Here is a 115343-nt window from a genome sequence, read left to right as displayed (position 1 = left end):
CGCTCGGTCGCCTCGGCCCGCTCGGTCGCCTCGGCCCGCTCTGCCGGCTCGGCCGGTGAACCGCCCGCGCCTCGGGCGGCGGCACCGCCAGCAGCGCGAGCGCGTTGTCCCGCAGCCGCCCGGCCGCCGTCAGCGACTCCCTGAGCCGCCGTGGCGTGCTGCCCGCCCGGTTCCTTGTCCAGCAGGTCCAGGGAGTCGGTGAGCCGCCCTGCGGCGTCGGCCGCGGCGAAGCCCCGGAGATCCACCTGGGCGGGGTCCCGGTCGATCAGCGACCGCACCAGGACGGCATGGCTGTCGAGCATCTCCGCGATCCCGGCGGTCAGCCGGGCCCGGTGTCCCCTGGGCCACAGCAGCCGGGCGAAGATCAGCGCCAGCGCGCCGCCCGCGACCGTGAGTCCCACCCTGGCCGCCGGCCAGTAGACGCCCGCCGCCGCGACCAGGCCGACCACCACGGCGGCGACCGGCCAGGGACCGGGCTGGACGAGCGCTCCGAGACCGCCACCGAGCGTGACCGTGGTCGTGCTGACGAGCAGCCTGCGGACACGATCACCGTACAGCTGTCCCCGGGGCGTCTCCGAAGAGCGTGAGATAGCCGCCCAGGGCCACCGAGGCGCCCTCCCGGAGCTGACCGAGGAGGACACCGGACATCAGGGGGAGGCAGATGACCAGCGCGCACAGCAGGCCGTAGCCCCAGGCCGGACGACCGGAGAGCCAGAAGTCGGCGCGCAGCGCGCCGGTGAGCCCTCGCATGCCACCCCCGATCGCGCCCCTCGCGACTCCCCTCCCGGAACCGCGCCGGGTCTCAGTGCTTCCCGAAGGCCTCGTCCCGGTGTTTCCGGAGGTTCCGTCTCAGTGCTTCTTGGGGTTCCAGCGGGCGATCCCGCGGCCGGTGTCGAGCCCGGCCCACTCGCCGTCGACCTCGATGACGGCGAACGCGCCGGGCGGGAACCCGGCGTCGCCGTCGGCGGCGGTGAGCTGCGTGACCAGCTCCTGGACCCCGGGATTGTGACCGACCAGGACCAGCGTGCCGACCTCCGGGTCGCTCCGCCGGATCAGCGTGAGCAGCTCGTCGGGGTAGGCCTCGTATATGGCCGGTTCGATCAGGATGTCCGCGCCGGGGAGCGCCAGGTCGGCGGTCTGCCGCGTCCGTACCGACGGCGAGCAGAGCACCAGGTCGGGGGTGAGGTCCATGCCGGCGAGGGCCGCGCCGACCTTGAGGGCGTCGCGCTCGCCGACCTCGGTGAGAGGACGCTCGCGGTCGGCGAGGCCGGAGGTGTGAACCGCCTTGGCGTGGCGCAGGACGACGAGCGTGCGCGCCGTCATCGCGACGCCCACATGGCCAGACCCACGATCACCGCGAACACCGCGGCCATCGCCAGCAGGATGAGGACGAGTGTCTTGCCTCCGGAGGGCTGCTGTTCCATACCGGCCAGTTTCCCACTGGGGTGGCCCGCACACGCCGAAGGGGTGCACGCGGCCCGTGCACCCCTCCGTCAAACATTTTCGTCAAACATTGCTCAGCTGGAGACCTGCTCCGGCTCCCGGTCGGAGTTGTTCTCCTCCGTCGGGGCGATGCCCGCCGAACGACGCTTGGAGATGACGACCGCGGCGACGACGATGCCCACCGCCAGCACCGTGATGCCGATGCGCAGCGCGGTGTTGTCGGCGTAGGTCACCACGGCCGGGGCGATCAGCAGCGCCACGAGGTTCATCACCTTGAGGAGCGGGTTGATCGCCGGTCCGGCGGTGTCCTTGAACGGGTCGCCGACGGTGTCACCGATGATGGTGGCCTCATGGGCCGGCGAGCCCTTGCCACCGTGGTGACCGTCCTCGACCAGCTTCTTGGCGTTGTCCCAGGCACCACCGGAGTTGGCCAGGAACACCGCCATGAGCGTGCCGCACGCGATGGCACCGGCCAGGAACGCGCCGAGCGGGGCGTACCCGAGGGCGAAACCGACGGCGATCGGGGTCAGCACGGCCAGCAGGCCGGGCGTGGCCAGCTCCCGCAGCGAGTCGCGGGTGCAGATGTCGACGACCCTGCCGTAGTCGGGCAGTTCCGTCCCCGCCATGATCCCCGGCTTGGTGCGGAACTGCTCGCGCACCTCGAAGACCACCCGCCCGGCCGCGCGGCCGACCGCCATGATCGCCAGGCCGGAGAACATGAACACCACCGCGGCGCCGATGATCAGGCCGACCAGCACGTTCGGGGAGTCGACGCTCAGGTTGAACGAGCTGAACGAGCCCAGCGCCGTCTTCACGCTCTCGGTCGCGCCGGCCAGCTGGGTCTCGACCGCCGTACGGAACGCGCCGAACAGCGCGGTGGCGGCGAGCACGGCCGTGGCGATCGCGATGCCCTTGGTGATGGCCTTGGTGGTGTTGCCGACGGCGTCCAGCGAGGTGAGCACCTGGGCACCCTCACCCTCGACGTCACCGGACATCTCGGCGATGCCCTGGGCGTTGTCGGAGACCGGACCGAAGGTGTCCATCGACACGATCACGCCGACCGTGGTCAGCAGGCCGGTTCCTGCCAGCGCCACGGCGAACAGGGCGATGGTGACGTTGCCGAAGCCCAGCAGGAAGGCCCCGTAGACGGCGGCTCCGATGATCAGCGCGGAGTAGACCGCCGACTCCAGGCCGACGCTGATGCCGGACAGGATGACCGTGGCGGGACCCGTACGGGAGCTCTCGCCGATGTCCCGCACCGGACGGCGGTTCGTCTCGGTGAAGTAGCCGGTGAGGACCTGGATGGCGCTCGCCAGTACCAGGCCGATGAGCACCGCCCCGATCGCGATCAGGCGCGGGTCCGAGGTGACCGCGGCGATCTCCGGGCTCACGTTGGTCAGCCCGGAGAAGCTGGCCGGCAGGTAGAGGTAGGCCGCGACGGCGACGAGGATCGCCGAGATGGCCGCCGAGATGAAGAAACCGCGGTTGATCGCGGCCATCGCGTTGCGGTCGCCGGCGCGCGGGGCGGTGACGAAAATGCCGATGATCGCCGTGATCACACCGATCATGGGCACGATCAGCGGGAACACCAGTCCCTCGACGCCGAAGGCCACCCGGCCCAGGATCAGGCTGGCGACCAGCATGACCGCGTAGGACTCGAACAGGTCGGCGGCCATGCCCGCGCAGTCGCCCACATTGTCGCCGACGTTGTCGGCGATGGTGGCGGCGTTGCGCGGATCGTCCTCGGGAATGCCCTGCTCGACCTTGCCGACCAGGTCGGCGCCGACGTCGGCGGCCTTGGTGAAGATGCCTCCGCCGACTCGCATGAACATGGCGAGCAGCGCGGCGCCGAAGCCGAAGCCCTCCAGCACGGCCGGGGCGTCGCCCTGATAGATGATCACCACCACGGCCGCGCCGAGGAGGCCGAGGCCAACAGTGATCATTCCGGCCACGCCGCCGGTGCGGAAGGCGATCCGCATGGCGATCTTCTCGCCGGACGCGCGGGCCGCGGCGGCGACGCGGACGTTGCCGCGGACCGCCAGCCACATGCCGATGAATCCGGTCAGCGAGGAGAACAGCGCGCCGACGACGAAGAAAGCCGATCTGCCGATCCTCACGCTGGTCGTCTCGGCCGGGAGAAGATACAGCAGGAACGGGATCAGAATGACGAACAACGCGAGCGTCCGGAACTGCCGCGTAAGGTACGCGGAAGCCCCTTCCTGGACGGCTCGCGCGATGTTCTGCATACGTTCGGTGCCTTGGTCGGCGGCCAGCACCTCCCGCACCAATGTGCCGGCGACGGCGAGTGCGAGCAGGGCGACGGCGGCGACCACGATCACGATGGTGAAGTGGTGACCACTCAGGGATACCGCTGGCTCTGCAGCGGCGAGATGGAGCACAGACATCCGAGTCTCCTTGGCAAGACGGGAACACGTCCTGCCCGGAGTGCGCTGCGGTGAGATTAGGCGGCTGAAGCGGCGCACATCCGGGATGGTTGGCAGTGCCGCTTCCAGTTGCAGACCCCCACGGAGGGCGGCTCGCGTGCGGGCCGCTCCGAAGGATAAACCTTGGCCGGTTCCGGGAGTCTACGCAGCGACGACGCGGATATGAAGCCTCCGCCCACGCCCATTTGGCGACACGACCAGCGCCTCTTGACGACCGACCTGCTTATGAGGTCATTTCACCCGTCACACCTGTCCCGCCCACCCCTATTTCTTCCTAGTTTCGGACAAGAAACATCTAAATTAAGTTTAGGCCGAAATTGAGATCCACGCCCCGAACCACCGGGCGCTCTCACAGGAACGCCCTCTTCACGGGGACACCATCGGCGGATCCTCTGCCCGCACCACGTCCTGCGGGGCCACTCGATGGGGACACCATCGGCGCGGATCCTCTACCCGGACCACACCCCGCGGGGCCACTCGACCCTCAACGAACAACCGGGCGTGCCCGTACGGACACGCCCGGTCGCCGAAGTCTTCTCTGTCAGACCGGAGACATTCCGTTCGTCGCCGCCGGCCAGCTCATGCGAATGCACATGCCCTTCTGGCTCGGATAGACCTGAACGTCGTCGGCCAGCCCCGCGATGACCGCGATGCCGAAGCCGGCCATCAGGTCATCGGGAAGCTGCCCGAACGGATCGTCGAACCCCAGAAGGGCGCGATCATGCTCCAGCTCGTCGCTATCACTGGGGGCGGAGTCGGTGACTGTCACCTCGAAACGCCCTAAGTCATCACGTAGCTCGATCCGGATCGGCTCCCCCGGGCAGTGGAGGCGATGTGCCTCCACGGCCCGCGAGCATGCCTCACCGACAGCAAGCCTTACCTCGTCCAGCAGCGACTCCTGCACGCCGGTGCGCCTGGCAATGGCCGTGGCGACCAGACGTGCCGTCCGCACATGCGCGGGGAGAGCGCTGAACGTCAGCTCGACGGTAGCCACGACTACTTGTCTCGACCGTGAGCTTCCTTGGCCTCGTCGACCGAGGCGTAGATCCCGAAGACCTTTGTCAGCCCGGTGATCCGGAAAATCTTCAGGATGCGCTCCTGGGTGCAGACAAGCTCCAGTGAGCCATCGTGCGCCCTAACTCGCTTGAGCCCGCCGACCAGGACACCAAGGCCCGTGGAGTCAAGGAAGTCGACCTTCTCCATGTTGACGAGCAGGTGGAAATTCCCCTTGTTGACCAGGTCGATCAGGAGCTCACGCAATCTGGGCGCGGTGTAGACATCGATCTCACCCTCGACCTCAACGATGGTGAGACGGTCCTCGGAATGGTGGTCCAACTTCAGATCCACAGATCCTCCAGCGCCTTGCCTGCGAAAGTACCGATTCGGGCGTGCCCTCCTGGGACCGGGTGGCCCCCGGACGACAAGCCCCGACGCGCGGCATTCAACCATGCGTACGCTCAGTGTCTATACGAAATCACGATTCCCGGCGACTCTGCCCACAGATGTGAGACTGGAAACCAGTGACCCCGCCCTCATCCTCGCCCCTCAGCGCGGGCACCGCCCTCAGCCGTCTTCTCGACGTTCCCGCACGTCATGGGCGTGTCACCCATGTGGAGCGCGTTCCCGCACGTCAGGCCGGTGAGACCCGCTGGCCGGACTGGGTCGACCAGCGGCTGGTTACGCGCTGGGCGAACCACGGTATTTCCGGTCTGTGGCCACATCAGGCCGAGGCCGCGGACCTGATCCACCGTGGCCAAAACGTGATCATTTCCACAGGGACCGCGTCGGGCAAATCCCTTTCTTACCTGGTCCCGGCGCTCTCCTCGACGCTCGACGGCGGCACGGTCCTCTATCTGTCGCCCAGCAAGGCGCTGGCCGCCGACCAGCTTCGCGCGCTGCGCGAGCTCGATCCTCCCGGCCTCAGGGCCGCCACCTATGACGGCGACACCTCCTTCGAGGAGAGGGTCTGGGTGCGCAAGCACGCCAACTACGTCCTCACCAACCCGGACATGCTCCATCGCGGCCTGCTGCCCCGTCACGCTCAGTGGTCGCTCTTCTGGCGGCGGCTGCGGATGGTCGTCGTGGACGAGTGCCACGGCTATCGGGGCGTGTTCGGCTCGCATGTCGCGCAGATCCTGCGCCGCCTGCGCCGCATCTGTGCCCGCTACGGCTCCAGCCCGACCTTCCTGCTCTCCTCGGCGACGGCCAGCGAGCCCGGAATCTTCGCGAGGCGCCTGACAGGCCTCCAGATGGCCGAGGTGACCGCGGACGCCTCTCCCCGGGGCGCGACCACCTTCGCACTGTGGGAGCCACCCCTGACCGACCTGCGCGGCGAGGGCGGGGCCCCGGTCCGCCGCCCGGCAACCGCCGAGAGCGCGGACATCCTGGCCGACCTCGTCGCCTCCGACGTGCGGACCCTGGCCTTCGTCCGCTCCCGCCGGGCCGCCGAGACCGTGGCCCTCACCACGCGGGCCAAACTCCAGGACCTCATCGCCGACGGGGAGGCGCCCGCGGACCTGTCCGGCAAGGTGGCGGCCTACCGGGCGGGATACCTGGCCGAAGATCGCAGGGGTTTGGAAAGGGCACTGCGCTCCGGCGAACTGCTCGGCCTGGCGACGACCAACGCGCTGGAACTCGGCGTCGACATCTCCGGGCTGGACGCCGTGCTCATCGCGGGGTGGCCGGGAACCCGCGCCTCCCTCTGGCAGCAGGCCGGGCGGGCCGGGCGGGACGGGCAGGACGCGCTGGCGGTGCTGATCGCCAGGGACGACCCCCTGGACACCTATCTCGTTCACCATCCGGAGGCCCTGTTCGGCCGTCCCGTGGAGTCGATCGTGCTCGACCCCGGCAATCCGTACGTGCTGGGGCCCCATCTGTGCGCGGCGGCGGCCGAGATCCCGCTGACCCACGACGAGCTGGACATCTTCGGCCCGACCACCAAGGAGGTCCTCGCGGACCTGGTCGGGAACGGCCTGCTCAGGGAACGTTCCGCAGGCTGGTTCTGGACCAGCCGGAGACGCGCCACCGACCTCGCCGACATCCGGGGAGCGGGCGCCGCGCCCGTTCACGTCGTCGAGATGTCCACCGGGCGGCTGCTCGGCACCGTGGACGAGCCCTCGGCCCACTCGACCGTGCACACCGGCGCCGTCTACGTGCACCAGGGAGAGACGTTCCTGGTGGCCGAACTCGATCTGGAGGCGGGGGTCGCGCTGGTCGAGGCCGGAACTCCCGACTACACGACCTTCGCCAGGGACGTCACCGACATCTCGGTCATCGAGTCCCTTCGCTCGCACCCCCTCGGGCAGGGAGAGCTCCATTTCGGCGCGGTCGAGGTGACGAGCCAGGTGGTGGCCTATCTCAAGCGCCGGGCCCAGAGCGGCGAGCTCATGGGGGACGAACCCCTCGATCTGCCCCCGCGCACGCTGCGGACCCGCGCCGTCTGGTGGACGCTGCCCATCTCGGCGATCGTTCCCCTCGCCGAGGAGGGCGTGGACCTCGGCGGTGCCGCGCACGCGGCCGAACACGCCTCCATCGGCCTGCTGCCGCTCTTCGCGACCTGCGACCGCTGGGACATCGGGGGTGTCTCCACAGAACTCCATCCCGACACCGGGCTGCTGACCGTCTTCGTCTACGACGGCCACGAGGGCGGCGCCGGTTTCGCCGAACGTGGCTACGCCCGCGCGCGCGACTGGCTCACGGCCACCCGCGAGGCCATCGCCTCCTGCGAGTGCGAACGCGGCTGCCCGTCGTGCATCCAGTCTCCCAAGTGCGGCAACGGCAACGAACCCCTCGACAAGGCCGGAGCCCTCCGGCTTCTCGCCGTCCTGCTCTCCCAGGACGAGCCGCGAACGTGACGGCCCGGTTTCATCTCTCATCAGACCGCCGTCAAGGGCCGGGATCAGCGATGTGCACGGGGCCCGCACGCGCCCTGGCGGTGATCGCCACCGGCCCCTTCAGGGGCAGGGACACCTCCATGGTCACCTCGATGTCCGCGATGCCGCCGTCACGGAGAGAGCAGCGAGTGACCCTGGCCTCGTTGTCCACGGCGAGCGAGGAGGCCCTTGCGCAGCTTCGGCCGGGATCCGCGAAGGCCAGCCGGGCGGCGGCGAGCGCGCTCAGGTCGGCGGCGCTCTGTGCCCGGTGGCGCGTGACCCTGGCCACACCCGCGAACACGACCGCCGCCGCGACCGCGAAGACCAGCGCCATGAGCCCGACCGTCCAGATCGTCGCCGACCCTCGCTGCGCGCTCTCTCCGCTCATCCCCGTACCGGCCTCTCGCCTTGCCGCGGACACGTCCCCTCCTCTTCTCTCCCGGCCTGGTTTCTCGGTTTCTCGGTTTCCCGGTCGGCACACGGCTCTGGTCGACGCCTGACGCGCGCCGCCGCCACGGGAATGGCCGGCCGGGGGTGACCGTGGTGTGACCCCTGCGAAACCGGCCACGAGCCATGCCCTACCGCTCCGGTCCCGGTCCCGGTCCCTGCCACGGCCCACCCCTCCAGCTCCGGTCCCGACCACGAACCACGGCCCACCCCTCCATCCCCGGTCCCGAGCACGAGCCACGACCTATCGCTCCAGCCCCGGCTCGGTGACGGACACGGCGGTCGCGTGAACGGTCACGCTCGGGAGCGAGGTGCCCCAGCGAGGCCTGACGTCCACGGACACCTCCACCCGCACCGTCTCCGCACTCCGGGTCACCGTGACCAGGGCGCCCGCCGGAACCATCGACAGGACGCCGCCTCGGACCCGCTCAAGCGGTTCGCCGCGCGAGGCGGCCCGAGCCCCGGCCCGCGCGGCGTCCACACACTCCAGTCGCGCCTCGACCGCCGCCACGGCCCACAGCCCTGCTCCCAGCACGACCATGAGGGCAGGTAGCGCAGCGGCCGTCTCCGCGGTCACCGAACCCCTCGACCGGCGAGAGGAGGTCACCGACGCCGGGAGGATCATCCGGCCACGTTGAGCGCTCGGTTGATCAAAGCTGTGATCATCTGCTGGACATCGGAACTCGTCACCACCTTGAAGAGGAGGGCGGCGAAAGCACAGGCGGCGATCGTTCCGACCGCGTACTCGGCCGTGGACATGCCTCGGTCACGGTGCGCACCGGTGGTCAGCAGTGCCCACCGGGCACGCGGCCACCGCGACCAGTCGCGCCGCGCGTGAACGGCACTGGTTCGAGCCATCTGCTCCTCCTGGAGATCTCCACCGGACCCACCGCCCGGCATCGGTGACGCCAGGGTTCTCCATACGCCCGCGGCCCCGTGGGCTCGAACTGCATTCTGTGGAGAACCTCGGGTTGTCCACAGGCCAGGAGCAGAGAATGTCGGCGAAAAGCATGAAACGACCCTCTTCGAACGAAGAGAGCCGTTTCAGGGGCCAGATGGGGAAATTTCCAGAGCTCTGTCCACAGGAATCGTCGTTTTCCTGTGGATAACCCTGCCCTGTCGGGGAAAACCTTGTGGATAACTCAGGGAAGCAGCACCTCACCGGCGAGACCGGCCACGACGGGGATGATTCCCAGAAGGACGAAGGCGGGGAGAAAGCACAATCCCAGGGGGGCGACGACCTGGACCCCCACCCGCTGGGCGGCTGCCGACGACGCGGCGCGAGCGGCGCGGCGGGAGTCGTCGGACAGCCTGATGAGGACATCGGCCACCGGTGCGCCGCTCAGCGCGGCCCGGCTCATGGCCCGAGCCAGAGGGGCGAGCGAGCGCTCGGAGTCCAGTGCCTGCCAGGCGCTCTCCGGCGCCGCTCCCAGTCTCAGCCGGCCACTCACCCAGGCCAGCCTCTCGCCCAGCGGCCCGCCGATCGCCTCCACCGTCACGTCGATGGCTCCGATGATCGGCTGGCCGGCGCGCAGGCAGGCGACCATGAGATCGGCCGCCAGTGGCAGATCCGCCGTCACCCTCCGGCGTTCCCCGCGCAGTTCGGGGGGCTCCCGCCTTCGCAGGACCACCAGCGCGATCCCGAAACCGGCGACACCCGCGACCGCCCCCGCCAGGCCCCCCACGGCCAGGAACGCCGCCAGCCCGGGAGCGACGGCGGCCGCGACCTCACCCCGCCCCGGCCGCCGTCGCCCCACCGGCCCACAAGCCGGTCCCCCGAACACATCGCGGCCCCTCCTCCCGGCCGTGCCGCGAGCCGTGCTCGCGGAGGTATCGCGAAACATGCGCGCCGGCGCGTCGCGAACCACGCGCGCGGAGGGATCGCGGGCCACCCCCACGGACAGGGAGAACGCGGACAGGGAGAACGCGGACGCTTCGACCTCCTGCGACATCTCCGGGAACCTGACCGGATGGGGTGAGCGCCGCACACGGCGGAGCCGGTCGGCGGGTTCTCTCCGGCTGCTCCACAGCCGAGCGGCGATTCCGGCGAACACCACGGCAAGCAAAATGATCACTGTCTCTCATCCTCTCTGACCTGGCCGCCTCTTTGACCTGGCCGCGCGATCATCGGCCCTGCCGGGCACGAGCGACCAGACAGTGGGTCCACCACAGCCCGCAGGCGTCGAGCGCGAGGCCGACGACCAGGCAACCGGCACCCGCCGGGCTGCCGAACAGGAAGTGCAGCGGGCGCATGCCGAGACCGGCCGCCATCAGCAGACCGAGAACGGGCAGACCCGCGAGCAGCCGGGCCGTGGCCCGGGGACCGGCGAGCTGGGCGGCGACGTCGTGACGATGGGCCTCGGCCTCTCGCAGGGAATCGGCGACACGATCGACGAGAACGGACAGACCCGCCCCGGCGGTCACGCTCACCTTCCAGCAGGCGGCCAGCCCGCGGAACGCCTCTCCTCCGTGCTCGGGCGCCACCGCCAGCAGAGCGGCGGGGACGTCGCCCCCGTCTCTCGCGGCCGCGACCAGCGGGCGCAGAGCGACGGGATCGGGAAACCCCGCCGCCCCCACGGCCCGCGCCAGCGCCTCACCCGCCGTCCGCCCCGCCGCGAGCTCCGCGGCGAGGCCCTGGCACAGCTCGATCGACGCGGCTCGCCAGGCATCCACGCGCTTGGAGGGCCGCGACCGGGCGGTGAATCTCTCGCGGAGAGAACCCGAGGCGACGGCGACCAGGCTTCGACGTCTCATCCGGCGCAGGCGGGCGGTGCCGGGATCCGCTCCCGCCCACAACCACGCCGCCAGAGCGGCGAGGACCAGGGCGGTCGCCATCATGACGCCGACCATGACACCGGCCACGACGCCGGCCACGACGCCGGCCACGACGCCGACCGTGACACCGGCTTGTCGGAGCTCGGCCGGCCGGGGACATCCGGTCGAGGCTCCCGGTGGCGATCGGGCGCGGACATCATCGGCCCCGGATCCGCGATGCCGGGTGCTCGGGCCGCGAGAGCGGGCAGGCCGGGACCGGGGATCACCTGGCCGTCCTGGGTGAAGGTGAGGGCCGCTTCGGCCTCGACCAGCCCCGAGGGGCGGCGGACCATCATGCAGATCTCGGCGACCCGGCGGCGGCCGTCGGCATGGTCACGGACCAGGTGGACGACGACGTCCAGGGCGGCGGCGATCTGGCTGTGGACCGCCTCCCTGCTGAGACCCGCCGCGCATCCCAGCGCTTCCAGGCGGGGTGGCACATCGGTCGCGGTGTTGGCGTGCAAGGTGCCGCAACCTCCCTCGTGCCCGGTGTTCAAAGCGCTGAGAAGGTCGACGACTTCGGCCCCCCTGACCTCTCCGACGACAAGCCGGTCGGGGCGCATCCGCAAGGCCTGGCGGACGAGGTCGCGCAGGCCGACACCACCGGCGCCCTCGAGGTTGGCCGGGCGCGACTCCAGACGGACGACGTGGGGATGAAGCGGTCTCAGCTCCGCGGAGTCCTCGACCAGCAGCAGCCTCTCCCCGGGGTGGGCGAGGGAGAGCAGGGCGGAGAGCATGGTCGTCTTGCCCGTACCCGTGCCGCCCGTGACCAGGAAGGCGAGCCTCGACTCGATCACCGCGGTCAGAACGGCGACGCTGCCGGCCCCGATCGCGCCCGCTTCGACCAGGTCGGGAAGGGTGAAGGTGCGTCTGGGCGGGAGCCGCAGGGAGAGGCAGGTGCCGTTGGGCGCCACGGGTGGAAGGACGGCGTGGAGCCGGACGCCTCCGGCGAGGCGGGCGTCGACGTACGGGCACGCGTCGTCGAGGCGCCTGCCCGCCGCGGAGGCGAGTCGCTGCGCGAGCCGCCGGAGAGCGTCTTCGCCCGGGAAGACGATCGAGGTCAGGCGCAGCCCGCTGCCGTCGTCGACCCACACCTCGCGCGGGCCGTTCACCAGCACGTCGGTGACCTCGGCCTCGGCCAGCAACGGCTCCAGCGGACCCGCCCCGATGAGATCGGCGCACAGGACCCGGGCCACCGCCAGGATCTCCGCGTCGCCGAGCATCGCCCGCTCGGCCCGCAGGGCGACCGTGACGTGCGCGGCGCTGGGCTCGACACCTGTCCTGGCCAGCCGTACGCGGACCGCCTCCACCAGCTCCGGCGAGACCGTCACGGCGCTCTCGGCCCGCTTCACGCGTCCGGTCCGAACAGCTCGTGCAGGAACGCGGCGCAGAACCGGCCGAGAGAGGTGCGGCGGCCGAGTGGGGGAACGTCGCCCCGATCGAGCGCGGCGGCGAGACGTGGCTGGTCGGGGAGGCTGCCGCCGTACGGGATGCCGAGCGAGGTCGCCACCACGTCGCCGTTCAGGACCCCGCTGCGCACGACGGCCCGCACCTCGCCCGTGTGCCCGCACAGCCCGGCGAGCACCTGGGCCGCGGCGAGCACGCCACGCACGTCGGCGGTGACGACCAGGAGGGTCGTGGCGGCTCGTCCGAGTGCCTCCACCGCGGCCTGGTCGAGGTGGCGCGGCAGGTCGACGACCACCAGGTCGAAGCCCCTGCGGCCCGCCTCGAGGACCGAGCGCATCGCCTCGGCCGGGATCGGGTCGGCCTTGCCCCGGTCGAAGGAGAGCAACGTCAGCCCGCCGTAGGTCGGCAGGGCCGCCTGGAGCGCGGTGTAGCTGACCCTGCCCTCACGGGCGACCAGGTCGGACCAGCGCGCTCCGTCGGACTCCTCCTGCCCGAGCAGGAGGTCCAGACCTCCGCCGAGGGGGTCGGCGTCGACGAGGAGGGTGCGGACGCGCTGCCGGGACGCGGCCAGTGCCAGCGAACCCGCCAGGACGCTGGCTCCCGCTCCTCCCCGCCCGCCCGCGACACACACCACGGATCCGGGTCTCGCGGGCGGCTCGACGGCGTCGGCGAACTCGTCGGCCAGCCGCCGCTCCGCGGCGGGCAACTCCAACACGCCCTGGGCTCCGACCGCGACGCACCTGCGCCATGTGTCGGGATCCTCGGAGGCACGGGTGGCCAGGAAGACGCGGGGGCGAGGTGGCGGACCGGTCGCGGCCAGGGCGTCGGCCACGTCGCCACCGATGACGACCAGCGGGGCGCGGTTCCAGTAGGGCCGGGCGTGCGCGGGCACGTGGGCGACATCGAGCTCGGCTCCGGCCGCGGCGGCGACACGGAGCAGGTCGTCGAGCAGATCGTGGTCTTCGGTGATGACCAGCGGGCGGTCCACGGATGCCTCCCTGAGGTGCGGGAGCCCCACTCTCCGTGACGACCGCCCCTCCTCGGGATACCGAACGCCGCACTGTGGACAACCGGCCGCCCACAGCGCGTCCTGTGGAAAACCCGCGGCCGGTACGTCCACGCGCACACCCGTACGCACAGGAGCGTCCACCTATAAGCCTGTACGAGCTAGAACACCCATATAAGGCCGTATCCGGAAGGGGAGAGTCCGTCACCGGAAGGCGAAGGGGCGTACCGAGGAGGCCACCGCGCCGGGAACGAGACAGGGAAGGCGTGCCGCCCGGACAGAGAGCGGCCGGAGAAACCGGGCAGAGGGCGACCGGAAAAAGGGGCGACCCCCGCCGGGGGGGAGAGCGGGGGTCGCCAACCGGTCCGGCTCTGGGGGGGTAGAGCCGGTCCCGTTTCAGAAGAAAGCTTTCAACAGCTGCCAGAGCATGGCGAGGGGAGTGCGATGCAACCCATGCGCAGTTACTCCGGTTTGGGGAGATACCACCTCATGCTGCCCGATCAACTCAAGCTTCGTCGAGGAGTAATCCCCGATTTCCACTACTTTTTTTAATGTAACGGTCCAGTCTCTGGATACGGCCCTGCCGAGACGCGCTCTGCGCGCGGGCGGGCGACGGTGACACTCAGTGATCATCGTCAGGGTGTCCGACCATCCGCCGGGCGCCATACCGCCCAGGCCTCTCGGAGGATAAAACGGGATAACAGATGGTTCGTCCATTAATGTCCCCCGATCCGTAAAGGTCTTGCCCCTAGGGGTTCCCATCAGCGCGGATCGGACGTACAAAGGTTTCACGGACCACTTGTCCGGGCACGGCCGCCGAGTACCCACGCGCCGTCAGCCGCGGGAGGCGCGCTCGAGCGGGCTTGTCCCGCTCCAGCGATTATCAGGTGCACGCTTGGTAACCCGGTAGGAACGTGTCGGCGACGGCGCCCCACACCAGGGGCGCCGTCGGTTTGTGAGGACGGCCACTCGGGATGTCCGTAATCAGTGACGTTCGGTGATCGAACACGCGGCCGACCGTCACCCAGAGGCACGAGCAACGTCAGCCGCGTCCCAGGGGCACGAGCGAGATCAGCCGTCGCCCAGGGACGCGGGCAAGCGGTGACCCGCCCGAGGTCAGCCTCGCTGCATGGCCTCGCAGATGGCCGTGGCCTCACGCACGCCCAGCGCGACCGCCGACGCGCAGTGCCGCACCCACGCGGCGACACCCTCGGGGGTTCCGCTCAGATACGACCGCAACCCCTCCCCGTAGGCCGGGCCGAGTTCGAGGTGGCCCACCTCGACGGCCACCAGCGACTTCGGGTCCAGGCCGAACTCCACCAGCGTCAGCCGCTCCGCCGCGCGCGCGACCACCCCGTCCGCCGTCCCGAACGGGCGCAGCACGGCCAGTTCCGCGTGTACGACGGCGGCGAGAACCAGCGCGGGGGCCTTCGAGGAGGCCGTCACCAACTGGACCAGCCCGTCCACCCGTGCCACCGCCTCCTGTGGCCCGGGGGCGGCGCCCAGGCCGAGCGGGTCGGGGGCCGCGGCGGTGGCCCTCGGGCGGCCGAGGTCTCCCGCGCCGCCTTCTCCGGTGAGTCCCGAGGCTGCGAGCGTGTGCAGCCTGGCCAGCACCTGGCGGGGCGCCGTGCGCCAGGTGGCGCCGAGCCGCCCCAGTTCGGCCGAGACGCGCAGCGCGCCCTGCACCACGGGATCGGTGACCTCGGGGATGACGTCGAGGGGCACGTCCACACCCTCCAGGGCGGCTGACGCGCGGGCACCGCGCAGCGCTGACCTGGCCGACACCTCCGGGCTCTTGCGCCGCAGCACGCGGTGCCCGTAGAGCCGGTCGACGGCCTTGCGCGCGTCAGTGACCGCCTCGGACACTCCGGGCATTCCCGCGATGACAGCCAATGGGTCGTTCACGCTGCCCGACCCTATCGGGACCGCTCGGCGAGGCCCCGACCAGACCGGCGGAGGCGCCCGGGGAAGCCCTCCCTCAGGAGGTCGGAAAGCCGGGAAACCGGGAAGCCGGCCGAAGGCCCGGCCGCGGGAATCCGGCTCCCGGAAATCCTCCCGGAAGGTCGCCCCGGGTGACAGCGGTCGAACCGTTCACCGAGCACATGCCACCGCCCAGCGCACCGCGCCGCCGCTGCGCGTTGAATAACGCCGTCTACATTCCTACGGTGTCGAAAACGCAACGTTTCGAGGGTAATTATCCCCAAAATTAAGGCGTTTTGAATACATATGGTCCCTCATCACCGATTGGTACAGACCTGTCTAGACCTCTTGTGGCGGACACGGGTGGCCTGGTGAAGTGGGACACGACCAGTCGATAGCAGTACGTGAGGAGTGCGTAGTGGCCCCGGAGACCCCTGGTTCCGAGTCGCGTGAGACCCAGGAGACGCTGTCGAACCTGCTGCACGAGACCCGGCGGTTCGCACCTCCTGCCGAGCTGGCCGCGGCCGCGAACGTGACCGCCGACGCCTACGTGGAGGCCGAGCGGGACCGCCTCGCCTTCTGGGAACGGCAGGCCGACCGTCTGGCCTGGTCGAAGCGCTGGGACACCACCCTCGAGTGGAACCCGCCCTTCGCCAAGTGGTTCGTCGGCGGCGAGCTCAACATCGCCTACAACTGCGTCGACCGCCACGTGGAGGCGGGCCGCGGTGACAAGGTCGCCTATCACTGGGAGGGCGAGCCGGAGGGCGACACCCGTACGCTCACCTACTCCGACCTGCTGCGCGAGGTCTCCAAGGCCGCCAACGCGCTCCAGGAGCTGGGGGTCGGCAAGGGCGACCGGGTCGCGATCTACATGCCGATGATCCCCGAGCTGCCGATCACGATGCTGGCCTGCGCCCGCATCGGAGCGATCCACTCGGTGGTGTTCGGCGGGTTCTCCTCCGCCGCGCTCAGCGGCCGGATCAAGGACGCCGACGCCAAGCTCGTGGTCACCGCCGACGGCGGCTATCGCCGCGGCGCGCCCAGCGCGCTCAAGCCCACCGTGGACGAGGCCGTCGCGGAGTGCCCCGGCATCGAGCACGTCCTCGTCGTGAGGCGGACCGGCCAGGACGTCGAGCAGACCGACAAGGACGTCTGGTGGCACGACGTCGTGGACCGGCAGTCCGACGTCCACGAGGCGCTGCCGAACGACGCCGAGGACCCGCTCTACATCCTCTACACCAGCGGGACGACCGGCAGGCCCAAGGGCATCCTGCACACCACCGGCGGCTACCTCACCCAGGCCGCGTACACCCACAACGCGGTGTTCGACCTCAAGCCCGACACCGACGTCTACTGGTGCACCGCCGACATCGGCTGGGTGACCGGCCACTCCTACATCGTGTACGGCCCGCTGGCCAACGGCGCGACCAGCGTCATCTACGAGGGCACCCCGGACACCCCGCACCGCGGCCGGTTCTGGGAGATCGTGCAGAAGTACGGGGTCACGCTGCTCTACACGGCCCCGACGGCCATCCGCACGTTCATGAAGTGGGGTGACGACATCCCCGCCAAGTACGACATGTCCTCGCTGCGGATCCTGGGCAGCGTCGGTGAGCCGATCAACCCCGAGGCGTACGTCTGGTACCGCGAGCACATCGGCGGCAACCGTACCCCGGTCGTCGACACCTGGTGGCAGACCGAGACCGGCGCCGTCATGATCAGCCCGCTGCCCGGCGTCACCGAGGGCAAGCCCGGCGCGGCCATGCGCCCGCTGCCGGGCATCACCGCCGACGTGGTCGACGACCAGGGCCGGAGCGTGGGCAACGGCGGTGGCGGCTACCTCGCGATCCGCGACCCGTGGCCCTCGATGCTCCGCACGATCTGGGGCGACGACCAGCGCTACATCGACACCTACTGGTCCCGCTTCGAGGGCATGTACTTCGCGGGCGACGGTGCCAAGAAGGACCAGGACGGTGACATCTGGCTGCTCGGCCGGGTAGACGACGTCATGCTCGTCTCCGGGCACAACATCTCCACCACCGAGGTCGAGTCGGCGCTGGTCTCCCACCCGAAGGTCGCCGAGGCGGCCGTGGTCGGCGCGACCGACCCGGTGACCGGGCAGGCCATCGTGTCGTTCGTGATCCTGCGCGGCAACGCCGAGGAGGGCGCGGACATCGCGGCCGAGCTGCGCGCCCACGTGTCCAAGGCGCTGGGCCCGATCGCGAAGCCGCGCCAGATCCTGGTGGTCCCCGAGCTGCCCAAGACCCGCTCCGGCAAGATCATGCGGCGTCTCCTGCGTGACGTGGCGGAGAACCGCAGCGTCGGCGACGTCACCACCCTGGCCGACAGCACGGTGATGAACCTCATCTCGGAGAAACTGCCCAGCGCCAAGAGCGAGGACTGAGCGAGCCGGGACACCCGGGCGGGCCGGAGACGCCGGAGACGCCGGAGACACGGCCCGCCCGGAGAGGCCGAACCTCTTGATCACTCCGAGTCCCCGCGAGAAACCCTCCGCGCACGTCCTTTCGTGAGCACCCCCGCCGGCCCACGAACTCCGTGGGCTCGTGCGAGCTCACGGGGGGCCTTCGGACGGTTCCGCCGAAGGCGGACCTTCCGAAGGCGGGACCGTCCGAAGGCCGGACCGCCAACGGCTTTCCGGCGACCTCTCCGTCGGTGTCTTCGAGGAAGTCCTCGAAGACACCTCCGGTCGCGTCTCCGATGACGGGGACTCGCCGCTCGGGAGGCCCATCTCACCGGTCCGGTCTCACGGGTCACGGTCTCACGGGTCTGGTCTCACGGGTCGCGGTCTCACGAGTCCGGTCTCACGGGCCTGCGACGTTCACCGGGCCGCCGCCGGGGTAGCTCTCGGCCCGTTGACATCTTCTTCGGGGCCAAAGGTCGCAGAAAACGGGGAGCTCCCGCCCGCACGGGCCGGGAGTCGCCCCGGCGCCCGCCGTCCCCGCCAAGAGCCCAACGGTCCCGACCAAGGAGCCAACGGTCCCGTACAGACTTCACATCCCACACATCCCACCCGCCCGGCGGTGGGGCTGTGGTGCAGGTTCTCCCCACCGGACAGCCGAGACCTCACCAAACCGGTGCAGTCCCCCGCCTCTCTTCCTCTCCGGGACTAAAGTCTGAAGTCTTGACGACGCAGATATTTGATGACAGGTACGCGATGACCACCGGCGTGCTCGCGACGCCGGTTCCGGCGACGATTCCGCTGCGGGTGTGCGTGCGCGACCGCCTCAACGCGCAGCATGATGTTCGACAAAGGCCCTCGATAGGAGATCGTCCATGACACATATCCCGCCCGCGGAACCACAGGAGGAGTCACTGGGCGCGCTGGTCGCCGCCGCCAGCGACCACATATCCACCCTGGTCCGCGCCGAGATCGAACTGGCCAAGGCCGAGTTCAGGTTCGACGCCAAACGGGTCGGCACGGCGGCGGGGCTCTTCGGCGCCGCGGCGTTCATGGCCCACCTGTGCCTGATCCTCGCCTCGTTCACGATCGCCTACGCCCTGATCGGCGCGGGCCTGTGGCCCTGGGCCGCCTTCCTGATCGTCACCGTGTTCTACCTGCTCACGGCCGGGCTGCTGGTCTTCATCGGCATGCGGCGGCTCAAGGGCCTGACCGGGATGAAGCGGACGCTGCGCTCGCTCAAGACCATCAGGAGCGGCGAGCCCGAGCCCGCTCCCGGCACGGCTCCGCTCCCCACCGTTCAGGCGGACGGCCGTCGCGACCCCGCGAGACCCGGCCAGTGAGCAGGCCCGACGAGTCCCTGGTCAAGATCGAGGGGCCGTGGACCCACCGCTCCGTCCACGCCGGAGGTACCCGCTTCCACGTCGTGGAGGCCGGTACGGGCCCCCTCGTGCTGCTGCTCCACGGATTCCCGCAGTTCTGGTGGAGCTGGCGCAACCAGCTCGTCTCGCTCCCGGCGGCGGGCTACCGCACCGTCGCCGTCGACCTGCGGGGATACGGAGCCAGTGACAAGCCTCCGCGCGGCTACGACCTGCACACCCTCGCCGCCGACGCGGCCGGGCTGATCCGGGCGCTGGGCGAGACCGGTGCGATCGTCGTCGGCCACGACTGGGGCGGGCTGCTCGCCTGGACCATGGCCGTGACGGATCCCAAAGCGGTCCTGCGGCTGGTCCCGGTCTCGGCTCCGCACCCCCGCCGTCTCCGTGCCACGCTGTTCACCGAGCCCTTCGGCCAGCTCAGGGCGGCCCGCTACGCGCTGGGCTTCCAGCTGCCGCTGCTTCCCGAGCGGCGCCTGACCGCCAACTCCGGCGCCAGGGTGGGGCGGCTGCTCGACCAGTGGTCGGGCCCCGGCTGGCCCGAGGAGGACGTGGCGAGGACCTACCGCGACGCGTTCCGCATTCGCAACGTGTCGCACTGCGCGCTGGAGTACCACCGCTGGTTCGGCCGCTCCCAGCTCCGGCCGGACGGATGGCACTACGCGAGGACCATGCGTACCCAGATCAACGTGCCGACCCTGCAGTTGCACGGCGCGCTCGACAGGCACATCCTGCCGCGCACCGCACAGGGCTCCGGCCGCTACGTCGCCGCCCCCTACCGATGGCGGCTGATGGAGGGCGCCGGGCACTTCCCGCACGAGGAGCGCCCCGATGAGTTCGACGCCGAACTCGTCGCCTGGCTGGCCGACCCGGAGCCCGACCGGTGAACGGGCGGGACCGGGATCCTGACGGGAGGCCGCGCAACCAGCGTCCCCGCGACGCGTTCGGGCGCCCGCTGCCGCGCGGCGCCGAGGGCGTGGAACGCATTCCGGACGACTACGCGCCGAGCACCGAGGAGGCCCTCTCCGAGGCGCGCCGCCTGCTCGGCGAGAGGCGGCCGTTCCACGCCCACGAGGTGCTGGAGGGCCGCTGGAAGACCTCTCCCGAGGAGGAACGCGAGCTGTGGCAGGGACTGGCGCAGATCTGTGTCGGCCTCACCCACCTGCAACGGGGCAACCGCCGCGGGGCCGCGACGCTGTTCGCGCGGGGCGCCGACCGGATCAGCCGCTACGGCATGCCGTACGAGCGGATCGCCAGGACCGCCCACGAGCTCGACACCCTGGAGGCCGAGGCGGCCATCGCCAGGATCGAGGAACTCCTCTGAGCTTCGCCCCCGCCGTCCGGACGTGCCGGCGAGAAGTCCCGTGACGACATGCGCGGACGGCGCTCGCACGGCGCCCTGACGATGCCCTGACGATGCCCTGAAGGCGCCCTGAAGGCGCCCTGACGATGCTTGGACGGTGCTCGCGCGGGTTCGCGGGCCGGGAGCGCGTCAGGCGACCCGATCGGGCACCACAAAACCGGACCGGGCACCACGGAGCAGGACCAGGCACCATAAAGCTAGTTCTGGTCGCACTCCTGGGTGTCGACCCGGTTGAAGAGCCTGGAGCCGTCCTCGGCGTCCGGCGCGACCTCGGCGGCGGTGAGCACGTAGCCGGTCTCCTGCTGGTTGAGGGCCGCGGCGAAGACGACACCGTAGACCCTGCCGTCGGGGGTGAGCAGCGGGCCGCCGGAGTTGCCCTGGCGGACCAGGCCGCGGATGGCGTACACGTCGCGGACGACGCTCTTGCGCTCGTAGATGTTGAACCCCTTGGCCTTCTGCTGCACCCGGATGCGGGCCACGTTCATGGTGTAGCCGTGGCCGTGCGGGAATCCGGCGACGATCGCGTCGTCGCCCTTCTTCGCGCTGCCGTCGAAGCGCAGGATGGGCATGTTGAGCCCGGGGACGTGGAGGATGGCGATGTCGCGGTCGGGGTTGTAGAGCACGACCTTGGCCGGGTGGGTCTTGTCGAGGTAGTCGGTGACCTGCAGCCCCTGGTTGACCCCGGCGACCACGTGCGCGTTCGTCATGATCTTGTTCTGGGCGTAGACGAAGCCGGTGCCCTCGATGTGCTTGCGGCAGCTCGTGGCCACGCCCTGGACCTTGACGATGCCCCGGCGCGCGCGATCGAGCTGCCGGTTGCCCTTCGCCGCCACGCTCTGGTCGGGCGGCGAGACGTCGACGAGCTGGCCGCCTCCGATGGCGTCGAACACCTTGGGGAAACCGGAGGTGTCGATGAAGTTCTTGAAGGGGACCTGCAGCTCCTTGGCCGCGCTGGGCAGCGTCTGGTCGACCGTGGTCAGCAGCAGGGACCTGTTGACCTGCTCGCTGATCAGGGTGAACTGCGACGACGCCAGCAGCGAGCCGATCAGCCACGCGATGATCAGCACGGAGAAGGCGCTCGCGAAGGTGCCGCCGACCGCGTCGACGACCTTGGCGGGCTCCCAGGTGACATGGCTGCGGACCACCGCGCCGATCGTGGACGACGCGAACTGCCCGACCGTGGCGGAGAGGAAGACGATGACGATCGCCAGCAGGGCGCGCTCGGTCTCTCCGTCGACCACGGCTCCGGCGATGGGCGGGGCGATGAACATGCCCAGCAGCCCGCCACCGACAAAACCGACAAAGCTCAGGGCACCGATGATGAACCCCTGGCGGTATCCCGACACCGCGAAGGCCACCATCAGGGCGATCAGGATGAGATCGAGGAGATCACCGCTCACTCCCTTACGGTATCCAGCCGCCGCCCCGCGCGTGCACACCTTCTGCGAGGTCTCTGCGGTTATCGTGGCCGGATGGCGATGATCGGAGGGGCGGCGGCCGTGGAGTCTCTCATCGAGACCGCACTGCGAGAACGGGACCAGGAGGGTGCGGCCCGCTGGCGCGCGATCACCCAGCTGCAGGAACGCGGCGATCTGGAGACCTTCACCGCGGCACGGAGGCTGTGCTCGGGCAGGACCACCGCCGAGCGGATGCTCGGGGTCGACATCCTGGGGCGGCTCGGCTTCGTCGACCGGACGCTGCCGGTGCTCCGCGCCCTGTCCGTCCAGGAGGACGACTGCCTGGTGCTCTACTCGGTGCTGATCGCCTTCGGTCACCTCAGGGACCGCCGCGCGCTGCCGTCGGTGATCGCCCTCGCCGAGCACGGCGATCCCCGGATCAGGTACGGGGCCGCCTACGCGCTGCCGAACATCATGGGCAGCCCGCCCGACCCGACGGGCCTGGCCGCGCTGCGGCGGCTCACCCTCGACCCCGACGAGGACGTGGCCGACTGGGCCCGCCTCGGCCTCGCCCTGTCAACGGGACGCGAGGTTGAGGACGTCGGGCGGGATGTCCTCGACTCGTGACCGGTCCCAGGGAAGCTCGAAGCCCGAACCGCCGAGCACCCCGTCGAGCACTCCCGCGGTGAACCCCCACACCAGCAGCCCGCGCACCCGGAACGCCGGTCCGATGTGACCGCTCGGGTGGCGCAGCCTGATCCGGTTGGCCGGGTCGACGAGCTCGCGGACCGGGACCCGCTCCACCGACTCCACCTCGTCGGGCGAGGCCGCGTGCACCACGCAGGGCGTGTGCCACCAGCCCAGCACCGGAGTCACCCGGTTGTCGCTGTGGCTCAGGTACAGCTCGGGCATGGTCCCGAGCACCCGGACGCCCGCCGGGTCGAGACCGGTCTCCTCGCTCGCCTCGCGCAGCGCTGCGGCGATCGGGCCGTCGTCCTCGGGATCCACCCCGCCGCCGGGGAAGGCGGGCTGCCCCGCGTGCGTGCGCCCGCGCGAGCTCCGCTGGATGAGCAGCACGTCAGGGCCGAACGGCCCCTCGCCGAAGAGCAGGAGCACCGCGGCCGCCCGCCCCCCGGACGCCGGAGGGCGGAACATCGGGGTCACCGGCATTCCCGTGACCCGCTCCGCCAGCGTTTCCAACCACCCAGGGACTTCTTCCACGGGCACACCTCCGGTTCTCTGCAACGCAGTGTTCCGCCCCGCGCTTCCCGGTGTCCGCGGATCCGCGGGACACGGAAACACCGGCCGGACGGTCACCCGGTGACGATCAGGGAGAATCACGAGAAGGGGCCGGGGCGCACCAGTTTGGCGGCCCGTGCCGGATCGACGGGGCCGAGGCCGTAGGAGGGGCAGAGCGCGGCGAGCGGGCAGACGCCGCAGGCCGGTGTGCGGGCGTGGCAGACGCGGCGGCCGTGCCAGATCAGGCGGTGGGACATCATCGTCCAGTCGCGCTTCGGGATGAGCTCGGCGACGACCTGCTCGATCTTCACCGGATCGGTCTCCGAGGTCCAGCGGAAGCGGTGGGTGAGCCGCTGGAAGTGGGTGTCGACGGTGATGCCGGGCACCCCGAAGGCGTTCCCGAGCACGACGTTGGCCGTTTTGCGGCCGACTCCGGGCAGGGCGACCAGGTCCTTCAGCTTCCCGGGCACCTCGCCGCCGTGGCGCTCGCACAGGGCCTGGGCCATGCCGATGATGCTGTTGGTCTTGGCGCGGAAGAAACCGGTGGGCCGGATGATCCCCTCCATCTCGGCCCGGTCGGCACCGGCATAGTCTTCCGCTGTGGGATATTTGGCAAAAAGGGTAGGAGTAACCGTATTAACCCTTTTGTCCGTACATTGGGCGGACAGGATCGTCGCGACCAGCAGTTCGAGGGGATTGCGAAAGTCGAGCTCGCAGTGGGCGTCAGGATAAGTTTCCACCAGAATCCGGTCCATTCGACGAGCTCGACGAACCAGGGCAAGCTGGGATTCACCACCGGGGCTGACGTTGCGGAGCACTCCGCCAGCCTACGCTCAAGGCCCCCCGGAGAGCGGCACGATGGGATGGGTCACAATGACTGCGTGAGCCGTGAAACAGGAGGCACTGTGAACTCCGACGACGTGCTGGGCAAGGCCCCTCTGTTCGCCGCGCTCGACCGTGAGAGCGCCGCCGCGCTGCGCACGAGCATCTCCGAGGTGGAACTGTCCAAGGGACAGACCCTCTTCAGCGAGAACGAGACCGGAGACCGCCTCTACGTGGTGCTCGAAGGCAAGATCAAACTCTCCCGAACCTCGCCAGACGGCCGGGAGAACCTGCTCAGCGTGCTCGGTCCGAGCGAGATGTTCGGCGAACTGTCCCTGTTCGATCCCCGTCCCCGTACGGCGTCGGCCACCGCGCTGACCGACGTCCGCCTGGCCGGGCTCGGACACGACGACCTGCGGCCCTGGCTGACCGGCCGGCCCGAGGTCGCCCTCCACCTGCTGCGGGCCCTGGCCCAGCGCCTGCGCCGTACGAACGACGTGCTGGCCGACCTGGTCTTCACCGACGTGCCGGGCCGGGTGGCCAAGGCCCTGCTCGACCTGGCCGAGCGCTTCGGCCAGCGGATCGACGACGGCGTACGGGTCCACCACGACCTCACCCAGGAGGAGCTGGCCCAGCTGGTCGGCGCCTCGCGGGAGACCGTGAACAAGGCGCTGGCCGACTTCGCCCAGCGAGGCTGGCTGCGCATCGAGGCCAAGGCCGTGGTCATCATGGACCTGGAGCGGCTGCACAACCGCTCGCGCTGAGCCGCCTTCCCGAGAAACCCCCAGGACCCCGGAGATCCCGGAGACCTCGGGGAACCCCGGGAAAGCCCAGGAGGCCCCGGCAGGACGAGCGCCGGGAAAGGACCGTTCCGAAGGCGGCCGCTCCGAGGAGCGGGCCGCCCCGGAGGCGGGTCTACCCGTCGAGGTAGGCGAGCTGCGCGCGGACCGACATCTCGGCGGCGGGCCAGAGGGACCTGTCCACGTCCGCGTAGACGATCTCGACGATCTCCCGGGGCGTCGCCGCCCCCCGCCGCCTGGCCTCCCGGATCTGGTCGAGCCTTTGCCGCCGGTGCGCGATGTAGCCGTCGAGGGCGCCGATCGGGTCGGGCAGCACCGGACCGTGGCCGGGCAGCAGCGCCTCGGCCCCGACCCGCTCGGCCCTCGCCCGGAGCAGGTCGAGGGAGCGCAGGTAGTCGGCCAGGTCGCCGTCCGGGGCGATCATGGTGGTGCCGCGGCCGAGCACCGTGTCACCGGTGAGGATCGCCCGGTCCCGCGGCAGCCAGAAGCAGAGCGAGTCGAACGAGTGACCGGGCGTGCCCACGACGTGCAGTTCCAGCTCCCCGGCCGTGAGCACGTCGCCGTCGCCGAGCCCCTCCTCACCCAGCCGGTGCGCGGGATCCAGGGCCCTGACGGGTGCCCCGACCAGTCCGGCGAACTTCGCGGCGCCGCCGCTGTGGTCGTGGTGTCCGTGGGTGAGCAGGATCGCGACGACGCGGCGGCCCTCCAGGTGCCCGGCGAGGCGCGCGAGGTGCTCGTCGTCGTCCGGTCCGGGGTCGACGACCAGCACCTCCTCCCCGAACTCCCCGAACTCCCCGAGTTTCCCGGCCTCCCCGGGCCCCCCGGGCTCCCGGAGGCCGATCACCCACGTGTTGGTGCCGTCCAGGGTCATCTCGGAGGGGTTCGGGGCGAGGAGGTTGAGCGCGTGGTCCGTACCGGCCCCGTCCGGTCCCTCCAGGGGGATCCGCAGCCCACTCACCGCGCGCCGAACCGGTAGTCGTCGTCGAGCACGATGCGCATCTCCCCGTCCACCTCCGCGATCTTCGGCATGAAGGTCACGATCTCACGATCGGCCGCGAGCACCTCGGCCACCTTCTCGTAGGCGCTCAGCTCGGTGAGCGTGCGGTACGTCGGGGGCATCAGGAAGATCCGGCCCGTCCCGCCCTGGTCGAGCGCGTCGACGGACCGGATCCAGACGACCTGGTCGGCCTCGCCGCCGACGTCGCGGGTGAGCTGGCCCGCCGGGAGCGCCGCGACGAAGAACCGGGTGTCGAAGCGCCTGGTCTCGACCTCGGGAGTGATCCAGTGCGCCCAGGGACGGAGCAGGTCGGAGCGGAGGACCAGGCCGCGCCGGCCGAGGAAGTCGGCGAAGGACAGGGTCTTGCCGATCAGGGCGAGCCGGTCGGCCTCCCAGTCGTCGCCGGTGGTGTCGGACACCACGGTCTCCGCGGACGGACCGGCCAGCAACACCCCCGACTCCTCGAACGTCTCCCGTACGGCGGCGCACACCAGGCCCCGGGCGGTCCGCTCGTCCGCGCGGAAGATCTCGCCCCAGGCGGCGGGCGGAGGACCCGCCCAGTCGATCTCATGGTCGGTGTCGCGCGGGTCGACCGACCCGCCGGGAAAGACGTAGGCCCCCGCGGCGAAGGCCATGCTCGCCTTGCGCCGCAGCAGGTACACCTCCAGCCCGCCGGCCTCCTCACGGAGGACGACCACGGTGGCGGCGTCCCGGGCCGGGACGGGGGCGACCCGCCCGGCCAGGATGTCGCGTGCGCGCTCGCCCAACTCACCGGGAAGCGGGATACCGCCCATTGAGACCCTCCACCAGAACATCACTCGGTTGCAGGTCAATCATGTGGCACGGCACCGTCGCGGACAATCGCGGGTCCACAGCGGGTCCACATCGGCGCCCCGTGGCACGGCACGCCCGTACGGCCCCTGGCGGGCCCCCACGGCACCCGTGCGGCCCCGAGCGAGCCCGGCCGCTCCTCAGACCTCAGCCGCAGCCGACGGGCCTCAACGGCCACCAGGGGCCCTCCCGCCTCCGACGGCCCCGGGGCCGTCAGGGCCGTCAGGGCCTCACCGATCCGCCGGAGACGTCCGGACGACCTCAGCCGATCCACCGGGGGCACCCGGGCGACCTCAGCCGATCCACCGGGGCGCCCGGACGACCTCAGCGGACCTCGGCGATCACCTCGACCTCGACCGGCGCGTCCAGCGGGAGGACGGCGACGCCGACCGCGCTGCGGGCGTGCCTGCCCGCGTCACCGAGCACCGCGGCGAGCAGGTCGCTGGCGCCGTTGACGACCTGTGGCTGGCCGGTGAAGCCCGGAGCGCTGGCCACGAAACCGACCACCTTGACGATGCGGACGATGTTCGACAGTCCTCCGGCCTCCGACGCGACGGCGGCGAGGGCGTTGAGCGCGCACGCCCTCGCGAGCTCGTAGGCGTCCTCGACGTCCACCTCGGCGCCGACCTTGCCGGTGGCCACCAGCTTGCCGTCCACGATCGGGAGCTGCCCCGACGTGTGGACGTGGTTCCCGGAACGCACCGCCGGGACGTACGCCGCCAGCGGCGGCACCACCTCCGGCAGGGTCAGGCCCAGCTCCGCCAGTCTCTCCTCGGCCGTCACTGCCTCGGCCGCTTCAGGTAGGCGACCAGCTGCTCGGGGTTGGGGCCCGGCACGACCTGGACGAGCTCCCAGCCGTCCTGGCCCCAGTTGTCAAGAATCTGCTTCGTCGCGTGGACCAGCAGCGGCACCGTCGAGTACTCCCATTTCGTCATGCGGGACACATTAGCGAGACCGCCCCCGGCAAGCGGCCCACCTCGAAGCGTCGGACGCGGGGACGGCCCGCTGTGAGAATCTGCATATTTACTTTGCGAGTCCGATCGATTAGCGACACGAACACGTACGGTCTCCCGGACCGCGCGCCGGCTCCCCGGCGGGCCCGGCCCCGGCGCGTACAGGCCACACGACCGCGCTGAACAGGGCGATTCGCAGCAAATGCCCCCAAAGAAGGCATCTCGACTGCTCTCCGGACGGGCGCCCGCGACCGGGCGCGGCCGCCCTCGCCCGCCGGAGGGGCGTGCCGGTGCGGGCCCTCCGGGGGAAGGTGCCGAGGAGTTGTCAAGTAGCCGTTGGGTAGCCTTCGAAGGGTGAGAGCTCGCGACACCGATTGGGACGGCGTACGCCTTCACGTCGTCACCGGCAAGGGCGGCACCGGCAAGACCACGGTGGCCGCCGCACTCGCGCTCGCCCTCGCGGCGGGTGGCAGAAAGGTCCTGCTGGTCGAGGTCGAGGGCCGCCAAGGGATCTCCCGGGTCTTCGACCTGCCGCCCCTGCCGTACGAGGAGCGCAAGATCGCCGTCGCGCCCGGCGGCGGGGACGTCTACGCGCTGGCCATCGACGCCGAGGAGGCCATGCTCGAGTACCTCGAGATGTTCTACGGCATGCGCAGGGCGGGCCGGGCGCTCAGCAAGATCGGCATCGTCGACTTCGCCACCACCATCGCCCCCGGCTTCCGTGACGTCCTGGTCACCGGCAAGACGAGCGAGGCCGTCCGGCGCAAGGGCAAGGACGGCAGGAGGACCTACGACGCGGTCGTGCTGGACGCGCCGCCGACCGGCAGGATCGCGCGCTTCCTCAACGTCACCAACGAGGTCGCGGGGCTGGCCAGGGTCGGTCCGATCAAGAACCACGCCGACCTGGTGAACGGCGTCGTCTCCTCACCCGAGACCGCCGTGCACTTCGTCACGCTCCTGGAGGAGATGCCGGTCCAGGAGACTCTGGACGGCCTGCGCGAGCTCCGCGCCGCCGGGCTCCCCCCTGGCGGGATCTTCGTCAACATGATCCGCGAGTCACTGCTCCCCGCCGCCGTACTGGACGCCGCCGCCGAGGACAGGCTCGACCCGGCCGAGCTGGTGCTCGGCCTCAAGGCCGCCGGACTCACCGACGGCGGCCCCGCCGCGGTCGCGATGGCCGAGGCCCTGACCGAGGAGATCGCCGAGCACGCCCGCCGCACCGAGCTGGAGCGGGATGAGAGGCTGTCGCTGGACAAGTCCGCCCGTCCCCGCTACGACCTGCCGTTGCTGGCCGACGGAGTGGACCTGTCGGGGCTGTACGAGCTGGCGGAATCGATCCGCACCCAGGGAGCAGCGTGAAGACCCCTCCGTTCCTCGACCTCGACGCGATCATCGACGATCCGAACACCCGGATCGTCGTCTGCTGCGGCTCCGGCGGTGTCGGGAAGACCACCACCGCCGCGGCACTGGGGCTGCGCGCGGCCGAGCGCGGCCGTTCCGCCGTGGTGCTCACGGTCGACCCCGCGCGGCGGCTCGCGCAGTCGATGGGACTCACCGAACTCGACAACACCCCCAGGCCCGTCATGGGGGTCGAGGGGGACGGCCGGCTGCACGCCATGATGCTCGACATGAAGCGGACCTTCGACGAGATCATCGAGGCGCACGCCGACCCCGAGCGAGCCCGCCAGATCCTGACGAACCCCTTCTACCAGTCCCTGTCGTCCAGCTTCTCCGGCACGCAGGAGTACATGGCGATGGAAAAGCTGGGCCAGCTCAGGCGGTCGGACGAATGGGATCTGATCATCGTCGACACCCCGCCGTCCCGCTCCGCGCTCGACTTCCTCGACGCTCCCGAGCGGCTCGGCCGCTTCCTCGACGGCAAGCTGATCCGGGTGCTCATGCTTCCCGCCAAGGCCGGGGGACGCAGCGCGTTCAAGCTGTTCAACGCGGGTTTCGGCATCGTCGCAGGGGCGCTGACCAAGCTGCTGGGCGCGCAGGTGCTCAAGGACCTGCAGACGTTCGTGTCCGCGCTGGACGCCGTCTTCGGTGGTTTCAGGGCGCGGGCGGATCAGACCTACCGGCTCCTGCAGGCCCCGGGGACGGCGTTCGTCGTCGTGGCCTCGCCCGAGCGCGACGCGATGCGCGAGGCGTCCTACTTCGTGGAGAGGCTGGCCGAGGAGCGCATGCCCCTGGCGGGTCTCGTCGTCAACCGGGTGCACCGCTCGCCCGCGTCCATGCTGTCCGGGGCGCGGAGCACCGCCGCCGCGGAGGACCTGGAGTCGCGCGGCGAGCACGAGCTCACCTCCGCCGTGCTGCGGTTGCACGCCGGGCGGATGCAGCTGGCCGCTCGCGAGCGACGCGAGGAGGAGCACTTCATCTCCGCCCACCCCACCGTGCCCGTGGCGCGGGTCCCCGCCATGGCGCAGGACGTGCACGACCTGGAGGGGCTGCGCGAGGTGGGCGACCTCCTGGCCGCCCGCTAGCCGTACGGCGGTGTGACCCCGGGTCGCCGGGCCCGGGTGGCGCTCCGGACGCCGCCGCCGGGCGACCCGCTGCCAGGTGACCCGCCTGTCGGGCGACCCGGAGAAGCCTCCGTCGGACGGACCCGGAGAACACGCGCGACGCGCGCTCTCTCCGGCCCGTGACATGCGTGTACGGCTGGCGCTCGGCGCCAGCCGTACGGGATGGGCGCGAACTCAGCCGGCGATCAGCTCATTAGTCCGCTCGTATTCCTCTTTGGCCAACTCCAGCAGGTCCCGCCAGGAGTCGACATCCGGTCGCCGGCGCAACAGCGCTCGGCGTTCGCGCTCGGTCATCCCGCCCCACACCCCGAACTCGATGCGATTGTCCAGCGCATCGGCGAGGCACTCGGTCCGGACCGGGCATCCTCGGCAGATCAGCTTCGCTCGGTTCTGGGCAGCACCCTGAACGAACAAAGCGTCAGGATCCGCACCCTTACAGGCCGCACGGGAGGTCCAATCCGTGATCCACATTCGACCCCACTCCCCTTTAGGTGGTCAGTCGTGACTTGGGCCGACGGGCGCGGGCGTCGGGCCTCGGTATTCAATTGCTGCAGAAAGAGAACGTACGCAACCAGACGTTCGGGCCGACAGACCCCGGCGGGACCAAATTCTCACATGGTCATCCACGGCCATCTGGCCGGGAATGACTAGTCACCTGCCTGAGATAACAGGACAAAGCCAAGCTAAGATGGCGTTCCGTTACCGTTCGCGTCATCCGTCCGACGTACCCTGGGTCCTGTGCAAGCTCAAGGCAAAGACCAGAGGTCTGTGATCGGCGCTGCCGGTAACGTGCTGAAGTTGCTCGGCGCGGCCGCCGTCACGGGCGTGCTCGTCGCCGCGGTGGCGCTTCCGGCCGTGGGTGGCGCGGGGATGACGGTGAACGCGGCGACGAACGAGCTGCGCCTTCTCCCCGAAGAGCTCAAGGAGCCCCCCCTCGCCGAGAAGACCACCCTGCTCGACGCCAACGGCAAGCAGTTCGCCCAGTTCTACTTCGAGAACCGCGAGTCGGTGAAGCTGGACGAGGTCGCCGACGTCATGAAGACGGCGATCGTGGCGATCGAGGACGACCGGTTCTACGAGCACGGCGCGATCGACCTGGAGGGCACCTTCCGGGCCGCGGTGAGAAACGTCTCGGGCGGCGGGGTCGTCCAGGGCGGCTCCTCCATCACCCAGCAGTACGTCAAGCTGGTGCTCGTCAACGCCGCGGAGACCAAGGAGGAACAGGCCGCCGCGATCGCGCCCACTCTCCCCCGCAAGCTCAACGAGTTGCGCTACGCGCTGGCCCTCGAGGAGAAGTACACCAAGTCGGAGATCCTCGAGCGCTATCTGAACATCTCCTACTACGGCGCGGGCGCCTACGGCATCCAGGCCGCCTCCCGGCGCTTCTTCAACAAGCCGGCCTCGAAGCTGACCCTGTGGGAGGCGGCAACCCTCGCCGGGGCCGTGCAGAACCCGAGCGTGACCGACCCAAACGCGGGCAAGGCCGCCCGCGACCGGCTGCTGGAGCGGCGCAACATCGTGCTGAACCGGATGGCCGAGCTCGGCAAGATCACGCCGCAGGAGGCCGAGGAGGCCAAGAAGAAGAAGCTCGGGTTCAAGAACATCGAGGCCCCCGGCGGCTGCGAGGAGAGCGCCTACCCGTACTTCTGCCTCTACGTGCGGCAGGAGATCGCGACCAACGAGGACTTCGGCAAGACCCGCAAGCAGCGCGAGAGGCTGCTGCAGCGGGGCGGTCTGGTCATCAAGACGACGCTCACCCCGAAGGTCCAGAAGGCCTCGGAGAAGGCGATCAAGGAATACGTCAAGACCAGCGACAAGCCGGTCGCCTCGCAGGCGATGATCGTTCCCGGCACCGGCGCCGTGAAGGCGATGGCCGCCAGCCGCAACTTCGGCAGGAACAAGAAGAAGAACGAGATCAGCTACAACCTCGTCGGTGACCGGGAGCACGGCGGCGGAGCGGGTTTCCAGGCGGGCTCCACGTTCAAGCCCTTCACCCTGCTGACCGCCCTTGACCAGGGCATGAAGCTGGGCGACGGCTTCGGCACCGGTTCCGGCTACCGGGCGCCCAGCCACAGCGCGTTCCGCAACTGCAAGGGCAAGGCGGTCGGCGAGCCCGACCACGAGGTCAAGAACTCCAGCGAGGGCGGCGGTGGCTTCAAGACCCTGACCACCGGCACCCTGGGGTCGGTGAACACCTTCTTCATGCGCCTGGAGCAGGAGGTCGGCCTCTGCGAGACGGTCAAGATGGCCAAGAGCCTGGGCATCAAGCGCGCCGACGGCAGGGCTCTGAAGGAGTTCGAGACCTTCACGCTCGGCATCAACGAGATGGACCCGGTGACGGTCTCCGCCGCCTACGCGACGATCGCCGCCCGCGGCACCTACTGCAGCCCGATGGTGATCACCGAGAGCACCGACCGCGACGGCAAGAAGACCTCCTACAAGCCGAAGTGCAAGCAGGTCCTGGACGAGGAGGTCGCCGACGCGGCCACCCACATCATGTCCGGGGTCTTCACCAAGGGCACGATGACCGAGGTCGGCGGCATCGGCCGTCCGGCGGCGGGCAAGACCGGCACCACCGACGCCTACACCGCCGCCTGGTTCGCCGGATTCACCCCCGACCTCGCCTCCGCGGTCAGCCTCGGCGACCCGCGCGGCGCCTTCAAGTACGACCTGACCGGCGTGACCATCGGCGGGCGCTACTACAGCTACGTGTACGGCGCCTCGATCTCCGGCCGGATCTGGAAGGACTCCATGCTCGGCGCGCTCAAGGGCGTCGAGGCGACCTCCTTCACCCCGGTGAACATGGAGCGCTTCGGCGGCTGCTCCGCCGGCCGGTGCGCGCCCAAGCCTCCGCCGAAGCGCGGGGACGGCGACGGCGACGGGCCCGGGGACGGCCGGGGCGACGACCGGGGTGACAACGGCGACGGCCCGTTCGGGCCGCCGGACGGCGGCGACAACCGGGAGGTCAACAACGGCTTCCCGTTCGGCCCGAACGGTGGTGCCCCGATCGCCCCGCCCGTCCCGTAACGACACCGGAGCCCCGGCCCCGGGAACGCACGGAACCCCGGGACACCAGGCTCCGGAACGCCGGAGCCCTCCTCGCCGGACCTTCGAAGGTCCGGCGAGGAGGGCTCTCGCCGTGCGGGCCCCATGGCAGGGGTCGCGCGTCCCGACGGGCCGGACCGGGCCGAGCCGGTGGGCGCCACCTCGCGCTCGTTCTCGGACCGGCCGGATCGGTTGAATCAGTCCGGATCAGTCGAACCGGTCGGATCAACCAGACCGATCGGATCAGGAGGACGCCAGGCGAGCCCGTACGGCCTGCGCGACGCGACCGCCCTCGGCGCGTCCGGCGACCTTCGGGTTCACGAGCTTCATGACCTGGCCCATGGCCTGCGGCCCGGTGGCACCGCTCTCGGCGACGGCCTCGTCCACGAGCCCGGCGAGCTCCTCGTCGGACAGCTGCGCGGGCAGGTACGCCTCCAGCACGGCCTGCTCGTCGACCTCCGCCTGGGCCTGCTCCACCCGGCCGGCACCGCTGAACGCCTCGGCCGCCTCGCGGCGCTTCTTGGCCTCCTTGGCCAGCACCTTGACGACCTCGTCGTCGCTGAGCTCGCGTGCCGTCTTGCCCGAGACCTCCTCGACGTTCACGGCCGCGAGGGCCATGCGAATCGTACGGGTGCGGATCTCGTCCCTGCTCTTCATGGAGGCCGTGAGATCGGCCTTCAGCTTGTCCTTCAATGCGCTCATGGCGTCCATCTTGCCGCCTCACCAGCCTCGCTGTATCCCGAGTTTCCGTTCGAGGGCCCGATCTCGGGCATGATGAGAAGGTGAGGAAAGCAGCCGCGGTGCCCCTGTCCCTGTTCGGCGTCGGCCTGGCCGGCCTGGCGTACGCCTCGGTCGTCGAGCGCAACGCGTTCCGGCTGCGCCGCTTCGACGTGCCCGTGCTGGAGCCGGGGCAGCGGCCCGTGCGCATCCTCCACCTGTCCGACCTGCACCTCACTCCCGGCAGGCGGAGGCTGATCGACTGGGTGCGCTCGCTGGGTGCCCTCAACCCCGACCTGGTGGTCAACACCGGCGACTCCATCTCGCACCCCGACGCGATCACGCCCCTCATGCACGCCCTGGAGCCCCTGCTGTCACGCCCGGGCCTGTTCGTCTACGGTTCCAACGACATGTACGAGCCGCGGCCGAAGAACCCCGCACGCTACCTCTGGCGCACCTCCAAGGCCGACTACGGCCAGAAGATCCCCACCCTCCCCTGGGAGGAGCTGGGCGCCGCCATGGCCGCCGAGGGCTGGTTGGACATGAACAACACCACCGCCCGCCTCAAGGTCGGCGATCTCGACGTGGCCGTGGGCGGCATCCACGACTCCCACATCAACCTCGACCGCTACGACCTGATCGCCGGTCCCGCCCCGGCGGCGGCCGACCTGCGCCTGGGCGTGATGCACTCGCCGGAGCCCCGCAACCTGACCCGCTTCGCCGCCGACGGCTACCAGCTGCTGCTCGCCGGGCACACCCACGGCGGCCAGCTCTGCGTCCCCTTCTACGGCGCCCTGGTCACCAACTGCGGCATCGACCGGGCCCGCGTCAAGGGCATGAGCCGCCACGACTCCGCCTACCTCCACGTCTCCGCCGGCCTCGGTACCAGCCCATACGCTCCGGTCCGCTTCTCCTGCTACCCCGAGGCCAGCCTCCTGACCCTGATGCCCCGCCGTCGCGGCGACGCAAGCACCCACGAAGTCCGCTAGACTTTTCCAAGCACGAGCAAGACCGGGCGTGTGACCGGGGTGTGGCGCAGCTTGGTAGCGCGCTTCGTTCGGGACGAAGAGGCCGCAGGTTCAAATCCTGTCACCCCGACGTTGATAGTCCCGAGGTAGAAGGCCAGTTCTGAGAAATCAGAGCTGGCCTTTCGCTTTCCCTGAGTGTCTAACTGCGTGACTACTGGTTTTCGTTCTTGCTGACCCGCCAACGACGCGGAGGGAGACCCAGTGCAGCCGAACCGTAGCCCGGCCGCTCACCTTCTGACCTCGCTGGCGTTCCCAGTTCGTCTCTTATGATCTCTAGCACCCTGTAGTACTCATTCGCATACTGATCATTCTTCCAGCCCTCCGCCGTTAATGCCGCGTTGCCTTCTAGCTGTTCACGATATGCAGACTCATAGAAGAGCCACAGGTCATGGCAACGCGCCTGGACGAAACCCGAGCCAACCAGGGAGATCCTGGCGACGATCAGAGCGACTTCATTGTTCAGATCCCTCTGGCGATCCAAGAGACTGGACGCTGCTTGAAGGCCCTCGCGCTCCAGAGTCTCGACCTCATTCAAGATCTCCTTCCACTCCCCCATGACCTTGGCGAAATCGACGTAGACGGAGAGTCGCTCCTCTCCCCACCGAAGCTGAGCTTCATGGCTGCGCTTGTCTCCCTCTCGTACCTGTTCGCGTTCCCACCGAAGGTCTTCACGCGCCAACTCCCGTTGCCATCGGCGATCTTCTCGCCAAGCACTTACAAGCTGTCCAGTGATCACGCCGAAGATGCCGAGCACTGCCACGGCGATGGGTACCCAGACGGAGACCTGACCTGAAGCCACAGGCCGATGGTAAGTGCGATGCTCGCCAATATCAGAACAAATGAGAAAAGGCGGGCGCACACTGACTTCACGGTCTACACCGTGGCGGCCGTCGAGACTGCGGGAGTGCTGACCGACCTTTACCGGCCGGGGATCTTCCGTGAACCCATCCCCACAGCGCACAACGTCTTCATCCCATGGGACGCGTACCGCTACCACCCTCGGGCGCTGGCAGTCACAGAGGTGATGGAACTACAGGGCATGGAACCTGTTACCCCTCGACGCTGGTCGCCACTATGTGGCGACCAGCGTCCTTAGCGTCCCTCATGTCCCTAGGTCGGACACGACCTGCACGTACGCATTCATCGATGAGGGACAGCCGACGCTTCAGCCGTCCCTCATATCCCCCCGCCCACCACCAGAAGAGATGCTGAAACACTGTGGGGTCAGCGCCCCCCAAATATTGCAGCGCTTGTCCGTGCACAGCGCCTTCTTACTGGTTGGCGAGTGTTTGACCAAGTGCGCGACAACCGCTCCAGCCAGGTGTTTGCCGGTCCGTGCCGCAAATGGGCTCGCCAAAGACGGCCTCGATGGAGGAGCGTGCAGTCGGCTGTGATCGCGACGTCCGGCGAAGAATCTTCCTCACTGTTTTGCCTCGTCGATCGGATACAGGTGGTAGATGAGAAGCATGGTGAATCTGGGCAGGCTGGAATCGATGCCACTGCGTTCCGTGTGGCCGAACGAGGCCAGAGACTTCACTCCGTGGCTAGCCGACAATCTCGATGTCCTCGGTCAAGCGGTCGGGCTCGCGCTCGAATTGCGGCACCGGGAGTACGCAGTTGGCCGATACGCCCTTGATCTGCTACTCGAAGACGCCCAAGGGCGCGTGGTCGTGGTCGAGAACCAGCTTGAACAGACAGATCATGGACACCTAGGCCAGTTGCTCACGTACTGCGCCGGAACCCAGGCCCAGGTCGTGATCTGGATCGCCAAATCGGTGACCGAGGAGCACGCAGCGGCGCTGGAGTGGCTCAACGCCAACACCGTCGCCGAGACCGGATTCTTCGCCGTGGAAGTCGACGTGCTTCGCATCGGCGACTCCGCTCCGGCGCCGAACTTCAAGGTAGTGGTCAGGCCCAACGACGTGATCAAAGACGCTCGCCGTAACCGTACCCAGGCAACCACTTGGACTTGGGATGCTTACGCCGATGAGCTGCGTGTCCCGCGCGAACGGGTCGATGTCGGCAGATGTCTCGTCGATTCGATCATGGATGTGATCGAATCGCGCGGGCTGGCCTGGCAGCCTGTCATGAATAAGGGATACGTCGCGATTCAACGGACGGGGGGCTACAACGTGCTCGTGGTGGACGTGTACTGGAATAAGGCACCACGACTGGCGGCGAAGTTCCCCGCACCCCCAGCCGAACTCAACCTCACCAACCCTTATCCGCATCTGCAGGATGTCTGGACTCCTACCGAGCGCGAATGGGGTTGGACGGTTCCACCGGGGACCCCCCTGCCGGATCTCAATCACCTCTTCGACCTCGTACAACCCTTCCACCCCAACGCCGGTCCCATGGCAGCCCCTTCGCAGTCATAAGATCGCCAGGCGTGGCGAAGTCTTGCGCTAGGACGGTCTGCCTCTGCTCCTTAGGTCGCCACCGGCCCGATTCCTCTGCGGATGATCTGCAGCCACCGCATGTCGTGCGGAGCACGGCCCTAGATGGGGGTGCGAAGCGCCTTCTTGCTGGCGTCCCGTGCATGACCAACTGCGTGACAACCGCGCCGGACGATCACGGACGCAGGCGGACGCTCGCGTACGTCCTGGAGCAGGTCAGGGACATGCCCAACACGATGGGAACATGAGTTCGATTTGCTTCGGGACGAAGAGGCCGCAGGTTCAAATCCTGTCACCCCGACGTTGAGTAAAGTCCCGAGGTCAAAGGCCGTTCCTGAGAAATCAGGAACGGCCTTTCGCTTTCCCGGATTCGGCGGTCGTGCGCCATGAGGGCGTCAAGATCATTCAAAGGGCGACGCGATCGGCACCGGGTCGCCGGGCACGCCACCGGCCGTGACAATCCGGATTTCCGCGAATCGCATCCTCAGGATCCTCTGAGCGGTCACGCCTGTTCCTTTGAAAAGGTGACTCGACCAAAAAGGGGATTCGACGCGGACGATCGGCTCGCGGCAGGAATTCATCCTCACCCGGCCACATCGGGTCGCCGGTGACACCGGGCGGACGAACGTGGATGCCCGCCCCTGCGCGTCCTGGTCGCGGGCACCCTGAACGTCACCGAAGCGCGTCGCCCATGATCCCTTCCGGTGTGAAGCCCTCCGGCAGGTCCCGAAGGTGCCGGTCGCCGGCCGTGACACGTACCGCGCCTCCGACGGCGAACATGATCTGGTGGGCGCTGCGGACCAGCACCCGCCCGACGGCGGAGTCGATCGCCCCCGCGAGGTGGGGAACGCTCGTGCTGTAGTTCACATCGAACACGACCTCGCAGCCGTCAGGAAGGTCCGTGCTCGTCCAGGCGCCCCTGAGGTGCTGGAAATCCCCACTGACCTGCTCGAATTCGATGCGATACGGCTGCGGGCCGCCTCCGGGCCCCCGGCTGCGCTGCACCCACCTCGCCGTACCGCCGCGAAAGGCCAGCACCCACTGGCGGAGCCCGTCGCCGGTGTCGGAGACGGAGACGATGTCACGGGCGTACGCGGGGAATGCCGGCTCGTCACCGAGCCGCTCGATCACCTCGGCGGCCGTCGCCGGCACCGTGGCCTTCAGAATGCGAGATGTCATGACGGGTGCTCCTTGTCAGTCCGCCGTTGGTCCGCCGTCGGTCCACATCGGTCCGCGTCAGCCCGCCGGGCGGATGACGCTGACGCCCTGCAGATGGGTGGTGCGCAGCATGGGGTGACTCGCCTCGCCGAAGGCGCCGCCGGTGAGGCCGGGGCCGCCCTGGTTGGGCAGGAAGGGGAGGAAGGCGGTGTGCGAATCATTGATCTTCAGATTGCCGCCGTTGGTGACCCCTTCCAGGACTCGCTCGATCGTCGGGTTCCCGGTGGACCAGAAGGAGTTGCGCAGGCCGTACGCGTTGCCGTTCACGAAGGTCAGCACCTCCTCCAGCAGGGCGTCGTCCGTCGCGCCGGTCTCGGGGACGATGATCGGCAGCAGCGGGAAGAACGTCTCGTCGCGGACCACCGACAGCGACCTCGCGTCCCGGAGGCCGTCGACCCGGACGATGCTCGGCTCGACGAAGAAACCGGTGTCGGACGGCGAGCCGTCCACTTCGAGACGACGGCCGCCGTGGACGAGCTTCGCGCCTTTGGCGAGTGCCTCTGCCAGGCAGCCGAAGAACCAGTCGACCCCGAGGACCGGGGTGAGCACCACACCGGCCTCGTCCGGGTATCCGGGCTGGATCCTCCTGGTGGCCGTGACCAGTCGCTCGATGAGCTCGTCCGCGATCTCCGGATGGGCGATCACCTGGTTGGGCACGTTGCAGATCTGGCCGGAGTTCATGAAGAACTGGGTGAGGGTCTCCACCGCGGCGTCCAGGTCGGCGTCGTGCCACACCACGCAGCAGTCGTTGCCCGCGAGCTCCAGGATCGGCTTCTTGCCCGCGGCGATGCAGTCGGTCTCGAACTCGAGCCCCTTCTTGCTGCCCCCGAAGTAGAGAACGTCGTCGACGTGCTCGCTGGCCATCCAGGCGTCGAGCATCGGCGGCCCGCAGAGGACGTTGAGCGTTCCTCGCGGCGCTCCCGCCTCCTCGAGCACCGGCGCCGCGATTTCCCGCATCGCGTACATGCAGCTGAGCGCGACCCCGCGGGGCGCCCGCACCACCACGGCGTTGCCGGCCAGGAGAGCGGTGAGGCCGTTCAGCGCGTTGACCGCCGCGGCGTTCTGGGGAGGGTTGATGCAGACGACGCCGTCGGGAACGCGGCGCAGGATCATCTCGCGTTCGCCGTCCTGCCGGCGGAACTCCATCTGCCCGGCGCACCATTCGAGTGTCTCCCGGCTCCAACTGGTGGACGGGAGCCCGCCGATCATGCCTTCGGCCGCGGAGCGCGGTGTGCCCTCGGCGACGAGGATCTCGACGAGAGGATCGAGGTGCTCAAGGATCCGTTCCGCGATGCGACGTCCGATCTCGATCCGCTCGGTGAGCGGGACACGGCCCCATTCGGGAGCGGCGCGGGCGGCCGATTCGAGGGCCAGAGCCGTCATGCTCTCGTCGGCGACGACGCACGCCCCCACGACACGTTCCCCTGCCGCGTGTGGATCGGCGACTCCCAGATCGAGGTCGCGCTTGAGCCGCAGGCTGGGAAAGGTGTCCTCCATGAGGGCCCGAGCGGTGAGTGTGTGGACGAACCGCGCGTTGTCGCCGGCGACATCTCGGCCTCCAATATAGGCAGGATATATCCCGAATTTCACGTGTCCTCCTCCGCTCGGTCCGGCCACGGCTTATATTTACGCTAGGTGTGGTAATACCGCTGGGACAACGGATGTGTCATTAGGGTTGCTTATCGGGCCCGAGAGCCACTCCTTATTGAGCTCGGGCCATTTCCTCCACCGTGGGCCGGGGAACACTCGTGCGGCATCGCCGGTGACGAGCGGTACCGGGCCACTCCTCGGCCCTGAGCCGGTTCAGCGGCCCGAGCAGGCCGATCGGGCCCCTTGGGTGGCGGCACGGGAGCGCCGCGGAGGCCGCGCCGGCATGACCCCGGCCGCGCGGCCCTCACCTCGGAAAATTGTTTAAATCACGTGACTTAAATGTTTCACCTGTTCTGGTGAAATCAATCCGCCCGGTTCACGATGAAGGCTCGGCGAAGATCAGCCCGCTTGGGAGGGGAAACCGGGCTCGCCGGGGCCGATGTGCCGCAGCCAGACGTAGTCGACCGGCTGGGAGACGTTCCACTCCGCCGCCAGGTGGGCGTCGACCGGCAGGAAACCGGCTCCCCGGTAGCACCGCAGGGCCCGGTCATTGTCGGGGTGCACGCGCATGAAGACGTTCGCGTAGCCCGCGTCCCGAGCCAGCGCGGCCAGTCCTCGCACCAGTTCCCGCCCGATCCCCCTGCCCCGGGCGCCGGGGGCCACGATGATCCGGGCGAGTTCGATCTCTCCCTCCTCGGTGTCGACCCACAGCTCCCCGTAGCCGAGCGGGTCCCCCTGCGCGAAGAGCAGGTGGGAGCGCACGTCCTCTCCTTGCTGCCAGTCGGCGACGACCCGCGCCGGCAGGGGGAACTCGTGCCGTCCGCACCACATCGCGACCTCTCGCGGCGAGGCGGGCCAGCCCGCGACCGTGGTCGCGTGCGCCGCGGCGAAGGGCAGCAGATCCATACCCGATCCATTCATTCCGGCATTCGGTGGACGCGAAGTGCAGCATGCCTCCTCTCGCGCACCCCGTCCACACACCACCGAGGTCCGGGGTCGCCCGCGCTCCCGGTCCGGCCGGTGCACCGGTCCGCGCGGAAGGTTTCCAGACATCGCAGATGCTGGGAAAAATGGCAATATATGGCTTGTTTGCCAGCGATCATCTTCTTTGCGAATGAATGTGCGAGGTATGGTGGCTGTTCCCGGTGACGTTCCGGATCAGCACGGTGAGTCAGTAAGGAGCCCTCGTTGTCCAGGCGTCTTTCCCGGCGGGCCGTCACGGTTCCCCTCGCCCTCGCCCTGGCCGCCGTCCTGTCCGGCTGCGGCGCCGGCGATCCGGCTCCCGCGTCAGCCCCTGCCTCCTCCAAGGGCGATGCCACGACGCTGACGGTGCTCGCCGCCGCGTCGCTGACCGGTACGTTCACCGAGTTGGGCAAGGCCTTCGAGGCCGCGCATCCGGGCACGACGGTGCGGTTCGGTTTCGGCTCCAGCGCCACCCTGGCTCAGCAGATCGTCCAGGGTGCCCCCGCCGACGTCTTCGCCGCCGCCAGTCCCGCCACCATGAAGACCGTCACCGACGCCTCCATGGCCACCGGCCCGGCCGTCTTCGCGCGCAACACCCTCCAGATCGCCGTCCCTGCCGACAATCCGGCCAAGGTCGACGACCTGGCGGACCTGGCCGGCCCGAAGGTCAAGGTCGCCCTGTGCGCCGAGCAGGTGCCCTGCGGCGCCGCCGCGGTGAGGGCACTGGACGCGGCCGGGCTCAAGGTCACCCCCGTCACGCTGGAACAGGACGTCAAGGCCACCCTGACCAAGGTCGAGCTCGGTGAGGTCGACGCCGCCCTGGTCTACAGGACGGACGTCATCGCCTCCGGCGGCAAGGTGCGGGGCATCGACTTCCCCGAGGCCGAAAAAGCGGTCAACGACTACCCGATCGCGGTCCTGTCCGGCGCGCCCGCCCCCGAGGCGGCCAGGCGGTTCGTCGACCTCGTGCTGTCGCGGCAGGGCGCGGAGGTGCTGGCCAAAGCCGGTTTCCAGACCCCTGAGCGGCCATGACACCCGCGGCCGGGTGCCCTCTCAGCGGTGCCTGGCGCCCTCGTGGTCCGCGTGACCGGCGGGCTCCAGCTGCAGGGTGGAGTGCTCGACGTCGAAGTGACCGGCCAGGCACTCGTGCAGCCGGTCCAGCACCGGGCCGAAGGAGCCGTCCACCAGGACGCCGTCCGCCATCACGACGTGGGCGGACATGACGGGGAGGCCGGAGGTGATGGTCCAGGCGTGCAGGTCGTGGACGTCGATGACACCCGGTGTCTCCAGCAGGTGCCTGCGGACCTCCTCCAGGTCGACCCCCCGGGGAACCGCTTCGAGCAGGATGTCCACGGCCTCGCGCAGCAGGCTCCAGCTGCGCGGCACGATCAGCAGGGCGATGACGACGGAGACGATCGGGTCCGCCGTCGTCCAGCCGGTGAGCGCGATGACGACCGCGGCGACGATCACCGCGACCGAGGCCAGCAGGTCACCGAGGACCTCCAGGTAGGCGCCCCTCAGGTTGAGGCTCTCCGCCTGGCCGGGGCGCAGCAGCCACAGCCCGACCGCGTTGGCGGCCAGGCCGATCGCGGCCGCCACGAGCATCACCGTTCCGCCGACCGGCTCGGGATCGGCGAAGCGCCGGACGGCCTCGTACAGGATGTAGAGGCTCAGGGCGAGGAGGACGACCGCGTTGATCGCGGCGGCGAGGATCTCCGCCCGCTGGTAGCCGAAGGTGCGCCGGGCGCTGGCCGGCTTGCCGGCCATCCAGACGGCGAACAGCGCCAGCGCGATGCCCGCGGCGTCGGTGGCCATGTGCCCGGCGTCGGCGAGCAGCGCCAGGCTGCCCGACAGCGCCGCGCCGATGACCTCGACGACGAGCACGCCGATGGTCAGCAGCAGCACGACGACCAGGCGCCCGCGGTGTGCCGCGGTCGCCGTCGGCTTCGTGTGCCCGTGCCCGTGCCCCATGACGCTCCATCCCCGTCGGTACAGCTCCCAGTGTTTATACAGCAATCACTGTATATACAGCAACTGATGTATTGTGATAACCATGCTCACCGCCGCGACACGCCTTGACGCGATGGCCCGTCTCGGAAGGGCGCTGGCCGACCCCAACCGTTGCCGGATGCTCATCGCTCTCCTCCAGGGACCCACCTACCCGGCACGCCTGGCCGACGAGCTCGGACTGACGCGCCAGAACGTGTCCAACCATCTGTCGTGCCTGCGCGGCTGCGGCCTGGTGGTCGCGGTGCCCGAGGGGCGCCAGACCCGGTACGAGCTGTCCGACCAGCGCCTCGCCCATGCCATCGAGGACCTGCTCCATGTCGTGCTCGCCGTCGATCCCGACCATCGGGACGCGTACGAGGCGGATCCCACGGAATAGCCCTATACCGGTATCACCCGCTTCCCCAGCCCCGTAACTGGCTGTCCAGCGCTTTTTGTCAGGGGCGGCGCGCGGCCGCGACGAAGAGCGGCATGGCCAGGAGGAGCCGTCCGGTACGCGCGCGTTCGGCCTGTTCCGCTGTCCACCCGTCGGCGTCATCCGCGGTGATGGCGCCGGCGTCACGGGCGGCACCGGCGGTTCTCGCGAGTACGGGCAGCACCAGCGGGTCGGTGAGGACAGCGGTGTGGACCTCCACGGTGACGTCGTCGAATCCGGCGTCCAGCAGGAGGGCGCGATAGGAGCGGGCGACGTGGGGGGTGGGGATGAGGTCGGCGCGGGCGTGCACGATGGTCCGGGTGAGTGCCGGAGTGTCGGAGTCGATGACGAAGGTGTCCCAGTCCTGCCCGATCAGGACGACGCGCCCGTCCGCGGCGAGCACCCGTCGCGCCTCGCCGAGCGCCCCGGCGGGATCGTCGAGTTCGTGGTAGAGCTTCTCGGCGCGATACCCGGCCAGTTCCCCGTCCAGGAACGGCAGTTCGCGGGCGTCGCCGACGCGGAGATCCGCGCCGGGCTCGCGCCGTCGGCCCTCGGCGATCATCAGCTCGCTGAGGTCGACACCGGTCACCCGCGCGCCGCGTCCGGCCATCTCGGCGACGGCCAGGCCGGTCCCGCAGCCGACGTCGACCACGGACGCCCCCGGCGTGAGGTTGAGCAGGTCGTAGGAGCGGGCGCGCAACCGGACGAAATCGGGGAGGGCGTCGAGCGCGTCGAGCACCCGGATCAGCGCGATGACGGGGTCGCCTCCCGGCTCCTCCCTGCCTTCCCACTCTGCTCGGTCTGCGTCGCCCGCATGGTCCGCTCGGTTCGCGGTGGTGTTGTTGGACATGTCATCGAGGATGCGACTTAATGTCGACATGAAGTCAAGCGACGACGGCGCGATGATGAGCATCGGCGAGATCGCCCAGCGGTTCGGCCTGCCCACCCATGTCCTGCGGCACTGGGAGTCCATGGGACTGCTGACCCCCGCCCGCATCAGGGCCGACCGTCGTCGCTACGACCGTGACCATCTCTATCGCGTCGCGATGATCCTGCGCGCCAAGGAAGCCGGGTTCTCCCTCGCCGAGATCCGGGAGGTGATCTCCACCTCTGATCCGGAGGCGCGACGCGACATCCTGCGCCGCAGGCACGCGGAGCTGACACGACGCGTCGCCCAGGCGCGGTCGTCGCTCCACCTGATCGAATGTGCCCTGGACTGCGACCACGAGGATTTCACCGGCTGCGCCCACTTCCAGCGCATGCTGGCCGAGAAGATCGGCGCGTGATCGTCCGCATCGGGCTCGGGAACGGCGACGCCCGTCGCGGCGCGCTCAGGAACGGACGAGCCTGGCGATGGCGTCGGTGGCCTCCCTGACCTTCTCCTCGGCCTCGGCGCCGCCCTTGGCGGTGGCCTCGGCCACGCAGTGCGCCAGATGCTCCTCCAGCAGGGACAGCGCGAAGGACTGCAGGGCCCGGTTGGCCGCCGACACCTGGGTGAGGATGTCGATGCAGTACTTGTCCTCCTCGACCATCCGCTGCAGGCCCCGCGCCTGCCCCTCGATCCGGCGCAGCCGCCGTAGATGGTCCTGCTTGTTGGCGGTGTATCCGTGCATCTCTCCCCCTCCGCTCGGCCTCCCCTGTTGAAGAATACCCCCCGACAGTATTTGAGGCAGCCTCGCGAACCGGATCCCCGCTACCCGCCACCGACCACCTCGGCGGGCGGCGGCGCGAGCTCCCAGTCGCGCAGCAGACCCTGGGTGACGACCGTGACCGCGCAGCGCTGCGCTGCGTACGTGAGGGCCATGGTGTGGTGTTCCGGGGAGAAGTCGGCGACGGCGTCGGCGACGAGGAACGGCTGGAGGTCCTGCATGAAGGCGTCGCAGACGGTCATGAGACAGCCGATGTGCGCGTAGACACCGCAGACGATGATCTGGTCGCGTCCCATGGCCTCCATCCGGGCGCGCAGGTCGGTCCTGCAGAAGGCGCTGTAGCGCCACTTGGTGAGCAGGATGTCGGGCTGCGCGGGAAGAAGGCTCGCGACGATCTCGCTCTCCCGGAGGCCGGGGATCCCCGGGCCCCAGAAGTCCTGGAGCAGGCCGCGCTCGCGTTCGCTCTGGCCTCCGGGCTGCATCGAGTAGACGACGGGAACCCCCCGCGCGGCGCACGCGGCACGCAGGAGGCCGATGTTGGCGATGAGCCCGTTCAGCGGCGAGGCGCCGGCGGCGAAGGGGGCGAGGAAGTAGTTCTGCATGTCGTGGACCAGCAGGATGGCGCGGCACGGATCAGGGCGCCAGCTCACCCGGTTCTCGGGAAGATCGCCCTCCCCCGGCAGCGGGTAGGGGGCGATCTGGGGAAGGGCCACGGGCACTGTCTCCTTTCCTGCGGTTTTCCTGCGGTTTTCCTGTGGTGACGGGTCTTTCCCGCGGTGGCGAAGCTTTCCTACGGCGGCGGGCCGTCCCCGCGTTCGCGGGCCGCCGCCCGCGTTCACACGTCGTCTCCCGTGCCGGCGCGCGGTCTCCCGTACCGGCGGGTCAGCGGTCCTGGTCCAGGCCGACGGCGCGGAGCATGGTCTGGAACTTGGCGGTGGTCTCGGCGAGCTCGGTCTCCGGCACCGACCCCGCGACGATCCCCGCGCCCGCGAACAGCCTCAGGGTGTGGTCGGCGACCTCGGCGCAGCGGATGGTCACGACCCACTCGCCGTCGCCCGTCGCGTCGCCCCACCCGACCAGGCCCGCGTACAGGCCGCGATCGAACGACTCGATCTCCTCGATGGCCTCGCGCGCGGCGCCCGCGGGCGTACCGCAGACGGCGGGGGTGGGGTGCAGCACCGTGGCCAGTTCCAGCGACGTGACCGCCGGGTCGTCCAGCACGCCGGTGATCCGGGTCGACAGATGCCACATGGAGGCGGTGGACAGCGGCGAGGGCCCGGCGGGGACCGACAGCTTGCGGCAGTACGGGCGCAGCGCCTCCACGATGCTCTCGATCACCAGGGCGTGCTCGCGGAGGTCCTTGTCCGAGGAGAGGAGGGCGCGGGCCCGTTCGCGGTCGACGACGGGGTCCGGGTGGCGGGGCGCGGACCCCGCGAGCGGGTTCGTCGTGACCCGGCGGCCCGAGCGGGAGACGAGCAGCTCGGGGCTGGCTCCCAGGAGGGTACGGGCCGTGTCGCCGCTCGACGGCAGGTCGACCGCGTAGCCGTAGGCCTGCGGGTCACGCCGGACGAGATTGCGCAGGACACGGCCGACGTCGACGGGGGCGCCCAGGGTGATGTCCATGGTGCGAGCGAGCACGATCTTCTTGAGCTCTCCGGCGGTCAGCTTGACCAGCGCCTTCTCCACCCCGCGCACGTAGTCGCCGGGGTCGGAGACCGGCCAGAATCCGGTGAACGTCCCCGTGATCCGCTCGGGGGCGGCGGAGAGACCGGCCGGCGGGCTCGTCCAGCAGACGGCGGCGGGCACCAGCAGGCGCGCGGGCCGGTCGTCGCGGAAGGGAATCGCGCCCACCACGACGGGGTTGGGGTGGCCGGAGTCCAGCGCGTCGCGCAGGGCCGAGGCGACGCGTCCCTGCAGGCTCGTCGTCCCGGAATCGGGGACCTCCCGGAACACCCCCCGGGCGAGCAGGGTACGGGTCGGCGAGGTGAAGAAGAAGGTGCCGGGCTCGTAATCTCCCAGGAGGTCGGGCATTCGAGACATTGTGAGGGTGTCGTTCGACGGCATGGTGAAGAGGTCTCCTGTCGAGAGGGATCCAGGAATGGGAGGGGGCGACGCTACGACCGGAGCGTGGCGCCCCCGTCGACGTACAGGTCCTGCATGGTGATGTGCCTGGCACGGTCGGAGGCCAGGAAGAGGACGGCGTCCGCGATGTCGGCGGGATCGGCCAGCCTGCCGAGGGGGATGCCCACCCGGAAAGTGGCCGGCGACCCGTCGATGGCCGTCCGGGCGTCGTGGTCGCCGGTCCACAGGGCGCGCTGCATGGGAGTGTCGGTGGAGCCGGGCGACACCACGTTGCAGCGGATGCCGTACGGCGCCAGCTCCAGGCCGAGACACTTGGTGAACTGCGCGGCGGCGGCCTTGGAGGCGGCGTAGGCAGACATGTTCATCCGTGGCACGCCCGCGGCGTTGGAACCCACGGTGACGATCGCCCCGGATCTGCGGGGGATCATCCGGCGGGCGACCGCGCGGGACAGGTGGAAGACCCCGCCGGTGTTGACGGCGAAGGTGCGAGCCCAGTCGTCGTCGCTGATGGCGACGGCCGGTCCTGAGCAGAGCACTCCTGCGACGTTGACGAGCAGCCCGATCGGGCCGAGATCGGCCTCGACCCGTGCGACCACGTCGTCGACGGCGACGCTGTCGGTGACCTGGCAGGGATAGGCGACCGCGATGCCGAGCTCCGCGGCGACGCGCTCGACCCGCTCCGCGTTCACGTCGAGCGCGGCGACGCGCGTGCCCGTCGCGGTCAGGGCTCGCGCCACCGCCTCGCCGATGCCCTGTGCCGCACCGGTGACCATGGCCACCGCGCCTTCCGTCACCATGTCCTCGCCGTCCCCGCCGTGCTCGCAGTTCTCGCCGCCGTCAGCCTGTGCCGGTACGCAGGCTAACCCCATTACTTTGGGTTGCGCAGCAAAAACTTATAGTTACTTTTCACAGATCAGGAGGACATCACGGGTGTTAATGGGAACACTCCGGCCCACCGGACACGGTGATCGGGGAGGGCCCGGGTGGCGGGAGGGCCCTTCGGCGGCGGCTCCGGGGACGGCACCGATCCTCGCGCTCCCAGCCGGTGGCGCGACTCGACGCGTTTATGTTCAGTCAACGTCGCGTCAACCGCTATGACTTACCATCGTCCTTCGTGACAAGTCAGGATACTTCAGAGCGATCTACGTACATTCCCCCCGCACCCCCCGTTGAACCTTCCGTGCGGGCAGAACCTCCCGTCGAGGAGGAGAACACCGGCGTCCTGGCGATGATCGAGCGCATCGGCTCGATCATCGTCCCGATCGGTGTCGCGCTCTACGCCGTCCTCTACCTCGGCGTGGAGCAGATGTACGGGGTGTTCAACATCAGCCCGCAGCAGGCGGGCATCGACCAGTCCGTCCTGCTCGGCAGGTTGATGGGGACGCTGATCCTGCTCCTGCTGATCGTCGTGCCGCTTCTCGGCCTCGTCGTCGGGCTCGGCTGGCTGATCGACAAGGTGACCCGCGGCGCGGTCGGAAGGTTCACGGCGACCGTACGGCAACGCCCCTGGATCGCCGCGCTGATCGCCGCGCTGTGGTGCGGCGCGACCTACTGGGGCCTGTTGAGCCTCGTCGGCGAACTCGACATCGCCGCCATGGTCGTCGTGGCGGTGGGGCTGGGCGTGCTGACGTTCCTGGTGCCGTTCCGGCTGCTGCGCCGCAAGCCCGTCGGCCGCACCGGCATGAAGGTGCTCACCGGCGCCCTCACGGGCATCGGCCTGGGGTTCCTGCTGATCCTGCAGATGGTCACGGGAGCGATCGAGGTCCAGGAGACGGGACAGGCCAACGACCTCCTGCCCTACGTCGGGTTCCAGGACCAGTGGACCGTCATCAAGAACGCCGAGGACGACAAGCCCCTCTACGAGGGCCGGTGGATGATGCTGCTCGGAGAGAGTGAGGGCACGTACGTCTTCTACGACTGCGACAAGCTGGACACCTTCCGGCGTCCGATCGAGACCACGAATCTCGGCAGCATCCAGCTCCAGCCCGAGCGGGAGGCGGGCTACAAGTGCGGCACGCTCGCCGAGCAGGACGAGCAGGCGCAGGCCGGCGAGGGCGAGAGCCAGTAGGCGTATTCGAGCCTCCCCGTCCCCCCGTCGCCCCCCTTTCGCCTTCCTCTCGGGTTTCCCTTTCGAGCCGGCTCCCCCTTTTCGAGCTTTCTCGCGATGCCCGCCGGCGGCGGGACCCGATGTTCCGGGTCCCGCCGCCGGGGACGGCACGACGGGGGATCGGTGCGGAGGTCGGCTCCCGCACCGGTGCCGTCGGAACGGGATGCCGGTCCGGCACACCGTCGTCAACGAGGCACCGGGGCGGCACACCGTCGTCAGGACGGAACGCGAATCCGGCACTCCGGCGTCAGGACGGGGTACCGTCCGCGCCGCACTTGATGACCGGGCGGATGCAGTCGCGCACGCGACGCTCCATCTCGGCCACCGGCCAGGCGTTGAAGAAGTCGCCGTGCATCGTGTATCCGCGGCCCGACGCCAGCCGGAAGTTGGCCGGGTTCCCGTTCACCGGGTAGCGCAGCACCTGGCGCAGCTTCGGCACCGGCACCGGGTGCGAGGCCGGGCAGGCCTGGTTGACCGGGTAGGCCATGTGACTCTTGTGGTCGGCCGAGTCCAGGTCCCTGCCGTTCCAGCACTGCGGGAAGTCCAGGTAGGACTCCATCATGGTGCCCGCCGGGCAGGTCACGAAGTCCTTGGACGGCGGGACGTGACCGGCGTGCAGGCACGACCAGCGGGCGTTGCTGGTCGGGTCGTCGGGGGTGGTCGCCTTGGCGTTGCCCGCGACGATCCGCAGGCCCAGCGGGAGCGGCTGGGTCCGGGCGACGATGTCGTCGCGCACGCCCTCACCCAGGTAGTAGAACGTGGTGATGGTCGGCTCCACCGGGGTGTCGCCGTTGTAGAGGGTCGGCACCCAGTACGACGACAGGTCGGTGCGCGGGTTGCAGTTGGTGGGGGAGCTCTGCAGGGACGCGAGGGTCGTGTGGGCGTTGGTGGTGGTGCTGCCGAAGAAGCTGTGCATGTGCGACGCGCCGGGCAGGCCCGGGAAGATGATCGGGTCGTCGGGCAGCCGGTGGCTGAAGGGGCAGTCGGCGAGGAACTCCGCCACCCGTACGACCGCGGCGGACGAACCCCCCGCCTGGGCCTTCGACGTCGCGCTTGCCTGGGTGGTGTGGATGACGAGGGACGTGCCCAGCAGCGCCACTATGGCGGTCACCAGGGTCAGCGGGCGTAACCGGCGTCGTAGGCGGGCCGGGGAGAGTGCCGGGTGCATGGATGGACTCCTTTTTGGGGGGACTTTCGACTGTTGGGACTCCGGTTCCGGGGAGGCTCCGGCACGGCTCGGGCGAGCCGTGCCGGAGCGGGGGGATCACTTGTAGACGCGCACGTAGTCGACGAGCATCTGCTTGGGGAAGCCGGTACTGGCGTCCGGCGGGCCGGGCCAGTCACCGCCCACCGCGAGGTTGAGGATGATGTAGAACGGGTGGTCGAAGACCCACGGCCCGCGCGTCGCCTCGACCTGCTCCTTACTCAGGGTGAGAACCGTCCGGCCGTCCAGGGTGTAGACGATGCCCTTGCTGTTCCAGGTGGCGGCCCAGACGTGGAAGTCGTCCGAGAGGTCCGCGCCGCTGGGCAGCGTGTACGGGGCGCCGATGCCGCCGCCGCCGTTGTAGGCGGGGGCGTGGATGGTCGAGTAGGAGGTCTTGACGTCCTTGCCGAGCACCTCGAGGATGTCGATCTCCCCGTTGTACGGCCAGGGCCTGCCGGTGAGGAAGTCTGCGCCCATCATCCAGAACGCCGGCCACAGGCCGTTGCCCTTCGGGACCTTGACGCGGGCCTCGACCTTGCCGTACGTGAAGGTGAACTTGCCGCCGGTGTTGATGCGGCCGGAGGTGTACTGGCAGGGTCCGCCGGGGCAGGACGATCCGGCGGTGGTCTCCTGCCGCGCCGTGATGACGAGGTTGCCGTTGCCGTCCATGGCGGTGTTCTCGGGCTTGTAGTACTCGAGCTCGTTGTTCGGGCCGGTGCCCGGGTCCTGGGTCCACTTGGCCGCGTCGGGCCTGGTGCCCGCGCCACCGTTGAACTCGTCACTCCAGACGAGCGTCGTCGGCGGGTCGGCCGGGTCCGGCGGGAGCGGCGGCGGCGTGATCGGGGCGCCACCGGTGCCCCAGACCTGGAACTCCCACAGCGAGTAGCCGTACGGGGTGGCGCGCTGGGTGCCGTACATGCGCACGTAGCGGCCGGTGCCGTTGACGGTCAGCGTCTGCTTGAAACCGGTGCCGGTGGTCGTGGAGTAGATCGGCGTCCAGGTGGTGTTGTTGTCCGAGACCTGGATCTGGAAGGCCCTGGCGTAGGCCGGGTCCCACTGGAGGACGACCTGCTTGATCTGCGCGGCCGCGCCGAGGTCGACGGAGATCCAGCCCGGGTCGACCCAGCCGGTGGTGGAGCTGGTCGCCCAGCGGGAGGCGGGATCGCGGTCGAACGCCCTGGCCGGGGTGCACTCCCAGCAGTTCCCGTCGCTCTGGGAGGTGGAGGCCGCGCCGGGCCTGCCGTAGGACAGCAGCTTGAGCGCGCCCGGGTCGGGGGTGGGGGTGGGAGTCGGGGTGGGGTCGGTGCCCCCGATGGTCCCGTAGACCTGGAACTCCCAGAGCGAGTAGCCGTACTGGGTGGCGCGCTGGGTGCCGTACACGCGCACGTAGCGGCCGGTGCCGCTGACGGCCAGCGTCTGGTTGCCGCCGGTGGCGGTGGTCGTGGAGTGGATCGGGGTCCAGGTGGTGCCGTTGGGCGAGGTCTGGATCTGGAAGGCCCTGCCGTAGGCGGCCTCCCAGTTCAGCGTCACCTGCGTGATGGTCGCACTGGCCCCGAGGTCGACCTGGATCCACTGCGGGTCGCTGAACCCGCTGGACCAGCGGGTGCCCGCGTTGCCGTCGACGGCCGCGGACGCGGGGAAGGCCACGTTCTCCGAGGACGAGGCGGTCGCCGTCTTGCCCTGGGAGAGCAGGGTGTCGGCGGCCGCCGCAGGCATGATCGCGAGACAGGACGTGACGAGGGTGACGGCCGCGGCTATCAGCAGGGCCATGCGGCGGCCGGGACTTCGGGACGAGGGCATCGCGTCTCCTCGGAGAGTGGGGGGTGCGTACCGGTATCGGGTCGGGGAGCGCTCTCTCAACCAGAGATTGCTCTCGTCCGACACGGGCTGTCAAGTGTCCGTTTAACCAGGACGAAACGGGCCACACATGATCCGGCAATCAACCGTGCATCTCAGGGAGCGCTCCCGGATAATCGTTTGCACCGTTACAACGGGCTGTGAACTGGGACGAAGAAGATCCTTTTCGGGGAGCGATTTCTCGGATTTCCTCCGGCGGCCATCCCGAGGGAAAATCCGGTCAAGTTCGGGACATTGACAGAAATCCTCCTTCCGGTCACCCTTTGTGAGGGAGCGCTCTCTTCATGATCATCGATTAAGCTGGGGAAGGGTGGGACCGCACGTTCAGGCACCACCGGTCAGCGGGCGGTACGAACTGCGGGAGAACCACATGAGACGACCCACCCTGGAGGCTGTCGCCACCCGGGCCGGCGTGTCCAAGTCAACGGTCTCCAGGGTGGTGAACGGTGAGCCGACGGTCGCCTCCGACATCCGCGACCTCGTCATGCGGGCGGTGAACGACCTGGGCTACATCCCCAACCCCGCGGCGCGCAGCCTGGTGACCCGGCGCACCGACTCCATCGCGGTGATCGTCTCCGACCCGTCGGCCGGACTCGTCTCCGACGATCCGATGTTCTCCACCGTCGTGCGCGCGGCCAGCCGCGAGTTCGAGGCGGCGGGCAAGCAGGTCATGCTCATGCTCGCCGGCTCCGACGACGCCCGCGTACGGGCCCGGCAGTTCGTGGCCGCCCGCCACGTGGACGGGGTCATGCTCGTGTCGATGCACGGCGCCGACCCCCTGCCGGCGGCGCTCGCCGCCACGGGCGTCCCCCTCGTCTCCCACGGCAGGCCCACCTTCCGGCTGGACGTGCCGTGGGTCGACAACGACAACACCGGAGGGGCCGCCCAGGCGGTGCGGCACCTGCTGGAACGGGGACGGCGCCGGATCGCCACGATCTCCGGCCCGCTGGACATGTCCGCCGCCCAGGACAGGATCGGCGCCTACCGCGAGGTCCTGAGCGAGACCGGACGGCGCTCGATCGTGGCCATCGGCGACTTCACCCGGATCTCCGGAGCCGAGGCCATGGCGCAGCTGCTCGAGGACGACCCCGCGCTGGACGCGGTGTTCGCCGCCAACGACCTGATGGCGATCGGCGCCATGCGGGCGCTGCGCCAGGCGGGCCGGCGGGTGCCCGACGACGTGGCGGTGGTGGGGTACGACGACATCGAGGCGGCCCTCTACACCGATCCCCCGCTCACCACGGTACGCAGCCCCATGGGCGAGCAGGCCGCCGCCTCGGCCCGCCTGCTGCTCGGCCTGCTGCGAGGCGAGCCCGCCGCCCCGGTGACCCTTCCGACCCAGCTCGTGGTCAGGGAGTCCAGCTAGCCGGGAGGACGGCCGGAGCACGCGGGGGCCGGCCGGTTCGGGTCCGACGGCGCGAGGGCACCAGAAGGCATGGGGCGATGCACCGAAAAAAGGGCAGCAAAAACTAGATAATCCATATATTGATGGTTACCTGGACAATCATCTGAAAAATCCATACGGATAATGGATGACCATCGTCCCGGAGGCGCGAGTCCAGAGAACGACCATCCGCCGAGTACATGTGACGGGAAAATCAAATAATCTGGACATATTCCTCCAATTGACGAATCCGTTTAGCCCTCGTTAACGAGGGTTGCGCTTTGCCATGTCGATCATCGGGTAACTCCTGCTTGCCGCCACTATCGCGGTTCAAGCAATCCGACTCCCTTGAATCACAAAAGACATGGAAAGCGATGACTTCTAGCGGCAGAAGACGGATTTCTATTATCAATTCCGGCAAACGTGCTCGAAACTGGCCCGTCGCGGCAACGATCAGCGCTGTTCTGGCGCTTTCCTGTCAGGTTCCGGCTGACGCCGTCACCGGCATCACGGGAATCCCCTTCCTCGAAACGAGGACCGTCGGCGACGTGGTCGCTCCGGTTCGCGAGGCGGCCGGAAGGTGCGACCGCTCGCGTGTCCACGGGGTGGGAACCGTCGCGCGGAAGAAATGCAAGTGCGGGAGAAGGCGCTGCTGTTGCCGCGACGGTCGTGACGGCCGTGACGGCGAGGACGGACTGCCGGGCATCGGGCTGCGCGGCCCCTCGGGTCCGGCAGGCCCGGCAGGCGCGGCGGGCGCGGACGGAGCCCCAGGACCGGCGGGACCTGCAGGAGCGGACGGCGCGCCGGGAGTCGCCGGACCTGCGGGACCTGCCGGGCCTGCTGGACCCGCGGGCACGGACGGCCTGACAGGACCCGCAGGACCCGCGGGCGCCGACGGCGCGACAGGACCCGCAGGACCTGCGGGACCTGCCGGACCCGCAGGACCCGCGGGCACGGACGGCCTGACAGGACCCGCAGGACCCGCCGGACCCGCAGGACCCGCAGGCGCCGACGGCGCGCCGGGAGTCGCCGGACCTGCGGGACCTGCCGGGCCTGCTGGACCCGCGGGCACGGACGGCCTGACAGGACCCGCAGGACCCGCAGGACCCGCAGGAGCGGACGGCGCGATAGGACCCATCGGCCTGACCGGAGTCGCCGGAACGACCGGACCCGCGGGCGCCGACGGCGCGCCGGGTCCCGCCGGACCTGCGGGACCTGCCGGGCCTGCTGGACCCGCGGGCACGGACGGAGCGACAGGACCGGCGGGGCCCGCGGGTCCCGCAGGGTCGAGCGCCCTGGCCACCAGGCAGGTCGCCGCGGGGACGCCGACTCTCGTTCCCGCCGACACGACGGTGACCGTTCTCGGCGGCGTATGCCCTGCGGGCACGCTCGTCGTCGCCGGAGAATGGAGTGGCAGTGCCCTGGGGGTCGACGTGATCGCCTCCGAGTCGGTGATCGGCAACCGGTGGAGCGTCACGTTCGCCAACGGCGGAGCGCTCCAGCCCACTGTGACGGTCTCCAGCTCGTGTGTCGGACCTGCGTAAGAAGCGTGGAAAGCGGCGGCGGACGCCGGGTCCGGATCGGAAAGTCATTGGCGAAAACCGCACAGACCTTATCGCGGGCCACGGCCGGTGAATCGCACCAAAATTCTCTCGATATCCAAGAACCCTAAATTCCGGTCATTGCCCACAGGACAGGAAATCTCTGGAGCACACGGTTTTCAAGCTCAACAACCTGGACACATCCCAGCCGTTGACGAATCCGTTTAAACCTTGTTAACGAGGGTTGCGCTTTGCCGTGTCGATCATCGGGTAGCTCCTGCTTGCCGCACCGTCGCGGTTCAAGAAATCCGATTCCCTGGAATCATAAAAGACATGGAATGCGATGACTTCTAGCGGTAGAAGACGGGCTCAAATTATTGATTCCGGCAAACGTGCTCGAAACTGGTCCGTAACAACAACAGCGATCGGTGCCGTCCTGGCGCTTTCCTGCCAGACGCCGGCCAACGCCATGACCGACACCACAGGCATCAGTCCCCCCAATACGCGAGACCCCGGTGGCGAGGCCGTTCCGGTTCGGAGGCTGACCAGCCCGCTGGACGACGCGCGGGTGTCCCTGATGAGGCCCCTCAAGCGGGAAGACTGCAAGTGCCAGGGGAGGCACTGCGCGTGTGACCGTGACCGTGACCGTCCCGGCAAGCACAGCCGTGCCGGCGGAAAGAACAGGGAGGGCCGCGACAGCGGAAGGAAACCGTCGAACCTCGGGCTGCCGTCGGAGTCCGCGAACCCTGCGAACCCTACGAACGCGGCGAACCCAGCGAAATCGGCGAAACCGGCTGACCCGGCGGACCCGGTAGAGGCGAGCCTTCCGGACGGCCCACTCGCGCCGACGAGACCGATGGGATCCCAAGGACCGGCAGGCCCGGTGGGCGCCAAGGGAATGGCCGGTCCGGCCGGACCGACGGGAGCCACGGGAGCGAAGGGTGACACCGGCGCCCCCGGGCCACCGGGAGCGCCGGGCCCCGCGGGCGCGCTGGGGCCCATGGGCGCGACGGGCGCCATCGGTCCGGCCGGGCCGATGGGCCCGGCAGGACCCATCGGCCCGGCAGGAGCCGACGGGCTCACGGGACCGATCGGACCGGAAGGAGCGGCGGGGGCCGTCGGACCCGCGGGACCGGCAGGCCCGATCGGACCTGAAGGACCGGCGGGGGCGGAAGGGCCGGCGGGACCCGCCGGTCCGATCGGGCCGGTCGGACCGATCGGACCGGAAGGACCGGCAGGACCCGCGGGAGCCACCGGCGCCCCCGGACCGGCGGGCGCGGAGGGCGCGGCGGGGCCCGTCGGCCCCGCGGGCGAACCGGGTGCCGCCGGACCGGTGGGACCGACCGGCGCCACGGGAGCCGCGGGCACGCCCGGCGCACCCGGCCCGGCGGGACCCGCGGGGCCCGCGGGCCCCGCGGCGCCGACGTCCGCCGTGTCCGTGGCCTACCTGCTTCTCGAACCGATCACCGCGTCGGTTCGGAGCGACGGGACGGCGCGGATCCGCGACCCGCGAACGACTCCACGCTGGCACGACCTTTCGACGATCCCCGGCCATCCCACCGATGTGGTGGACGTCGCGGCGACGGTCCTTCATGACGGCGCCCTTCCGTACCTTCACCTCACGGTTCAGAACTCGGCCGGTCAGGTCTCCTGGACGAAATGCCTGCTTGGCCGCCCGGTTCCGGTGACGGGAGGCTTCTTCGCTCCGGGAACGCCTCTCGGGCCTCCCGCGTACCCCGCCAACTGCGACAAGTTCACCAACGAGACACCGTCGGCCTGAACCCCTGCGGGGCCTCACCGGACAGCGGAGAACGCCGTGCCCGGCACCAGCCGGGCACGGCAGCGGAACCGTTCGGAGGACGTCCGCGGACCACGCGGCCCTCGGGCCGGGGGACGCGTCAGTTCCGGACGAGGATCGGGAGGCGCGTCAGTTCCGGACGAGGGTCAGGGGGCGCGTCAGTTCCGGACGAGGACCAGTCGCGAGGGGTCTTCTCCGGCCAGCGGGACCCGGAGCCTGCGCCTTGCGGCGACTACCCGGTACGCGGCGGTGCACGCGTTCGCACCCAGCGCGACGGCGACGAGCAGGCCGAGGCGGACCAGGTCCGGCCTGCCGAAGCTGAGCTCCCCGGCGCCGTTTACCAGGAATCCGGTACCGAAGAACCACGCCATGACGGCCGTCGCCAGCGCGACCCCGGCGCGGACCCCGCAGGCGGCGTGGGCGCACACGGCGATCGCCATGATCAGCACGCGGCCGGCGACCTCCGCCGGCGCGAGGAGCAGCGAGGCGGCCACGGTGGCGGCGACGACGGTGACGAATCCTCCGGCGAGCGAGAATCCCGCCGGTTCGGTCCCGAACATCGCCACCACTCCTTTATAAAACAGACATTTGTTGCCTAGCGGACATTTGCCGAAGGGGCCGGCCTCTGCCCCTCCATGGAATCCCGGGAAATGCCCGCAGGCCAATGTCGATGTGTTTTCTTCACCTTTTCCCTACGTTCATTTACGCCATTCCTCACCCGCCGCAGGTCTCCGCGGGCCGGCCTCCTACAGGCCCACGTCGCGGCGCATCAGGTCCTGCTCCATCTCCCTGCGGACGAGCAGCCTCGCCCGGCCGTCGCGTACGGCGACGACCGGGGGCCGGCCCATGAGGTTGTAGGTCGAGGCCATCGAGTGGTGGTAGGCCCCGGTGGCCGCCAGCGCGATGAGGTCACCCGGGCGCAGGTCGGCGGGGAGCGGGACGTCCTCCGCGATCGTGTCGCCCGTCTCGCAATGGTGGCCGACGACCGTGAACGAGCGCGGCCCCTCGCGGGAGACGCGCCCGGCGAGCCGTACGGTGTAGCGCGCCCCGTACAAGGCGGGACGGGGGTTGTCGCTCATCCCGCCGTCGACGGCGACGAACGTCCGCGAGCCCCCGCGCTTGACCGCGACGACACGGTAGAGAGTGGTCCCGGCGGTACCGGCGATCGCCCGGCCGGGCTCCACGATGAGCCGGGGCACCGGCAGGCCGAACCCGGCGGCCCGCTCCGTGATCGCGGTGACGACCGCGTTCGCGAAACGCTTCAGGTCGAGTCCCCCCGCACCCGGCAGGTAGGCGATGCCGTGCCCGCCGCCCAGGTCGAGCTCGGGGAGGATCACGCGGTGGGCGTCGCGGATCCGGGCCATCTCGCCGACCAGGACCCTGGCCGCCCGCTCGTACGGCTCGACGTCGTCGATCTGCGAGCCCAGGTGGCAGTGGAGCCCGGCCAGTTCCAGCCGGGGCTGGTGCAGGACCCTGGCCACGGCGTCCCCGGCGGCACCGCTCAGGATGGACAGGCCGAACTTCTGGCCCTCTCCCGCTGTACGGATCTTGGGGTGGGCACCCGCCTCGATGTCGGGCGTCACCCGGACCAGCACCTTCTGACGACGGTCGATCGGGACGAGCGCGGCGAGCCTGTTGATCTCGGCGACGTTGTCCACCACGATTCTGCCGACGCCCTCGTCCACCGCCCTGCGCAGCTCGGCGGGCGTCTTCGCGTTGCCGTGCATGATGATCCGCCTCGCGGGGAACCCGACGGACCTGGCGACCGCCAGCTCGCCTCCCGAGCAGACGTCGATGCTCATCCCCTCGGCCCGCATCCAGTCGGCCATCGCGCGGCAGAGAAACGCCTTGGCCGCGTACGCGATCTCGGCACCCGGGAGCGCGGCCCGGTAGGCGCGGCAGCGCAGCCGCACGTCCGCCTCGTCGATCACGTAGCCAGGGGTGCCGAACCGGTGGGCGATCTCGGTGAGGGACACCCCGCCGATCGTGACGTCTCCCTTGGCCGTGACGCGCGTGGTCGCCGACCACGGGGCGCCGGCGGTCTCACCGGGCGCGGTCGCCCTTCGCTCGGGGAAACCGGTGGAAGGGGCCCCAGGACCCCTGCGGACGGGTAACGGCAACGGGATTTCACTCGCGTGCGAGACGCCCATGCTTCCTCCTGCTTTCGCGGCCCGGCCGGATGGCCGGACACAGGGGACGCTAGGTCGGCGAAGGGCGGATCGAACGGTTCCGGACGGGACCCTGACGCTCCTCCGCCCTACCCTGACACCTCCTTGACGGCCGGACGACGGCCGGACACGAAGCGTGAGATCGGCAACGCGGAACATCCCCCCGGCACGGAGAACCGGCCAGAGGGACGCCCGGGGCCTTCGCCGACAGGTCGGCGAAGGCCCGGTGGGTGCCTAGCGGGCACTCTCCAGGAGCTTCTCGGTGGCGACGAGGCGCACGCAGGTGGCGAGGCCGGAGATGGCCAGTTCCAGCTCGTCGAGCTCGGGGTAGGTGGGGGCGATGCGGATGGTGCTGTCACGAGGGTCCGTCGCGTACGGGTGGGTGGCGCCCGCGGGGGTGAGGGCGATGCCCGCCTCTCCCGCCCGCCGCACCACCTCGCGCGCGCAGCCCTCCAGCACGTCGAGGCTGATGAAGTAGCCGCCCGCGGGGCTGGACCAGGTCGCCAGGCCGCTGCCGCCCAGCTCCTTCGTGAGGATCGTCTCGACCGCGTCGAACTTCGGCCGGAGCAGCTCCCGGTGGCGGCGCATGTGCTCGGCCAGGCCGTTCTCGTCGCGCAGGAACTCCACGTGGCGGAGGTGGTTGAGCTTGTCGGGGCCGATGGTGCGCTTGGCGGTGTTCCCGAGCAGCCAGGCCACGTTGGCCGGGGACGAGCCGAAGAAGGAGACGCCGGAGCCGGCGAAGGTGATCTTCGAGGTGGAGCCGAAGACGAAGACGCGGTCGGGGTTGCCGTTCTCCGCGCACAGCGCCAGGATGTCGGCGATCTCCACGGGCGTGTCGGTCAGGTGGTGCACGGCGTAGGCGTTGTCCCAGAAGATCCGGAAGTCCGGGGCGGCGGCCGGCATGGCGGCCAGGCGCCGCACCGTCTCGTCACCGTAGGAGACACCGCCGGGGTTGCTGTACTTGGGCACGCACCAGATGCCCTTGACCTGGGGGTCGTCGAGCACGAGGCTCTCCACGACGTCCATGTCCGGTCCCTCGGCGTTCATCGGCACCGGGATCAGCTCGATGCCGAACCGCTCGCACAGGGCGAAGTGGCGGTCGTATCCGGGAACCGGGCACAGGAACGCGATCCGCGGCTCGTCGGCCCAGCGGCGCTCGGCTCCGGGGAGTGTCCCGAGCAGGGCGTGGACGATCGAGTCGTGCATCAGCGAGAGGCTGGAGTTGTCCGCGGCGACGAGCTGGGCGGCGGGCACCTGCAGCGGGCCGCTGAAGATCTCCCTGAGCTCGGCCAGGCCCTGGAGCCCGCCGTAGTTGCGGCAGTCGGTGCCGTCCGCGGCGGTGTGACCGGCGGGCAGGTCCAGCAACGCCTCGGAGAGGTCGAGCTGCCGCGCCGATGGCTTGCCCCGCGTCAGGTCGAGGGACAGACCGCGCCGGACGAGCGCGTCGTAGTCACGCTGGGCACCGTCTCGCCGGGCGGTCAGCTCGTCGATGGTCAGGGCCGGAGAGGTCACGGGAGTTCCTTCGCCTGCTGGTGATCGGCTCCGGAGGCGGTCGGCGACCGGCGGGGAAGACGGTTGTGGAGCGGCTCCGAAGGTGGCCTGGTCGACTTCGAAGAATAGAAGACCACGACGCCCGATCGGAAGCCGGGCCGTTCGCGTCGCGCCGTCCCGGACGATTCAACGCTCGATCATGCGCGTCATATGACCGGCTCACCATACGATCGCCGTATGGCGGAGGTCATGGTGCGTGACGGAACCTGGACGTTCGACGGTGAGATCCTGCGCATCGTCCCCGGCCGCGACCGGAGCGTGAAGAAACTGCGGCAGCTGCTGGGCGAGGTGCGGGTCCCCCTGGAGGCCGTGGCCGGCATCGCCTACGAGCCCGGCAAGAAGGGCGGCAGGCTGCGGCTGCGGCTGCGCGAGGGCGCCGACCCGTTCAACCAAGCGGCGGGCGGGCGAATCGCCGACGCCGCCGACCCGTACCAGCTGGTCGTGGACGCCGACCGCACCGGCGCCGCCGAGTACTTCGTCGACGAGGTACGCAACGCGCTGGTGATCGAGCAGGTGCCGGACGGTCCCTCGGAGCGCTATCTCATGCCCGGCCCCGCCCTGCCCGTGGTGGTTCCGGCGGGCGACGGCACGGCGACGTTCGACGGCGAGTCGATCCGCCTCGAATGGAACTGGGCCACCGAGGAGGCCAAGAAGTCGGCCGGTCCCCAGCGGATCGCGCTGAAGGACCTGAACGGCGTGGAGTGGTTCCCGACCGCGGGCCTGGAGAACGGCTACCTCCGTTTCCACCCGAAGGGCGTGGCACCGCACAAACTCGCTCCCAAGCACGACCCGAGCTGCCTGGTCCTGTGGGGATTCGACAAGGAGACCCGCACGACGGCGCTGCTCGTCGCCGCGATCCTCGCCAGGCTGCCGCACCCCTCGGACGCCCGGCTGTCCGCCGCCGCGGCGTCCCCGGCGATCGAGGCCGCCACACCCGCGGCACCCGCCGGCGGCGACGACCCGGACTCGCTCCTGCGCCGCCTGCGCGAACTCGGTGACCTGCACAAGGACGGCGTTCTCACCGACGAGGAGTTCACCACCGCCAAGCAGGCCCTGCTCCGCCGCTTCTGAGCGGCAGCGCGGGCGTCACCGGCACTGGGCGAGCATGACGGTCTTGTCCGCGCGGGTGACCGGCAGGTTGTACTTCAGGGCCACCTGGGCGAAGCGGACGACGTAGGCGCAGCGGACCCCGCGTACGGGAGGGAGCCAGGACGCCGGTCCCGAGCCGCCCTTGGCCTCGTTGGCGTCGCCGTACACCGGGAGGAGGTTGAGCGGGTCGTTGGCGATGCGCTTCCGCTTGGACAGCGGCCAGCGGGAGGCCCCCATCCGCCACTCGTAGGACAGCGGGACCACGTGGTCGACCTGGATCTCGTCGGAACGCTTCTTGGTCCAGCGGACGATCCGGCCGGTGTAGGGATCGCGCAACTTCATGGAGACGACCACGCAGTCGGATCCGCGGCGGTAGCGCACGTCCTCGCCGTCGCGGGCCAGCAGGTCGTCGCGGGTACGGCAGCCGTTGCGCGCGTACGGCACTCCTCTGGCGGTGTCGGCCCAGTTCTCGCCGAACCTGGCCCGGCTGTAGCCGGCCTTGGAACCCATCGGCGCGACCCGGAGCTTCCCGATCAGCCTGACGGCGACGCCCCGGTCTCCGGTCGACCTGACGGGCGCCAGTCCGGGGCCCACACCGTCCGGGTTGTCCAGCGGCGCGACCCGGGCCGGCGCGGCCCTCGCGCGCGTGTCGTCGTGCGTCGACAGTGAGAAGAGCACCGCGGCGCCGAGCATCACGGTGACCACCCCCCGCGTGCTCACCCATGCCTCCAGAAGCGTCTACGGGCTCGTGCTTGACCGATTCCCGGTAATCCCCTGGTTGACACGGGGGTGTCCGCCGGCTGAGACCGTACCCGGAGGGCGGCCGGTCAGGGCTGGAAGCGGTCAGGGCTGGAAGCGGTAGCCCATGCCCGGTTCGGTGAGCAGGTGGACCGGGTGGGCGGGGTCACGCTCCAGTTTCTTGCGCATCTGGGCCATGTACTGGCGGAGGTAGTTGGTCTCCTTGCCGTAGGCGGCGCCCCAGACGTCGTTCAGCAGGCGGCGCTGGGTGATCAGCTTGCCGGGGTTGCGGACCAGGATCTCCAGCAGGCGCCACTCGGTGGGGGTCAGCCGCACGCCGCCGGAGACGGTCTTGCCCGCCAGGTCCACCTCGTGCTCGCCGATCACGAACCGGGCCGTTTCCTCCTCGGTGACCGAGGCGCGACGCGACACCGCACGGATCCTGGCGAGCAGCTCGTCGACGCCGAACGGCTTGATGACGTAGTCGTCGGCGCCCGCGTCGAGGGCCTCCACCTTGTCGCGGCCCTCGGCCCTGCCGGACAGCACGATGATCGGGACGGTGGTCCAGCCGCGCAGCCCGTGGATGACGTCCACCCCGTCCATGTCGGGCAGGCCGAGGTCGAGCACGACCAGGTCGGGGTGCCGGTCGGCGGCCTGGCGCAGGGCGGCGGCGCCGTCGCCGGCCACGGCCACCTCGTACCCGCGGGCGGCCAGGTTGATCCGCAGCGCCCGCAGGAGCTGGGGCTCGTCGTCGACGACGAGGATGCGCGTCACAGGTCCTCCACAGGTGCGGGCGCGGCCCGGTGCCGCGGGAAGACGGGCAGGGTCAGGATCATGGTGAGGCCCCCGCCCGGTGTCTCGTCCGGTACGAGGGTGCCGCCCATCGCCTCCGCCAGCCCCCGGGAGAGCGCGAGGCCGAGACCGACACCGGTGGCGTTGTCGCGGTCGCCGAGCCGCTGGAAGGGCAGGAAGACCCGGTCGCGTGACTCCTCGGGAATGCCCGGCCCCCGGTCGACGACCCTGATCTCCATGTGGTCGCCGTCGTCGCCGTTTACGCTCGCGCCGACCAGCACGGCGACGCCCGGCGGGCTGTAGCGGACGGCGTTGGAGACGAGGTTGACCAGTACGCGTTCGAGCAGCGCGGGGTCGGCGGCGATCTCGGGGAGATCCTCGGGCAGGCGGCTCAGCACCCGGTCGTGCGGCGGGCCCAGCTCGTCGACGACCCGGGGGACGATCTCCTCGAGCGCCGTCGGCTGGAGCGTCAGCCCGAGCGCCCCCGCCTGCAGGCGGCTCATGTCGAGCAGGTTGACGACCAGGCGGTCCAGCTTGACCAGGGACTCGTCGGCCGTGGCGAGCAGTTCCTCCCTGTCCTCCGGCGACCAGTCGACGTCGGTGGCGCGCAGGCCCTCCACCGCCGCCCTGGCCGAGGCGAGCGGGGTGCGCAGGTCGTGGCTGACCGCGGCGAGCAGCGCGGTGCGCATCCTGTCGGCCTCGGCGAGCGGGCGCAGTCGCCCCGCCTGCTCGGCGAGGCGGCGGTGGCGCAGCGCCACCGCCGCCTCGGCGGCGAACGCCTCCAGCACCCTGCGGCCTGACGTGCCGGGCAGCCACCCGCGTACGGCCAGTACCAGGTCGTCGTCGACGACCACGTCGGTGCCGGCGACACCGGGACGGGTGGACGGCTCCCCGCCCCCGGTCGCCACGATCCGCCAGCCGTCCGAGCGATCCGAGCCATCGGAACCGTCCGGTCCGTCCGGTCCGTCCGAAGCCCCCGAACCGTCCGGGCCGGGCGGGCCGGGCGGGCCATCGGGCCGGCGTTCCAGCAGGGTGACGGAGGTCAGCCCGAAGATCTCCCTGAGCCGGGAGAGCAGGGACGGCAGCGCCGCCTCGCCCCGGAGCACGTATCCGGCGAGGGTCGCCAGCACCTCGGCCTCCGCGCCCGCGAGGGCGGCCTCCCTGGCGCGGCGGGCCGCCAGGTCGACGACCGCGCTCACCATGATCGCGACCAGCACGTAGACGACCAGGGCGAGCAGGTTCTCCGGTCGCGTCACGGCCAGCGAGTGGAACGGCGGCGTGAAGTACCAGTTGAGGAGGGCGAACCCGGCCACCGCGGCGGTGATCGCGGGCCACATGCCGCCGGTCAGCGCGACGCAGACCACCATCAGCAGGAACAGCAGTATCACGCTCGGCAACGTCGCGTGACCGATGCCCAGGAGGGCGGCGGTGAGCAGGGGGAGCCCGAGCAGCGCCGTCCCCCAGCCGGCGAGCCTGCGGGAGCGGGTGAGCGCGGCGCGCGACGGGCGGCGGCCGCCGGACCTCCCCGCCTCCTCGTGGGTGACCATGTGGACGTCGACGGTCCCCGAGGACGCGGCCGTGGTCACCCCGACCCCCCGGGACAGGGCCCGCGCGAGCCGTCCGCGCCGGGAGACCCCCAGCACCAGCTGCGTGGCGTTCACCCGCCGGGAGAAGTCCAGCAGCGCCCGCGGCACGTCGTCGCCCACGACCTGGTGGTAGCCGCCGCCCAGGCTCTCCACCAGCGCGCGCTGCCGGGCCAGGCGCGCCGGATCGGCGTTCGCCAGGCCGTCGGCCATCGTCACGTGCACCGCCAGCAGGTCCGCCCGCGGGGACCTGGCCGCGATCCGCGCCGCCCGGCGCACCAGAGTCTCCCCCTCCGGGCCTCCCGCCAGCGCCACCACCACCCGCTCCCGGGTCTCCCGCACCCCGGCGGCGCGATGCTCGGCGCGGTGGTGGCCGAGGCTGTCGCCGACCTCTCCCGCCACCCACAGCAGCGCCAGCTCGCGCAGCGCCGTCAGGTTGCCCGGCCGGAAGTACGTCGACAGTGCCGCCTCCGCTCTCTCCGGCGCGTACACGTCGCCGTGCGCCATCCGGCGGCGCAACGCCTCCGGGGCCATGTCCACCAGCTCCACCTGCCCGGCCCGCCGCACCACCTCGTCGGGCACCGTCTCGCGCTGGACCACCCCGGTGATCTCCTCGACGGCCTCCCCGAGCGACTCCAGGTGCTGGACGTCGAGGGTGGAGACCACGTCGATCCCGGCCTCCAGGATCTCCTCCACGTCCTGCCAGCGCTTGGCGTTGCGCGAGCCCGGCACGTTGGTGTGGGCCAGCTCGTCGACCAGGACGACCTCCGGCCTCCGCGCGATGACGGCGTCCACGTCCAGCTCGCCGAACACGGCCCCGCGGTGCTCCGCCGCCGCTCGCGGGACGATCTCCATCCCCTCCAGCAGCCTCTCGACGCGCTCGCGACCGTGCGTCTCCACCAGCCCGACCACCACGTCCGTGCCGTGCTCCCCGCGCCCACGCCCCTCTGCCAGCATCGCGAAGGTCTTGCCCACCCCGGGGGCCGCCCCCAGGTAGACGCGCAGCCGTCCGCGTGCCATGCAGCTCGTTCCTCACCGATCGCCGAATCCCTGCCGGATGCCGGGCCGGACCCGGCCGTTCTCCCCTGAGGCCAGGCTACGGCGGGCGGTCTCCCGGCCGATCAGGTGACCCGGCGGGCGGCGGCGGACGGCTATCGGGTCAGAGCCAGTTGCGCTTCTTGAACGCCCGGTAGAGCAGCACCGTGCCCACGATGATCAGGATCGTGGACGTCCAGAACCCGATCGACTGGGCGAACCCGGGGTAGGGCACGTTCTGCCCGTAGAAACCGGTGATCATCGTGGGCACCGCGATGATGGCCGCCCAGCTGGTGATCTTCTTCATGATGTCGTTGAGCCGGAACCCCTGCTGGTTCATGTGGGCCTCGCGGACGTTGCTCACCAGGTCCTGCAGGGACTCGCTCCACTCCGCGGTGCGCAGGGTGTGGTCGTAGATGTCCTGGTAGTACGGGATGAGCTTGGGGTCCAGGACGTCCTGCCTGCGCAGCAGGCTGCCCACGACCTCGCGCGTCGGCACCGCCAGCCGCCGGAAGCGCACCAGCTTCTTGTGCATCTCGAAGGTCCGGCGCTGGATGTGCGGCATGTCCCCGGGATTGTCCTGGAAGAGGTCGTCCTCCAGCTCCTCGACCCGGTCGTCCACCCCCTGCAACACCTCGAAGTAGCCGTCCACGATGTAGTCGAGCAGGCCGTGCAGCAGGTACGGCACCCCGAACCTGACCATGGCGGCGTTGGCGTCCCAGCGCCTGATCACCTCGTCGATGTCGAACTCGGGGTTCTCCCGCACGGTGACCAGGGCGTTCCTGGTCGCGAAGATCGAGACCTCGATGAAGTCGATCCCCTTCTCCGCCGGTCTCGCCGCGTAGACGGTGACGAACAGGTGGCTGTCGTAGGTGTCGAGCTTGGGCCGCTGGTGGCTGTGCAGCGCGTCCTCGACCGCAAGGGGGTGCAGGCCCAGCTCCTCGCTGATCTTCGCCAGTTCCGCCTGCGTGGGCGAGCAGAGGTCGAACCATACGACGGCGGACTCGTCCTCCACGTGTTCGGAGATGTCGTCGATGGGAAAGCCCTCGGCCTCCAGGACGCCGTTGCGGTAGAGGCGGGTACGGTCCATGGGCGTCAACCCTAGACCTGCCGCGACAGGCCCGGAATCTCCGGGAAATCCGCATTTCCGCCTCTGGGCATCCCCAGCGACGTCCCCGCTCCGGCCGTGATCCCCTACGCCGCTGCGGAGGGAACCGGCTGCCCGGAAACGGCGGGTGCGGCGAGGAGGCGGCGGATGTGCCGTACGGCGGTGCGGCCGGCCCGGTTGGCGCCGACGGTGCTGGCGGAGGGGCCGTAGCCGACCAGGTGGACGCGGGGGTCGAGGACGGCCCGGGTGTCCTCGACCCGGATGCCGCCGCCGGGCTCGCGCAGGCGCAGCGGAGCCAGGTGGCCGACGACGGGGCGGAAACCGGTCGCCCAGAGGATCACGTCCGCCCTGACCAGGCGGGCGGGCCCGCCTGGCCCGGCGTCCCAGGCCACGCCCTCGGGGGTGATCCTGTCGAACATCGGCAGCCGGTCGAGGACACCCGCCGCCATGGCCGCCTCCACCTGGGGGGTCACCGGATAGCCGGTGGCCCCGACCACGCTGCCCGGTACGAGCCCGGCTCGGACGCGGGCGTCGACCCTGGCGACGGCCTCACGGCCGAGGTTCTCGTCGAGCGGACCCCTGACGAAGGCGGGAGGGCGCCGGGTGACCCAGGTGGTCGTGGCGACCTCCGCGATTTCCATCAGGAGCTGCACGCCCGAGGCCCCGGCGCCGACCACCACCACGCGCATGCCCGCGAACTCCTCGCGGCTCACGTAGTCGGCGGTGTGGAGCTGGCGCCCCCGGAACGTCTCCTGGCCCGGATAGCGGGGCCAGAACGGGCGGTCCCAGGTGCCGGTGGCGTTGATCAGCGCGCGGGCCGACCAGTCACCGGCCCCGGTCTCCACCAGCAGCCGCCCTTCCGCGCCCTCCCGGACGGCCCGCACCTCGACCGGGCGGCGTACCGGCAGCTCGAAGGCCCGCTCGTAGGCGGCGAAGTATTCGGAGACGACCTCGGCCGAGGGCCGGGTCGTGTCGACGGCGCCCAGCGGCAGCCCCGGCAGGTCGTGCACGTGGTGGGTGGCGCCGAGGGTGAGGGACGGCCAGCGGAACTGCCACGCGCCGCCGGGCCGGGGGGAGCGGTCGAGCACCGTGAAGTCCAGCCCGGCCCGGCGCAGGAAGTAGGCGCTGGAGAGCCCCGCCTGCCCCGCGCCGATGACGACGACGTCGATGTTCGTGGCGTTTCGCGGCAGCTCGTCCTTCACATTCCCTGGCAACCATGGGGATCCGATGAATAATCCCGCTCGCCGAGGGCAGCAGTGGCTACCACAACAGCCAAAGCCTGAGGTGGTAGCCACATGATAGTGCTGGGACTTCTCTTGATCGTACTCGCGGGTGCGACCGTGATCGCGGTCTCCTGGGACGAGACCGCAGCATCGACCACCACCGCTTCGTTCACCGTGTTCGACCGCCTGTTCCAGTTCACCCAGCTGGAGCTCTTCTTCGCGGGCGTGGCCACCGGAGCGGTCTTCCTGCTCGGCCTGGGGATGATGTTCTCCGGTATGCGTCGCTCGGCCGCGAAGCGTCGCAGCCTCCGCGCCTCGCGGATGGAGGCGCGTGACCGCGTCACCCGCCTGGAGGAGGAGAAGCGGGAGCTGGAGCGCAAGCTCGAAGAGACCCCCACGACCGCGGCTCCCGCGAGCGCCACGACCACGACCACGCCCCCCGTGGTCGACCGTGACCGCGACGGCGTCGACGACCGCGTCGAGGACACCGCGCCCCACCCCCGGGTCGAGGTGCCCCGTCAGTCCTCCACCGACCAGCTCGTGGCCGGTCGCCACGGACGCTCGGACCACCGCTAGTCACGTCCTCTCTCAGCCGGTGCGCCCCGCAGGCCGCACCGGCTGAGGCATGTACGGACCTCCCTCGCCCGCGTCCGGACCCCGATCCTGATCCCGATCCGGCACGGTCTCGTCCACCGGCGCCTCGTCGGCCGGGGTCCGAGCGGATTTCCCGCGACGGTGCAGGAGCGTCATGAGCCCGCCCGCGACGAGCCCCCAGAACGCGGCGCCCACGCCCAGGAGCGTCAGTCCCGACGCGGTGACCACGAAGGTGACGACCGCGGCCTCCCTGCCCTCGGGGTCGGCGACGGCCGAGACGACGGCCGAGGCGAGCGCGCCGAGCAGGGCGAGGCCGGCGACGGCCTCGACGAGCAGCGGCGGGGAGAGCAACACGAGCGCGGTGGCCAGCCCCGAGCCGATCCCAAGGACGATCATCGAGACGCCCGAGGCGACCGAGGCGATCCACCGGCGGGCCGGATCGGGGTCGGCGTCGGGTCCGGCGGACAGCGCGGCGCTGATCGCCGCCAGGTTCACCGCGTGGCCGCCCAGCGGGGCACCCAGTGTGCTCGCCAGGCCGGTGGAGACGAGGATCCCGCGCAGCGGGGGACGGTAGCCGTACCCGGCGAGGACCGCCATGCCCGGTACGTTCTGCGAGGCCATGGTGACCAGGAACAGCGGGAGCGCGATGCCGACCATCGCCTGGGCGCTCCAGGACGGGACGGTCACCTCCAGTACCGGCCGTACGTCCACCGCGCCCAGCCCTGGACCGGTCAGCGCGATGGCCGCGACGGCGACGAGGAGGGCCACCGGGACCGCCCACCTGCGGGCGAACCTGCTCAGCAGCGCCCAGGTGAGCACGACGGGAACCGCCGTCAGCGGTATCTCGGCGAGCGCCCTGACCGGCGCGACGCACAGGTCGAGCAGGACCCCGGCGAGCATGGCGCCGGCGATCGGCGTGGGGATGGACGCGATCCACCGGCCCAGGACGGGGAAGAGACCGGCGGCGGTGAGGAGGAGTCCCGAGACCGCGAACGCCCCGACCGCGACGGGAAAACCGCCCTGTACGGTCCCGGTCGCGACCAGCAGCGCCGCCCCCGGGGTGGACCAGGCCACGACGATCGGGACGCGCTGCCGCAGGCCCAGCCAGACGGCCACCACGCCGTTGGCCACGCAGAGGGCGAGGAGTCCCGACGCCGCCTGCCGCTCGTCGGCGCCCACCGCCCTGAGCCCCGCCAGGACCACGGCGAAGGAGCTGGCGAAACCGACCACCGTGGTCACCACCCCGGCCAGCACGGGTTGAAGCATGCGTGTCATGTTCGGTCCTTGTGGGGGATGACGCCGACCGTTCCGTAAACGGAACGGCTCTCATGCTGCACGATAACCCCATGGACTCCGGAGCACAAAGCCCCAGGCCCGCCAAGGACACCGGCACGCCCGACCGGCCCGCTGCGGCCACCCGTGCGCCCAGCACACCCTCGGCGGACACCGACGCGCTCGACCGGCTCTCAGGGAACGCCGGCGCGCCCGGCGAACCCGCCGTGGACGGCGGCACCCCCGACATCGGGCGGCGGATCCGCCGGCTGCGCGAGGAGCGCGGCATCTCCCTGTCCGCCCTCGCCCGCGCCGCCGGTGTCGGCAAGGCCACACTCTCCGGCCTGGAGAACGGCACCCGCAACCCCACCCTGGAGACCCTCTGGGCGATCACCGCCGAGCTCGGCGTCCCCCTGGCGATGGCCGTCGGCACCCCGCCGCCGGTGGACGCGGGCGGGAGCGGGCGTGCCCAGGTGGTGCCCGTCGTCCACGGCACGGCCGTCGAGGGGACGCTGCTCCAGGTCTTCGAGGACGAGAAGGTCACCTACGAGCTCTACCGGCTGGTGCTCCGGGCGGGGACGACACAGGTCTCGCCCGCCCACCACGAGGGTGTCACCGAGCACGTCACCGTCTTCGCCGGAACGCTGAGCGCCGGACCGGCCGGGGCTCCCCTGCGGGCCGGTCCCGGCGAGCACATCTCCTGGCGGTCGGACGTCCCGCACGCGTACGCCGTCCTCGGTGACCGGGACGTCCACGCCAGCCTGCTCATCCGCTACCCGCGCTGCTGATCCCGGCGCCCCTCGCGGACCCGATCGCATTCCTAAAATACGTAAAAAGTAATATTTCCCCCATGAAACCACGGTCCATGGCGATCTTCTTCTGGGCCACGGGCGTGGTGGCCTACGTCATCGCCGTCTTCCACCGGCAGTCACTGGGCGTGGCGGGCATCGAGGCGGCGGCGAGGCTCGACGTCGGCGCGGCGGGGCTCTCGGTCCTGGCCATGTGCCAGCTGCTGGTCTACGCGGGCATGCAGGTGCCCGTCGGGATGCTGGTCGACCGCCTCGGTTCCAAGCGCATGCTGGTCCTGGGTGCCGCGGTGATGGCCTGCGGCGAGCTCGTCTTCGCCCTGGCCGGAGGGCTGCTGCCGGGGGTCGCCGGGCGGGCGCTGATCGGGTGCGGGGACGCGATGACGTTCATCAGCGTGATCAGGCTGGTCGGCCTGTCCTTCCCCGCCCACCGCAACCCGCTGATGGTCCAGCTCACCGGCCTGCTCGGCCAGCTCGGCGCGATCGCCTCCGCGGTCCCCCTCATCTACTCCCTGCACACGTACGGCTGGACGCCGACCTTCCTGGGCGCCGCCTTCCTGGGCGTGGTCTCCGCGTTCCTGCTGGTCACGGTGCTGCGCGACCCCCGCCCCGAGCGTACGGGGGAGGCACCGAGCCTGAAGGCCGCCTGGGCCGAGCCGGGCACCCGGCTGGGCATGTGGACCCACGCGGCCACCCAGTGCTCGGGCGCGGCGTTCCTGCTGCTGTGGGGATATCCGTTCCTGGTCCAGGGCCAGGGGCTGGCCCCCGCGACGGCGGGCGTGCTGCTGACCACGCTGACCCTGTGCGGCATGGTGTGCGGGCCGCTGCTCGGCTATCTCGCCGGGCGGTTCCCCTTCCACCGCTCCCGGATGGTGCTCATCGTGATCGGCACCACCGCCGGGGCGTGGACCGCCGTGCTGTTCTGGCCGGGACGGGCGCCGTTCTGGCTGCTGGTGGCGCTCGTGGTGGTGCTGGCCGCGAACGGCCCCGGATCGATGATCGGCTTCGACTACGCCAGGACCTTCAACCCGGCCACCCGGATCGGCGCGGCCACCGGCATCGTGAACGGCGGCGGCTTCGTCGCGTCCGTGGTGGTGATCGCCCTGATCGGCGTCACCCTCGACCTCCTGGGCGACACCGGCCTGGACTCCTTCCGGTGGGCGCTCGCCACCCAGTACCCGATCTGGGCGCTGGGCGCCGTCCAGGTCGTCCGCTACCGGGGCAAGGCCCGGCGCCGCCTGCTCCCGGCCGCCCAGGCGAGCCTGTGACGATCCCGGCTCGGACGAGCCTCGCGGAAGACTCCGGCTCGGACGACCTCGCGGTTCAGGCGAGCCTGGTGAAGGGCTCGGCGAAGTGGGCGGTGCCGATCATCCCGCCCTCCGCCCTGACCCGGTCGAGCAGCTCCACGCGCGTGGTGGCGGCCAGCTCGGGGTCGGCGTCGTAGAGGTAGGGCACCCGCGGGTCCTCCAGCTGCACCGGATGCAGCACCACGTCGCCGGTCAGCACCAGATCGCCGACCTGCACCACCTGGTGGCCCGGAGTGTGCCCCGGGGTGAGCAGCACCCGGATGCCGGGCAGCACCTCCGCCCCGCCGTCCACCGCCTGCACCCGCTCGCCCAGCGGCCGGACGACGTGGTCGAGGACCGCCCCGCCCGCCGCGTCGATCTCGGCGCGCTGCAGGACGTGCCGGGCGTTGGCGAAGACCGGCGCCCCCGCGACCACCGCACCGCTCGCGTGGTCGCTGTGCAGGTGCGTGATGACCACCGCGTCCACCTCCTCGGGGGCCGTCCCCACCCGGGCCAGCTCCGCGCCCAGGACGCCGGGCACCGGCGCCCAGCTCGCCGCGGGCGAGTCGCGGGGACCGATGCCGGTGTCGACCAGCACCGTGCGGCCCGCCGCGTCGCGCAGCAGGTAGCAGTGGAAGTGCAGGATCCACTCGTCCGACTCGCCGTGGCGGCCACCGGGGAACATCTGCGGCATCGGGCGCCGGATCGCGTCGCCCATCGGTCCCACCGCGTCGCACAGCGGGAACACCTCGACCCCGGCGACCGTTATGGGTTGATGTAGCATCCGCTCTCCTGTTCGGGATGGGGCAACGGTGCTACCGTGATACCGGGCGTGACGCACCGCTGGCTAGGCCGCGTGCGATGATCCGCCCCCGTTTCCCGCTTTTTTCTCTCGGCGCCGCCCCTGTCCCAGGCGTGCGGTCCCGATCTCCCGATCTCCCGTGAAAGGTCGTTCATGACCACCGAACCCGTTTTCAAAGAACCCACCGTCGAAAAGATCACCGCCAAGAAGGTGCCGCGTCCCCGTGGAAGCGACTCGGGCACCATCAGGAAGGCCCCCCGAGGGACCCGAGGGAACGACGCGACCACGACCGGACGGTCCCCCGGACGCGACGCCCCCGCCGAGACCGTGACCGGCCTGCTCGACGTCCGCGACCGGACCGGACACCTGCGGACAGGCGGTTACCTGCCGTCCCCGCGCGACGTCCGCGTGCCCCCCTCCCAGATCTCCGAGTACGGCCTGCGCCCCGGCGACCACGTCGTGGCCACCGCACGCGCCCCGTACGAGAGGCTGGAGGGGGTGGAGAGCGTGAACGGCGCCGCCGCCTGGCGGCACCGGCCCGACTTCGCGGACATGACCCCGATCCACCCGCGCGACCGGCTCCGCCTGGAGACCGGGTCGCTGACCGGCAGGGTCGTCGACCTGTTCACGCCGGTCGGCAAGGGCCAGCGCGGGCTGATCGTCGCCCCGCCCAAGGCGGGCAAGACGATGGTCCTGCAGGACCTGGCCGCCGCGATCACCGCCAACCATCCGGACTGCCACCTCATGGTCGTGCTCGTCGGCGAGCGCCCCGAGGAGGTCACCGAGATGCGCGAGTCCATCCACGGAGAGGTCGCCGCGTCCACGTTCGACCGCCCCGACCGCGACCACACCGCCGTCGCCGAACTCGCCGTCGAGCGCGCCAAGCGCCTCGCCGAGGCCGGGCACGACGTCGTCCTCCTGCTCGACTCCCTCACCCGGCTCGCCCGCGCGTACAACAACCTCGCCCCCGGCGGCGGGCGCACCCTCGCCGGAGGCATCGACGCCACGGCCCTGCTCCCCCCGCGCCGCTTCTTCGGCGCCGCCCGCAACCTGCGCGACGGCGGCTCGCTCACCATCCTCGCCACCGCGCTGGTCGAGACCGGCTCGCGGATGGACGACAGCCTCTTCGAGGAGTTCAAGGGCACCGGCAACATGGAACTGCGCCTCAGCCGCGCCCTCGCCGACAAGCGCCTCTATCCCGCCGTCGACCTCGACGCCTCCGGCACCCGCCGCGAGGAGATCCTCCTCGACCCTCAGGAGCGGCAGCTCACCTGGCGGCTGCGCCGCACGCTGGGCGGCCTCGAGCGGCAGCAGGCCCTGGAACTCCTCACCGGCAGGCTCAGCGAGACTCCCTCCAACGCGGCCTTCCTCCAGCAGATCCAGCAGACCGCCTGACCTGCCGTCCCCCGAAGACCCACGAGGCCCCCGCAGATCCCTGCAGACCCCTGCAGACCCCGCGGGTCCGCGTCCGTCGGGACGATCCGGCTTCGGCGGGACGCGAGATGATGGGGAGATGCTGGACGATGTCGTCGAACACCTCGCCTGCCCGGTCTGCCGCGGCTCCATGGAGCTCGGGGAGCGGGTCCTGCGGTGCGCCCTGGGGCACGGCTTCGACGTGGCCAGGCAGGGATACGTCAGCCTGCTGACGGGGTCCCGGGTGCCGGGAACGGCCGACAGCGCGGCCATGGTGGCGGCCAGGGACGCGTTCCTCGCCGCCGGGCACTACGCCCCGCTGGCGGAGGCGGTCGCCGGTGCCTGCCGTCCCGGCGCGAGGGTGGTGGCCGACGCCGGTGCCGGGACTGGCCACTATCTCGCGCGGGCGCTCGACGGGCTGCCCGAGGCCGCCGGGGTGGCGCTGGACGTCTCCAAACACGCGATCAGACGGGCCGCGCGGGCCCATCCCCGGCTGGGGGCGGTGGTGGCCGACGTGTGGAGACCGCTGCCGCTGGGAGATGACACGATAGATGTGCTTCTCAATGTGTTCGCCCCCAGAAATGGGGCAGAGTTCGCACGAGTGCTCAAGGAGGACGGTGAACTCGTAGTGGTCACACCGACCTCGCGGCACCTATCGCCACTGGTGGAGCGGCTGGGGCTCCTGTCGGTGGACGACTCGAAGGAGCGGCGTGTGGCGGAGAGCCTGAACGAGCACTTCGTCGAGACCGGACGGAGCACTCTCGCGTTCGAGATGGCCCTGGGGCATGATGCGGTCGAGGCGGTCGTGGGAATGGGGCCCAGCGCCTGGCATACGGACACGGAAGTCATGCGAAGAAAGATCGCAGAACTCCCAGAAATGTGCCTCGTGGAGGCTTCTTTCCGTATGTCTATCTTTAAGCACCACCTCTGAGCAAGCTGTGTGCTTGACAGCCCCTTCGGGGCACCTGTTACTGATGTGACTTTTAGTCCGAAATTCCCTGACATTACTCAAGCAATTAGCCGATGAAGGCGACATACTGGACCGCAATCCGGCGAGCCCACGCCTGGACGCGTGAAGCTGACACCTTGACGGAGGGAAGCGCCATATGAAGGCGGAGGAGCGCTGGCAGGCCAGGTTCCGTGCGCCGCGCGCGACGTTGCCCGTGTGGGCGAGCCAGGCTCCCAGCCGGTCCGTCTACCGCAGCAACGCCTCGGGGGCGTGGGAGGTCTACGCCTGGGACCGCGCGGGCGGCTCCGCCCGTCAGGCGACCTCACGCCCCAAGGGCACCTCGCACGGCGCGATCGATCCCACCGGGCAGTGGATCTGGTGGTTCGACGACACCGACGGCGACGAGTGGGGCCGGTGGATGCGCCAGCCCTTCTACGGCGGCCCCGACCAGCCGGTCGACCTCGCCCCCGGCTTCCCCGCCGGGCTCGGGCTCTCGGCGACGGGCGACGCGGTCATCGGCATGGCCAGGCCGGGACAGGGTTTCACCATCCATCTCGTACGGCCGGGCGAGCCCGCGCGGACGATCTACGAGCACACCGAGGCGGCCGCCGTCTCCGCGGTCTCCCTGGACGGCTCGCTGATCGCGATCAGCCACAGCGAGCACGGCGACGCCCGGCACCCCGGGCTGCGCGTGCTCCGGCGCAACGGCGAGGTCGTCCGCGACCTGCACGACGGCCCCGGCAAGGGGGTCGTCGGCCTGCGCTTCGCCCCGCTGTCCGGGGACCGCCGCCTGCTCACCCTGCACGAGCGCAGGGGCCGCCGCGAGCCCCTCGTCTGGGACCCCGAGACCGGCGACCAGCGGGAGATCTGGCTGCGCGACCCGGGCGAGATCACCGCCGACTGGTACGACGACGGCCGCTCGCTGCTCGTCGTGCGCGGCAACCGGGGGCGCACCTACCTGACCCGCTACGACCTTCCTGGCGGCGGGCTCTTCCCGATCGAGACCCAGCACGGCGTGATCGACGCCGCCGCCCCCCGCCCCGACGGCTCCGTCGAGTACTCCTGGTCCAGCGGGGCCCACCCGCCGCTGATCCGGTCGACCAGCGGCCACGTGGTGATGAACCACGGCGGCCCCATCTCACCCCCGTCGGTCCCGGTCGAGGACGTGGACGTGGAGGGGCCGGGCGGCCGCATCCACGCCCTGGTCTCCCGCCCCGAGCGCGGCTCGGGCCCCTTCCCCACGGTCTTCATGCTGCACGGAGGGCCCACCGCCCAGGACGACGACTCCTTCGTGCCGCAGGTGGCCGCCTGGGTTGATCTCGGCTTCGCGGTCGTACGGGTCAACTACCGGGGCTCCACCGGATACGGCTCGGCCTGGCGGAACGCCCTGCACGGCGACGTCGGGCACATCGAGCTGGCCGACGTGGCCGCCGTCAGGGACACGATGGTCGACCGCGGCGTCTGCGACCCCGACCGGCTGGTGCTGTCCGGCGCCTCCTGGGGCGGCTACCTCACGCTGCTCGGCCTGGGCACCCAGCCCAAGATGTGGGCGGCGGGCATCGCCACGGTGCCGATCGCCGACCACGTCGCCACCTACGAGGAGGAGACGGAGGCGCTGCGCTCCTACCACCGCGCGCTGCTCGGCGGCTCGCCCGAGGAGCAGCCCGAGCGGTACGCGAACAGCTCGCCGATCACCTACGTCGACCAAGTCGAGGCCCCGCTGCTGATCCTCGCCGGGGAGAACGACCCGCGCTGCCCGATCGGGCAGATCGAGGCGTACGTGGCCCGGCTCGCCGAGCGCGACCACGAGCACCAGGTGTACCGCTACGACGCGGGCCACGGCTCCCTGGTCGTCTCCGAGCGGATCGCGCAGATGTCGGCCCAGCTGGACTTCGCCAGGAAGCACGTGAATACCGATATCTAGCCCACATCGCCCGATGAGGGGGTGACGGTCTCCGCCCGTACGGTCCCCAGGTCGTGCGGGCGATCTCGCCCGGCCGGTGAACGGCCCCGTCCACGGCCCGCCCAGCCGGTGGGCGGCCCGTCAACGGTCTCGTCCACCGGGTGGACGACCCTCGTCAGCGGGCTCGCAGGACCACGATCGCCATGTCGTCGGCGCTCGGCTCGGGGGCGAAGTCCTGGACCGCGCGGCGGATCCGCTCGGCGACCGCCCGCGCCGACAGCCCCGCGCACTCGGCCAGCAGCTTGGCCAGCCCCCCGTCGTCGTCGAGCAGCCGCCCGTCCCTGCGACGCTCGGTGACCCCGTCGGTCACCGCGAGAAGCACGTCACCGGGATCGAGATGGACGAGCTCCGCCTTGAAGGTCGCCTCGGGGAAGACGCCCAGCAGCGACTGCGAGGTCACCACGGCCTCCACGACGCCGCTGGGCCGCAGCCGCAGCGCCTCCGGGTGCCCCGCGGAGACCATCGCCACGTCCAGGCCGGTCGGCACGGGCTTGATCTCCCCGTGCAGCAGCGTCAGGAAGCGGGCGCGCTCGCCCTCTTCCAGGATCGCCTGGTTGAGGCGGTCGAGGACGGCGGCCACCCCGTACCCCTCCCGCGAGAGCAGGCGCAGGGTGTGGCGGGCCAGGCCGGTGACCGCGGCGGCCTCGGGGCCGGTCCCACAGACGTCGCCCACCGCGAACCGCCAGGAGCCGTCGCCGGCCGCGAAGAGGTCGTAGAAGTCGCCGCCGACCTCGTTGGTCTCCCCCGCGGGCTCGTAGACCACCGCGGGGTCCAGGCCGGGGATCTCGCCGGGCTCGTCGGGAGGGAGCAGGCTGCGCTGCAGGGCCCGGTTGGCCGCCGCCTGGGTGGCGTACAGCAGGGCGTTGTCCAGGGCGAGCGCGGCGCGGCGGCCGATGTCCTCGGCGTACTGGAAGACGTCCTCGGCGAACCGGTCGGGCCGCCCCAGGCACATCGCGCCCAGCGTGCGCCCGCGCGCGAGGAGCGGGATGACCAGCACCTGCGAGTCGGCGAACTGCATGGAGCCGCCGGCCTGCGGGATCTGGACGCTGGCGAGCTCCTCCCGGAGCTCGTCGATGCGCCGTTCGTCGGTGTGCCAGAGGTAGGCTGGACGCTGCGGGCCGCCGCCGTTGCTCCAGGTGTAGACGGCACACCAGGTGGCCAGCCGTGGCACCACGATCTGCGAGATGATCGCGGGCACCATGTCGGGGTCGAGGGTGCCCGCCAGCAGGTCGCTGGCATCGGCGAGAAAACCCATCCAGATCGGCCCGCGGCTGGGTTCTTCGGCGGTCCACTCCGAGGACGGTCGCCCGGAGGAGCCGGGCAGCCGGATCCTGGCCCAGTGCGTGCGCTGCTGACCGGCGAAGGTGACACCCCATTCCTCCACCGGTACGGACGGGGCGCCGGGGCTCCCGTCGGGGGCCCGCCTCTGGCGCACCTCGATCTGCAGCCCGTCGCCCAGATGGCTCCAAACGATCTCAAAAGAGGCATCGGTCACCTGCGACGACAGGTCGGCCGCCAGCCGCTCGGCGACCGCCAGAACGGGCGCGGCGGCCCAGGCGGTCATCACCTCGATGGTGAACCGCCTGGCGGCAGGAACGGCCGTGTGTCCTGGGGCGAAGGTCGCCGCCAGGACGGCGCGTGGAGCACTGGTCACTGTTCCGTGACTACCACACTTCCCGTTGACATGGGGTGAATCGAAGGTGGGACTACACATTGCGCACCGTGACAGACTGGGGTGACTCACGGCTGCGCCCCCGGGAGTCAAGGAGGTCATATGACCACGGTCAACACCGTGCCCGACGTCGAGGAGCGACGTTACAGCGAATCGGATCTGCGACCGATCTTGCAGACGCTCATCACCTGGCGCGACGGTGACTTCCGCCGCCGGGTGCCGCACGCCCCGCCGGGAATCCTCAGCGAGATCCGCCTGCTGCTCAACGAGGTGGCCGATCGCCGCGAGCACCTGGCCAACGAGCTGCACCGAGTCCGCCGCGAGGTGGTGAAGGAGGGCCGCTTCGGCGAGCGCCTCACCCCCGGTCCCGGCGTGGGCTCATGGGCCGAGAGCGTCGATTCGGTCAACACGCTGATCGACGCGCTCGTGGGCCCGGTCAGCGGGGCCGCGGACGTGATCGACGCGGTGGCCAAGGGTGATCTGTCCCGCCGGATCGATCTCGACCGCGGTGCCAGGGGCGAGGTGCGCCGCCTCGGCAAGGCGATCAACGGCATGGTCGACCAGCTGTCGCTGTTCACCTCCGAGGTGACGCGGGTGGCCAGGGAGGTCGGCACCGAGGGCCGCCTGGGCGGCCGGGCGAACGTGCGCGGCATGTCGGGAAGCTGGCGCGACCTCACCGAGGCCGTCAACACCATGTCCAGCCGCGTCTCCGCGCAGGTCCGCGACATCGCCGCGGTGACCACCGGGGTCGCGCGAGGCGACCTGAGCCGCAAGGTCACCGTCGACGCGGTCGGCGAGATGTTCGAGCTGAAGAACACCGTCAACACCATGGTCGACCAGCTGCTGGCGTTCGCCGAGGAGGTCACCCGCGTCGCCCGCGAGGTCGGCACCGAGGGCCAGCTCGGCGGCCAGGCGCAGGTGCGCGGCGTCTCCGGGGTCTGGAAGGACCTCACCGACAACGTCAACGTGATGGCGGGCAACCTGACCACCCAGGTCCGCGCCATCGCGGCGGTCTCCACGGCGGTGGCGCAGGGTGACCTGTCCAAGAAGATCACCGCGGACGCGCAGGGCGAGATCCTCCAGCTCAAGGACACCCTGAACACCATGGTGGACCAGCTGTCGATGTTCGCCGACGAGGTCACCCGCGTCGCCCGCGAGGTCGGCACCGAGGGCCAGCTCGGCGGCCAGGCCCGCGTACGCGGCGTCTCCGGGGTCTGGAAGGACCTCACCGACAACGTCAACTCCATGGCCAACAACCTCACCTACCAGGTCCGCAACATCGCCGAGGTCACCACCGCGGTCGCGTCCGGCAACCTGACCCGCAAGATCGACGTGAACGCGCAGGGCGAGATCCTCGCGCTGAAGACCACGATCAACACCATGGTCGACCAGCTGTCGTCCTTCGCCTCCGAGGTGAGCCGCGTCGCCCGCGAGGTCGGCTCGGAGGGCCAGCTCGGCGGCCAGGCGCAGGTGCCCGGTGTCTCCGGCACCTGGAAGGACCTCACCGACAACGTCAACGTGATGGCGAACAACCTGACCACCCAGGTCCGCCAGATCGCCGCGGTGTCCACCGCCGTCGCCCAGGGCAACCTGTCCAAGAAGATCACCGCGGACGCGCAGGGCGAGATCCTCCAGCTCAAGGACACCCTGAACACCATGGTGGACCAGCTGTCGATGTTCGCCGACGAGGTCACCCGCGTCGCCCGCGAGGTCGGCACCGAGGGCCAGCTCGGCGGCCAGGCCCGCGTACGCGGCGTCTCCGGGGTCTGGAAGGACCTCACCGACAACGTCAACTCCATGGCCAACAACCTCACCTACCAGGTCCGCAACATCGCCGAGGTCACCACCGCGGTCGCGTCCGGCAACCTGACCCGCAAGATCGACGTGAACGCGCAGGGCGAGATCCTCGCGCTGAAGACCACGATCAACACCATGGTCGACCAGCTGTCGTCCTTCGGCGCGGAGGTCACCCGCGTCGCCCGCGAGGTCGGCTCCGAGGGCAAGCTGGGCGGCCAGGCCCGCGTCGAGGGCGCCGAGGGCATCTGGAAGCGCCTCACCGAGAACGTCAACGAGCTCGCCGCCCGCCTGACCACCCAGGTGCGCGCCATCGCCGAGGTCACCACCGCCGTGGCCACCGGCGACCTGACCCGCTCCATCACCGTCGACGCCGAGGGCGAGATCGGCGAGCTGAAGGACAACATCAACATGATGGTGGCGGTGCTGCGCGACACCACCACCGCCAACCAGGAGCAGGACTGGCTGAAGTCCAACCTGGCGAGGATCTCCCGCCTCATGCAGGGCCACCGCGACCTGATGGAGGTCGCCAAGCTCATCATGAGCGAGCTGACCCCGCTGGTGTCGGCCCACTACGGCGCCTTCTACCTCGCCGAGCCCACCGGTGACCGCGACCTGCACCTCATCGCCGGGTACGGCGCCCGCTCCGGCAACGGCCCCCGGCAGCGGTTCGCGACCGGCGAGGGAATCGTGGGACAGGCCGCGATGGAGGGCAGGGGGATCATCCTCGGCAACGTGCCCGCCCGCTACCTGACCGTCGACACCGGGCTGAGCACCTCCACGCCCGCGCAGATCGTCGTGCTGCCGGTGCTGTTCGAGACGCAGGTGCTCGGCGTGCTGGAGCTGGCCTCGTTCAGCGAGTTCAGCGAGATCCACCACGACTTCCTGAACCAGCTCGTCGAGACCATCGGCGTCACGATGAACACGATCATCGCCAACTCCAGGACCGAGGACCTGCTGACCGAGTCGCAGCGCCTCACCACCGAGCTGCGGGAGCGTTCCGACGAGCTCCAGCGCCAGCAGGAGGAGCTGCGCCGCTCCAACGCCGAGCTGGAGGACAAGGCCGCGCTGCTGGCCAAGCAGAACCGGGCCATCGAGATCCAGAACTTCCAGATCGAGCAGGCCCGCCGCACGCTGGAGGAGCGCGCCGAGCAGCTCGCGGTCTCCTCCCGCTACAAGTCCGAGTTCCTCGCCAACATGTCCCACGAGCTGCGCACCCCGCTGAACAGCCTCCTCGTGCTGGCCAAGCTGCTTACCGAGAACGCCGAGGGCAACCTCACCGCCCAGCAGGTGGAGTTCGCCAGGACCATCCACGGCGCCGGCTCGGCCCTGCTGCAACTGATCAACGACATCCTCGACCTGTCGAAGGTCGAGGCGGGCCGGATGGACATCCACCCCCAGCAGATCTCCCTGCCCAAGCTCGTCGACTACTTCGAGGCCACCTTCGCGCCGCTGGCCCAGGACAAGGGCCTGTCGTTCACCGTCGAGGTCGACCCGTCGATCCCGCAGGAGCTCCGCACCGACGAGCAGCGCCTGCAGCAGGTGCTGCGCAACCTGCTCTCCAACGCGATCAAGTTCACTCCCAAGGGAGAGGTGCGGCTGCGCGTGATCCACGCCAGGCGTGCCGTCTCCTTCGTGGACGACACCCTGCGCGGCGCCGACGGCATCCTCGCCTTCGAGGTGGTCGACACCGGCATCGGGATCGCCTCCGACAAGCTGGAGGTCATCTTCGAGGCGTTCCGCCAGGCCGACGGGACCACCAGCCGCAAGTACGGGGGGACGGGCCTGGGCCTGTCCATCTGCCGCGAGATCGCCCGCCTGCTCGGCGGCGAGATCCACGTGATCAGCGAGGTCGGCGAGGGCAGCACCTTCACCCTCTACCTGCCCCCGTCCTACGGCGGGCCGCTGGCCTCGCGCGACGGCGGGGCGAGCACCCCCGGCTCCTCCGGCTCCTCCCCCCGCAACCCGGCGCTCGTCGGCGTGCTGGAGGAGCCGGACGACCTGCCGGAGCTGACGTTCAACGACGACATGCCCCTGCCGCAGTTCCCGCAGGGCGAGGGCAAGCCGTGGAAGGGCGACGACCCGCTGACCGGGGCGAAGATCCTGATCGTGGACGACGACATCCGCAACGTGTTCGCGCTGACCAGCGTGCTCGAACGCTACGGCTCCACGGTGATCTACGCGGAGAACGGCCGCGAGGGCATCGAGCAGCTGGAGCGCAACGAGGACGTCGCCCTCGTCCTGATGGACATCATGATGCCGGAGATGGACGGTTGGGCCACCACCTCCGCGATCCGCCGGATGCCCCAGTTCGCGGATCTGCCGATCATCGCGCTAACCGCTAAGGTCATGCGAGGTGACCGGGAGAAAAGCATCGCGTCCGGCGCCTCCGACTACGTGCCCAAGCCCGTGGACGTCGACCGCCTCCTGGAGAGGTTGCGCGGCTGGCTGACGCGGGGCAAGCCGGCCGACGACTCCAACGAAGGCGTGTGATCGATGCCGGACAGAGCCAAGATTCTCCTGGTCGACGACCGGGAGGAGAACCTGATCGCGCTCGAGGCCATTCTCAGCTCGCTCGATCTCATACCGGTGCGGGCGAAGTCGGGGGAGGAGGCGCTGAAGGCCCTGCTCGGCACGGAGTTCGCCCTGATCCTGCTCGACGTCCGGATGCCGGGCATGGACGGGTTCGAGACGGCGGCCCACATCAAGCGCCGCGAGCGCACCCGCAACATCCCGATCATCTTCCTGACCGTGGTCGACAGCGCGCCCGACTACGCCTTCCGCAGCTACGCCGCGGGCGCCGTCGACTACCTCACCAAGCCCTTCGACCCGTGGGTGCTCCGGGCCAAGGTCGCGGTGTTCGTGGAGCTCTACAACATGAACCGCAGGCTGGCCGAGCAGGCCACCATGCTCCGCGAGCGCCTCGGCGCGGAGCTGCCGCCCGGTGAGGCGTCCGACCAGGCCGCCGTGCTGCCCGAGCTGTCCAGGCGCCTGGCCGCCGTCGAGGAGGAGCTCGGCCGGGTCGCCGAGCTGGCCCGCAAGAGCGGCGACCCCGGCCTCGCGGGACCGGTGGCCGAGCTGTCCAACCGCCTCAGCCACCTGCGCGCGGGCTTCGACGCCCTTACCTGACGGACCGTTCCCGCGGTTGCGGTCCGGAGCCACCTGACGGGCTTTCCCGCGGTCCGGAGCGCTGTGCGCGTCTCAGCGGCGGGCGCGCTCCAGGGCGTCCCAGAAGCCGCGGCGCAGGGCGTGGCGGACCTCGTCGTGCAGGAGGAAGTCGATCGGCAGGGAGGAGCCCTGGAGCAGGCGCGCCTCCAGGTCCGAGGGCATCCGGGGCTTGCGGGCGAGGACCGCCTCCAGCCACAGGGCGGGCGCGTCCTTGGCCACGGACTCGCCGAAGTCGTGACCTTCCTTGTGGGCGGCCTGCACCGCGTCGGAGAGAGTCGTCGCGGTGCCGGTTCCGGAGCTCTGCGGGGGGACCGGGGCCGGCTGGGGACCGGTGTAGGCGCCCATCTGCGGGGACTGGTAGCTCGGCATGCCGCCGGTGTTGCCCAGCGAGTACTGCGGCGCGGCCGGCAGCGGGCCGGTCTGGTTGCCGACGGCCGCGTGCGAGGGCGCGGAGGCGGGCGGGGACGGCGGGGACGGCGGTGCGGCGGGAGTGACCGGGGTGATCGGCGACTCCTGGGTGTAGCTCGGGTAGGTGGAGGGCAGCGCGGGCTGGGCGTGGGCCGCGCGGGAGGTCTGGACCGCGGGGATGGGGCTGGTGGCCGGGGCGCCGTTGCTCCCGCCGGCACCGCGGGAGGTGGCGGGCTGGCCGTTGCCGGAGCCGTGCTGGTGGCCGTTGGCCACCAGGGCGGGCGTCTCGCCGCTGAGCAGGCTGACGTGGGGGCGCAGATGACCGGCGCCGATCTCGATCAGGTCGTCGCACTCCTGGCGCAGCGTGCGGGAGACGGCCCAGCTGCCGTCGGCGCTGATGTGGACCACGGTGACCCGGATGCCGAGGTCCTGGGCGTCGCAGACGACCTGCGCCAGGTCCTCGTCACCGCTGACCACGACCGCGTCGCAGACCGCGCCGTTGCGGGCCAGCGTCATCAGGTCGCGGTGGACCTGGGCGTCGACGCCCTCGCGGCGGCCGGGGCGGATGCGCGACAGGCGGAGCTTGAGGCCGGGGATGTCGGCCAGCGTGTCGTGTTCCGGGGTGCGGCGGCCCTCCACGGTCGCCTCGTACCAGTAGCAGCGCAACAGCGGCAGGCCGGTGCGCTCTCTCGACAGCTTGTTGAGCAGCTGGAGCAGCCCCGGGTAGTCCCAGGAGACGGACTCGCGGTGGCGGGTACCGTGCACCGCCATCGCGCCGTCGGCCAGCAGGTAGCCGGCGTCCACGAACAGCGCGCAACGATCCACACGACACCGCCCTTCCTACGTGGCCCGATCCTTCGGTTCAGACAAGCCTGAAAGAACCCCTAAGAGACCGGACAGACGGCCCTTCCTCAGGGTAATCAAGCAGCTGACCATCCGAGGGTGAATCCCGACGATTCCACCCGCGCTCGACCATACGCTGGATCGTTCACGCCGACCGTACCAGTTTGTCCCGTTCGTGGATCCCCCCGGCGAGGTGCCATTCGCTCGGGTTTCCCGCCACCCCGACCCATGTGTCCCTCCGCCCCGCATGACGCCTTCGCCGCACAGCGGACCCGGGCGAACGGTGCGCCCCGTCAGAAGGCGGTCTGTACGCTCACCGCCGCCGCGCCGAACAGCAGGACGTCCTGGTGCGTGCTGAGCTCCAGCACCGGGTCGCGGCCGAGGGGCGTCCGGAAGCGGTCCACGTCCGTACCGAAGGTCGTGCCGGTGCCCCGCGCACCGGCGGCGGACCCGTCGAAGGGATTGCGCGGGTCCCGCTCCCCGCCCGCGGGCCGCAGGGGCCGGCCGCCGAGCCTCACCCGATCGCCCATGACGCCCGCGTCACCCTCCCAGGTCACCAGGGCCAGCCTCGCGGGGGCGTCGGAGCCGGAGGGGGTGAGCCCTCCGAGCGGCATCCGCGCCGAGCGGTGCTCCCCGTCCAGCACCGTCGCGGTGTCCACGACGACGGCCTGGCTGTACGGCCGGCGCGGGTCGGCCACGATGATCACCAGGCTCCAGCCGGCATGGCGCGCCACCCCGGACCGCACCGAGGCGTCGGCCACCCAGTACGTCCCGCGGACCGTGCCCAGCAGACGCGTCACGTCGGCGAACGCCTGGTAGCCGCGCCCCGCGGGCAGCTCCCGCTCCACCACCTGCGTTGCCCTGACCTGCCGGTACCGCTCCTCGCCCGGCACCTTGAGCTTGATCCGCTCGCTGGAGGGCGCGCTCGCCGACCAGTAGAGTCCCGCCCAGACCACCTTGCTCGCGGCCGGCACGACGAGCCGGGCGGCGCTCGAACTGCTCGTCGACGGATCCCCGTCGCGGTCGAGGGGGCGCATCTCCCAGCTGTTGTTGTCGCGCCTGCCGCCCCGCCGCGAGTGGGCGGCCTCGCACGCGGGCTCCGAGGGCGCGCAGCTCATCAGGGTGTTGCCGATCGCGGAGACGGCCACCCTGCCGTCGGTGGCGAACCGGGCCGGGGCCCCCGTCGCCCGTACCCCGCCGCGCGACCTGGCCGCCACCCGCGTCCCCGCGGTGGAGACCGTGACCGAGGGCACCGCCCCGTAGGGCGCGTCGCCCGACACCAGGACCCTCAGGAAGACCGCCGTGGCCCGGCCCGCCGGCAGCGGGCCGCGGACGCAGCGGGCGCCCCGGCTCCTCGCCCGGCAGGACCAGCCGTCGACCGTGCCGACCGGCGTGACGCCGCCGACGGCGTTTCCCCTGCGGGACCCGGACGGCAGCGTCACGCCTCGCGGCAGGCCGACATCGGCGACGACCTCCTCGCTCTGCCCCAGGCCCGCGTTGCGGAGACGTACCACGACGATTCCGGCCTCGGACCTGACCAGGGCGCCGAGCGCGTCGATTCTGGCCACCAGGCGGGGGGCGAGCCAGGAACCCGTCCGGCCGTCCTGCCCCGCTCCCGCCGTCCCCTGCGGCGCCCCGGCCGGGTCACCGCTCCCGGCTCCCGCTTCCCCGAGCCCGGCGCCGGGTGCCGCACCGGCACTCACCCCACCGGATCCGGGCGTCGTCCCGGTCTCGGCGGGCTCGCGGTCGGGACCCGTCGGCCGCCCGGGGAGTGACGGTACGGGCGAGCCGGAGGTGTCCGGCCCGTCCGAGGACTCTCTCGGGGCGGGAGAGTCGGGCGCGGGGGCCACGACGATCGGCTCGGAGGCCGTGCTCGGCCCGGGGGCGGGCGCCTCGGCCGACACCAGCACGAGGGCCGCGGCCACCGCGACCGCGGTCGCCATCGCACCGGTCGCGACGGCGCGCCGTACGGACCGGGGAGCCCGGTGCCAGCGCCCGGACAGCCCGCCGCCCGCCGTGGCGCCCATCCTGGCGAGTGCCGTCAGGTAGGCGGGGAACGCGGGACCGGCGACGAGCGGTCCGATCACCGAGCGGATGCCCTGGCCGATGCCGGCCAGCTCCGCGAGCACCGCGCGGCAGCCGGAGCAGCCGTCCAGATGCCCTTCGATGACCCTGCCCTGTTCCCTGGGCAGGCCGCCGCGGGTGTAGGGACCCAGCCTGGTCAGCACGGGCCGGCACTCGGGGGCGGACGTCTCGGCCAGGTGGATGCGCAGGCACGCCTGGCGCGTCCCCTCCCGTGCCCGGTGGGCGAGCGCGGCCGCGCCGTTGACCGTCAGGCCCAGCAGGAGCCCGACGTCCTCGACCCTGAGCCTCTCGACCTCGGCGTGCCACAGGACGAACTGCCACCGCTCGGGCAGGGAGAGGAACGCCCTGGCCACCGGCGAGCGTTCCAGGCCCGCCACCGACGGGTCGACGAGAAACGCGCGCGGGCCGAAAGGGGACTCTCCGTCCGCCCGCTCGTCGATCTCCCCCCGCGCCCGCTCACCGGTCACCCCGGCCTCTCCGTCCTCCCCGTCCGCCCTTTCGCCGTCCTCCCCGTCCGCCCCTTCGTCGATCTCCCCCTCCGCCCGCTCGCCGGTCACCCCGGCCTCTCCGCCCTCTCCGCCCGCGCTCTCGCCGGCCTCCCCCTCCGCCTTCCCGCCGGCTTCCGGTACGGCTTCCGGCCCGGTGGCCGCCGGGCCGTTCCCCGTGCCGGGCGTACCGGGACGGGCGTCGGCGGTGCGGCGGAGGGCGGTGAGCAGGTGGACGCGGAACGCCTGTTCAGGGCCGTGTCCCTGGGCGATCACGTGGTGGACGTCGGCGAACGTCCTCTCCACGACGCCCTCGACGTCGGCCCCGCCCGGCAGGAGCAGGCGGGCCAGCGCATGCGCCGCGGGGGCGTGTCGCTGATGGAGCACCCGGTAGGCGGCCACGTCGCCGTTCCTGGTGGCAGCCAGCAGTTCAGCGTCGCCTTGAGATGTTTTCATACTCATTGTGACCTCGCCATTACCTGGAGTTGCCCGCCGGATAATCCCGCAGTACGCGCCGCGAGTAAACCCGGATCGCACTTTTGCCACCTCCGGCCCGAAACTCGCGTTACGGCGGCCCGGTTTCCCGGCGGGGTCCGATCGGACGGGTTCCGGGATCGCCCTAACCTTGTGCCATGAGCGATCGCGAGAACCTGCTGGCGGAGATCAAGGGCAAGGCCGTGGTGCACGGCAAGGTCGTGCTGTCCTCGGGCATGGAGGCCGACTTCTACGTGGACATGCGCAGGGTGACCCTTGACGGGCAGGCGGCGCCGCTGGTGGGGCGGGTCATGCTGGACATCACCGGGGACCTCGGCTACGAGGCGGTCGGCGGCCTGACGCTGGGCGCCGACCCGGTGGCGACCGCCATGATGCACGCGGCGGCCGCGCGCGGCGGGAGGCTCGACACGTTCGTGGTCCGCAAGGCGCAGAAGACCCACGGCATGCAGCGCCGGATCGAGGGACCGGACGTGTCGGGGCGGCGGGTGCTGGTGGTCGAGGACACCTCCACCACCGGCGGATCCCCGCTGACCGCGGTGGAGGCGCTGCGCGAGGCGGGCGCCGAGGTCGTGGCGGTCGCCACGATCGTGGACCGGGGGGCCGCCGCGGCGATCACCGGGGCAGGACTGCCGTACCTGACCGCCTACGACCTGGCCGACCTCGGCCTGGCCTAGAGCCACACCCGCCGACCACTGCCCGGCCCGGTCCACCCGGGCCCGGTCCACCCGGCCTGGTCTGCCCGGTCTGACCTGACCCGGAGCCACGGACAGGGGGCGGAGGGCTTTTCGCGCGGGGTCCGGAGCCGGCGGGAGAGCCGGGATCAGTTGCGGGAGACCGTGAACTCCTGGCGCTCCCCCGCCTTGCCCGGGGAGCGGACGGCCCCGTTCACCTGGACGCGGACGGCGGCGGAGTCGGCCAGGACGACGTCGATCTTGGGATCGAAGGCCTGGAACCGCTCGCCGCGGGTCAGCTCCCGGTCGAGGAGCACGTCGCCCCCGGTGACCTTCAGGAAGACCGTGGGGCAGTGCTCCCGCAGGCACTCGACGAGGACCGTCGGGACGCGCTCGGGGGTGGCGGAGGGGGGCGGGGGGACGGCGGCGGACGACACGCCGGCCGAGGGGGCGGGCGACGCGACCGTGTCCGCGCCGGAGCCCAGGCTGCCGAACAGCGAGAGGGCTCCGAAGACGATCAGGGCGACGAGCGCCAGCACCGCCAGTCCGACGAGGACCAGGCGCGCGATACCCATGGGGTCAGACCTGTGGCGTCCCACACTGTGGAGGTTAGCGGTTCGTGAGGAGATTTCACGACCGTCCCGGCGGATCGGTCAGGAAGAACCGCGATCTGGAAGATCGTCCGCACTCGCCCAGGTCGTACGCTCCCGGGCTCTCCGGCCGAGGAGGGGCCGGGGATAGGTTGGAGACACGGCCGGGGCACATCGGTACGGATCGAAGTGGTACTGGAGCTATCCGGCCGGGCATGAACCCGGGATACTGGCCCACGGGCTATGTCCTCATAGCCACGCGCCAGCTGTTCACAGCCGTCTCCAGGGAGATGACACGATGCCTATCGCTACTCCAGAGGTCTACGCCGAGATGCTCGACCGGGCCAAGGCGGGCGGTTTCGCCTACCCGGCCATCAACGTGACCTCGTCACAGACCCTCAACGCGGCGCTCAGGGGGTTCGCCGAGGCGGAGAGCGACGGCATCGTCCAGGTGTCCACCGGCGGTGCCGATTTCCTCTCGGGCACCACGGTCAAGAACATGGTGAGCGGCTCGGTGGCGCTGGCGGAGTACGCCCGCGTCGTCGCGGCCAACTACCCCGTGACGATCGCCCTGCACACCGACCACTGCCCCAAGGACAAGCTGGACGGTTTCGTGCGCCCGCTGCTCGACATCTCCCTTGAGCGGGTGGCCAGGGGCGAGGATCCCCTTTTCCAGTCGCACATGTGGGACGGCTCCGCCGTGCCGCTGGACGAGAACCTGGAGATCGCCAGGGAGCTCATCGAGAAGACGGCCCGCGCGCGGATCGTCCTGGAGGTGGAGATCGGCGTCGTCGGCGGTGAGGAGGACGGCGTCGTCGGCGAGATCAACGAGAAGCTCTACACCACCACCGAGGACGCCCTCGCGACCGCCGAGGCCCTGGGCCTGGGCGACCGGGGCCGCTACATGCTCGCCGCGACCTTCGGCAACGTGCACGGCGTCTACAAGCCGGGCCACGTCAAGCTCCGCCCGAGCGTGCTCAAGGAGATCCAGGACGCGGTCAGCGCCAAGTACGGCACGGAGAAGCCGTTCGACCTGGTCTTCCACGGCGGCTCCGGCTCGCTGCTCGAGGAGATCCACGAGGCCATCTCCTACGGCGTGGTGAAGATGAACATCGACACCGACACGCAGTACGCCTTCACCCGCCCGATCGCCGACCACATGTTCAGGAACTACGACGGCGTGCTCAAGGTCGACGGCGACGTCGGCAACAAGAAGGTGTACGACCCCCGCTCCTACGGCAAGGCCGCCGAGACCTCGATGGCGGCGCGCATCGTCGAGGCCGCCCAGCACCTGAAGTCCGCGGGCACGAAGATCTCCTAAGGCCGCGAAAGCGCCACGGTGGGGATCGCGCGAGATCGGCTTCCGGAAAGACTCCGGGGGCCGATCTTGGCCTGACGCGGGTACACCGGGTAGGACTGTCGTTATGGAATCGCACGAGAACCTCCTCGCCGGCCCGCCGCCCACCCTGCTCCCGGACCTGCCCGAGGCCCGGGAGGCGCTGGAATCCGGCGCCCAAGCATCCGACGTCGCCGCGCGCTTCCCCGCGTACCCGGCCGCCTGGGCCGTACTCGCGGACGAGTACTTCGCGGCGGGGCACGCCGTGACGTCGTACGCCTTCGCCCGCACCGGCTACCACCGCGGCCTGGACCAGCTCCGCAGGGCGGGATGGAAGGGGCACGGCCCGATCCCGTGGGAGCACCTTCCCAACCAGGGGTTCCTGCGCTGCCTGCACGCGCTGGCCCGCGCCGCCCAGAGCATCGGGGAGAAGGAGGAGGCCGAGCGGTGCTTCCAGTTCCTGAAGGACTCCAGCGCCGAGGCGTCCGAGGAGCTGACCAGCCGCTGACCAGGCGCTGACCAGGCGCTGACCAGGTTGGTGTCCCACCCCCGGCCCCGCGGCCGGTCTCACCCCTGATCCGCCTCGCTGAGCCGCCGGTCAGCGTCCGATTCGCCCCCGGGATCTCTCACCGCACCCCCTTTCGCGAGGTGGGAGATCCCCATTTCGGACGCCGTCGGGTATTCTCTCCACGCAAGAGCCCCTGTCGCGATTGCGCCAGGGGTTTTCGTTTTTGTGGTGGGAGACTCACGATGCCGGCTGTCGTTCTCGTTGGTGCCCAGTGGGGCGATGAGGGCAAGGGTAAGGCGACCGACCTGCTTGGAGACCAGGTCGACTACGTCGTCAGATACCAGGGGGGCAACAACGCGGGCCATACGGTCGTCATCGGCGACCAGAAGTACGCGCTGCACCTGCTGCCCACGGGAGTGCTCTCCCCGAACGTCGTCCCCGTGATCGGCAACGGTGTCGTCATCGACCCGGGCGTGCTGCTGAGCGAGATCGACGGGCTCGAGGCCCGCGGGGTCTCCTCCGAGCGCCTGCTGATCTCCGCCAACGCGCACCTGATCATGCCCCACCACAAGGCCATCGACAAGGTCACCGAGCGCTACCTCGGCAAGGCCAAGATCGGCACGACCGGGCGCGGCATCGGCCCCGCGTACGGCGACAAGATCTACCGGATGGGCGTGCGAGTCCAGGACCTGCTGGACCCGGGCATCCTGCAGAAGAAGATCGAGGTCGCGCTGGGCGAGAAGAACCAGATCCTCACCAAGATCTACAACCGCCGGGCGATCGACGCGGGCAAGGTCCTGGAGGAGTATCTCGGCTACGCCGAGCGCCTCACGCCGCACATCGCCGACACCTCGCTGGTCCTCAACAGGGCGCTGGACGAGAACAAGGTCGTGCTGCTCGAGGGCGGGCAGGGCAACCTGCTCGACATCGACCACGGCACCTACCCCTTCGTCACCTCCTCCTCCCCGACGAGCGGCGGCGCCTGCTCCGGTTCCGGCATCCCGCCGACCCGGCTCACCGGCGTGATCGGCATCCTGAAGGCGTACACCACCCGCGTCGGCGCCGGCCCGTTCCCGACCGAGCTCGACGACGAGATGGGCGAGTGGCTGCGCACCACCGGCGGCGAGTACGGGGTGACCACCGGTCGCAACCGCCGCTGCGGCTGGTTCGACGCGGTCATCGCCCGCTACGCCACCCGGATCAACGGCGTCACCGACTACTTCCTCACCAAGCTGGACGTGCTGTCCGGCCTGGACACGATCCCCGTCTGCGTCGCCTACGAGGTCGACGGCGTCCGCCACGACGAGATCCCGATGACCCAGACCGACTTCCACCACGCCAAGCCGGTGTACGAGGAGTTCCCCGGCTGGAAGGAGGACATCACCGGTGCCCGGAGCTTCGAGGACCTGCCCGCCAACGCGCAGGCGTACGTGAAGGCCCTGGAGGAGATGAGCGGCGCCAGGATCTCGGCCGTCGGGGTCGGCCCCGGCCGTACCGAGACGCTCCAGATCCACTCGATGCTCTAGTTTCCGCCGGTACGGCCCGTGCCCGGCGTCGCCGAGGGGCGAGCCGTACCGGACGATCGGCGCTCGGGGTGGATAAGGTCCCTGTGTGCATGCCGAGATTCACGGTCACCGCGGCGCCCGCGGGCTCCGTCCCGAGAACACCCTGCCCGGCTTCGCCCACGCCCTCGAACTGGGTGTCGACGCGCTGGAGCTCGACGTCGCGCTGACGGCCGACCGGCGGCTGGTGCTCACCCACGATCTCACCGTGTCCCCGGTGACCAGCGCCGACGTCCGTCCCGCCTTCGCGGGCGACCCCGCCTTCCCGTACGTGGGCCGGCCCGTCGGCGCGCTCACGCTGGCGCAGCTGCGCACGCTGGAGTGCGGGGTACGGGTGCCGCGCCACCCCGACGACCGTTTCGCCCCGACCCAGGTGCCGGTGCCGAACACCCGGATGCCGACCCTGGGCTCCGTGCTGGGGCTGATGGACGCGTACGGCGCCGACGGGGTGCGGGTGCACGTGGAGCTGAAATCCGATCCGACCCGGCCCGACCTGAGCGCCGACCCCGCCGAGTTCACCGAGATGGTGGTCGCCGAACTCGACCGCCACCGCCGGCTCGACAGGGCGGCGATCCTCAGTTTCGACTGGCGCGTCCTGCGGATCGCCCGCTCGCTGGCCCCCGCGACCCTGCGGTACGCCCTGATCGAGCGCGCCACCATGGACAGTGTCTGGCTCGACGGCCTCCGCCTGGAGGACTTCGGCGGCGACGTCCCGGCCGCCGCGGCCGAGGCCGGGGGCACCACCCTCTCCCCCGAGCACGTGATGGTCGACCGGGAGTTCGCCCGGCTGGCCGAGAAGGCCGACCTGCCGCTGGCCGTGTGGACCGTCAACGACCCGGGGCGGGCCGCGGAGCTGCTCGACCTCGGGGCGGCCGCGATCGTCACCGACTATCCCGACCGGATGATCGCCCTGTGGGCCGGACGGGGCATGCGCGTCCCCAGGCCGATCACCCCCGCGCACCCCCTGAGCGCCTGAAGACCGGGGTGCGGAGCCGGGCGATCACATCCAGCCGTTGCGGCGGAAGCCCCGGTAGAGCAGTGTGCAGGCGATGACCATCACGCCGATCACCAGCGGGTAGCCGAACACGGAGTCGAGCTCGGGCATGTGCTCGAAGTTCATCCCGTAGATGCCGGCGATCATCGTGGGGACGGCCATGATGGCGACCCACGAGGAGATCTTCCGCATGTCCTCGTTGGCGAGCGCGTTGGAGCGGGCGAGCGCCGCCTGCAGTATGGAGTTGCAGAGCTCGTTGGACGACTCGACCTGCTCGCAGACGCGGGCGAGGTGGTCGACGACGTCGCGGAAGTACTCGCGCATCTCGGAGGGGATCATCCGGCGCTGGGCCAGCGTGGACATCGGCGACTGGAGCGGCATGACGGACCGCTTCATCTCGATCATCTCGCGCTTGAGGTTGTAGATCCGGCCGATGTCGCGGGCGCTGACGTCGGCGAAGACCATGGCCTCGACGTCCTCCAGCTCGGCCTGCATCCGGTCGGCCACGCTGAGGTACCTGTCGACGACGTGGTCGGCGATCGCGTGCAGCACCCCGGTGGGGCCCCGGTTGAGGAGCTTGGGCTTGTCCTCGAGGCGGGCGCGCACCTCCGAGAGGGGGCAGTGGCTGCCGTGGCGCACGGTCACCACGAAGTCGGGGCCGACGAACACCATGAGCTCGCCGGTGCCGATGATCTCGCTGGTGGCGGTCAGCACGTCGTGGTCGATGTAGGCGACGGTCTTCAGGACCACGAACACCGAGTCGCCGTAGCGCTCGACCTTGGGCCGCTGGTGAGCCTTGACGGCGTCCTCGACGGCGAGCGGGTGCAGGGCGAAGACCTCCGCCAGCCACTCGACCTCGGGGGCGTCGGGCTCGTGCAGGCCGACCCAGACGAAGGCGTTGCCTCCGCCGGAGCCCCCGTCGGCGGCGGCGTTGTGGGCGCGGACGATCTCCAGGGCGTCGGGGATGCCCAGGGCGTCGATCTTCTTGCCGCCGACGTAGGCGGCGTACTCGACGAGCGAGTCGCTCGGCGGGACGCAGACGCCGGTCATCCGCTCATGGAGCGAGACGGCGGGCGTGTGCGCGGCACGGATCGTACGGGTGTGCTTGATACGGGGAAAAAGAAGCGAGGAGCGCATGGCGAGCCTTTCCCGCCCAACCTGGCGGGATCCACACGCGATGCGATGTCACCCCCGGTGAGGGAGGTGATGCGTGTGGCGCCGATCGGGCACCGAGATGGGGTGGTCGAGGGTGCGCACAGCGGGCGTGCGCGAGCACGTACTGCTGGGATCGCCAGAGGACATCCCGAACCACCTCCAATCAGCAAGAGACACGCAAAGCCACCCAAAAGCTAACACGATCGGGGGTGTGTCTCTCAGCTTACTCCCAGGTTCAAGTGTTGATCATGCACAACCAGACAAAATTCACACGCCCTTTACGGCGCCTCTCTCGTGCATGGACACCCGGAGTTGTCCACAGGCTGTGGACAACTCCGCGGATCCCGGGAACGGGCGCGGCCCCGAGGGGCATGCCGCGAGGACGATAGGCTCTGACGAGTGCGCGTTCTTGTGATTGGATCCGGCGGGCGTGAGCATGCCCTGTGCCGGTCGCTGGCGGCGGACCCCCAGGTCACCGAGGTTCACTGTGCTCCCGGAAACGCGGGTATCGCGCAGGTCGCGACCCTGCACCCGGTGGCGCCGACCGACCCGGCCTCGGTCACCGGCCTGGCCGGGAGACTCCGGGCGGACCTGGTCGTGATCGGCCCCGAGGCACCCCTGGTCGCCGGGGTCGCCGACGCCGTCAGGGAGGCCGGGATCCCCTGTTTCGGGCCCTCGCGCGAGGCGGCGCTGATCGAGGGTTCCAAGGCCTTCGCCAAGGACGTCATGGTCGCGGCGGGCGTTCCCACCGGGCGGTCGCACACCTGCGTCACGCCCGAGGAGGTCGCCGCCGCGCTCGACGAGTTCGGCACGCCGTACGTGGTCAAGGACGACGGCCTGGCAGCCGGCAAGGGCGTGGTGGTCACCGGCGACCGCGACGAGGCGCTCCGGCACGCCGCCGCCTGCGGGCGGGTCGTGATCGAGGAGTTCCTCGACGGTCCCGAGGTGTCGCTGTTCGCGCTCTGTGACGGCTCCACCGCCGTGCCGCTCCAGCCCGCCCAGGACCACAAGCGCGCCTACGACGGCGACCAGGGCCCCAACACCGGCGGGATGGGCGCCTACACCCCGCTGCCGTGGGCGCCGGACGACCTCGCCGACCAGGTGATGGCCGAGACCGTCATGCCGACCGTGACCGAGCTGGCCAGGCGCGGCACGCCGTACACGGGGGTGCTGTACGTGGGGCTGGCCCTCACGTCCAAGGGCCCGAAGGTGATCGAGTTCAACGCCAGGTTCGGCGACCCGGAGACCCAGGTCGTGCTGGACCGGCTGGAGACGCCCCTCGCGGGCCTGCTGCTCGCCTGCGCGAACGGGACGCTCGACCGGTTCGGGCCGCTCTCCTACCGCGACGGCGCCGCGGTGACCGTGGTGATCGCCGCGGAGAACTACCCGGCGGAGCCGGTGAAGGGCGACGTGATTGAGGGGCTGTCCGACCCGGTCGAGGACGCCTACGTGCTGCACTCGGGCACCGCCCTCGACGGCGACCGGATCGTCTCCAACGGGGGCCGGGTGCTCAGCGTGGTCGGCACCGGGCCCGACGTCCCCGCCGCCCGGGCGGCGGCCTACGAGGCCGTGGAGCGCATCCGGATGCGCGGCTCGCACCACCGCACCGACATCGCGGGCCGCGGCGCCTGAACCCCGGTTTTCCGGGGAGGCGTAGCGCCTGATCGGCATGTCGCGGTAAGCCTGGGGCAGTCGGCAGTGTCCGTCCCAGGCCCGCCCCAGGCCCGCCCCAGGCCGCTCCCTTCGGAGGAACGATGTCGCTTGACCCCGCGATCCCCCCCGAGCGGATCGGCGACACCGGCGTGCTGCGCTGGCCCGGCACCTGGCGGGTGTACGTGGCCACCCGCAGCGAGGAGATCAGGGCGGACGCCGAGCGGGCCCTCACGATGCGCGACGAGGCGGGCCAGCTGGTCTCGGTGGGCGAGGGCATCGGCACGCACCTGGCCCGCGCGGAGACGTACGCGCGCAGCAGGCACGGCGTGCGGCGCTGGCTGACCGGCCAGGCCATCGAGGGCGCCTGGTCCAACGTCAACAGCGCGACCGTGATGCTGTACGGCGTGCTGCCGACGGCGGAGCTGTGCGGGCGGGGCCCGGAGGTGGCGGCGATCGGTCGGGCGTACCTGCCCGGCGACGACCCCCGGCTGGTCCACCTCCAGGCCAGGCTCGCGGCGGGGGACCTGGGGGAGAACGACAGACCGCTGATGCAGTCGGTGCTGCGGGCCGCGTACACCGCGCAGGCGATGGAGACCGGGCGGGTCCGCAGCTTCCGCAACCTGCTGCTCGGCGGGGTGGTCATGCTGAGCCTGATCGTGCTGGGCGTGGTGGTCATCGGCGCGATCTGGCCGAACGTCATCCCGATGTGCGGCAACCAGTCGGTGATCCGCACCCAGGGGCTGATGCCCGCCCAGATCTGCCCGACGGGCGGCCTGCAGCCCGGCCACGGCGACGTCCCGCTCGTGGCCCTGATCGGCATGCTGGGCGCGGCGCTGGCCACCGCGGCCTCGCTGTCGACCCGCTCGGAGCTGTCCACCCGCTACTCGCTGGCGGTCGTCCAGAACCTTCTCAAGGCGCCCGCGGGGGTGGCCACCTCGGTGCTCGGGCTGCTGATCCTGAACTCGGGCTTCGTGCCCGGTTTCGCGGGGCTGGGCTCGCAGCCCGCGATCCTGGTCTGGGCGATGGCGTTCGGGTACGGCCAGCAGGTCGTCACCCGCTTCGTGGACCAGAGGGCCGACAACCTCCTGTCGGCCGCCTCACCGCTCACCACCGCGGGCGGCACGAAGAGCAGATGACGCCCGCCCGCCAGGGCTGCGCCCCTCCATGTCCCACGGCCGCCGGACCATGAGATGATCTTCTGCGCGGTCCGGCCGCGGGCGGTGCCGGAGACATGGTCGAAGGGGCGCGGGGACACCGGGGAGCACGGGCGGGCGGGCCGCCGGCGCCCGCCGCCGCGAGGGCCGATGATTACCGGCGATCCGAGGGGTAGTTCCCCCCTGAAGTGGCCGTTTCAGGGGCATCCAACGGCTACTGTTGGCCGGATAAACCTCGGCTGCCGCCCCGCGCCACATGAATCACTCAAATCACTTCAAGGAGCATGACGCATGGTCCGTTACCGCGTGCGCGGTGGCAACCCACTTCGTGGAACCGCCTTCATCCAGGGCGCCAAGAACGCCGTGCTTCCCATGATCGGCGCGGCGCTGCTGGCGTCCAGAGGCCGGACGGTCCTGCGCAACGTCCCCATCATCGAGGACGTCCGCCGCGCGGTCGAGCTGGCCGAGACGGTCGGTGCCACGGTCGAGCTCCACGAGGCGGAGCGCACACTGGTGATCGACGCCTCGACGCTCAGCAGCCCGGTCCTGCCCGCCGAGATCGCCCGTCGCTTCCGCGGTTCCGTGTTGTTCGTGCCCGCCCTGCTGCACCGCCTCGGTGAGGCGATCATCGAGGGCGTGGGCGGCTGCAACCTGGGCAGCCGCAACCTCGACTTCCACTACCTGGGCTACAAGCGCCTGGGCGCGCTCGTGGACGAGGGCGACTCGGTCATCCACGTCAAGTCGGCGGGCCTCACCGGCGCCACCCTGTACCTGGACACCCCCTCGCACACCGGCACCGAGAACCTGATCATGGCCGCCGCCCTCGGGCGCGGCACCACCGTGATCGAGAACGCGGCGCTGGAGCCCGAGGTCCTCGACGTGATCGAGATGCTGACCCGGATGGGCGCGAGGATCAGCGGCGGCGGCACGGGGTTCATCACCGTGGAGGGCGTGGAGGAGCTCCAGGCCGTCGAGCACACCGTGATGCCGGACCGCCTCGACGCGGGCGTGTTCGCCATGGCCGCCGCCGTCACCGGCGGCGAGGTCAACCTGGTCGGCGCCGACCTGGACCACCTCGGCGTGGTCCGCTACAAGCTGGAGCAGATGGGGGTGGAGTTCGCCGACCACGGCGCGGTGCTCCACGTGCGCAGGGACCGCCCGCTGCGCCCGATCAACGTGATCACCGACACCTACCCCGGTTTCGCCACGGACCTGCAGTCGCCGATCATGACGGTCGCCTGCCTCGCCGACGGTGCCAGTTACATTCATGAACGCATCTTCGACGGGCGTTTCGCTCTGGCCTCAGAGCTGAACAAGATGGGCGCCGATATTGAAGTGAAAGAGAACAGCGCTGTCGTTCGCGGCGCCACTCCGCTCACCGGAACGCGAGTGACCGCACACGATCTGCGTTCGGGAATCGCGCTCGTGCTCGCGGGCCTGGCCGCCGAGGGGGAGACCGTGATCGAATCGGGATATCTCATCGACCGCGGGCACTCTTATCTGGCCGAGCGTATGCAGTCCCTGGGGGCCGATGTGCGACGAGAGATTTCAGCTTCATAATCAGCAGGTTTGAGACGCTCAAAAACCGCTCTGACCTGTGTAAACGATGCCAGTCATGGCTTTAACCCGGAAGTTGCTTCCGGAATTGGCCGCAAATCGGGCGTGACATTACGGCCCTCGCGAGCGATCGTTCCAAAAGAGAGCCGAAAACAAACGGACGGCATGATGGGACGAACATTGGTCGAGCGGGCCGAAGAAGCGCCACGAGTGTCACGCCCGGGTGCCATGACACCGGACCTCACTATCGGTGTGGTGGGCCCCCATGACCTCGTCGAACGGGTGATGTTGATGGGGCATGCGGCTGCCCCGTTACCCTGCCGCCTGGTGGCGGCGGCATACCGCGACGAGCAGGAGGCAGCCGACAAGGTCACCCGGCTGGGAGCCGGGGTGGACGCATGCCTGTTCGCCAGCCCGGTCCCCTACGACCTGGCCCGGCGATCGGGGGTGCTGACGATGCCCGCGACGTATGTCCAGCTCGGCGGCGCCGCGCTGATCGCCGCGCTGGCGAGGGCCGCGCTGGACGAGCGGATAGACCCGCGCAGGGTCAGCATCGATGTCCTGGGCAGAGCGGAGGTCGAGGAGGCGTACAACGATCTGAGCCTTCCCTCAGGGGATGTGCAGAGCCGCGACGAACCGGGCGCCACCGGTACGATCGCGGCCTTCCATGAACGCCTCGCCCGCCAGGGCAGCACGAGCGGGGCGCTCACCTGTCTGCCCGCGGTCGCCGACCGCCTCCAGACCGCGGGGGTGCCCGTGGTGAGGATCCGCCCCACCTCCGCCGCGGTGCGCACGGCGCTGCACACGGCGGCCCTGCTGGGCGCGCACCACAGGCTGGAGGAGTCGCAGCTCACCGTGGTCCTGGTGGAGGTGCCCACGCTGCGCGAGCCGGTCCGCCGGGCCGCGCCGCGCTACTGGCGCGACGAGCTCCGGCTGTCCCTGCACCGGTTGCTGGTGCAGGAGGCCAACCGGATCAACGCGTCGGTCACCGCGGTCGACGACCACAGCTACATGGTCACCGCGACCCGTGGTTCGGTCGCCGCGGCCACCGAGGGCTTCCGGGTCCTGCCGTTCGCCGCGCGGGTCCGCGACGAGCTGGGCCTGGCGGTCGAGGTGGGCGTCGGCATGGGCCGTACCACCCACGACGCCGAGTCGCACGCCAGGGCCGCGCTGGCGCGCACCCAGGCGGGCAAGCAGGCCCAGGGCTTCGCGGTCGACCGCGAGGGCAGGGCGCTGATCCCGGCGCCCAGGATGCCCCCTCAGGGCGCCGGACCGCTGAAGCCGAAGGGCGTGGAGGTCCTGGCCCGGCTGGCGGCCAAGCTGGAGGGTGGGGACACGGTGGTGGACGCGGAGGGCGCGGGCAAGATGCTCGGCGTCACCCCGCGCACGGCACGACGGTTGCTGCGCACGCTGGTAGACGAGGGACTCGCGTGGCCGCTTCCGCCGAACCGGACGCCGCAGCCGGGGCGCCCCCGGCAGCTGTACCGGCTGATCGTGGAGAAGCTCGGCACCCGCTGAGCCCCGCGCACGGTCTGCACCGACCTGGAGGCTTCCGCCGCGCCCGGACGGCGGAACCTCCCAGGTCACGGCGCGCCGGGCCCGGCGTGACCCGTCGGCTCGCGGTGTGTTCGCCGCGGCCTGTTCACCACGGCCCGCCCGGTCCGGCGTGTTCACCGTGGCTTGTTCATTCCGGCCTGTTTATTTTGGTCTGTTCACCGGACCTGTTCACAGGATCCGTTCATTCCGGCCCGGCCATTACAGCTCGCCCGTCCCGGTACGGCGAGGATCCCCGGGCCGCGATTCCCCGGAGCGCGCTCCGCCGGATCCGGCCGGACGCGGTGCCGCGGAACCCGGCCGGTCACGGTCCGTCCCGCAGGATCTCAAGGTCCGAAACACGCGAGCGTATTGTCGGTTTCAGCCGCTATTGTCATGAGCTATGGGTCAAGACAGTACTGACAGCCGCAAGGCGCTCCTCGTCTGGGGGGCGCTGGCGATCGTTTACGTGGTGTGGGGTTCCACGTACCTGGCGATCATGATCACGATCGAGACGATCCCGCCGCTGCTCAGCGGGGCTGTCCGCTTCGTCACGGCCGCGCTCGTCCTCGGCACCGCGGTGTACCTGCTGAAGGGCCGGGACGCCTTCCGGATGACCTGGAAGCAGGCCGGCGGGGCGGCCCTGGTCGGCCTGCTGCTGCTGAACGGCGGTAACGGCATGGTCGCCGTGGCCGAGCAGCACATCTCCAGCGGCCTGGCGGCGCTGCTGGTGGCCTCGACGCCGCTCTGGCTGGTCATCTTCAGGGTCCTGTTCAGGGACCGGCCGCGGGCGCTGACGCTCGTCGGGGTGCTCATCGGGTTCGGCGGCGTGGCGGTGCTGTCGCTGGGCGGCGGGAGCAACGCGGCCGACGGCGCCGGAATCACGATCATCCTGCTGGCGTCGCTGTCGTGGGCGGCCGGTTCGTTCCTGGCGTCCCGCATCCCGATGCCCGCGAACCCCTTCTCCGCGAGCGCCGTCGAGATGGCGGCGGGTGGCGTCGGGCTCGCCCTCACCGCCGCCGTGATGGGCGAGCGCCTCGACGTCGCCGCCGTCTCCGCGCGGTCGTGGACCGCGCTGGCCTACCTGATCGTGATCGGGTCGCTGGTCGCCTTCACGGCGTACGTGTGGCTGCTGGGAAACGCGCCGATCTCGCTGATCTCCACCTACGCCTACGTCAACCCGGTCGTGGCGGTCGTGCTGGGCGCCCTCGTGCTGAGCGAGCCGGTCACCGGCTCGATGATCGCCGCCGGCGTGGTGATCGTCATCGGCGTGGCCCTGGTGGTCTCCACCGAACGGCGCGGGAAGCCGGAGCCCGCACCGGAGACGAAGCCGGAGCCCGCGGCCGTCTCGACCGTGTAGCCCGCGGCCGTCCAGGCCGCGGGCGCCCTGCGCGAAGGCGGTCCGGCGCGAAGGTCGCCGGAGCGGGGGACGGCCCGGCGCGGGCGTGCCGGAGTGGGGGACGGCCGGGCCGACGGGCCAGGGCGGTTCAGGCGGTTCGGGGCGGGTCAGGCGCTCCGGAAGGCCGACGCGGCGGCCAGGAAGGTGTCGTTGGCCTCGGGGTCGCCGATGGAGACGCGGGCGCCCTCCCCGGCGAAGGCCCGCACCGCGACGCCCTCGGTCGCGCACGCCCCGGCGAAGTCGAGCGTGCGCTCCCCCAGCCGGAGCCAGACGAAGTTGGCCTCGCTCACCGGCACCTCCCAGCCCTGGGCGATCAGCGCCTCGCGGACCCGGTCGCGCTCCTTGACCACGGCGTCGACCCGCTCCATCAGCTCGTCCTCGGCGGCCAGCGAGGCGACCGCGGCGGCCTGGGCGAGGTGGTTGACCGCGAACGGCACGATCGTCTTACGGACGGCGGACGCCACCGGCTCGTCGGCGATCAGGTAGCCCACCCGGAGCCCGGCCAGGCCGTACGCCTTGGAGAAGGTCCGCAGCACGGCCACGTTCGGCCGGTCGCGGTAGATGGTGAGCCCGTCGGTGACCCCGGCGTCCCTGACGTACTCGCGGTAGGCCTCGTCGAGCACGACGAGCACGCTCTCGGGCACCCGGTCGAGGAAGGCCTCCAACTCGGCCGCGTGCACGACCGTGCCGGTGGGGTTGTTCGGGTTGCAAACGAAGATCATGCGGGTGTGCGAGGTGATCGCGTCGGCCATGGCCTCCAGGTGGTGCGTCTCCCCCAGCAGCGGGACCCGCACCGAGGTCGCCCCCGCCAGATCGGCCAGGAGCGGGTACGCCTCGAAGGACCGCCAGGCGTAGATCACCTCGGCGCCCGGCTCGCTCACGGTCTCGAAGAGCTGCTGGGCCACCGTCACCGAGCCCGCGCCGAGGGCGACGTGCTCGGCCGGGACGCCGTACCTCTCGGCGATCGCCCCGGTCAGCTCCGTGGCCGCCGGGTCGGGGTAGCGGTGCATCTGGGTCGCCGCCCTGGCGACCGCCTCCACCACCGAGGGCAGCGGCTCGTAGGGGCATTCGTTCGAGGAGAGCTTGTAGGACCGGCCGTCGGCGGACACCACGGCCTTGCCCGCCCGGTAGGCGGGCATCGTGTCCAGGATCGCGCGGAAACGAGGCATGGCCTTACCTTATGAGCAGCGGGCGGATGGGGCATCCTGTAACACTGGAGGTGAGAGGCATGCCCGACCGGAAGGACGACATGAGCATCGCACCGCTGGCCGACATCGAGCCCATTCCCGACTGGGCAATTCCTCCCGTAGAGGGCTTCACCGCCGATGACCTCGATCGGCTTCCGGGGATCCCCCCTCACACGGAACTCATCGATGGCACTCTCGTGTTCGTGAGCCCCCAGACCCGTTTTCACGCTCTCGTGCTGTTCCTCCTGCACAAAGAGCTTGATCGGACGGTTCCCGCCCATCTCCGGGTGGAGCAAGAGATGACAGTGAAGCTGGGGCGACGTCAACGACCGGAGCCCGACCTGGTGCTCCTCCACGCGCACGCGCCCTCCGACATGGCACGGACCTTCTACGAGGCGGCGGACGTGCTGCTCGCCGTCGAGGTCGTCTCCGAGGAGTCCGAGGAACGCGACCGCAACCGCAAGCCCCAGATGTACGCCGAGGCCGGCATCCCCCACTTCTGGCGGGTCGAAAACATCGAGGGCCGCCCCAGCGTCCACGTCTATGAGCTGAACCCGGTGACGAGGGCATACGCGCTCACCGGTGTCCATCAGAATCGGCTGAAGCTCAGTCTCCCCTATGACATCGACATCGATCTGACTGATATCAGCAACCCGCGCGGTCGATAGCCAAGGCGGAGGACCGCGCCGGTGGAAGCCCTGATCGATGACCCGCCGGTGCTCCTGGAAAACGAGGCGAGCGCGGTGCGACCAGCCCCACGGCGGGAGCTCCCGGCTACTCCTTCAGGGAGCGGAGCATCGGGGGATGCAGCGCCACGGCGGGGCCGCGGCGGTAGAGCTTGGCGGGGCGGCCGCCGTCGCGGGTGGTGGTGCCGCCGGTGGGCACCAGGAAGCCCTCGGCCTTGGTGACCTTCCGGTGGAAGTTGCGCGGGTCGAGGGGGCGGCCCCAGACGATCTCGTAGACCCGGCGCAGCTCGGCGACGGTGAACTCCGGCGGGCAGAAGGCCGCGCCCAGCGGGGTGTACTCCAGCTTGGCGCGGGCCCGCTCGATCCCGTCGATCATGATGCGCCGGTGGTCGAAGGCCATCTCGCGCAGCAGCGCGGAGACCGGCTGCCAGCTCATGTGCGCCTCGGTGGAGGTCGGCAGGTGCGGGGCCAGACCGAGGTAGGCCACGCTCAGCACGCGCTGGCGCGGGTCGCGGTCGGGGTAGCCGTAGGTCTGGAGCTGCTCCAGGTGCACAGGGGCGCCCGGCAGGCCCGCCCGTTCCGCGAGGACCCGGGCCGCGGCCGCGGGCAGGTCCTCGTCGAGCTGGATGAAGCCGCCTGACAGGGCCCAGCGTCCCTCGTACGGCGGGTTGTCACGCCGCCAGACGAGCGCGCTCAGCACCTGGCGGCGCACCGTGAGGACGACAAGGTCCACGCTGACGGGAATGCGCGGCACCATGGCAGGCACGTTACACCGGTCAGACCCGCACGCGGACGTGCAGCGGCTCGGTGGCGGCGCGTCCGTCGGCCGCCGCGACCGAGACCTGGACCCAGGTGTCGTCCGGCACCCTGGACCAGTCGAACGGGATCCACGCCGTGCTCATCCGTACCGGCAGGTCCGGCGGCGGCGCGGTCAGGTTCACCCCGGCCACGTCGACGACGTGGGGCTCCTCCTGGCCCTTCCAGGTGAGCGTGATCTTGGAGCCCATGGGGATGTTGTAGCCGCGGATCTCCACGCCGTCCTGGATGTCACGCGGCATGCGGATCGCGTCGGCCGCGATGGGCCGGTCGTGGTCGCGGGCGATCTCCTCGGCGAGGGACGGGGAGCCGCAGGTGTAGAAGTCGCTCCACATGTAGGAGACGATCTTGGAGACGTAGCGCCCGACCTGCGCCACGGCCGTGTCGAGCCGCTCCTTGTCGGTGCGCCCCCGCTCGGAACCCGCGGCGCACCGCTCCTCGCCGGTCGGCTCGAAGGCCTCGACGTTGGCCCAGAGCTGCACGTTGAAGCCCTGCTCGATCATCCTGGTCCTGGCCAGGGACATCTCGCGGTAGTAGTCGCGGGTCGAGCCGTGGTACGCGTCGCCGTTGGTCTTCTCGTCGACGACCGAGCGCAGCCGCTCGTCGACCTCGTCCTCGCGCTGGTCGGGCCAGAACAGCCCGACCTTGCCCGTGCCCCGGCTGTCCTGCGGGGCGATGATCCCGACGCCGGTCCTGACGAGGGCCTCGAAGCCCTTGGCGACCTGCTTGGGGGTGGCGCTGAACGGCCGTTCCTTGCGCGCGTCGAGATAGGGGCTGACGAGGACGGGCCTGCCGGGCATCTCCTGCTCGACGATCTCGTGCTGCGAGGCGTAGACCCTGAGCGTCGGGTGGTCGGCCTCGGGGTCCCCGATGTACTTCATCTCGCGCATCTGCAGCTCGAACGGCTGGTAGAAACCGCCCAGCGACTCCCGGTCCTGGAAGCGCGCCCCGTAGTCCTGCATGATCCGCCGGGTGAGCGTGGTGAGCGTGTCCGTGCCCTGCTTGGCGGCCCTGGTCTTCTGCGCCGGGTCGCGGGGAGCGAGCGGCAGCGCGGGGTAGACCTTCACCCCGAACCGGTCACCGAGGTCGAGCAGCTCGGTGAGGCTGTCCTCGTGCGCGGCCGCGACCAGGATCACGTGGTAGCCGCGTCCCTTGGCCCGGATGTTCGCGCAGCTCGCGTCGTCGGTGCCGTCGTCGGTGGCGACGATCCGGTAGAAGACGGTCTTATCCGTGACGATCTTCCGCTCGAACTCGGGGCAGCGGAACAGGTCGGGGCCGAACGCCTCGTCGGTGCGGTAGACGAACGTCCAGCTCACCCGGTTGCCGGGGTTGGCGGCCTTGAGGTCGTTCTCCGCCGCCAGCGCGCACGGCACCCCGTCCTCCTCGCACGGCTCGTAGCGGGCGTCGACGTTCCCATCGCCGTCGAGGATCCGGCCGTCGTCGTCGACGTTGCGCGCCTGCAGACCCCAGCCGATCCGGATCACCGTGTCGCCGCCCACCTCGTGGATCGCGCCGAACTGCCGGCGCCAGGTGCAGTGGTCGGCGGTCGGGACCAGCCAGTAGCCGGTGATCGCGTACGGCCAGCGCATCGTCGTGTCGAACGTTCCACACGGGTCGGTGAACTCGGTCACCTCCGGCACCGGGACCGAGGGGGAGGCGAAGGACGAGGAGGGCGAAGGTGAGGGCGACGCCGCGAGCGACGAGCTCCCCGCCGTCGGGGAGCCGTTCCCCGTGGGGGTGGTCACCACGAACGCAGCCACCCCTGCGAGGATCGCCACGCCCAGGAAAGCGATGAGCCAGCGCACGTTCAGGACACTACCGTTCTTGTGATCAGGCAGACATAAGGAGCCAGGCGAGAACCACGGCCCCCGCCGTACCGGAGATCAGCTCTTGACGCCCGCCCACGCCTCCAGCTGCGAGACGAAACGGCGGGCCGAGTTGGGCCAGTGGTGGTTCGCACGAGCCGCCGCATACCCTCGGGCGCCCCGGCCATACCGCTCCCTGGCGTCGTCTCGCAGGAAGAGCACCGCCTGTGCCACGGCCTTGGGATCCTGCCAGGGCACGACGATGCCGCTGTCGTAGCGTTCGACCAGCTCCACCGCGCGAGGCGAGGGGGTGGTGATCACCGGGATGCCGTGTGCCATGTACTCCACGATCTTCGTGGGCATGGAGTGCCGGTAGTTGGGCTCGTCGTGCAGCAGGGAGAGCCCCGCCAGCGCGCCGTCGAGCCGCTTGAGAGCCTCGTCGTTCGGCATGAAGTCGCGCCACTCCAGCACGCCCTCCGCGACCGCCTCGTTCAGCGTCGGCCGCGACTGCGGGTCGGCGTAGCCGATCAGCTCGACCGCCACCCGGTACGGCTGGAGCAGCCGGGCCACCTCGATGGCCTCGCGCACCCCGCGCGCGCCCGACAGCCAGCCGAGGTAGACGACCCGGTCGTCACCCGGCGGGGTCACCTCGTCGGGCACCCAGGTCTCGTTGGGCACCACCAGGTGGGTCTGGCGGAACCGTCCGGCGTAGGCGGTCTCGGCGAGCAGCAGGTGCAGGTGCCGCTCGGCCGTGCCTTCGAGCAGGCGGGCCAGGAACCGCACCGGCGGGCGCAGGAACGCGGGCAGCCAGGGCTTCAGCGACAGCGTCGCCGGGGTGTCCTCGTGGACGTCCCAGACCACCGGTGGCCGCTTGCGCATGCCCACCACCGCGAGCAGCAGCTCCGGGTCGTGGATGACCACGAGGTCGACCTGCCCGCGCATGCGCTTGAACACCTTGCGCGCGGCGCGCACGGCCGCGAGCCGCTTGCGCTCGGCGGCGCGGGGGAGGTCGACGCCGTTCACCCAGGAGCGGGCCATCACGCCCCGCGCCGTGTACGGGGCCGCATACGTGACCTCATGACCGGCGTCCACGAGCGCGCGGATCTGCCGGTGCAGGATCCGGGCGTCCTCGGGGTGATGCACCACCGTCATGACGAGCACGTGCACTGCGCGCAGCCCTCCGTCGCTAGAGCCGCTCGACGCGTTCACCCTCGGCGAGCACGCCTCGGGTGTCGAGCACGAGCTTGCCTTGGTCCTCGACGATCGACAGGTCGAAGGCGGCGTGCTGCTGCAGCAGCAGCGTCACGTCGGCTTCGGCCACTGCCGTGGCGAGGTCTTCCTCACGCGGCACCTCGACGTCGTCGACGCGCCATTCCTTGACGTACGGGTCGGCGAAGACGAGTTCCGCGCCCAGTTCCAGCAGCGCCCGCGCGACCGGCAGGGCCGGGGTCTCGCGCTCGTCGGCGATGTCGGGCTTGTACGTGACACCGAGCAGCAGCACCTTCGAGCCGTTGACGGGCTTGCGCTGCCGGTTGAGCAGGCGCTGCACGCGGGCCACCACGTACGACGGCATCCGCTCGTTGATCTCCTGGGCCAGCTCGACGAAGCGGAACGGGTAGCCCAGCTTGCGCACCGTGTAGGAGAGGTAGGACGGGTCGACCGGGATGCAGTGCCCGCCGACGCCGGGCCCGGGGAGGAACTTCTGGAACCCGAACGGCTTGGTGGCAGCGGCCTCGATCGACTCCCAGAGGTCGACACCGAGCTCGTCGCAGAAGATCGCCATCTCGTTGACGAGGGCGATGTTGACGTGGCGGTAGGTGTTCTCCAGGAGCTTGGCCATCTCGGCCTCGCGGGTGCCGCTGACCGGCACGACCTGCTCGATGAACTGCGAGTAGAACCCGACCGCGCGGTCCTTGCAGGCCGGGGTGTAGCCGCCGACGACCTTCGGGGTGTTGCGCAGGCCGTACTTGGGGTTGCCCGGGTCGATGCGCTCGGGCGAGAAGGCGAGGTGGAAGTCGGTGCCCGCGGCCAGGCCCGAGCCCTTCTCCAGGATGGGCCGCGCGACCTCGTCGGTGGTGCCGGGCCAGGTGGTGGACTCCAGGACCACCAGCGAGCCGGCCCGCAGGTTGCGGGCGACGGTGCCGGTGGCACCCTCGACCGCCGACAGGTCGGGGCGGTGGTCCTCGTCCAGCGGGGTCGGCACGCAGATGACGATGGTCCGGCTGTCGGCCAGGACCGATTCGTCCAGCGTGGCGGTGAAGCCCCCCGCCAGCATGTGCTCAAGGTCGGCGTCGGTCAGGTCGTCGATGTAGGACGTGCCCGCGTTGAGGGCCTCGACCTTGACGGGGTCGACCTCGAAGCCGACGACCCGCAGACCAGCCGCCGTGGCCTCCTTGGCCAGGGGCATGCCGACGTAGCCCAGACCGATGATGGCCAGGTCGTAGGCAGTCACTGGATGACCTTGGAACGCCGGAAACAACACTTCATGGTCGCAAAGGCTATCTCAAGTCCGAACGAGCTACGCCTAATGCGATTGAACGCATCGCAAACGACTGGGATCCCCGTTACCAACACGAGACCATCATCCAGCAATCGATCGGTAAATATCACGGTAAGTCTCCGCGATGCGGCTCCACGTACGCTTCGCCGCCACCTCGGCCCGTCCGGCCTCACCCATCTCGGCCCTTCGCTCCGGATCGTCACGCAGCCCGGCGATCGCCTTGGCCAGTGCCTCGGGGTCTCCCGGGGGCACCAGAAGCCCGGCCCCTTCGGAGCCCACGAGCTCGGAGAGGGCGGGCAGGTCGCTCAGCACGACCGGCTTGCCGAGAGCCATCGCCTCGACGGGTTTCAATGGCGTAACGAGTCGGCAGACGCGCAGGTCCTCACGCGGGCAGACGAAGATGTCGATCGCCGCCTGCGCCTGCAGGGCCTCGTCGGGGCCGACCCGTCCCGGCAGGATCGCGATGTCGCCCAGTCCCAGCTCCTCGACCTGTTCGAGCAGCGCCGCCCGCTCCACGCCGTCGCCGACGAGCAGCACCCTGACCGGCGCGCCCTCGTCCCGCAGGAGCGCAGCCGCGTTGATCATGGTGGCGAAGCCCTCGTAGGCCACGATGCTCGACACCGAGCCCATCACGATCTCGCCGGGCTCGATGCCGTACGCGGCGCGGAACGCCGCGCCGTCGTACTCGGCGCTGAGCAGCGAGTCGTCCACCGCGTTCGGCGCGAGATAGATCTTCTCCCTCGGCACCCCGCGCTCGACGATCTCGGTGGCCATGGTCTCCGCGAGGGTGACCACGGCGTCGGCGGAGCGCATGATGAACGCCTCGCGGTCGCGCTGGAGCACGTGCCGCTGGCTGCCGATGCGCTTGGGGTCGCGGGAGGCCCAGGTCTCCTCCAGGAAGCCCCGCACCTCGTAGACCATCGGCGTGCCGGTGCGCTCGCGCACGGCCAGCGCCACCGATCCGTTGCGGTGGTCGGTCGCTGCGTGCAGCACCTGCGGTCGCAGGGTCCTGACCAGCTCGGTCACCTCTCCGGCGCCGCGGATCATCCGCCCGTGGCTCTCGAAGGGCACTTCGCCGCTCGGGATCAGCCGGTGGTAGGGGATGCCGTCGATCTCCTCGTACGGCGTCGCGTCGGCGTGCCCCTGCATCATCGGCCAGCCCCAGCTGGTCACGACGTGCGGGTCGAGCCCGGCGGCCTTCTGCGAGGTGACGATGCGGTGGGTGCGGACGGTGTATCCGGCCTGCGTGTACGGCAGCGCGTTGGTCACGCAGTGCAGCACCCGGCCCTGGAACCGCTCACCCACGATCACCTTCGCCTTGGGCGGGATCGGGTTCGGCTGGATCGCGGCCAGCTCACCGACGTAGTAGGCGTACCGGCGCTTGATGAAGGGATAGCGCGTGTGGGCCTGCAGCACCGCGGCGGCCTCGCTCATCCGGCCGGAGTCGAAGTGCTCCTTCGCCTCGCTCCACGGGCCCTTCACCAGGCGCATGCCGAGCTTGCGTACGACGATCTTGGCGCGCCGCGCGACGGGCCAGGCGAACCGGCCCACGACGGGGCGGACACTCGGCGGGAGCGTCTCGGCCGCCGCCTGCGCCACGCGTACCGGGTCGGACTTCACCTTGGTCGCCACGACCCGGGAGACGATGACCGGGTGCTGGACGAAGCCCTTGATCAGCCCGCGCAGTCCCGCTCTGGCCGACTTCGCCGACACCGGGGCCGCCGGAGGCGTGGACGACGCCGGGAGCGACGCGGGGACCTTCTCCTCGTCCTCGTCCGAGGGCCTCGCCGTGACCGCGGGCATGTCGGAGACCGGGACCGCGTCCGGGCTTCCGGCCGTGTCCGCGGCGGGAACCGGGTCCGCGGCAGGAGCCGGGGTCGTGTCCGCGGCCGGGGGCGTCTCCGCGCTCGGCGGTGGCGGCGGCTCCGTGGGCGTGTCCACAGCGGGCTCCTCCACGACCGGAGTCGTCTCCAGGACGGAGGGTGCCTCCGGCTCGGAGGGTGCCTCCGACGCAGCGGGTGTCTCCGGCTGGGAAGGTGTCTTCGGCGCCGCAGGTGTCTCGGACAGCTCCGGACTCGGAGGCGTCACCGGCTCCGCGGACGCGGAAGGCCCGGCGGGCGGAGGGGTCACCGAAGAGGAGGGCTCGGCGGCGGGGGTCTCAACGGCCGGAGGCGTCACCGAGGGGGATGGTGTCGCCGGCACCGAGGATGTCGCCGGACCCGGGGGCTTCGCCGGAACCTTCGCTGGAACCGAGGGGGAGTCTGGCCTGTTGGCATCGGATACCACGCCGTGACCGTACCATAGGCAACGTTTGCCCCACTGCCGCATGAAAGGCGAGGTCAATGAGGGACTTTGCCCGTCCGGGCGCTGCTCAGGGCCCCGATAATCCCCTCGTCCTGCACGTGCTCGGCGCGCGTCCCAACTTCGTGAAGGCCGCGCCCGTGGTGCGCGCGCTCACCGAACTCGGGGTGCGACAGGGCATCGTCCACACCGGTCAGCACTACGACGCGCTCATGTCGGACGTGTTCTTCGCCGATCTCGGTCTCCCCGAGCCGATCGCCAACCTCGGCGTCGGTTCCGGCTCGCACGCCCGCCAGACGGCGGCGCTGCTGGTCGGCCTGGAGGACGTGGTGCTCGAGCACCGTCCCACGCTGGTCGTCGTCTACGGCGACGTGAACTCGACGCTGGCCGCGATCCTCGTCTGCGCCAAGCTCCATGTGCCGACCGCGCACGTGGAGGCGGGCCTGCGTTCCTTCGACCGGGAGATGCCCGAGGAGGTGAACCGGGTCGTCACCGACGGCCTGTCCGACATCCTCTTCGCCACCTCGCCGGACGCGCTCTCCCACCTGGCCGCCGAGGGCGTCGACCCGGCCCGGGTGCACCTCGTCGGCAACCCGATGATCGACAGCCTGTTCTCCGCGCTCGACCACCTCGACCCCGTCCCGGTCCGCTCCCGGCTCGGCGTTCCCGAGCGGTACGCGGTGGCCACCCTGCACCGTCCCGGCAACGTCGACGACCCGGCCTCCGCCAAGGAGCTGGTCGACGCCGTGCTGTCGGTGAGCGAGCGCCTCCCGGTCGTGGTGCCGCTGCACCCGCGCGGCCGGACCCGTCTGGCGGAGGCCGGACTGGTGAACGGGGAGAACCTCCGCATCGTCGACCCGCTGGGCTACGTGGACTTCCTGTCACTGGTGCGGGGCGCGACGCTGGTCGTCACCGACTCCGGCGGCGTGCAGGAGGAGACCACCATGCTGGGCGTCCCCTGCCTCACGGTGCGGCCCAACACCGAGCGGCCGATCACCATCACGCACGGCACCAACCGGCTCGTCACCCCCGCGCAGCTGCCCGCCGCGGCCGATCGCGCGCTGGCGGACGGCGCGGCGACGCCGTCGGGCGAGCTGCCCCCGCTCTGGGACGGCAAGGCCGGTCCCCGGATCGCCCGGGTGATCGAGAACTGGCTGCGCGGCGGCAACCTCTCACCGGCCGGACAATCGGTATCGCCCAAATCCCTTTAAAACGACTATTTCGGTACGGCTATGGTCGTACGCTGGCACGACCCCTGACAAAGGCGATTCCCCATGAGCGATGAGACCCCAGAAGAGCCGAAGTTCCAGCGTCTCGGGCCGATCAACTGGCTGCCCGAGGAGCGCAAGGTCGTCGAGCGCCTCGAGGAACGCGTCCAGGACCTGGAGCGGCGGCTCGCCATCGCCGAGGCGCGGGCCGACTACGCGCAGTGGAAGCTGGAGTCGACCAAGGTTCAGCGCCCCTACCGGGTGGCCGAGGCACTGACGGCGGCCAAGGGGCCGGGGGTCACCGCACTGCCGGGCAAGCTGCGCTCCGCGATGCAGGCCCGCAAGGGCCCCAAGCCGCCCCGCCCGGTGGCCGAGGTGGTCGAGGAGCTCAAGAACCAGGGGCCCGTGGTCGACGTGCCGCAGGTCAAGTGGCCCGCCGGTCCGATCGTCCGCCCCGACATGAAGGTCGCGGTCATCCTGGACGACTTCTCCCGGATGGCGTTCAAGTACGAGTGGGACCAGATCGAATTCGGGCTCCGCGACTGGCCGGAGATCTTCGCCGAGCGCCGGCCGGAGCTGTTGTTCGTGGAGTCGGCCTGGCACGGCAACCAGGGCCGCTGGCGCTACCAGATGACCGGCACGAAGGCCCCCAAGCCCGAGCTGCTCGCCCTGATCGACTGGTGCCGCGCCGAGGGGATCCCCACGGTCTTCTGGAACAAGGAGGACCCGCCGAACTTTGACTTCTTCATCGACACGGCCAAGCTGTTCGACTACGTCTTCACCTGCGACGGCGACATGGTCCCCCGCTACCGCGAGGTGCTGGGCCACGACCGGGTCGACGTCCTGCAGTTCGCCGCGCAGCCCCGGGTGCACAACCCCATCCAGGACAAGCGCGGGCGCGTGAACGACGTGGTCTTCGCGGGCATGTACTTTCGGGACAAGCACCCCGAGCGCCGCGAGCAGATGGAAACCGTCATCGCCCCGATCCGCGAGCTCGGGCTGCACATCTTCGCCCGCAACGGCACCGTGGACCCGAAGTACGCCTGGCCGAAGGAGTACGTCCCGCACATCGTGGGCGAGCTCCCGTACGACCAGATGCTGGCCGCGTACAAGATGTACAAGGTCTTCCTCAACGTGAACTCGGTGCTCGACTCGCCGACCATGTGCGCCCGCCGCGTCTTCGAGCTGTCGGCCTGCTCGACGTCGATCGTCTCCGGCTGGTCCCGGGCCATCGAGGAGACCTTCGGGTCTCTGATCCCGATCGCCCGCGACGAGCTGGAGTCGTACAACCAGGTCCTGCACCTGATCAACAGCCCCGAGCTGCGCGCCCGCCAGGGGCACCTGGCCATGCGCGAGGTCTTCGACAAGCACCTGTTCTCGCACCGCGTTGACCAGATCCTGGGGATCCTCGGCAGGCCGGTGCAGCAGCGGACCCGGTCGATCTCGGTGGTGCTGCCCACCAACCGCGCCTCCCAGATCGAGCACGCGATCTCCTCGGTGGCCCGGCAGATCCACCGGCCCGTCCAGCTCGTCATGGTCCTGCACGGCCTCGACATCGACCCCGTCGTCGTCGCCGACAAGGCCCGGATGGCCGGGATCACCGACGTGGTGGTCCTGCCCGCCGACGAGTCGCTGTCGCTGGGCGCCTGCCTCAACATGGGCATCGCCGCCGCCGAGGGCGAGCTGATCGCCAAGATGGACGACGACAACCTGTACGGCGAGCACTACCTGTCCGACCTGGCCCGCGCCTTCGACTACTCCGACGCCGAGCTGGTGGGCAAGGGCGCGCACTACGCCTACTTCGAGGGCAGCAACGCCACGATGCTGCGCCTGCCGGGCCTGGAGCACCGGTACGCCTTCCTGGTGCAGGGCGGCACCTTCCTCGGCAAGGCCGACATGTTCCGGCACTACGGGTTCGAGGACGTCACGCGCGGCGAGGACACCCGGCTGGTCCGCCGCCTCAAGGAGGACCGCGTCAAGATCTACTCCGCCGATCGGTTCAACTTCGTCTACTGGCGCAGCGGCGACAAGTCCATGCACACGTGGCAGGCCGACGACATCAAGCTCACCCGCAACGCCCAGTTCTCCTTCGCCGGGCATCCGGAAGCGCACGTCATGATCTGATGTTGTGGAGCGGTTCCCGAAGGTCTTTGATGGGGCGGTTCCCGGAAGCGGGGGCTCTTTCCCGGGGTATCGATACGACGGGTCTCGTCCGGCTGCTCTGCCCGGTGTTCGTCGGCTGCTTGGCCGGTAGGGCGTGTTGGGGTGCGTTCGCGCTCCGGTGGGTGGGTGCTCCGGGCGGCCGTCGTCGGTGGCGGCTCCGGTGTGTCAGG

The 115343-nt window shown here is 70.5% G+C and carries 97 protein-coding genes and 1 tRNA gene (1 of these 98 cut by a window edge); 42 read left to right on the top strand and 56 right to left on the bottom strand.

All coding sequences use genetic code 11. The features are described 5' to 3' along the window. The 6 genes from ACTOQ2_RS15955 to ACTOQ2_RS15930 all read right to left on the bottom strand — a co-directional run. Positions 1-452, bottom strand: partial view of a hypothetical protein gene (locus ACTOQ2_RS15955; RefSeq protein ID WP_440100338.1) — the 5' portion only. 64 nt of this gene lie to the left of the window's left edge; the window shows 452 of its 516 coding nt (coding positions 1-452); it begins with the start codon at positions 450-452; its stop codon lies off the left edge, out of view. Positions 453-546: 94 nt separating this feature from the next. After that, positions 547-750, bottom strand: coding sequence for a hypothetical protein (locus ACTOQ2_RS15950; RefSeq protein WP_440100337.1), 204 nt, complete (start codon positions 748-750; stop codon positions 547-549). Between the two features lie 99 nt (positions 751-849). Then, positions 850-1323, bottom strand: a complete 474-nt coding sequence (locus tag ACTOQ2_RS15945; protein WP_440067851.1) for a SixA phosphatase family protein — start codon at positions 1321-1323, stop codon at positions 850-852. Between the two features lie 194 nt (positions 1324-1517). Then, positions 1518-3848 carry a sodium-translocating pyrophosphatase gene (locus ACTOQ2_RS15940; protein WP_440100336.1) on the bottom strand — a complete coding sequence of 777 codons (2331 nt, stop codon included), beginning with the start codon at positions 3846-3848 and terminating at the stop codon, positions 1518-1520. A gap of 580 nt (positions 3849-4428) precedes the next feature. Next, entirely contained in the window at positions 4429-4881 is a 453-nt protein-coding gene (locus ACTOQ2_RS15935; protein WP_329088933.1) for an ATP-binding protein, read from the bottom strand. Between the two features lie 2 nt (positions 4882-4883). Beyond that, positions 4884-5234 carry an STAS domain-containing protein gene (locus tag ACTOQ2_RS15930; RefSeq protein WP_030916965.1) on the bottom strand — a complete coding sequence of 117 codons (351 nt, stop codon included), beginning with the start codon at positions 5232-5234 and terminating at the stop codon, positions 4884-4886. Between the two features lie 263 nt (positions 5235-5497). Here ACTOQ2_RS15930 and ACTOQ2_RS15925 point away from each other — a divergent pair, with 263 nt between their 5' ends. Continuing rightward, positions 5498-7741 carry a DEAD/DEAH box helicase gene (locus ACTOQ2_RS15925; protein ID WP_440100477.1) on the top strand — a complete coding sequence of 748 codons (2244 nt, stop codon included), beginning with the start codon at positions 5498-5500 and terminating at the stop codon, positions 7739-7741. 31 nt (positions 7742-7772) lie between these two features. Here ACTOQ2_RS15925 and ACTOQ2_RS15920 read toward each other — a convergent pair whose 3' ends face one another. From ACTOQ2_RS15920 to ACTOQ2_RS15885, 8 genes are all read right to left on the bottom strand, one after another. Beyond that, positions 7773-8180, bottom strand: a complete 408-nt coding sequence (locus ACTOQ2_RS15920) for an Rv3654c family TadE-like protein (protein ID WP_440100335.1) — start codon at positions 8178-8180, stop codon at positions 7773-7775. Between the two features lie 270 nt (positions 8181-8450). After that, complete coding sequence (locus ACTOQ2_RS15915; RefSeq protein WP_440100334.1) at positions 8451-8783, bottom strand: TadE family type IV pilus minor pilin; 333 nt, start codon at positions 8781-8783, stop codon at positions 8451-8453. A gap of 44 nt (positions 8784-8827) precedes the next feature. Then, positions 8828-9064: a DUF4244 domain-containing protein gene (locus ACTOQ2_RS15910; RefSeq protein WP_440100333.1), complete on the bottom strand. Its 237-nt coding sequence runs from the start codon at positions 9062-9064 to the stop codon at positions 8828-8830. A 284-nt stretch (positions 9065-9348) separates the two neighbouring features. After that, positions 9349-10281 (bottom strand): type II secretion system F family protein, encoded by a 933-nt coding sequence (locus ACTOQ2_RS15905; protein ID WP_440100332.1) that lies wholly within the window; start codon positions 10279-10281, stop codon positions 9349-9351. A gap of 49 nt (positions 10282-10330) precedes the next feature. Further along, a complete protein-coding gene (locus ACTOQ2_RS15900; protein WP_440100331.1) occupies positions 10331-11092 on the bottom strand; it encodes a type II secretion system F family protein in 762 nt (253 codons plus the stop codon). Next, positions 11041-12372, bottom strand: coding sequence for a TadA family conjugal transfer-associated ATPase (locus ACTOQ2_RS15895; protein ID WP_440100330.1), 1332 nt, complete (start codon positions 12370-12372; stop codon positions 11041-11043). Before ACTOQ2_RS15895 ends, ACTOQ2_RS15900 begins: the two co-directional genes overlap by 52 nt. Beyond that, entirely contained in the window at positions 12369-13415 is a 1047-nt protein-coding gene (gene ssd / locus ACTOQ2_RS15890) for a septum site-determining protein Ssd (protein WP_440100329.1), read from the bottom strand. The genes ACTOQ2_RS15895 and ssd overlap by 4 nt, the downstream gene beginning before the upstream one ends. A 1134-nt stretch (positions 13416-14549) precedes the next feature. Further along, positions 14550-15338: an oxidoreductase gene (locus tag ACTOQ2_RS15885; protein WP_440083830.1), complete on the bottom strand. Its 789-nt coding sequence runs from the start codon at positions 15336-15338 to the stop codon at positions 14550-14552. Positions 15339-15771: 433 nt separating this feature from the next. Between ACTOQ2_RS15885 and acs the strand changes: the two genes are divergently transcribed. From acs to ACTOQ2_RS15865, 4 genes are all read left to right on the top strand, one after another. Beyond that, positions 15772-17757 carry an acetate--CoA ligase gene (gene acs, locus ACTOQ2_RS15880; RefSeq protein ID WP_440067830.1) on the top strand — a complete coding sequence of 662 codons (1986 nt, stop codon included), beginning with the start codon at positions 15772-15774 and terminating at the stop codon, positions 17755-17757. Positions 17758-18647: 890 nt separating this feature from the next. Beyond that, positions 18648-19115 (top strand): phage holin family protein, encoded by a 468-nt coding sequence (locus ACTOQ2_RS15875; protein ID WP_440100328.1) that lies wholly within the window; start codon positions 18648-18650, stop codon positions 19113-19115. Next, entirely contained in the window at positions 19112-20035 is a 924-nt protein-coding gene (locus tag ACTOQ2_RS15870; RefSeq protein WP_440100326.1) for an alpha/beta fold hydrolase, read from the top strand. Before ACTOQ2_RS15875 ends, ACTOQ2_RS15870 begins: the two co-directional genes overlap by 4 nt. After that, a complete protein-coding gene (locus ACTOQ2_RS15865) occupies positions 20032-20472 on the top strand; it encodes a DUF309 domain-containing protein (RefSeq protein WP_440067825.1) in 441 nt (146 codons plus the stop codon). Before ACTOQ2_RS15870 ends, ACTOQ2_RS15865 begins: the two co-directional genes overlap by 4 nt. Positions 20473-20708: 236 nt before the next feature. Here the strand turns inward: ACTOQ2_RS15865 and ACTOQ2_RS15860 are convergent, their stop codons facing one another. After that, positions 20709-21911 (bottom strand): MarP family serine protease, encoded by a 1203-nt coding sequence (locus ACTOQ2_RS15860; RefSeq protein ID WP_440100325.1) that lies wholly within the window; start codon positions 21909-21911, stop codon positions 20709-20711. A 72-nt stretch (positions 21912-21983) separates the two neighbouring features. Between ACTOQ2_RS15860 and ACTOQ2_RS15855 the strand changes: the two genes are divergently transcribed. Then, entirely contained in the window at positions 21984-22535 is a 552-nt protein-coding gene (locus ACTOQ2_RS15855; protein ID WP_440100324.1) for a HEAT repeat domain-containing protein, read from the top strand. Here ACTOQ2_RS15855 and ACTOQ2_RS15850 read toward each other — a convergent pair. After that, the gene (locus tag ACTOQ2_RS15850; RefSeq protein WP_440100323.1) at positions 22485-23129 is read right to left on the bottom strand and encodes an NUDIX hydrolase; all 645 of its coding nucleotides are present in this window, start codon (positions 23127-23129) and stop codon (positions 22485-22487) included. The two genes, ACTOQ2_RS15855 and ACTOQ2_RS15850, sit on opposite strands and share 51 nt — an antisense overlap. Before the next feature lie 116 nt (positions 23130-23245). Continuing rightward, on the bottom strand, positions 23246-23965 hold the full coding sequence (gene nth / locus ACTOQ2_RS15845; protein ID WP_440100322.1) for an endonuclease III: 720 nt from the start codon (positions 23963-23965) through the stop codon (positions 23246-23248). 87 nt (positions 23966-24052) lie between these two features. Here nth and ACTOQ2_RS15840 point away from each other — a divergent pair, with 87 nt between their 5' ends. Next, positions 24053-24733 (top strand): Crp/Fnr family transcriptional regulator, encoded by a 681-nt coding sequence (locus ACTOQ2_RS15840; protein ID WP_344742748.1) that lies wholly within the window; start codon positions 24053-24055, stop codon positions 24731-24733. 151 nt (positions 24734-24884) lie between these two features. On the opposite strand, the gene ACTOQ2_RS15835 is transcribed toward ACTOQ2_RS15840, so the two are convergent. The 4 genes from ACTOQ2_RS15835 to ACTOQ2_RS15820 all read right to left on the bottom strand — a co-directional run bounded on the left by ACTOQ2_RS15835 (position 24885) and on the right by ACTOQ2_RS15820 (position 27532). Further along, the gene (locus ACTOQ2_RS15835) at positions 24885-25727 is read right to left on the bottom strand and encodes an MBL fold metallo-hydrolase (protein WP_440100321.1); all 843 of its coding nucleotides are present in this window, start codon (positions 25725-25727) and stop codon (positions 24885-24887) included. After that, complete coding sequence (locus ACTOQ2_RS15830) at positions 25724-26560, bottom strand: NUDIX hydrolase (protein WP_440100320.1); 837 nt, start codon at positions 26558-26560, stop codon at positions 25724-25726. Before ACTOQ2_RS15830 ends, ACTOQ2_RS15835 begins: the two co-directional genes overlap by 4 nt. A gap of 361 nt (positions 26561-26921) precedes the next feature. Further along, positions 26922-27380, bottom strand: coding sequence for a RidA family protein (locus ACTOQ2_RS15825; protein WP_440100319.1), 459 nt, complete (start codon positions 27378-27380; stop codon positions 26922-26924). Then, positions 27377-27532 (bottom strand): DUF4177 domain-containing protein, encoded by a 156-nt coding sequence (locus ACTOQ2_RS15820; protein WP_344742745.1) that lies wholly within the window; start codon positions 27530-27532, stop codon positions 27377-27379. The genes ACTOQ2_RS15825 and ACTOQ2_RS15820 overlap by 4 nt, the downstream gene beginning before the upstream one ends. A 372-nt stretch (positions 27533-27904) precedes the next feature. On the opposite strand from ACTOQ2_RS15820, the gene ACTOQ2_RS15815 reads away from it, so the two are divergent. Further along, positions 27905-28909 carry an ArsA-related P-loop ATPase gene (locus tag ACTOQ2_RS15815; RefSeq protein ID WP_440100318.1) on the top strand — a complete coding sequence of 335 codons (1005 nt, stop codon included), beginning with the start codon at positions 27905-27907 and terminating at the stop codon, positions 28907-28909. Continuing rightward, the gene (locus ACTOQ2_RS15810; RefSeq protein WP_440083818.1) at positions 28906-30033 is read left to right on the top strand and encodes an ArsA family ATPase; all 1128 of its coding nucleotides are present in this window, start codon (positions 28906-28908) and stop codon (positions 30031-30033) included. Before ACTOQ2_RS15815 ends, ACTOQ2_RS15810 begins: the two co-directional genes overlap by 4 nt. A 213-nt stretch (positions 30034-30246) precedes the next feature. On the opposite strand, the gene ACTOQ2_RS15805 is transcribed toward ACTOQ2_RS15810, so the two are convergent. Next, on the bottom strand, positions 30247-30543 hold the full coding sequence (locus ACTOQ2_RS15805) for a WhiB family transcriptional regulator (RefSeq protein ID WP_012887233.1): 297 nt from the start codon (positions 30541-30543) through the stop codon (positions 30247-30249). 318 nt (positions 30544-30861) lie between these two features. Between ACTOQ2_RS15805 and ACTOQ2_RS15800 the strand changes: the two genes are divergently transcribed. Beyond that, a complete protein-coding gene (locus ACTOQ2_RS15800) occupies positions 30862-33099 on the top strand; it encodes a transglycosylase domain-containing protein (RefSeq protein WP_440100317.1) in 2238 nt (745 codons plus the stop codon). Positions 33100-33360: 261 nt separating this feature from the next. On the opposite strand, the gene ACTOQ2_RS15795 is transcribed toward ACTOQ2_RS15800, so the two are convergent. Further along, positions 33361-33819: a GatB/YqeY domain-containing protein gene (locus ACTOQ2_RS15795; RefSeq protein WP_362689915.1), complete on the bottom strand. Its 459-nt coding sequence runs from the start codon at positions 33817-33819 to the stop codon at positions 33361-33363. 80 nt (positions 33820-33899) lie between these two features. Here ACTOQ2_RS15795 and ACTOQ2_RS15790 point away from each other — a divergent pair, with 80 nt between their 5' ends. Beyond that, complete coding sequence (locus ACTOQ2_RS15790; protein ID WP_362689912.1) at positions 33900-34823, top strand: metallophosphoesterase; 924 nt, start codon at positions 33900-33902, stop codon at positions 34821-34823. A gap of 35 nt (positions 34824-34858) precedes the next feature. Next, positions 34859-34932: transfer RNA gene (locus ACTOQ2_RS15785), tRNA-Pro, on the top strand. Positions 34933-35013: 81 nt separating this feature from the next. Here the strand turns inward: ACTOQ2_RS15785 and ACTOQ2_RS15780 are convergent. Continuing rightward, positions 35014-35661, bottom strand: a complete 648-nt coding sequence (locus ACTOQ2_RS15780) for a hypothetical protein (RefSeq protein WP_440100316.1) — start codon at positions 35659-35661, stop codon at positions 35014-35016. A 658-nt stretch (positions 35662-36319) separates the two neighbouring features. Here ACTOQ2_RS15780 and ACTOQ2_RS15775 point away from each other — a divergent pair. Then, positions 36320-37240, top strand: a complete 921-nt coding sequence (locus tag ACTOQ2_RS15775) for a hypothetical protein (RefSeq protein WP_440100315.1) — start codon at positions 36320-36322, stop codon at positions 37238-37240. Positions 37241-37930: 690 nt separating this feature from the next. On the opposite strand, the gene ACTOQ2_RS15770 is transcribed toward ACTOQ2_RS15775, so the two are convergent. The 3 genes from ACTOQ2_RS15770 to ACTOQ2_RS15760 all read right to left on the bottom strand — a co-directional run bounded on the left by ACTOQ2_RS15770 (position 37931) and on the right by ACTOQ2_RS15760 (position 40972). Next, positions 37931-38437 (bottom strand): type II toxin-antitoxin system RatA family toxin, encoded by a 507-nt coding sequence (locus tag ACTOQ2_RS15770; protein ID WP_440067799.1) that lies wholly within the window; start codon positions 38435-38437, stop codon positions 37931-37933. Between the two features lie 57 nt (positions 38438-38494). Then, positions 38495-40066 (bottom strand): aldehyde dehydrogenase family protein, encoded by a 1572-nt coding sequence (locus ACTOQ2_RS15765; protein ID WP_440100314.1) that lies wholly within the window; start codon positions 40064-40066, stop codon positions 38495-38497. Positions 40067-40465: 399 nt separating this feature from the next. After that, a complete protein-coding gene (locus ACTOQ2_RS15760) occupies positions 40466-40972 on the bottom strand; it encodes a GNAT family N-acetyltransferase (RefSeq protein ID WP_440100313.1) in 507 nt (168 codons plus the stop codon). Between the two features lie 282 nt (positions 40973-41254). On the opposite strand from ACTOQ2_RS15760, the gene modA reads away from it, so the two are divergent. After that, positions 41255-42061 carry a molybdate ABC transporter substrate-binding protein gene (gene modA, locus ACTOQ2_RS15755; protein WP_440100312.1) on the top strand — a complete coding sequence of 269 codons (807 nt, stop codon included), beginning with the start codon at positions 41255-41257 and terminating at the stop codon, positions 42059-42061. Positions 42062-42082: 21 nt separating this feature from the next. On the opposite strand, the gene ACTOQ2_RS15750 is transcribed toward modA, so the two are convergent. Beyond that, positions 42083-43000 carry a cation diffusion facilitator family transporter gene (locus ACTOQ2_RS15750; protein ID WP_440100311.1) on the bottom strand — a complete coding sequence of 306 codons (918 nt, stop codon included), beginning with the start codon at positions 42998-43000 and terminating at the stop codon, positions 42083-42085. Between the two features lie 82 nt (positions 43001-43082). Here ACTOQ2_RS15750 and cmtR point away from each other — a divergent pair, with 82 nt between their 5' ends. Further along, a complete protein-coding gene (cmtR, locus tag ACTOQ2_RS15745) occupies positions 43083-43415 on the top strand; it encodes a Cd(II)/Pb(II)-sensing metalloregulatory transcriptional regulator CmtR (protein WP_440100310.1) in 333 nt (110 codons plus the stop codon). 58 nt (positions 43416-43473) lie between these two features. Here the strand turns inward: cmtR and ACTOQ2_RS15740 are convergent, their stop codons facing one another. Further along, positions 43474-44301 carry a methyltransferase domain-containing protein gene (locus ACTOQ2_RS15740; RefSeq protein WP_440100309.1) on the bottom strand — a complete coding sequence of 276 codons (828 nt, stop codon included), beginning with the start codon at positions 44299-44301 and terminating at the stop codon, positions 43474-43476. Between the two features lie 28 nt (positions 44302-44329). Here ACTOQ2_RS15740 and ACTOQ2_RS15735 point away from each other — a divergent pair, with 28 nt between their 5' ends. Further along, positions 44330-44737: a MerR family transcriptional regulator gene (locus tag ACTOQ2_RS15735; RefSeq protein WP_440100308.1), complete on the top strand. Its 408-nt coding sequence runs from the start codon at positions 44330-44332 to the stop codon at positions 44735-44737. Between the two features lie 45 nt (positions 44738-44782). On the opposite strand, the gene ACTOQ2_RS15730 is transcribed toward ACTOQ2_RS15735, so the two are convergent. The 4 genes from ACTOQ2_RS15730 to ACTOQ2_RS15715 form a co-directional block, all read right to left on the bottom strand. Next, a complete protein-coding gene (locus ACTOQ2_RS15730) occupies positions 44783-45064 on the bottom strand; it encodes a metal-sensitive transcriptional regulator (protein WP_440067783.1) in 282 nt (93 codons plus the stop codon). Between the two features lie 80 nt (positions 45065-45144). Beyond that, a complete protein-coding gene (locus ACTOQ2_RS15725; protein WP_440100307.1) occupies positions 45145-45813 on the bottom strand; it encodes an isochorismatase family protein in 669 nt (222 codons plus the stop codon). 169 nt (positions 45814-45982) lie between these two features. Then, entirely contained in the window at positions 45983-47131 is a 1149-nt protein-coding gene (gene dhbC, locus ACTOQ2_RS15720) for an isochorismate synthase DhbC (protein WP_440100306.1), read from the bottom strand. 83 nt (positions 47132-47214) lie between these two features. Further along, on the bottom strand, positions 47215-47979 hold the full coding sequence (locus ACTOQ2_RS15715; RefSeq protein WP_440100475.1) for a 2,3-dihydro-2,3-dihydroxybenzoate dehydrogenase: 765 nt from the start codon (positions 47977-47979) through the stop codon (positions 47215-47217). A gap of 383 nt (positions 47980-48362) precedes the next feature. Here ACTOQ2_RS15715 and ACTOQ2_RS15710 point away from each other — a divergent pair, with 383 nt between their 5' ends. Further along, positions 48363-49250 (top strand): hypothetical protein, encoded by an 888-nt coding sequence (locus ACTOQ2_RS15710; protein WP_440100305.1) that lies wholly within the window; start codon positions 48363-48365, stop codon positions 49248-49250. Between the two features lie 286 nt (positions 49251-49536). Here ACTOQ2_RS15710 and ACTOQ2_RS15705 read toward each other — a convergent pair whose 3' ends face one another. Both ACTOQ2_RS15705 and ACTOQ2_RS15700 read right to left on the bottom strand, forming a co-directional pair. Further along, complete coding sequence (locus tag ACTOQ2_RS15705) at positions 49537-50457, bottom strand: DUF1996 domain-containing protein (protein ID WP_440067777.1); 921 nt, start codon at positions 50455-50457, stop codon at positions 49537-49539. A gap of 96 nt (positions 50458-50553) precedes the next feature. Then, positions 50554-52293, bottom strand: coding sequence for a discoidin domain-containing protein (locus ACTOQ2_RS15700; protein ID WP_440100304.1), 1740 nt, complete (start codon positions 52291-52293; stop codon positions 50554-50556). 427 nt (positions 52294-52720) lie between these two features. Here ACTOQ2_RS15700 and ACTOQ2_RS15695 point away from each other — a divergent pair, with 427 nt between their 5' ends. The 3 genes from ACTOQ2_RS15695 to ACTOQ2_RS15685 all read left to right on the top strand — a co-directional run bounded on the left by ACTOQ2_RS15695 (position 52721) and on the right by ACTOQ2_RS15685 (position 55278). Continuing rightward, on the top strand, positions 52721-53716 hold the full coding sequence (locus ACTOQ2_RS15695; RefSeq protein ID WP_440100303.1) for a LacI family DNA-binding transcriptional regulator: 996 nt from the start codon (positions 52721-52723) through the stop codon (positions 53714-53716). A gap of 696 nt (positions 53717-54412) precedes the next feature. Then, positions 54413-54601 carry a hypothetical protein gene (locus ACTOQ2_RS15690; protein WP_440100302.1) on the top strand — a complete coding sequence of 63 codons (189 nt, stop codon included), beginning with the start codon at positions 54413-54415 and terminating at the stop codon, positions 54599-54601. Between the two features lie 485 nt (positions 54602-55086). Beyond that, complete coding sequence (locus ACTOQ2_RS15685; RefSeq protein WP_362689871.1) at positions 55087-55278, top strand: hypothetical protein; 192 nt, start codon at positions 55087-55089, stop codon at positions 55276-55278. 1953 nt (positions 55279-57231) lie between these two features. Here ACTOQ2_RS15685 and ACTOQ2_RS15680 read toward each other — a convergent pair. From ACTOQ2_RS15680 to ACTOQ2_RS15670, 3 genes are all read right to left on the bottom strand, one after another. After that, on the bottom strand, positions 57232-57633 hold the full coding sequence (locus ACTOQ2_RS15680; protein WP_440100301.1) for a hypothetical protein: 402 nt from the start codon (positions 57631-57633) through the stop codon (positions 57232-57234). A gap of 186 nt (positions 57634-57819) precedes the next feature. Further along, positions 57820-59193: a diaminopimelate decarboxylase gene (gene lysA / locus ACTOQ2_RS15675; RefSeq protein WP_440100474.1), complete on the bottom strand. Its 1374-nt coding sequence runs from the start codon at positions 59191-59193 to the stop codon at positions 57820-57822. Between the two features lie 282 nt (positions 59194-59475). After that, on the bottom strand, positions 59476-60753 hold the full coding sequence (locus ACTOQ2_RS15670) for an aminotransferase class I/II-fold pyridoxal phosphate-dependent enzyme (RefSeq protein ID WP_440100300.1): 1278 nt from the start codon (positions 60751-60753) through the stop codon (positions 59476-59478). Between the two features lie 216 nt (positions 60754-60969). Here ACTOQ2_RS15670 and ACTOQ2_RS15665 point away from each other — a divergent pair, with 216 nt between their 5' ends. After that, a complete protein-coding gene (locus ACTOQ2_RS15665; RefSeq protein WP_440100299.1) occupies positions 60970-61863 on the top strand; it encodes a DUF4429 domain-containing protein in 894 nt (297 codons plus the stop codon). 15 nt (positions 61864-61878) lie between these two features. On the opposite strand, the gene ACTOQ2_RS15660 is transcribed toward ACTOQ2_RS15665, so the two are convergent. From ACTOQ2_RS15660 to ACTOQ2_RS15640, 5 genes are all read right to left on the bottom strand, one after another. Then, the gene (locus ACTOQ2_RS15660) at positions 61879-62601 is read right to left on the bottom strand and encodes an HNH endonuclease family protein (RefSeq protein WP_440100298.1); all 723 of its coding nucleotides are present in this window, start codon (positions 62599-62601) and stop codon (positions 61879-61881) included. Between the two features lie 123 nt (positions 62602-62724). Further along, entirely contained in the window at positions 62725-63393 is a 669-nt protein-coding gene (locus ACTOQ2_RS15655) for a response regulator (RefSeq protein ID WP_440100297.1), read from the bottom strand. Next, entirely contained in the window at positions 63390-66014 is a 2625-nt protein-coding gene (locus tag ACTOQ2_RS15650; protein ID WP_440100296.1) for a DUF4118 domain-containing protein, read from the bottom strand. Before ACTOQ2_RS15650 ends, ACTOQ2_RS15655 begins: the two co-directional genes overlap by 4 nt. 139 nt (positions 66015-66153) lie before the next feature. After that, positions 66154-67119: a magnesium transporter CorA family protein gene (locus tag ACTOQ2_RS15645; protein WP_440100295.1), complete on the bottom strand. Its 966-nt coding sequence runs from the start codon at positions 67117-67119 to the stop codon at positions 66154-66156. A 104-nt stretch (positions 67120-67223) separates the two neighbouring features. Next, on the bottom strand, positions 67224-68339 hold the full coding sequence (locus ACTOQ2_RS15640; protein ID WP_440100294.1) for an FAD-dependent oxidoreductase: 1116 nt from the start codon (positions 68337-68339) through the stop codon (positions 67224-67226). Positions 68340-68453: 114 nt separating this feature from the next. Between ACTOQ2_RS15640 and ACTOQ2_RS15635 the strand changes: the two genes are divergently transcribed. Beyond that, entirely contained in the window at positions 68454-68936 is a 483-nt protein-coding gene (locus tag ACTOQ2_RS15635; RefSeq protein ID WP_440100293.1) for a hypothetical protein, read from the top strand. Positions 68937-68948: 12 nt separating this feature from the next. Here the strand turns inward: ACTOQ2_RS15635 and ACTOQ2_RS15630 are convergent, their stop codons facing one another. Next, positions 68949-70229, bottom strand: coding sequence for a benzoate/H(+) symporter BenE family transporter (locus ACTOQ2_RS15630; protein WP_440100292.1), 1281 nt, complete (start codon positions 70227-70229; stop codon positions 68949-68951). Between the two features lie 53 nt (positions 70230-70282). Here ACTOQ2_RS15630 and ACTOQ2_RS15625 point away from each other — a divergent pair, with 53 nt between their 5' ends. Both ACTOQ2_RS15625 and ACTOQ2_RS15620 read left to right on the top strand, forming a co-directional pair. Next, on the top strand, positions 70283-71014 hold the full coding sequence (locus ACTOQ2_RS15625; RefSeq protein ID WP_440100291.1) for a helix-turn-helix domain-containing protein: 732 nt from the start codon (positions 70283-70285) through the stop codon (positions 71012-71014). Between the two features lie 62 nt (positions 71015-71076). Beyond that, entirely contained in the window at positions 71077-72300 is a 1224-nt protein-coding gene (locus tag ACTOQ2_RS15620) for an MFS transporter (protein ID WP_440100290.1), read from the top strand. A gap of 55 nt (positions 72301-72355) precedes the next feature. On the opposite strand, the gene ACTOQ2_RS15615 is transcribed toward ACTOQ2_RS15620, so the two are convergent. Then, positions 72356-73102, bottom strand: a complete 747-nt coding sequence (locus ACTOQ2_RS15615) for an MBL fold metallo-hydrolase (RefSeq protein WP_440100289.1) — start codon at positions 73100-73102, stop codon at positions 72356-72358. A gap of 171 nt (positions 73103-73273) precedes the next feature. Between ACTOQ2_RS15615 and rho the strand changes: the two genes are divergently transcribed. The 3 genes from rho (at position 73274) to ACTOQ2_RS15600 (ending at position 77406) form a co-directional block, all read left to right on the top strand. Then, entirely contained in the window at positions 73274-74515 is a 1242-nt protein-coding gene (gene rho / locus ACTOQ2_RS15610) for a transcription termination factor Rho (protein ID WP_440100288.1), read from the top strand. Between the two features lie 118 nt (positions 74516-74633). Then, positions 74634-75464: a putative RNA methyltransferase gene (locus ACTOQ2_RS15605; RefSeq protein ID WP_440100287.1), complete on the top strand. Its 831-nt coding sequence runs from the start codon at positions 74634-74636 to the stop codon at positions 75462-75464. Between the two features lie 175 nt (positions 75465-75639). Continuing rightward, positions 75640-77406 (top strand): S9 family peptidase, encoded by a 1767-nt coding sequence (locus tag ACTOQ2_RS15600; protein WP_440100286.1) that lies wholly within the window; start codon positions 75640-75642, stop codon positions 77404-77406. 154 nt (positions 77407-77560) lie between these two features. Here ACTOQ2_RS15600 and ACTOQ2_RS15595 read toward each other — a convergent pair whose 3' ends face one another. Then, positions 77561-79099, bottom strand: a complete 1539-nt coding sequence (locus ACTOQ2_RS15595) for a PP2C family protein-serine/threonine phosphatase (protein ID WP_440100285.1) — start codon at positions 79097-79099, stop codon at positions 77561-77563. A gap of 120 nt (positions 79100-79219) precedes the next feature. Between ACTOQ2_RS15595 and ACTOQ2_RS15590 the strand changes: the two genes are divergently transcribed. Together ACTOQ2_RS15590 and ACTOQ2_RS15585 are read left to right on the top strand one after the other, a co-directional pair. Beyond that, positions 79220-83404 carry a HAMP domain-containing protein gene (locus ACTOQ2_RS15590; RefSeq protein WP_440100284.1) on the top strand — a complete coding sequence of 1395 codons (4185 nt, stop codon included), beginning with the start codon at positions 79220-79222 and terminating at the stop codon, positions 83402-83404. A 3-nt stretch (positions 83405-83407) separates the two neighbouring features. Further along, complete coding sequence (locus ACTOQ2_RS15585) at positions 83408-84040, top strand: response regulator (protein WP_440100283.1); 633 nt, start codon at positions 83408-83410, stop codon at positions 84038-84040. Between the two features lie 72 nt (positions 84041-84112). Here the strand turns inward: ACTOQ2_RS15585 and ACTOQ2_RS15580 are convergent, their stop codons facing one another. Further along, positions 84113-85312, bottom strand: a complete 1200-nt coding sequence (locus ACTOQ2_RS15580; RefSeq protein WP_440100282.1) for an NYN domain-containing protein — start codon at positions 85310-85312, stop codon at positions 84113-84115. Positions 85313-85623: 311 nt separating this feature from the next. Beyond that, positions 85624-88356, bottom strand: coding sequence for a zf-HC2 domain-containing protein (locus tag ACTOQ2_RS15575; protein WP_440100281.1), 2733 nt, complete (start codon positions 88354-88356; stop codon positions 85624-85626). Between the two features lie 176 nt (positions 88357-88532). Between ACTOQ2_RS15575 and pyrE the strand changes: the two genes are divergently transcribed. Continuing rightward, on the top strand, positions 88533-89069 hold the full coding sequence (gene pyrE, locus ACTOQ2_RS15570) for an orotate phosphoribosyltransferase (protein WP_440100280.1): 537 nt from the start codon (positions 88533-88535) through the stop codon (positions 89067-89069). Between the two features lie 146 nt (positions 89070-89215). Here pyrE and ACTOQ2_RS15565 read toward each other — a convergent pair whose 3' ends face one another. Then, positions 89216-89641, bottom strand: coding sequence for a hypothetical protein (locus tag ACTOQ2_RS15565; RefSeq protein ID WP_440100279.1), 426 nt, complete (start codon positions 89639-89641; stop codon positions 89216-89218). 313 nt (positions 89642-89954) lie between these two features. Here ACTOQ2_RS15565 and fbaA point away from each other — a divergent pair, with 313 nt between their 5' ends. From fbaA to ACTOQ2_RS15545, 4 genes are all read left to right on the top strand, one after another. Next, a complete protein-coding gene (gene fbaA, locus ACTOQ2_RS15560; protein WP_440067727.1) occupies positions 89955-90977 on the top strand; it encodes a class II fructose-bisphosphate aldolase in 1023 nt (340 codons plus the stop codon). Positions 90978-91080: 103 nt separating this feature from the next. After that, on the top strand, positions 91081-91500 hold the full coding sequence (locus ACTOQ2_RS15555; protein ID WP_440067725.1) for a DUF3151 domain-containing protein: 420 nt from the start codon (positions 91081-91083) through the stop codon (positions 91498-91500). Between the two features lie 242 nt (positions 91501-91742). Continuing rightward, positions 91743-93026 carry an adenylosuccinate synthase gene (locus tag ACTOQ2_RS15550; protein ID WP_440100278.1) on the top strand — a complete coding sequence of 428 codons (1284 nt, stop codon included), beginning with the start codon at positions 91743-91745 and terminating at the stop codon, positions 93024-93026. A gap of 85 nt (positions 93027-93111) precedes the next feature. Further along, positions 93112-94038, top strand: a complete 927-nt coding sequence (locus ACTOQ2_RS15545; RefSeq protein ID WP_440100277.1) for a glycerophosphodiester phosphodiesterase family protein — start codon at positions 93112-93114, stop codon at positions 94036-94038. Between the two features lie 24 nt (positions 94039-94062). Here ACTOQ2_RS15545 and corA read toward each other — a convergent pair whose 3' ends face one another. After that, positions 94063-95193: a magnesium/cobalt transporter CorA gene (gene corA, locus ACTOQ2_RS15540; RefSeq protein WP_440100276.1), complete on the bottom strand. Its 1131-nt coding sequence runs from the start codon at positions 95191-95193 to the stop codon at positions 94063-94065. A 417-nt stretch (positions 95194-95610) separates the two neighbouring features. On the opposite strand from corA, the gene purD reads away from it, so the two are divergent. The 5 genes from purD to ACTOQ2_RS15515 all read left to right on the top strand — a co-directional run bounded on the left by purD (position 95611) and on the right by ACTOQ2_RS15515 (position 102468). Continuing rightward, positions 95611-96843 carry a phosphoribosylamine--glycine ligase gene (gene purD / locus ACTOQ2_RS15535; protein WP_440100275.1) on the top strand — a complete coding sequence of 411 codons (1233 nt, stop codon included), beginning with the start codon at positions 95611-95613 and terminating at the stop codon, positions 96841-96843. A 122-nt stretch (positions 96844-96965) separates the two neighbouring features. After that, positions 96966-98000, top strand: a complete 1035-nt coding sequence (locus tag ACTOQ2_RS15530; RefSeq protein WP_440100274.1) for a hypothetical protein — start codon at positions 96966-96968, stop codon at positions 97998-98000. 309 nt (positions 98001-98309) lie between these two features. Then, positions 98310-99578 (top strand): UDP-N-acetylglucosamine 1-carboxyvinyltransferase, encoded by a 1269-nt coding sequence (murA, locus tag ACTOQ2_RS15525; protein ID WP_440067713.1) that lies wholly within the window; start codon positions 98310-98312, stop codon positions 99576-99578. Positions 99579-99803: 225 nt separating this feature from the next. After that, complete coding sequence (locus ACTOQ2_RS15520) at positions 99804-101093, top strand: GTP cyclohydrolase IIa (RefSeq protein WP_344746819.1); 1290 nt, start codon at positions 99804-99806, stop codon at positions 101091-101093. A gap of 418 nt (positions 101094-101511) precedes the next feature. After that, positions 101512-102468 carry an EamA family transporter gene (locus ACTOQ2_RS15515; protein ID WP_440100273.1) on the top strand — a complete coding sequence of 319 codons (957 nt, stop codon included), beginning with the start codon at positions 101512-101514 and terminating at the stop codon, positions 102466-102468. A 146-nt stretch (positions 102469-102614) separates the two neighbouring features. On the opposite strand, the gene hisC is transcribed toward ACTOQ2_RS15515, so the two are convergent. After that, entirely contained in the window at positions 102615-103676 is a 1062-nt protein-coding gene (gene hisC / locus ACTOQ2_RS15510) for a histidinol-phosphate transaminase (RefSeq protein ID WP_440100272.1), read from the bottom strand. Positions 103677-103735: 59 nt separating this feature from the next. Here hisC and ACTOQ2_RS15505 point away from each other — a divergent pair, with 59 nt between their 5' ends. Beyond that, complete coding sequence (locus tag ACTOQ2_RS15505; protein WP_440100271.1) at positions 103736-104362, top strand: Uma2 family endonuclease; 627 nt, start codon at positions 103736-103738, stop codon at positions 104360-104362. Between the two features lie 106 nt (positions 104363-104468). Here the strand turns inward: ACTOQ2_RS15505 and ACTOQ2_RS15500 are convergent, their stop codons facing one another. The 5 genes from ACTOQ2_RS15500 to ACTOQ2_RS15480 form a co-directional block, all read right to left on the bottom strand. Continuing rightward, positions 104469-105137, bottom strand: coding sequence for an NUDIX hydrolase (locus tag ACTOQ2_RS15500; RefSeq protein WP_440100270.1), 669 nt, complete (start codon positions 105135-105137; stop codon positions 104469-104471). A 19-nt stretch (positions 105138-105156) separates the two neighbouring features. Further along, positions 105157-107001, bottom strand: a complete 1845-nt coding sequence (locus ACTOQ2_RS15495; protein ID WP_440100269.1) for a DUF4434 domain-containing protein — start codon at positions 106999-107001, stop codon at positions 105157-105159. Positions 107002-107079: 78 nt separating this feature from the next. Beyond that, complete coding sequence (locus tag ACTOQ2_RS15490; RefSeq protein ID WP_440100268.1) at positions 107080-108168, bottom strand: glycosyltransferase; 1089 nt, start codon at positions 108166-108168, stop codon at positions 107080-107082. Positions 108169-108187: 19 nt separating this feature from the next. After that, positions 108188-109453, bottom strand: a complete 1266-nt coding sequence (locus ACTOQ2_RS15485; RefSeq protein WP_440083771.1) for a nucleotide sugar dehydrogenase — start codon at positions 109451-109453, stop codon at positions 108188-108190. Positions 109454-109582: 129 nt separating this feature from the next. Continuing rightward, on the bottom strand, positions 109583-111442 hold the full coding sequence (locus ACTOQ2_RS15480; protein WP_440100267.1) for a glycosyltransferase family 4 protein: 1860 nt from the start codon (positions 111440-111442) through the stop codon (positions 109583-109585). Positions 111443-111843: 401 nt separating this feature from the next. Here ACTOQ2_RS15480 and wecB point away from each other — a divergent pair, with 401 nt between their 5' ends. Both wecB and ACTOQ2_RS15470 read left to right on the top strand, forming a co-directional pair. After that, positions 111844-113013, top strand: a complete 1170-nt coding sequence (gene wecB / locus ACTOQ2_RS15475) for a non-hydrolyzing UDP-N-acetylglucosamine 2-epimerase (protein ID WP_440100266.1) — start codon at positions 111844-111846, stop codon at positions 113011-113013. Positions 113014-113076: 63 nt separating this feature from the next. Then, positions 113077-115134, top strand: a complete 2058-nt coding sequence (locus tag ACTOQ2_RS15470) for a glycosyltransferase family protein (protein ID WP_440100265.1) — start codon at positions 113077-113079, stop codon at positions 115132-115134. Positions 115135-115343 lie beyond the last annotated feature (209 nt).

The sequence above is a fragment of the Streptosporangium sp. H16 genome, assembly GCF_051918855.1.
Lineage (GTDB): Bacteria > Actinomycetota > Actinomycetes > Streptosporangiales > Streptosporangiaceae > Streptosporangium.
The sequence above is the reverse complement of the archived record's forward strand: the minus strand, read 5'-3'. Positions and strand labels throughout refer to the sequence as shown.

What these genes read in the sequence shown, in the direction of transcription:
- ACTOQ2_RS15950 (WP_440100337.1), bottom strand. Translation starts at nt 750, where the DNA reads ATGCGAGGGCTCACCGGCGCGCTGCGCGCCGACTTCTGGCTCTCCGGT.
- ACTOQ2_RS15945 (WP_440067851.1), bottom strand. Translation starts at nt 1,323, where the DNA reads ATGACGGCGCGCACGCTCGTCGTCCTGCGCCACGCCAAGGCGGTTCAC.
- ACTOQ2_RS15940 (WP_440100336.1), bottom strand. Translation starts at nt 3,848, where the DNA reads ATGTCTGTGCTCCATCTCGCCGCTGCAGAGCCAGCGGTATCCCTGAGT.
- ACTOQ2_RS15910 (WP_440100333.1), bottom strand. Translation starts at nt 9,064, where the DNA reads ATGGCTCGAACCAGTGCCGTTCACGCGCGGCGCGACTGGTCGCGGTGG.
- ACTOQ2_RS15875 (WP_440100328.1), top strand. Translation starts at nt 18,648, where the DNA reads ATGACACATATCCCGCCCGCGGAACCACAGGAGGAGTCACTGGGCGCG.
- ACTOQ2_RS15855 (WP_440100324.1), top strand. Translation starts at nt 21,984, where the DNA reads ATGGCGATGATCGGAGGGGCGGCGGCCGTGGAGTCTCTCATCGAGACC.
- ACTOQ2_RS15830 (WP_440100320.1), bottom strand. Translation starts at nt 26,560, where the DNA reads ATGGGCGGTATCCCGCTTCCCGGTGAGTTGGGCGAGCGCGCACGCGAC.
- ACTOQ2_RS15820 (WP_344742745.1), bottom strand. Translation starts at nt 27,532, where the DNA reads ATGACGAAATGGGAGTACTCGACGGTGCCGCTGCTGGTCCACGCGACG.
- ACTOQ2_RS15805 (WP_012887233.1), bottom strand. Translation starts at nt 30,543, where the DNA reads ATGTGGATCACGGATTGGACCTCCCGTGCGGCCTGTAAGGGTGCGGAT.
- ACTOQ2_RS15795 (WP_362689915.1), bottom strand. Translation starts at nt 33,819, where the DNA reads ATGAGCGCATTGAAGGACAAGCTGAAGGCCGATCTCACGGCCTCCATG.
- ACTOQ2_RS15775 (WP_440100315.1), top strand. Translation starts at nt 36,320, where the DNA reads ATGAGAAGCATGGTGAATCTGGGCAGGCTGGAATCGATGCCACTGCGT.
- ACTOQ2_RS15770 (WP_440067799.1), bottom strand. Translation starts at nt 38,437, where the DNA reads ATGACATCTCGCATTCTGAAGGCCACGGTGCCGGCGACGGCCGCCGAG.
- ACTOQ2_RS15760 (WP_440100313.1), bottom strand. Translation starts at nt 40,972, where the DNA reads ATGGATCTGCTGCCCTTCGCCGCGGCGCACGCGACCACGGTCGCGGGC.
- ACTOQ2_RS15750 (WP_440100311.1), bottom strand. Translation starts at nt 43,000, where the DNA reads ATGGGGCACGGGCACGGGCACACGAAGCCGACGGCGACCGCGGCACAC.
- cmtR (WP_440100310.1), top strand. Translation starts at nt 43,083, where the DNA reads ATGCTCACCGCCGCGACACGCCTTGACGCGATGGCCCGTCTCGGAAGG.
- ACTOQ2_RS15740 (WP_440100309.1), bottom strand. Translation starts at nt 44,301, where the DNA reads ATGTCCAACAACACCACCGCGAACCGAGCGGACCATGCGGGCGACGCA.
- ACTOQ2_RS15735 (WP_440100308.1), top strand. Translation starts at nt 44,330, where the DNA reads ATGAAGTCAAGCGACGACGGCGCGATGATGAGCATCGGCGAGATCGCC.
- ACTOQ2_RS15730 (WP_440067783.1), bottom strand. Translation starts at nt 45,064, where the DNA reads ATGCACGGATACACCGCCAACAAGCAGGACCATCTACGGCGGCTGCGC.
- dhbC (WP_440100306.1), bottom strand. Translation starts at nt 47,131, where the DNA reads ATGCCCGACCTCCTGGGAGATTACGAGCCCGGCACCTTCTTCTTCACC.
- ACTOQ2_RS15715 (WP_440100475.1), bottom strand. Translation starts at nt 47,979, where the DNA reads ATGGTGACGGAAGGCGCGGTGGCCATGGTCACCGGTGCGGCACAGGGC.
- ACTOQ2_RS15705 (WP_440067777.1), bottom strand. Translation starts at nt 50,457, where the DNA reads ATGCACCCGGCACTCTCCCCGGCCCGCCTACGACGCCGGTTACGCCCG.
- ACTOQ2_RS15700 (WP_440100304.1), bottom strand. Translation starts at nt 52,293, where the DNA reads ATGCCCTCGTCCCGAAGTCCCGGCCGCCGCATGGCCCTGCTGATAGCC.
- ACTOQ2_RS15695 (WP_440100303.1), top strand. Translation starts at nt 52,721, where the DNA reads ATGAGACGACCCACCCTGGAGGCTGTCGCCACCCGGGCCGGCGTGTCC.
- ACTOQ2_RS15680 (WP_440100301.1), bottom strand. Translation starts at nt 57,633, where the DNA reads ATGTTCGGGACCGAACCGGCGGGATTCTCGCTCGCCGGAGGATTCGTC.
- ACTOQ2_RS15665 (WP_440100299.1), top strand. Translation starts at nt 60,970, where the DNA reads ATGGCGGAGGTCATGGTGCGTGACGGAACCTGGACGTTCGACGGTGAG.
- ACTOQ2_RS15650 (WP_440100296.1), bottom strand. Translation starts at nt 66,014, where the DNA reads ATGGCACGCGGACGGCTGCGCGTCTACCTGGGGGCGGCCCCCGGGGTG.
- ACTOQ2_RS15645 (WP_440100295.1), bottom strand. Translation starts at nt 67,119, where the DNA reads ATGGACCGTACCCGCCTCTACCGCAACGGCGTCCTGGAGGCCGAGGGC.
- ACTOQ2_RS15630 (WP_440100292.1), bottom strand. Translation starts at nt 70,229, where the DNA reads ATGACACGCATGCTTCAACCCGTGCTGGCCGGGGTGGTGACCACGGTG.
- ACTOQ2_RS15625 (WP_440100291.1), top strand. Translation starts at nt 70,283, where the DNA reads ATGCTGCACGATAACCCCATGGACTCCGGAGCACAAAGCCCCAGGCCC.
- ACTOQ2_RS15620 (WP_440100290.1), top strand. Translation starts at nt 71,077, where the DNA reads ATGAAACCACGGTCCATGGCGATCTTCTTCTGGGCCACGGGCGTGGTG.
- ACTOQ2_RS15615 (WP_440100289.1), bottom strand. Translation starts at nt 73,102, where the DNA reads ATGCTACATCAACCCATAACGGTCGCCGGGGTCGAGGTGTTCCCGCTG.
- rho (WP_440100288.1), top strand. Translation starts at nt 73,274, where the DNA reads ATGACCACCGAACCCGTTTTCAAAGAACCCACCGTCGAAAAGATCACC.
- ACTOQ2_RS15605 (WP_440100287.1), top strand. Translation starts at nt 74,634, where the DNA reads ATGCTGGACGATGTCGTCGAACACCTCGCCTGCCCGGTCTGCCGCGGC.
- ACTOQ2_RS15600 (WP_440100286.1), top strand. Translation starts at nt 75,640, where the DNA reads ATGAAGGCGGAGGAGCGCTGGCAGGCCAGGTTCCGTGCGCCGCGCGCG.
- ACTOQ2_RS15590 (WP_440100284.1), top strand. Translation starts at nt 79,220, where the DNA reads ATGACCACGGTCAACACCGTGCCCGACGTCGAGGAGCGACGTTACAGC.
- ACTOQ2_RS15585 (WP_440100283.1), top strand. Translation starts at nt 83,408, where the DNA reads ATGCCGGACAGAGCCAAGATTCTCCTGGTCGACGACCGGGAGGAGAAC.
- ACTOQ2_RS15575 (WP_440100281.1), bottom strand. Translation starts at nt 88,356, where the DNA reads ATGAAAACATCTCAAGGCGACGCTGAACTGCTGGCTGCCACCAGGAAC.
- pyrE (WP_440100280.1), top strand. Translation starts at nt 88,533, where the DNA reads ATGAGCGATCGCGAGAACCTGCTGGCGGAGATCAAGGGCAAGGCCGTG.
- ACTOQ2_RS15565 (WP_440100279.1), bottom strand. Translation starts at nt 89,641, where the DNA reads ATGGGTATCGCGCGCCTGGTCCTCGTCGGACTGGCGGTGCTGGCGCTC.
- fbaA (WP_440067727.1), top strand. Translation starts at nt 89,955, where the DNA reads ATGCCTATCGCTACTCCAGAGGTCTACGCCGAGATGCTCGACCGGGCC.
- ACTOQ2_RS15555 (WP_440067725.1), top strand. Translation starts at nt 91,081, where the DNA reads ATGGAATCGCACGAGAACCTCCTCGCCGGCCCGCCGCCCACCCTGCTC.
- ACTOQ2_RS15550 (WP_440100278.1), top strand. Translation starts at nt 91,743, where the DNA reads ATGCCGGCTGTCGTTCTCGTTGGTGCCCAGTGGGGCGATGAGGGCAAG.
- corA (WP_440100276.1), bottom strand. Translation starts at nt 95,193, where the DNA reads ATGCGCTCCTCGCTTCTTTTTCCCCGTATCAAGCACACCCGTACGATC.
- ACTOQ2_RS15530 (WP_440100274.1), top strand. Translation starts at nt 96,966, where the DNA reads ATGTCGCTTGACCCCGCGATCCCCCCCGAGCGGATCGGCGACACCGGC.
- murA (WP_440067713.1), top strand. Translation starts at nt 98,310, where the DNA reads ATGGTCCGTTACCGCGTGCGCGGTGGCAACCCACTTCGTGGAACCGCC.
- ACTOQ2_RS15520 (WP_344746819.1), top strand. Translation starts at nt 99,804, where the DNA reads ATGACACCGGACCTCACTATCGGTGTGGTGGGCCCCCATGACCTCGTC.
- ACTOQ2_RS15515 (WP_440100273.1), top strand. Translation starts at nt 101,512, where the DNA reads ATGGGTCAAGACAGTACTGACAGCCGCAAGGCGCTCCTCGTCTGGGGG.
- hisC (WP_440100272.1), bottom strand. Translation starts at nt 103,676, where the DNA reads ATGCCTCGTTTCCGCGCGATCCTGGACACGATGCCCGCCTACCGGGCG.
- ACTOQ2_RS15505 (WP_440100271.1), top strand. Translation starts at nt 103,736, where the DNA reads ATGCCCGACCGGAAGGACGACATGAGCATCGCACCGCTGGCCGACATC.
- ACTOQ2_RS15500 (WP_440100270.1), bottom strand. Translation starts at nt 105,137, where the DNA reads ATGGTGCCGCGCATTCCCGTCAGCGTGGACCTTGTCGTCCTCACGGTG.
- wecB (WP_440100266.1), top strand. Translation starts at nt 111,844, where the DNA reads ATGAGGGACTTTGCCCGTCCGGGCGCTGCTCAGGGCCCCGATAATCCC.
- ACTOQ2_RS15470 (WP_440100265.1), top strand. Translation starts at nt 113,077, where the DNA reads ATGAGCGATGAGACCCCAGAAGAGCCGAAGTTCCAGCGTCTCGGGCCG.